Origin of the sequence: Chromobacterium sp. Beijing (genome assembly GCF_021496765.1) — a bacterium.
Taxonomy (GTDB): domain Bacteria; phylum Pseudomonadota; class Gammaproteobacteria; order Burkholderiales; family Chromobacteriaceae; genus Chromobacterium.
This window is the reverse complement of sequence record NZ_CP053750.1, coordinates 506,884-617,328: the sequence shown is the minus strand read 5'-3', so window position 1 is coordinate 617,328 and position 110,445 is coordinate 506,884. Positions and strand designations below refer to the sequence as shown.

Here is a 110,445-nt window from a genome sequence, read left to right as displayed (position 1 = left end):
CTGGTCATGTCCACCAATTGCGCCGCCACGCTGCGGGCCTGATCCAGCGACAGCAGAGGCAGGCCGACATCCAGTTCGCGGCTGACGATGACCGCCGGGTCGTACTGCTCGACCCGGGCGTAGGCGAACTTGTCGCTGACGCCCGGCGGCGCGGCGATCTGCTGCTGGGTGGAGAGATAAGCCCGCAGCGCCGGACGCGACTCGGCGTACGCCTCCAGCTGGCCTTCGCGGACGAAATCCGCCCGGCCCACCCCGTCCCGCGCCTGCAAGACCCCGGTATCGGCGTGAAAGCGCTTGTGCACCCCGCCGGAAGCAAAATCGCCGTCCAGCAGATACATCAGCCCCGGCGAGACGTCCATCCGGTAATCCGCCAGCGACGCCGCCTGCGCCTGAGCCTGCTCGGCGCCCAGCGGCGCGCCCAGCCGCGCCAGCACCACTTCGCGCCCCTCCTGCGACAGCCGCTCCGTTTTCAGCGGCTGGCCGTTGATGCAGTAACTGATCTTGCCGCCGCCCTGTTCCGGCGCCACCGCGACCGTGAACAAGCTCCGGTTGCTGGGCGTGGCCAGTTGCGCCAAGCGATTGAAAATATCGAAGGAGCGCGCCGGCGACGGGCTGTCCACCAGCTTGAACAGGGTGTTCAGCGCATCCTGCTTTTTCTCGGCGCGGAACACATCCTTGAACTTGTCCCACAAGCTCATATGCGTGGCCGTCTGCCGATCGCCGCTCATCATGCGGGCCACCCGCTCGTTGCTCAGGGAAAACGCCGGACCGCCGGCGCTGAAACTAATGGAAGAAGACATCGCGGCTTACCCCGTCAATGATAGTGCGAACCGACCGCGCCCCGCCCAGGGGGCGCCCCTGACGGCCATTCTCGGCAAGGCCGCCGCGGGACGCTTGCAAAAACCGCCCGGCTTGCCGCCCCGCCCCGCTCCGGCTATACCAACGGAAGGCGGCGACGACGGGGGCAACCATGAGGCGTGTGTTGAGCATGCTGTTGTTTTGCGGGGCGGCCTGGGCGGCCCAGCCGGAGACCTGGCGCATCGCCGGCGACATCCAGTTCGCGCCCTATAGCTACCAAAACGACGCCGGCGCCAAACCCCAGGGCCTGGACGTGGACATTGTCCAGGCGGTGATGGCGGAAGCCAGAATCCCCTATCAGTTGCACCTCTATCCCTGGGAACGCGTCAAGCAGATGCTGGGCAACGGCGATGTGGACATGGCTTTTCAGTTCGCCGGCACCGCCGAGCGGCGCGGCCAGTACGAACTGGCCGGCCCGATACGCACCGGCCGCACCGTGTTCATGGTCTTGAAGCAGCACGGCCTGCAAAACTGGAACACCCTGGCCGACCTGGCCCCGCTGACCATAGGCCAGGTTCACGGCTACGCCTATGAATCCGCCTTCGACAGAGCCCAGCTCAAGCGCGACGCCAGCGCCACCAATCCCGAGCAACTGCTGCTGATGCTGCTGGCCGGCCGCATCGACCTGATCGTCGGCGACCGCGGCCAGCTGCTCTACTACGCCCGCCAGCTGCGCGCCTTGCCCAATGTGCGCATCCTGCCCAAACCGCTGGTGGAAATGCCGCGCTTCGTCGCCTTCGCCAAGGGCGACAGCCGCGCCGTCCAATTCAACGCCGCGCTGGCCCGGCTGCAGCAAAACGGAAAACTGCAAACGATTTACAACCACTGGCAGCAATGAGCGCCCGCCCTTGGACGCAAAAAAGCCCGGCCGCCTTCTGAGGAAGGCGCGCCGGGCCGGTCCCCGCCCGCGGCTACAAGCAGCCGGCGGTGCCGCCGCCCACGTTCAGCCTGGCCGCCGCGTTGCCGCGCAGCGACATCACGTTCTCCTTCAAGGACTGCAGCCGACGTCCGTTGAATTCATGCGCCAACTCGCGCGCCGCGCTGTTTTCCGCCTCCTCCGCCGCCTTGGGCAGATAAGAGATCTTGATGTCGGACACGTAGTCGGTCTGATTGGCCAACTGTTGGCGGATCACATTGTCGCAAGACGCGCACGGCGCTTGCGAGATATAGCCGACCATGCGTCCGCCGCGCGGCACCGCGCCGTCCAGGATGTCCTTCTCAAAGGTTTTCAAGGCCTTCAGCTCCGCGTCCGTCGCCTGCTTGTCTATGATGGCGGACAGCTTGCCATTGGGCACGTTCACATTGGTGGCGGCCTTTTCCACGCTGCTCTGACGCAGATAGCCGGGATAGGCCTTATGGCCCGGGGAATTGGCCTCGTACAGCAAATCCGCGGTGTCCTGGCCGGACATCGCGTTGTACACGCGGGTGCCGCCCGGATAGTTGTACTCGAAACGGGCCACCGTGGCTCCGCGCCACTTGGTCTCCAGCTTCTTCAGCTTGGACGAGGACGGCGGATTGGCCTTGGCCGCGCCGCTGACGCCGTTGACGTGAAACTCCATCGCGTTGACCAGTTCGCCGGGCACCAGGCTGTTCTTGTCGGTCACCTTGCTGATGTCCACCGTCGCGCCCGCCAGCGCCGCGGCGGACAAGGCCAGCATCAGAACGGCCGCCGCCGCCCTGCGCGCTTGCTTGAATGTACGCATAGTCATCTTCAATCCTGTTCGCATTGCTTGATCGCCAAGCTCAAATTCGGCAGAAGCGGCTGAGATAGCCGGACTCTGTGGCCGCCACTTCCTCTTCGGTCAAGGCCGCTTCGGCCCCCAATTCGGACGCCTCCAAAGTGGAGAAGAACTCCATCGCCGCCATGCCCTCCATCAGCAGCGCGATCGGCAGCAAGAGCTTGGCCAGCCGTTGGAAACCGCTGCTTTCCTGTTCGGACGGCGGATGCGGCTTCATTTGCTGCTGATAGAGCTTGCGATACCAGTCGCTCAGCTTCTGGTCGGTCATATTGGCGTAGCACAGCTTGCCGCTGCTCTCCGGGTAGAGGTTCTTGCCGTCCTTGGCGCAGGGGAAGTCGAACAGATAGCCCTTGCGGTCCTGATAGGCCGCGGCCAGGCGCGCCACGCGGAACTGCGCGGCCGGCTGGAACTGGCCGCTCTTGAAGCCGGACGAATTGAAATGGGTGCGCCGCACCTCGTTGTGCAGCAGGTTCATCAGATAGTGCTTGTCGTATTCGGACAGGCTGTTCACGCCGGTGGTGGCGCTGCTCAGATAGCGGTCCAGCACCTCCTTGCGGATGCCGTTCTGCAACTGCTTGGCCGCCGGCACTTTCTGCGTCGCGTCGCGCAGCAACTGCGCCGCCACCGCGAACTTGGCGGCGATGGTGCTGTAACCGTAGCCGAACACGTCCAGGCTCTTGTAGAAGATGTCGCCGTCCACCCCGGCCTTGAAGGCATTGGCCAACACCAGCTTGTCCTCGTCCTGGCGATAGCCGGCGCGGCGGCGGTTCAGATCCACGTCCGCGCCCGGCAAGGCCTTGTTCAGACCCGCCTCGCTGGCGAACAATTTGACCGAATCGTCCATGCTCAGATTGACGCGGTGATAGCGGTTGAAATCGCTGAGCGCGTTATTCCACTCAATGGAATTGATGATGGGCGGCTGGAGATTGAGATCGGAGTAGGCCGAGCCCGGCGTTTTCAGGAAATCCTTGGCGATCTTGTCGCCGCCGAGATCGCCCTGGCTGCGGTTCTTGGTCTTGTAATACAGCACCGACTTCAACAGGGTGTCGGGCACAAAGGTTTCGGCCATCGCCGGCGGCGTCAGCAGCAGGCCGGCGGCTGCCAGGCCGCTTAGCCAGCGCGAACGCCGAGTAAAGCTTTGGGTCATCACGGACTCCAATGGAGGTTAGAAACAGGAGGGAGGCATGGGTCGCTTTCAGATCTGTTCAAAATCCGCCGCGGCGAGCGCCGCTTTGGTACAGGCTCATGGACGATGAGGCGCGGATCGGGCTGCCACCCGTTCACGCCAATAAATAAGCGTAATATAAAATTCTAATAGACTAGAGCCTAAACTCAGGGTTCCGCCTGAAATTGCAAAAATCGCTCATCGCGCATAAAAGCAGACCATCCGCCATGCCGCGTGCAATAAAAAAGCCGCCTGACGGCGGCGGTTCTCCCTCCCGGCTTCAAGCCTCGGGCGGCGCCGCGGCCCACTCCGCCGCCGACAACAGATACAGGCAATGCCGCCGCAGCGGATGCCCGGGCGCCAGGGCCGGATGATCGAAATCCCGTCCGGCGTTGCGCATGCCCAGCCGCTGCATCAGCCGCTGCGACGGCAGATTGGGCAAGGCGGTGAAAGACACGATTTCGTCCAGGCCCAAGGTCTCGAAACCGAAGGCCAGCGCCCGACGCGCGGCCTCGGAGGCGTAGCCCCGGCCCCAGGATACGCGCCGCAGCCGCCAGCCCGCCTCCACGCAGGGCATGCACGGCAATTCCGCGCGCGGCACCGCCAGGCCGACGAAACCGAGGAAGTCCCCGGACGCTTTCTCCTCCAGCGCCCATAGCCCCAGCCGCGCGTCGCGATCAAGCCGCGCTGGCGTTCCATGCCTTCCGCGCTGTCCTCGGCGCTCAGCAGCGCCGGAAAATAACGCATCACCTCCGGATCCCGCCCCATGGCGACGAAGGGCGCCAGATCTTCGTCCCGCCATTGGCGCAGCCATAAACGCTCCGTCTCCATCTCCATCGCTTCCCCTTCCCGTTCACCGCGGATTCATCCCGAATCCGTCATTATCACGGAACCGTAACCGCCGGCTGAGTAAAATCTGCAAGGCAAGCCGTCCGCGTCCCTTTAGCATGCGGCGATCAACCTTCTCACGCGTCTGCCCATCATGCTCATTCAAGCTTCCCGCGCCGCCGCGCCCCAAACCACGGCAGCGGACGAACCCGCCCGCTCCCACGCCGCCGCCAACCCGATATCGGCGCGGCTCAGCCAGACGGCCAACCGCGCGGACGCCCCCGCCCCGACGCGGACCGCGCCGCGCGCCAATCCGCTGGACGGTCTCTGCGCGCCGCAGCCGCTGGAGCGGCTCAACCCCGAGCCGGCCCGGCAAAGACTCAAGGACAGCGCCCTGCTCGCCAACTTCCCCTATAGCCGGGATCTGGACAGCCTGCGCGCCACCCAATGGAGCCCGGACGCGGAACTGGCGCGGCTGCTGGCCAAGGGCAGCAAACTGGAGTTTCAGCCCCAGCAGGCGCGCCTGATGGACCCGGAAAGCGGCCTGGTGGCCTATGTGTTCCGCAACAAGGCCGAGGGGGACATCCGCCTGGTCTTCGGCGGCACCACCAGCGGCCGCGGCGTGGGCGGCCTCGCTCAGCGCAATCTGAAAAACCTGGCCAGCGTGGCGCGGCAGTGGCGCGCCAACATCGGCAACGCCGCCTTTGGCGGCCGTCCCGCCTGCTACGCCCAGGCCGCCCAGCTCACCCGCAAGCTGCAAAGCCTGGCCGTCGGCCTGCCGCTGATGCGCAGCGGCGAGCCCGGCTACACCGTCAGCACCGGCGGCCACTCGCTGGGCGGCGGCATGGCCGCCTACGCGGCGATGCAGCTGTCCACCCCGCAGCGCCCCGTTCACGCCGAGTGCTTCAGCAGCGCCCAGTTCGGCCGCGGCCTGCAAAACGAACTGCTGGCGCGACACGGCAACGATCTGGATCAGGCGCGCGCGGCCGCGGCCCATATCCGTCATTACTGCGTCCAGGGCGATCTGGTGCCGGCGCTGGACGGGCTGTTGCCGGTGCGCCACGTCGGCCAGCTCTATCTGCTGCCGGCCAACCGCCAGGCCGACGACAGCCGCCTGGGCCGCCATGACAAATTCCTGGATCATGTGCAAGACTTCGTCGCCAGCGCCTGGCAGGGACAATCCCGGTTTTACGCCTAGAAGACCCGGCCGCCGCCCGGTCCCGGGCCGGGCGGCTCAATCAGCGGCCCAGGCGCCGATGCCGCCTTGACCCCCTCATCTCCGCTAGGCACAATCGCAAACGCGCCGCCCCAAACCGGCAGCGCCCAGATTGGAGTCTGGCCCCGCCGCCTCGGCCCAAGCGCCGCAACCGCTTGGTCCGTGCCCTTGCACCCTTCAGCCATACCTAAAACGGGCAGGCCGTGGTGGGAGGGTGCTCGCACCCGCCGGACCGTGGCGCCGGAACTCCAATCCTGCCATGCGCCTGCCATGAGCCTGCGGCTGCCCGTCGCCCCATCGGCAGCCTGAATCAACAGGAGTGCGCGCATGTCCGTCAAATACCCGATTCGCCGCCATTACCGCCCTAATCTCAAACCCGTTTCCTATCAGGAACTGCCCTTCGCCGCGCGCTTGCCGGACCATCCTCAAGTCCATTGCTGGCAAGTGCCGCCGGCCGACGATTATCGCCAGGCCTATTTGCTGGGACGCGAATACGCCGGCCATTTCATCCAGTACCTGCAGGACAATCCCGACGTCCCGAAACGCGCCTTGCTGGCGCGCATCGCCGCCGACGTCGATTTCTCGGTGCAAGGACCCGAGCAAGGCTATTGGGCCGGCTTCTTCGCCTTGGTCGAACAGGTGCTGATCTTCCCCATCGACATCTTCGGCTACATCGACCGCATCAAGCTTCGGGAGGACGCCTTGCGCCAGCAGACGGCAAAACGCTTGGCCGATACTGAATAAGTGCAGCTATTACGCCGCCGACGACTGAGCCGCTTTTGGCACAGCCGCCGGCGGCGCTGGCTGAATCCGGCCACGCGCTCCCGACGCAAGCCATGAAAATCAACAGTTTAACGATGAAGTGAGCTGGCACGCGCTTTGCCTAATAAGAACCACCTCACGGCCTCGCTCCGCGTCGCCGCGTCGTTTAAATGCAAACGTCGTATAAATAGAAGATTGCCGCGCTCCGCCCGGCCCCATACCCGCAAAGGAGAAACACCATGCAACGCATCCGCACCTGGCTCTGTCTCGCCGCCCTGGGCGGCGGCCTCTCGCTGCCCGCCCTCGCCGCCGACGTGGTCCGCCTGGGCAATCTCAAGTTCGCCCACTACGGCGCCATCAGCTATATGAAGGAGATTGCGCCCAAATACGATCTGAAGATCGAGGAGCGCATGTTCGCCAAAGGCATAGACATCATGCCGGCCATCGTCGCCGGCGAAGTGGATATCGCCGCCAGCGCGGCGGACGCGGCGGTGGCCGGCCGCGCCGGCGGCGCGCCCATCTTCGCGGTGGCCGGCTTCGCCAAGGGCGGCGCGCGCATCGTGGCCGCCAAGGACAGCGGCATCAAGAGCGTCAAGGATTTGAAGGGCAAGAAAGTGGGCGTGGCGCGCGGCGGCGCGCAGGAACTGCTGCTGGCGGCGGAACTGGCCAAATACAAGCTCAGTTGGTCCGACAAGCCGGGCAAGGACGTGCAGGTGATCTATATGCCCTTCGCCGATCTGAACCAGGCCTTGATGGGCAAGCAGATAGACGCGATGAGCCAGTCCGAGCCGCAGTCGTCCCAGGCCATCAACAAGGGCTTCGGCGTGGAAGTGCTGAAACCCTACGACACCCCGCTGGGCGAGCCTATCCGCACCCTGGTGATGACGGAGAAAATGTACAAGGAACGCCGCGGCGTGGCGGAACGCTTAATCAAATGCTTTGTGGAGGCCACCAACACCTTCATCAAGAACCCCAAGCTGGCGGAAAAATACGTGCGCGAGAATATGTTCAAGAACCAGATCAGCGCCGACGATTTCCAGGACGCGATCTCCAACTCCCCGTACAGCTACGATCTGAGCGTGGCCCATATCCAGACCACCACCGACATGATGCAGCAGTACGGCATCGGCAAGATGGCCAAACCGCCCAAGGCGGCGGACTGGGTGAAGCTGGACTTGCTGAGCAAGGCCAAGCAGGACCTCAAGGTTAATTGACGGCGGCGGGAGCGAATCATGCAGCAGACTGTGTTTTCCCGGCTGGGCCAGGCCTGGTCCAGCCTGGCGGTGCCCATCGCCATCGTGCTGATCTGGCAGGCCAGTTCCAGCCTGGGCTGGATCAATCCGCAAATCCTGCCCTCGCCGCTGGCGGTATTGCAAAAGTGGCTGGCTTACTGGCAGCCGCTGGAAGCCTACGATCCAGCCTCCGGCGGCTATCTCGCCTGGCTGCTGTCCGGCGAGCTGGTCCACGACGTGGCGGCCAGCCTGTGGCGGGTGGTGCTGGGCTTTGCGCTGGGCGGCGGCCTGGGCTTGCTGCTGGGGCTGTTCATGGGCGTCAGCGACCCGGTGTACCGGGCGTTCAACCCCTTGATCCAGTTCCTGCGGCCGATCCCGCCCATCGCCTGGACCCCGCTGTCCATCCTGTGGTTCGGCCTGGGCAATCCGCCGGCGGTGTTCCTCATCACCATAGGCGCTTTCTTCCCCATCCTGATGAACACCATTTCCGGCGTGCGCAATGTGGACGGCATCTATATCCGCGCCGCGCGCAACCTGGGCGCCAGCCGCGCCACCCTGTTCCGCCGGGTGATCCTGCCGGCGGCCACGCCCTTCATCTTCACCGGCGCGCGGGTGGGCATGGGCACCGCCTTCATCGTGGTGATCGTGGCGGAGATGATCGCGGTGAACAGCGGCGTCGGCTACCGCATCATGGAGGCGCGCGAGTATTTCTGGACCGACAAGGTCATCGCCGGCATGGTCACCATCGGCATTCTCGGCCTGTTGATCGACATGCTGATGCAGGGGCTGAACAACCGCCTGCTGAAATGGCATCGCGGCATCGACCAGTAAAACAATGTCCGCTGCGCGTTGTGGGGCCTCGCAAGGTGAGCGCCGCTTAGAAATGCCCATGTACCCCCCGTACATTCCGCTTTCTCGGCAGTTGTCGCCTTGTCTCGCCCTAGCGCGCGGAACATTGGACAGGCTCTGATCACAATGCGCCGCCGGGCCCGCTTCGACGCGGGCGCGGCGCAAAGAACGAATTCGCGCAACAGCGGACCCCACTGCTGCGCGACATGGAAGGATGAGGCATGAGCGCCCAGATCGAAGTGCAACAGGTGCAAAAAGTATTCAAGACGCCGGGCGGCGACGTAATCGCCCTGCGCGACATCCAGCTGGACATCCAGCCCGGCGAGTTCGTCTGCCTGCTGGGCCCGTCCGGCTGCGGCAAATCCACGCTGCTCAACGCCATCGCCGGCTTCGCGCCGCCCAGCGGCGGCGAGATTCTGGTGGCCGGACAGCGCGTCGCCGCGCCCGGGCCGGACCGCGGCATGGTGTTTCAGGAGTACGCGCTGTTTCCGTGGATGACGGTGGAACAGAACATAGGCTTCGGCCTGGAAATCCAGAAACGCTCCCCGGCCGAGATCCGCGCCGCGGTGGAGCCGCTGCTGGACAAGCTGCACCTGCGCGACTTCCGCCACCGCTTCCCCAAGGACCTGTCCGGCGGCATGCGCCAGCGGGTGGCGATTGCGCGGGTGCTGGCGCTGGATTCGCCGGTGATGCTGATGGACGAGCCCTTCGGCGCGCTGGACGCGCTGACCCGGCGCTCCTTGCAAGACGAGCTGCTGCGCATCTGGCAGGAGAGCGGCAAGACCATTATCTTCGTCACCCACAGCATCGAGGAATCCATCTACCTGGCGGACCGGGTGGTGGTGATGACCTACCGCCCCGGCACCATCAAGCGCGACGTGCGGGTGGAGCTGCCGCGCCCGCGCGACCCCAGCGCGCCGGGCTTCAACGATCTGAAACGGGAGTTGACCCGGCTGGTGATGGAGGAACATTCACGCCACGAAGCCGCGGAACTGCAAGCTGCGGTAGACTGAGGCATCGCCGATTTCCGATCCGCCGCCATGCTCGCACGCGCGTTGCGTTTCCTGCTGAAAAGCCTGCCCTCCCTCTTCTTGCTGGCCTTGGCGCTGGGCGGCGGCTGGGTCTTGGCCAGCCGCATGCTGCTGACCGAAGCGGAGCGCGAGGGCCGGCATCGGGCGGAGATGCACGCCGCCAACCTCGGCGCCACGCTGGAGCAATACCGCTACCTGCCCTATGTGCTGGCGCTGAACCAGGACATCCTCAACCTGCTGGCGGACCCGCGCAATCCGCGGCGGGTGGAGGCGTTGAACCGCTATCTGGAACAGGTGAACCGGCAGTCGCGCACCTCGGCGCTCTTCATCGTCAACGTGGACGGCATCGCGCTGGCGTCCAGCAACTGGATGTCGCCGTACAGCTTCGTCGGCAACAGCTACGCCTTCCGTCCCTATTTTCAGCAGGCGCTGGCCGGCCGGTCCGGCAGCTTTTACGGCATAGGCAGCACCAGCCGCGAGCCGGGCTATTTTCTGTCCTGGCCGGTCTTGTCCGGCCGCCGCGTCGTGGGCGTGGCAGTGGTCAAGGTCAGCCTGGCGCCGCTGGAGGAAGCCTGGCGCAAGGGCGCGGAACCGGTCTTGGTCAGCGACCGCCACGGCGTGGCCTTCCTCAGCGCCAACCCGGACTGGAAGTTCGCCACCTGGCAGCCGCTGCCGCCGGCGGTGCGCCGCCAGATCGACGCCACCCGCCAATACCTGGGCGCCAAACTGCATCCCTTCGCGCTGCTGCAACCGCACGCGGGTTGGCGCGAACAAGCCTGGCTGGCGCCGGACAGCGAGCGCAAGCTGCTGGCCGGCCGCTATCTGCAAATCCGCCAGACCTTGCCGCAAACCGGCTGGACGCTGACCTTGCTGGTGGACATGCACGGCCGCAACCTCACCCTGCTCGCCATCATGAGCACGCTGCTGGCCAGCGGCCTGGGCCTGCTGACGCTGTGGCATTACCGGCGGCTGCGGCTGAGCCGGCTGCGGGAGCAACTGGCGGCGCAACAGGCTTTGCAGCAGGCCCACGACCAGCTGGAACGCAAAGTGGCGGAACGCACCCGCGATCTGGCGCTGAGCAACACCCAGCTGTCGGCGGAAATCCGCGAGCGCATCCAGACGGAAAACAGCCTGCGCATCACCCGCGGCCAATTGGCCGAGGCCAGCAAGCTGGCGGCGCTGGGCCAAATGGCGGCCGGGGTCGCCCATGAAATCAACCAGCCGCTGGCGGCGCTGCGCGCCTTCGCCGACAACGCGGTGACCCTGTTGCAGCGCGGCCGCCCGGACGACGCCAGCGACAATCTGGGCCAGATTTCCCAGTTGGTGGAGCGCATCGCCCACATCACCCGGGATCTGAAAACCTTCGCCCGCCGCCACCGCGGCCCGCTGGGCCAGACCAATCCGCTCGCCGCGCTGCGCGACACGCTGACCCTGCTGCAGCCGGCGCTGCGCGAGGCCCGGGTGGAGTTGGAGCTGGACCTGCCGCCGCGCTGTCCCGACATCGCCTGCGACGCCATCGGCCTGGAGCAGGTGTTCACCAATCTGCTGGGCAACGCCATAGACGCGATGCGGCAGCAAGGGCGAGGCCGGCTGGAGATCAGCCTGCTGCACAAGGCGGGCATGCTGGAATTCCGCCTGCGCGACCACGGCCCCGGCATCGCCGACGCCGATCTGCCGCATCTGTTCGAGCCCTTTTACAGCACCAAGCCGCGCGGCCAGGGCCTGGGCCTGGGGCTGGCCATCGTGCAGGAAATCGTCGAACAGTCCGGCGGCCGCATCGAAGCCTGCAACCACCCGGACGGCGGCGCCCGCTTCATCATCAACTGGCCTTGCGAGTCCGCCTCATGAAACCCTCCCCCAACGTCCGCGCGGGCGTGATCTACGTTGAAGACGACCCGGCCGTGCGCATGGCCACGCTGCAATCGCTGGAATTGGCCGGCCTGCCGGTGCAGGCCTACGCCGACGCCGAAAGCGCGCTGACCGCGCTGAGGCGCGACGAGCGCGCCGTCCTGCTCAGCGATGTGCGCCTGCCCGGCCTCAGCGGCCTGGAGCTGATGGAACAGGCGCTGAACCAGGACCGGGAACTGCCGGTGATCCTGGTCACCGGCCACGGCGACATCGCGATGGCGGTGGCGGCCACCCGCGCCGGCGCCTACGACTTCATCGAAAAGCCCTATGCGCCGGGCCGGCTGATCGAAACGGTGCAACGCGCGCTGGACAAGCGACGGCTGACGCTGGAAAACCGCGAACTGCGCGCCAGCCTGGCGCGCAGCAACGGACCGGTGCTGATCGGCCATAGCCCGGCCATGCAGGCGCTGCGCGAGACGCTGGCCAATGTCGCCGACACCGACGCCGACGTGCTGATCCACGGCGAAACCGGCACCGGCAAGGAAATGGTGGCGCAGGCGCTGCACGCCTGGAGCCGTCGCCGCGAGCGTCATTTCGTGCCGCTGAACTGCGCCGGCCTGCCGGAATCCATTTTCGAGAGCGAAATTTTCGGCCACGAGGCCGGCGCCTTCACCGGCGCGCTCAAGCGCCGCATCGGCAAGATAGAATACGCCAGCGGCGGCACCCTCTTCCTCGACGAAATCGAAGGCATGCCGCTGGCCTTGCAGGCCAAGCTCTTGCGGGTGTTGCAACAGCGGGTGGTGGAAAGGCTGGGCTCCAACAGCCTGATCCCGGTGGACTGCCGGGTGGTGGCCGCCACCAAGGACGATCTGGCCCTGGCCAGCCGGGAGCGGCGCTTCCGCGAAGACTTGTACTACCGGCTCAATGTGGTGTCGCTGCGGCTGCCGCCGCTGCGCGAACGGCGCGAGGACATCCCGGACTTGTTCCAATGGTTCGTGGAGCAAGCGGCGGCGCGCTTCGACCGCCCGGCGCCGGACACGCCGCCGGCGCTATTGGGCCGCCTGCAGGCGCAGACCTGGCCGGGCAATGTGCGCGAGCTGCGCAACGCGGCGGAGCGCTATGTGCTGGGCGTGGCGCCGGACGACGGCGAAACCGCGTCCTACGCGCCCAGCGCGCTGGACGCGAGGGTGGACGCCTACGAGAAGCAATTGATCGAGCAGGCGCTGCTGCGCACCCAGGGCCAGGTGATGCAGGCGGCGGAGCTGCTGGGCATTCCGCGCAAGACCCTGTACAACAAGTTCGCCAAGCACGGCATAGACCCGGACGGCTACCGCGCCTGAAGGACCGGCTTACGGTCTCGCGAGCACCAGCGCGGCCGCCTCAAGAAGCTGTTTACGATCTCGCGAGCTAGGGCGAGACAAGGCGAAAACGAGCGAAAAAGCGGAATGTACTCGTGGTCCATGAGCATTTTGAGCGGGTACTCACCGTGCAGGGCTTCACGACGCGCAGCAGATCGTAAACAGGTTCTCACACCGCGCGCAGCAGCATGAAATGGCGCAGGCTGTAATAACCCTGCGCCGCCGGCCACGGCAGCGCGTCCAACAGGCTCAGACCCGCTTCCCAGCGTTGATTGTCCAGCAGCGCCTCGGAGACGAACTCGCCGTTCAGATTGCAAAAGAACAGCCGGGTCCAATGCGCGTCGCCGGACAGCGTTTCCGCGCGCAGCGCGGCGGTGGCCTGGCGGAACAGCGCCTCGAACAAAGCTTGCTCCAGCCGATCGGCGCCGCCGCGCAGGCCGAAATTGCCGATATAGGCCATATAGTCGCGGCCGGCGATTTCCCAGCGCCGTTCGGTGACTTGCGCTTCGTCGCGGATGCCCCACAGACCGGCCAGCAACACGTGCAGCACATTGGCGCTGAAATTTTCCAGCGCGTCGTTCAGCCCTTCCCGGCCCGCGCCCAGGCCGGCGAAGCTTTCCATCAAGCGGATGTCGTTTTCCAACAGCACGTGGATGTCCAGCCGGCCGTTGTTCTCGCCCGGCGTCCAGTGAGCGCCTATGGCCGGCAGTTGGCCCTGCGGCAGCAGCCAGCCCTTGGCCTCCTGGCAGGGCAGGCCGTGGGCGGCCAATAATTGCGCCAGCAGCGGCGTGGGGTCGAGCGCGGCTTGGGCTTCCGGAACGTGGGCAGACAAGATGGCCATCCTTTTGATTTGATCGCGAGGCCGGCAGTGTACCACCGCCCGCCTCACAGCCTGAAGCTGGCCGCCGCCTGCCGCAGCCCGGCGGCCAGCGTCTCCAGCGCTTCCACCTCGGCCTCGGCCGCCAGGGCGGTGGCGCGGGTCTGTCCGGCCAGGCCGGCCACCTGCTCCATATTGCCGGCCACCTCGCGGTTGGCCTCGGCCTGCGCCGCGGCGGCGCCGGCCACCGCGCGGATATTGTCGCGCGCGGACTGCGCGCCGCCGCGGATGCGCTGCAAGGCGTCCGCGGCCTGCCGGGCCATGGCCACGCCGCTGTCCACCCGCGGCCCCACCTCGCCCATGCTGGCCACCACGGAATCGGTGTCCGCCTGAATCGCCTGGATGGTGGCGGCGATCTGGCGCGTGGCCTCGCCGCTGCGGTCGGCCAGCTTGCGCACCTCGTCCGCCACCACCGCGAAGCCGCGGCCCAGCTCGCCGGCGCGCGCGGCTTCTATCGCCGCGTTCAGCGCCAAGAGATTGGTCTGGTCGGCGATGTCCTTGATCACCGCGGCGGTGACGTCGATCGCGCGGCAGCGCTCGGCCAGTTCGCCTATGCAGCCGGAGGCCGCCGCCACCTGGCCGGACACCGCCTGGATCTCCTCGGCCGCGCGGCGCACCAGGCCTTCGCCCTCGTCCGCCAGCGCGCAGGCGTTGGCTGAGTCCGACTCGCTCTCCGCGCTGCGGCGCGACACCTCCGCCACGCCGTCCAGCATGCCGGCGGTGGTTTCCGCGGCGCCGGCGCTGGCCGCCGCCGATTGCTCCACCTGGCCGTGAATCTGCTGCATGCGTCCGGACAAACCGCCCACCGAACGCTCCAGCTGCGCGGAACCGTCCTGCAGACGTTCGATCAGCTGGCGCAAGCTGCGCTGCATGCCGGCGAAGGCGTCCATCAGGCTGCCCTCGCTCGGCGCGCGCTCCAATGTCTGGCTCAGATCGCCGGCCGCCATCGCCCGCGCCGTCGCCGCGGCCGCCTCCGCCTCGCCGCCGATCAAGCGGAAAATGGACGCGGCCACGCGCCAGGCCAGCAGCGTCACCACCGCCAACACCGCCAGGCCGATGCCGGAGAGCTTGAGCGCCAGGCCGTTGAACTGGCTTTCCACATCGTCCATGAACACGCCTGTGCCTATGGTCCAGTTCCAGTCCGGTATCCGCATCACCGCATTGAGCTTGGGCAGCACCTCGTTGCCGTTGGGCCGCTTGGTGCGCACCAGCGCAAAGCCGAAATCGCCGTTCGACAGCGCGTCGCGGTAAGCCTGCACCAGGGTGCGGCCGTCCGGCAGCTTGCCGCCGGTGTCCCGCTTGCCCAGCTTGCGCCGGTCCGGGTGCACCAGCACCAGGTCCGACGCGTCGCGCGCGAACACGTAGTTGCCCTTGTCGCGCAGCCCGGACATCGCTTCGACCGCGCGCCGCTGCGCCTCCTCGCGCTTGAGCTTGCCGCTTTGCTCCTGCTTCTGGTACATGGCCACCTGCTGGCCCGCCAGGTGCACCAGGCTGCCGATCTGCGCCTTGCGGTCCTCCAGCAGGGTGGAACGCAAGGTGTGCAAGGCGAATCCGGCCACCACGCACAGGCCCAGCCCGGCGCACAACACCACGCCCCCCAAACGGACAGCCAGTTTCATGTCTTCGCTCCATCACGGGTCTCGGCGCCGCGCGGCGGCCGTTCATCCATGGAGCATAGACTATTCATTATGCTTAAGCGGACGCTGCCTCAACCCTCCCCGCCGGCGGCGAACTGCAAGGCCGCCAGCCGCGCGTACAAGGGCGAGTCGGCCAACAGGCTCTGGTGACTGCCTTCGGCCACGATGCGGCCCTGGTCCAGCACCACGATGCGGTCCGCCTGCTTGACCGTGGCCAGCCGGTGGGCGATCACCAGGGTGGTGCGGTTTTGCGCGGCGCGCTCCAGCGCCTGCTGCACCAGTTGTTCCGACTCCGCGTCCAGCGCGCTGGTGGCTTCGTCCAGCAGCAGCAAAGGCGGGTTCTTCAAGATGGCGCGGGCGATGGCGATGCGTTGGCGCTGGCCGCCGGACAGGCGCACGCCGCGTTCGCCCAGATAGGTGTCGTAGCCCTGCGGCAGCTTCTCGATGAAGCCGTCGGCGGCGGCGGCGCGGGCCGCGGCCCGCACCTCCTCGTCGCTGGCCTCGGGTTTGCCGTAGCGGATGTTCTCCAGCGCGCTGGCGCCGAAGATCACCGAATCCTGCAAGACCACGCCCACATGGCCGCGCAAATCGGCGAAGGACAGCTCGCGCACGTCCACGCCGCCCAATAGCAATTGCCCTTGCTGCGGATCGTAAAAACGCAGCAAAAGCTGGAACAAGGTGGACTTGCCGGCGCCGGACGGCCCCACCAGCGCCACGTGCTCGCCGGGGCGCACGCTGAGCCGGATGCCGCTGAGCGAAGGCTGGCCGGGGCGGGACGGATAGGCGAAATCGACGTCGCGCAACGCCAGGCCGGCGGGCCCGGCCGGCAAGGCGCGCGGCGCGGCCGGCTCCGTCACCGGCGAGCGCAGGGACAGCAGCTCCATCAGACGCTCGGTGGCGCCGGCCGCGCGCTGCACATCGCCCCACACCTCCGCCAGCGCGCCGATGGCGCCGGCGGTCACCACCGCGTACAGGATGAACTGGCCCAGCTGGCCGGCGCTCATCGCGCCCTCCAGCACCGCGTGCGCGCCCAGCCACAAGACGAAGACAATGGCGCCGAAGATCAGCAGGATCACCGCCACCGTCAGCCAGGAGCGCGCGCGGATGCGCGCCAGCGCGGCGTCGAAACCCGTCTCCACCGAAGCGCCGAAGCGCCGGCTCTCCCGCGCCTGCTGATTAAAGGCCTGCACCGTGGGAATGGCGTTCAGGGTTTCGCCGGCGATGGCGCTGGAATCCGCAATGCGGTCCTGGCTGGAACGGGACAAGGTCCGCACCCGGCGGCCGAAAACCACGATGGGCAAGACCACCAGCAACAGCGTCACCAGGATGTAGGCGGTCAGACTGGGGCTGGTGGCCATCAGCATGGCCAGGCCGCCCAGCATCAGCAGCGCGTTGCGCAGCCCCATGGACAGGCTGGTGCCGATCACGGTCTGCACCAAGGTGGTGTCGGTGGTCAGCCGGGACAGCACCTCGCCGGTCTGGGTGACTTCAAAGTATTCCGGGCTGACCCGGATCACATGCTGATACACCGCGCGGCGGATGTCGGCGGTGACGCGTTCGCCCAGCCAGGACACGCAATAAAAACGCAGCGCGGTGGCCAGGGCCAGCACCGCCGCCACGCCGAACAGGCCGAGGAAATAGCGGTTGATGTCCGCCGCCGCGCGCTGGCTGAAACCATGGTCGATCAGAAAGCGAAACGCCACCGGCAGCAACAGGGTGGCAGCGGCGGCCACGATCAGGGCCAGCAAGGCCAGCCAGGCGCGCAGCCGGTACGGGCGCAGATAGGGCAACAGGCCGGCCAGCGGGCTCAGCCGCAGCCATGGGGAGGGGCAACGGACATGGGAATGGACGCTCAGTGAAACACAGCGCCCTACTCTAGCCTGCCGCCGGACAAACCGCACCCCCGGACATGAAAAAACCGCCGCGGGCGAAGCCGGCGGCGGCGGGACGGTCAGGCTTGTCTGAATCAGAACTTGTACTGCATCTGCACGCCCAGCAAGTGGCCGCGGATGGAGCTGTAAGAACCTTGCAGCGTGTCGCCGTTGCCCAGCGGGCTCGGAGCGGTATGGTTGATGTCGCGGTCGCCCACGCCCATCAGATAGGTGTAGCCGGCGTCCACGGTCAGCTGCTTGCTGGCCTTGTAGCTGGCGCCCAGGCTCAGCCAGACGCGGTCGGTGTCCGGAATCAGCGGATTGCGGTAGCTGGCGTTGCGCACCGGGCTGGTTTCATAGCCCACGCCGCTGCGCAGCGTCAGTTGCTCGTTGAAGTTGTAGTCGGCGCCCACCGAGAACAGCCAGCTGGCTTTCCAGTGATTATTGATCACGGTGTCGGCCAGCGGATTGCCCTTGATCACCAGCTGATCGAAGCGGCTCCAGTTGGTCCAGCGCGCGGTGGCGCTCAGCGCCCACTTGCTGTTCAGACGGCTGAAGCCGGACAGCAGCAGCGATTCCGGCGTGGTGACGTCGGCGCCGCCGGCATAAGTGCCGTCGATATGGAATTTCTGCGGCAGCGGAATCGAGGTGCCCGGCAGCGTGGATTGGTTGAAGCCGCTAGCCTTGTAGTCGCCGCGCGCCTTGTGGTTCAGTTTGGAGCGATAGGACAGGCCAACGCGGTTGTCCTGGTTGAACGCGTACATCAGGCCCAGATTGTAGCCGTAGGCCCAGCTGTCGGCGTCGATCTCGCCGGTGGCGCCTTGGAAAAACGCGCCCTGCTTCAGATCGGCCTTGGCGTACTGCGCCGACACGCCGGCGCCGAAGCTCCACTTGTCGTCCAGCTTGTAGGCGAAGGACGGGTTGAAGTCCACGGTCATGATGGAACTGGAAATGCCGTGGTTGCGGCCCACCCAGTTGTCGTCATAGCTCGCGCCGAGGCCGAAGGGCACGGTGATGCCCAGACCCAGGCGGGCGCGTTCGCTCAACTGATGCACCAGATAGGCGTTGGGGATGAATTCGGCCTTGGCGCGGCCGTTGTCGCTGCCCTGGCGCGCGGCCGGGAAACCGCCCTTGCCTTCGAACGGCGCGTCGATTTCGGCGTAGGTGAAGCCGCCCTGCACCTGAGTGCCTTCAATCAAGGTCATGCCGGCCGGGTTGTAGAAGACGGCGGACAGGTCGTCGCCCACCAGGCCGGCGCCGGCGTGGGCGCGGCCCAGGCCGGCCACGCTTTGCTCGGACAATTGGAAGCCGGCGGCCTGAGCCAGCGGCGCGGCGGCCAACAGGCCGGCCACCAGCGCGGGAATGAGGCGAACAGCGGAAGGTGCGAATGCTTTCATTTTTTTATATCTACCCCGGCGGCGGCTGCCGCCTTTGTTATTGGAAACCGAGCTTGCGTGCGAAAATATGCCATCCAAATAGATAGCGATCACACAATTTTTAGGGGGTGGAGTCTAAATACTATTTTTTAAAAAAACAAGAAGTCCGCCTTAGGCTAAAAGCATAAGACAGCCGCGCCATGCGCTGAATCAAAAGGCTGTGCTAATATTGGCGGCTCCTCATAACCCTGTTGAATAAAGCAACCATGAAACGAATGCTGAGCATGCTGGCGTTGAGCGCGCTGCCCGCCGTGGCCCTGGCCTCGCCGACAGTGGAAATGACCACGAACAAGGGCAATATCGAGATTGCGCTGGACTCGGCCAAAGCCCCCAAGACCGTGGAAAACTTCGTCGCCTACGCCAAGGCCGGCCACTACAACGGCACCGTGTTCCACCGCGTGATCGACGGCTTCATGATCCAGGGCGGCGGCTTCGACACCAAGCTGAACCAGAAGCCCACCCGCGCCGCCATCGCCAACGAGGCGAGCAACGGCCTGAAGAACGGCATAGGCACCATCGCCATGGCCCGCACCGCGGACCCGAATTCCGCCACCGCCCAGTTCTTCATCAATGTGGCCAACAACGACTTCCTCGACTATAAATCCCCGACACCCCAGGGCGCCGGCTATGCGGTGTTCGGCAAAGTGACCCGCGGCATGGACGTGGTCAACCGCATCGCCAAGACCCGCACCGGCAGCATGAACGGCATGGGCGACGTGCCGTTCGAGCCCATCGTGATCCAGAAAGTCACCATCAAGCCTTAAGCTTTTCTACAACCTCTTTCATACCGGCAGGCCCCACGCGGCCTGCCCGTCATCAAGGAAACACCATGATCAAACTGACCACCAACTTCGGCGCCATCGTGCTGGAACTGTTCGCCGACAAGGCCCCGAAAACCGCCGCCAACTTTGAAGAGTACGTAAAAAGCGGCCATTACGACGGCACCATCTTCCACCGCGTGATCAACGGTTTCATGATCCAGGGCGGCGGCTTCACCGCCGACATGTCGCAAAAGCCGACCAACGCGCCGATCGAGAACGAGGCCAATAACGGCCTGGCCAACAAGGCCTACACCGTGGCCATGGCCCGCACCATGGACCCGCACTCGGCCTCCGCCCAGTTCTTCATCAATGTGTCCGACAACGACTTCCTGGATTTCAAATCGGAAAGCGCCCAAGGCTGGGGCTACGCCGTGTTTGGCCAGGTTGTGGAAGGCCAGGACGTAGTGGACAGCATCAAGGCGGTGCGCACCGGTCGCAGCGGCCCGCATCAGGACGTGCCGGCGGAAGCCGTGGTGATCGAGAAAGCCGAAATCATTTGATTCGCCGACGCCGCGCGACGCGCGGCGCGCTTCCAGCCCGGCCGTCCGGCCGGGCTTCAACTCATCCGCACGCGACATGGCCATTCACTTCATTTCCGATCTGCACCTGGCGGACGACACTCCGGCGCTGAACCGTTTGTTTCTGGACACGCTGCAAGCCTGGCAAGGCCGGATCGACGCGCTCTACATCCTGGGCGATCTGTTCGAATACTGGGTGGGCGACGACGACGATTCGCCGTTCCTGGAAACGCCGCTGGCCGCGATGCGCGCCTTCGCCGCCGCCACGCCGCTGTACGTGATGCACGGCAACCGCGATTTCCTGCTGGGCGAGGGCTTCTGTCTGCGCAGCGGCGCGCGGCTGCTGGACGATCCAAGCTTGATCGAGGCCCATGGCCGCCGCTGCCTGCTCAGCCACGGCGACGCGCTGTGCACCGGCGACGCCGCCTATCAGCAGTTTCGAGCCGTCAGCCGCAACCCGCAGTGGCAGCGGGCGATGCTGGCGCGGCCGCTGGCGGAGCGCCACGCGATCGCGCGTCAGGCGCGCCAGCAAAGCGAGATGAGCAAACAACAGAACGGCCTGAGCGAGATTTCGGACGTCGCCGCCGACGCGGTCGAGGCGCTGCTGGCCGCCCACGACTGGCCGACGCTGATCCACGGCCATACCCACCGCCCCGCGGCCCACCGACACGGCGCCTCCGAGCGTTGGGTGATCCAGGACTGGCACGGGAACCAGGGCGGCTATCTGCGCCTGGACGATGCGGGCATCGTCAGCCTGCCGCTGAACGCCGCCTGAGAATTTGCGCAAAGTCCGCTGCGCATCGCGAGACATGAGATTGCAAATGCAAAACGCCTGCCGGATCGGCAGGCGTTTTTCACGTCAGCGCGGCTCCGCCGACAGCGGCCGCCACAGCGGCCACCAGCCCGGCCCGCAGGCCAGTTCGGCGTCCACCGTCACGCCGGGCAGCGCCAGCACGCGCCCGTCGGCGTCGCACAACAGCGGCCAGCGCTCGCGCAAGGGCGGCGCGATGCCGGACTCCTGCAGAAAGTTCTTCACCGGCTTGCGCCCCACCCCGGCCGCCAGCCGCTCGCCGCCCTCGCGCGGCCGCAGGCTCAAACCCCGCGCCAAGGCCTCCGCCGGCAGGCCGCGCGGCCGCCACTCCCAGCTCAGCGTTCCGCCCCACTCTTGCACCAGACGTTCCGCCTCAGGCTCCACCGCCCCAGCGACACGGCCGCCGGCGCCGGCAGCGCCGGCAAGGCGAACAGGCCGTCGCGATAACGGTATAACAGGCCCCGCGCCAGACTCAGCCGCGGACAGCTGGCGGCGCCGGCCTCCAGCGCCTGGCGCTGGAACTCCGCCAGCGCGTCCGGCTCCGGCACCGGCCAGGCCAGGCCGCGCAGCCAGGCCAGCAGGCATTGGCGTTGCCTGGCCGCGGACAAGCCGCGCCAGCGAGTCAGGTCCAGGCCGCCTTCGCGCCGGCAAGCGGTCAGATCCTGCGCCGCCACCTCGTCCAGCACCGCGGCGGCGTCCGCCAGCAAGCCGGCCGATCGCGTCAGATGCCGGCGATAATCCGGCAGCGCCGCCTCCAGCTGCGGCAGCAGCCGCTGACGCAGCAGATTGCGCCGCCAGCGCTCGTCCTGATTGCTCTCGTCCTCAACCCAGCTCAGGCCCTGCGCTTGAACGAACGCCTCCAGCTGCCGCCGGCGCAAACCCAGCAAGGGCCGCCACAGCCAGGGCCCGTCCGCGTCCAGCTTGCGCAAGGCCGGCATCGCCGCCAGAGCGCGCGCGCCGCCGCCGCGCAGCAATTGCAGCAGCACGGTTTCCGCCTGATCGTCCAGATGATGCGCCAAAACCACCACGCCGGCGGCGGAACGCCGATACGCCTGGTAGCGCGCCTCGCGGGCCACCGCTTCCAGACTGCCGCCGCCGCTCAGGACCAGCTTTACCCGCTCCACCCGCAAAGACGCGCCCAGCGACGCGCACAAGGCGCGACAGTGCTCGGCCCAGGCGTCGGCGTTCGGGCTCAGCCCGTGGTGCACATGCACCGCGCGGATCTCCAGCTCCGGACGGCGCTCCCGCGCGCGGCACAGCAGCGCCAGCAACGCCACCGAATCCAGGCCGCCGCTCAAGCCCACCTCAAAAGCACATTGGCCGGACAATTCGTCCGGCCAATGGCTTAACAGAGATTCGAGCGGGTCAGGCTGCGGCTTCCTTGAAGCGGCCATAACTCATCAATCTGTCGAAACGGGTTTTCAGCAACTCGTCGATCGGCTTGCCGGTCAAGTCTTTCAACTCTTCCTGCAGCACGCGCTTCAGCGTCGCCATCATCTGAGCGTGATCGCGATGCGCGCCGCCCACCGGCTCGTTGACCACGCGGTCGATCAAGCCCAGCGTCTTCAGGCGCGGCGCGGTGATGCCCAGGGCTTCCGCGGCGTCGGACGCGCGCTCGGCGGTCTTCCACAAGATGGAGGCGCAGCCTTCCGGCGAAATCACCGAGTAGGTGGCGTATTGCAGCATATTGACGCAATCGCCCACCGCGATGGCCAGCGCGCCGCCGGAACCGCCCTCGCCGATCACCGTCACGATGACGGGCACGCGCAAACGGGTCATTTCATAGAGATTGCGGCCGATGGCCTCGGATTGGCCGCGTTCTTCCGCGCCGATGCCGGGCCAAGCGCCGGTGGTGTCCACCAAGGTGACCACCGGGATGCCGAACTTCTCGGCCAGCTTCATCAGGCGCAGGGCCTTGCGATAGCCTTCCGGATGCGGCATGCCGAAATTGCGGCGGATCTTTTCCTTGGTGTCCCGGCCCTTCTGCTGGCCGATGACCATCACCGACTGGCCGTTGAAACGGGCCAGACCGCCCACGATGGCGGCGTCGTCGGCAAACGCGCGGTCGCCGTGCAGCTCTTCGAAGTCGGTGAAAATACTCTCTATATAGTCGAGCGCGTAGGGGCGCTGCGGATGGCGCGCCACCAAGGCGATTTGAGACGGCGTCAGCTTGGCGTAGAGGGACTTGGTCAAGTCCTGGCTCTTCTTCTGCAGGCGCGCGATCTCCTCGGAGATGTCCAGCACGGAATCGTCCTGAACATAGCGAAGTTCTTCTATTTTGTTCTCGAGCTCGGCAATAGGCTGCTCAAAATCGAGAAAGGTCGGCTTCATTCGTAACGTCATCCGATAAATAGCTAATGGCGGCATGATACCTTAGCGGCAAAGTCGGCGTCACCTTTCTGTCTGACAAAAACATTAAATTTTGGAGCATTTATTCGAAATTGCCGCCGGTTGCAAAAATTTGCGGGTAGACCACTTGCGCAAGCTTAAACCCTGTGTTTTAATTCGCCTCCTCGCTGAAACGCAAACGCAGCAGCGAAAAGGATTCAGGGCGTTTAGCTCAGTTGGTAGAGCGTCTGCCTTACAAGCAGAATGTCGGCGGTTCGACTCCGTCAACGCCCACCAAAGTTTTGCGGTTGGAGTGGTAGTTCAGTTGGTTAGAATACCGGCCTGTCACGCCGGGGGTCGCGGGTTCGAGTCCCGTCCACTCCGCCAACAGCATTGAAAGCAGTACCCGGATTCGGGCGTTTAGCTCAGTTGGTAGAGCGTCTGCCTTACAAGCAGAATGTCGGCGGTTCGACTCCGTCAACGCCCACCAAGTTTCGGTTGGAGTGGTAGTTCAGTTGGTTAGAATACCGGCCTGTCACGCCGGGGGTCGCGGGTTCGAGTCCCGTCCACTCCGCCAACAGCATTAAAGCAGTACCCGGATTCGGGCGTTTAGCTCAGTTGGTAGAGCGTCTGCCTTACAAGCAGAATGTCGGCGGTTCGACTCCGTCAACGCCCACCAAAGTTTTGCGGTTGGAGTGGTAGTTCAGTTGGTTAGAATACCGGCCTGTCACGCCGGGGGTCGCGGGTTCGAGTCCCGTCCACTCCGCCAACAGTATTGAAGCAGTACCCGGATTCGGGCGTTTAGCTCAGTTGGTAGAGCGTCTGCCTTACAAGCAGAATGTCGGCGGTTCGACTCCGTCAACGCCCACCAAGTTTCGGTTGGAGTGGTAGTTCAGTTGGTTAGAATACCGGCCTGTCACGCCGGGGGTCGCGGGTTCGAGTCCCGTCCACTCCGCCAACAGTATTGAAAGCAGTACCCGGATTCGGGCGTTTAGCTCAGTTGGTAGAGCGTCTGCCTTACAAGCAGAATGTCGGCGGTTCGACTCCGTCAACGCCCACCAAGTTTCGGTTGGAGTGGTAGTTCAGTTGGTTAGAATACCGGCCTGTCACGCCGGGGGTCGCGGGTTCGAGTCCCGTCCACTCCGCCAACAGCATTGCATAGCAGTATCCGGAAACGGAGCAACGGTTTCGGGCGGTTAGTCTCAGTTGGTAGAGCACTGCCTTCACACGGCAGGGGTCGCTGGTTCGAGTCCAGTACCGCCCACCATTTGCTGGAGTGGTAGTTCAGTTGGTTAGAATACCGGCCTGTCACGCCGGGGGTCGCGGGTTCGAGTCCCGTCCACTCCGCCAAGCATTGCAAAAAAGCAGCCTTTAGGCTGCTTTTTTGCATTTTGCGTCGCATATTTCAAGCAAGCATTCGCATATCGCCCAACTTAGGACAAACAACTACCATTCTATTGCTTATCAGCTTGCAATGCGCCTGGGCTGCGGTGATACTTTTGGTTGACTTTCTGCATTCCATATAAAGAGATTCAACTATGCGCAATTTAATCCTGGCGGCTGGCTGCTTCGCCAGCACACTGGCCCTGGCGGGCGATCCCGCCGACAAGGCCATCTGGGAATATACGGTCAAAAACGGCGACAATCTGTGGTCGCTGGCGGCCGAGCATCTGTCGTCTCCCGCTTATGTGCCGAAGCTGCAAGCCAGAAATCGCATCGCCAACCCCTATCGGCTGATCCCCGGCAGCATCCTGCGGGTCCCCTACCCCTGGATCCGACAGGCGCAATCCGACGCCACCCTGGAGGACATGGCCGGCGAATCCGCCGCGGCCGACGCCAAGGGCAAGCCGCTGGATCTGGCGGTGGGCAAGAAATACCCCAAAGGCACCCGCTTCACGACCGGCAACGACGCCATGATCAAATTGCGCTTCGTCGACGGCTCCTCGCTGGTGATCAACGCCAATACCGATCTGAGCCTGCAAACCCAGGTCTATTACCCCAGCACCGGGGCGATCCAGTCCCAGATCAAGCTGAACAACGGCAGCACCGGCAATTCGGTGATTCCCAACATCCTGATGCCCAGCCGCTACGAGATCCGCACCCCGTCGGCGGTCACCACCGTGCGCGGCACGGAGTTCCGCGTCAACGCCGCCGGCGGCGAAGACACCTTGGCGGAAGTGCTCAAAGGCAGCGTGGAGGTCAAGGGCCGTCGCAGCAAGGTGGACGTGCCCGCCGGTTTCGGCACCTTGTCCAGCCGTAAAAGCGGGCCAAGCAAGCCGGAAGAACTGCCGCCGCCGCCGGACCTGTCCACCGTGGCGGACAATAGCCAGTTCAACCCGCCGCCGCTGGAGTGGCAGCGCGACGAACGCGCCGCCTCCTACCGCGTGACCTTGAGCGGCAAGAAGCGCTTGGCCGAGCGCCAGTTGCAGGCGCCGCGTTACTATCCGCGCCTGCCGGGCAACGGCGACTACGTGCTGCACGTCCGCGCCAAGAACCGCTCCGGCCTGGAAGGCTACGACAGCACGCGCAGCTTCAAACTGCAAGCCTACCCGCTGCCGCCGCTGTTGTTCACCCATGCGGACGGCGTCCAGCTGCGCGGCAAATCCCTGACCTTGCGGGTGGACGCCAGCGCGGAACGCCCGCTGCGGCTGCAGATTTCGCGCCAGCCGGATTTCGCCCAGCCGCTGCTGGAACAGAGCGTGGCCGAGGCCGAGTTCAAAACCGAGTTGCCGGAATCCGGCGTCTGGTACTGGAGGCTGGCGCGGCTGGACGCGCAAGGCCGGCCGGGTCCTTTCTCCGCCGCGCAAAAAGTGGAGACCAAGGGCTGGCTCAGCCGCCTGGACAAAACCACCCCGGTGCTGGCGGCCCGCCCCTATCCCGTCGCCCGCGCGCGCTACACCCTGACGCTGACCGCGGCCCAGGCCGCCAACGCGCAGCCGTTCTCGCTGAGCAGCGATAAGCCGCAATGGGAACTGAAGGCGCTGGAAGCCTTGCCGGCCGGGCAATACAAGGCAAGCGTCAAGATCGAGGGAGAACACGGCTACTTGGCGACGGAAGAGCAAGAAATGCTCACTCTTCCCGGAAAACTTCCCTAGAATGGCAACATGCTAACTTACTATCGCGACAAGATTCTGCGCTTGTTGCCTTTTTTGCTGGCCTTGCTGGCGGCTCTGCTGACCCTCTCCGGCCTGTTGCTGCGGCTGGACTTCTGGCTGTACGACGGGCTGATCCGGATCAAGTCCAACCATAACCAGACCAGCGACATCGTCGTCGTCGCGGTGGACGAGCGCAGCCTGTCGGAGCTGGGCCGCTGGCCCTGGCCGCGCGAATTCCACGCCCAGCTGGTGGACAAGCTGGCGCAGGCCAAGGCCGTGGGCCTGGACATCGTGTTGGCCGAGCCCTCGCACAATATGCCGGAGTCGGATCAGGCGCTGGCGGACGCCATCCGCCGCAACGGCAAAGTCATCAGTCCGGTGTTTCCGGAAATGCAGGACAACCGCCTGACCGAGACCCGGCCCCTGCCCGCCATCGCCGCCGCCAGCGCCGGTCTGGGGCACACCGACTACGAATTGGACAGCGACGGCGTGATCCGCCGCGTCTATCTGAAAGCGGGCCTGGGCTCGCCCCACCACCCCAATTTCGCGCAGGCGGTGCTGGATCTGGCCAATGGCCAGCGCCAGTCCGAACAGCAGAAAATGGCGATGCCGCACGGCAAGCCGGGCAGCTGGCTGCGCGAAGACCCGGTGATGGTGCCCTATCTGTCCGGCCCGCCGCCGTTCCAGCAAGTGTCCTATATCGACGCGCTCAATCAACTGCCTCCCGCCTTCTTCGCCGGCAAGATCGTGCTGGTGGGCGCCACCGCCACCGGCCTGGGCGATATCCACGCCACGCCGCTGTCGGCCAACAACCGCGGCATGCCCGGCGTGGAAATCAACGCCTTCCTGCTTCATGGGCTGCAACAGGACAACACGCCGGTGCCGCTGCCGCTGGGATGGAAAGCCGTCATCAACGCGCTGGCCATCTTGCTGCTGGACCTGCTGCTCAGCCGCTACAAGCACCGCCAGGGCATTCTGCCGGCCTATCTGCTGGCCTCCTGTGGCGTGCTGGTGCTCAGCGTCCTGCTGCTGACGCTGGCCTCGGTGTTCTGGAGCGGCGTCACCACCGCCATCCTGCTGTGGCTGGCCGGCAGCGTCCGCTTCGTGTCGCGGCAATCCAAGCTTTTGCTGCAGGCCAATACCGACGGCCTCACCGGGCTCTACAACCGCCGGCACTTCGACGAAATCCTGGCGCCGACGCTGGACAAGCACCGCGCCGCCGGCAAGACGCTGGCGCTGCTGATCCTGGACGTGGACAACTTCAAAGGCTACAACGACCACTACGGCCATTACGCCGGCGATCTGATCCTGCAAAGGCTGGCGCAAGAGCTGAACGCCTACTTCAGCCCCCGTCGCCACATCGTGGCGCGGCTGGGCGGCGAAGAGTTCGGCGTGCTGCTGGAAGAATGCGGGCAGGACCAGGCGGTGGCCGCGGCGGAAGGCTTCCGCGCCCGGCTGGAAGAACTGGAGCTGGCGCATTTGAAGAGCCCCTTGCGCAAAGTCACCTGCAGCATAGGCGTCGCCGCCCGGGTGCCGGAAACGGACGACAACGGCCGCACCTTCTACGAAGACGCCGACAGCGCGCTCTACATCGCCAAGCGCTCCGGCCGCAACGCGGTCAGCCCCGCCCCCGCCACCTTGACGCCCCAACACCAGCGCTGACCCCGCTCCGACGGCCTCGCCCCGCCATGCCCGCGGCCTATGCGCCCTCCTAGAATACGTAACGGCCGGACAGGTACAACATCCTCCCCCATAAATCGGTGGCGGGGCCGGAGTAAGCGGCCGCCCCGCCGCTGAAGCCGGCGCCGGTGGCGTAGCTGGGCATCCGGTTGCCCAGATTGCGTATGCCGCCGCTGACGCTGAAGCCCTTGCTCGGCTTCAGGCCGACACTGAGATCCAGCGCGGTGTAGGACCCCACCCTCTCCTTCACGTCCCCGGCATTGCGGTACAGCTGGGAGTACAGGTTCTTGAAAGACGCGTAGCTGCGCGCCGTCAGCCCCACAGAATAGCCGCCCCGGCTGTAACTCACTTCAAAGACGTTTTTCCAGCGCGGCTGCGCGCCGTAGTCGGCGTACTCCAGCATCGGATCGGTCTCGGTCTGCGATTCCCGGTAGCTGAAGATGCGGCTTTGCGCGTTGCGGAACTTGAGCTTGCCGTAAGCGCCCAGCGACCAGTCGTACTGCACATCGATGTCGACGCCGGAAGTCCGGGTCTTGCCGATATTCATGTACGGCGCGGAAATGTAGTCGATGTCCCCCTTACGCCGGGAAGATCGGCGGGCTTGCGCACCACGAAGCCTGGAAAACGGTCCGGATTGTCCAGCACGTATTGCGGGTCCAGCGACTGCACGGTGTTGGACACCTCGATCCGGTACCAGTCCACGGTGGCCGACAGCGCCGGAGTCGGCTGCAGCACCAGGCCCAGCGCGTAGTTCCGCGACTCCTCCGGATTCAGCCCCGCGTTGCCGCCGCTGCGCAGCTGATTGCTGGCCAGGCTGCAGCGTTCGCGGGCGATGCCGCGGTCGGCGCACTGCGCGTAGTCGTACACCGAAGTGTAGGCCTGGCGCGACGCGTACAGCTGAGGCAGCGTCGGCGCCTTGAAACCGGTGGTGACGGAGCCGCGCAGCATCGCCGGCTCCCAGGGCGGAAGGAAAAAGCCAGCTTGGGGTTGAAGGTGTCGCCGAAATCGTTGTAGCGGTCGGCGCGCACCGCCAGCTGGACCTCCAGATTCTTCAACACCGGCAAATTGACTTCGCTGAAAGCGGACAGCACCGAGCGGCTGGCCCGCAGACTTTGCTGGACGGCGAAATTCATGATCTTGCCGGTTTGCAGCAGCGGGTCCGGCTGCGCGTCTATCGATTCATGCGACCACTGCAGACCGGCGGCGAAGCCGGCGGGGCCGGCCGGCAGCCTGAACCACTCATCATTGCTGGCCTTGAATTCAAACGCCGACAAACGCGACGAGGACGTGTTGGCGATGGTGGCCAGATACGGCCGCAGCGCGGCGGCGTCGTTCTGCTGCGAAAACGGGTTATAGAGCGGCCCGCCGTCGGCGCCGTTCCGCAACATGGCGAGGAAAGCGTCGTTCAACACCACATTGTTCTGCCTCGCCTCCACCTTGTTCAAACCCAGGTTCAGCGAGCTCTCCAGATCCCAGTCGCGCCACAAGGCGCGTCCGCCCAGCACCGCGCGATACGTGTCGCTGGTGATCTCGTTGAGCCGCCGGCCGTTCTCCGACAGATTGCGGGTGATTTGCAGATTGTCGGTGGGTTTGAAGTCCGGATACACCGACGCCAGGCCGCCGTCCCGCGGATAAATCGCCCAATTGGGCGACACAATGGTCTGCACAAAGGAATAAGCGCCGTCCAGCGGCGTCTCGGTGCGGTTCAGTCCCAGTTCGGCGAAGAACTCCGCGTCGCCGCTCAAACGCCGGGTGTAATGGGCCATCAAGCCGTAACGACTGGTGCGCGGCGCTAACTGAGCGCCCATCTCATCCACGTCGGACACGCACAGCGCGGCTCCGCTGGGCCGGGTGGTCAGCCGCCACGGCGGGCAGCCGGGCAAGGGCTTGGCCAGCGCGTTGCTTCTGTCGGCGTTGGGCGTGCGGTCGTTCCAATAGCCCCATTGCGCGCCACTGCGCAGATCCGGCCCGCCCTGAAAACGGTAATCGTTGCTGCGGGTGGCGTCGTGGTTGCGGCTAAACACCGGCTCGCGGTGGTAAACGTCGAAAGACAGCAGCAGGTTCTGGCCGTCCTGTTCCAGATCCCCGAAGCCGCCGCTCAGATTCAGCCCCTGCTCGATGCCGTCTCCATCCAGATTGCCGCCGCCGCGCAGCGCCGCCTCGGCGCCCCGGAAGTTGCGCCGGGTCTTGAAGTTGATCACGCCGGCCACCGCGTCGGAGCCGTAAATGGCCGATGCGCCGTCCCGCAGAATCTCCACCGATTCAATCACCGACAGCGGCAAGGTGTTCAGATCGACAAAGGCGTCGGTGCCGCTGATGAACATCGCGTAATTGGGCAAGCGACGGCCGTTCAGCAAGACCAGCACGTACTTGGAGCTCATGCCGCGCAGGCCGGCGGTGGCCGCGCCGGCGGCAAAGCTGTTGGAGTTGGTACCGGCCAGCAGGCTGCCCACCGACGGCAGCCGGTCCAGCAACTGGATCACGGTGGACGCGCCGGTCTTGTCGATATCCTCTTTCTTGATCACCTCCACCGCCAAAGCCTTTTCCTTGCCGATGCGCTTGATATTGGAGCCGGTCACCGTCACCCGCTCCAGCGGGACGGCCTCCTCCGCCCAAGCGCCCATGCCCAAGCCCATGCCCGCCGCGGCAACCGCCAGATAGCTGCGTTTCATCTCCTTACCCCCTTGTAGTGCGCTCGCCGGTCGCGGCGCGCGCCCCTAAGCTGCCGCAGCGGGCGCTACAAAGAGATTGGCGGTAGTCGCCGGCCCCCTTCCCAAGGCTGGAAGAACGCACACCCATTTAAAATCAACATCTTAAATAAATTTCAGCTGTGGCGATAAAAGCACAGGCGCGGCTGCCCGCCGCGCGGTTTCCGATGCCGGCATTATTATTTACATCTTAAGCATGCAATAAGATCATGGCCCAAAGAAAAAAGCCGCCCAAGGCGGCCTTCGCTGCGCGGCAATCCGGCGTCAGGCGGACTTGCGCGCCATCAACCAGCCGGCGAAGCCGATCACGCCGACGAAGAAGACCGCCACCCAGAACGGCATCGCCATTCCCAGGAAGGTCCACTCCACGGTGGCGCACTCGCCGCTGCCTTTGAACACCTTGGAAATCACCTCCGTCAACGGCGAGGACTCCATCAGGAACTCCAGGCCGGGACCGCAGGCCGGAACCTGGTCCGCCGGCAGATGTTGCAGCCACAATTGGCGCAGCGACACCGACAGGCCCGCCAAGGCGGCCAGAATCGTCAAACCGCCCCAGGCCCTGGCGCCGCAACGGCCTGGATTGACCAGCGCCGCCAGCAAGGCGATCACGCCCGCGGCGATCACGCCGATGCGCTGGAAAATGCACAGCGGGCACGGCTCCAGGCCCAGCTGGTATTGCGCGAACAATGCAAAACCCATCGCGCCGGCGCAGGCGGCGGCGATCAGCAGAAAACCTTGTCGGTTGCTCAAGCCCATATCTTCCTCAATGTTTGGCGGTATTACGTCATGGCGCATGATTGTGCCATACAACATGGAGGAGTCAGAACCGCCCCGCGGCTTAAAGTTCCAGAAAGCGGCGTATCGCCTCTTTCTGATGCAAGGCGTCCTTATAGCCCAGCGTGATCAGCTCGCGGGTGTAGCCCGGCTCGAACAATAGATAAGTGGCCAGGGCCGTGCCGCGGTGACGGGTGGCGCCGGTACCCTTCAGCAGGAAGCGCAGCAAGGGCGGAAACAGCCGGGTGTGCTTGTAGGCGATGCCCTCCAGCGATTTGCTGGGGTTGAGCATGAAGATGTCCACCTTGCGCAACTGGGTCTGCCGCGCCAGGTCCTCATGGCTTTGCAGCAGCGACACGGTGTGATTGACCCGGGTCAGCCGTTCCATGTCCACCGACATGCTGTCTATGAACACGCTATTGAGCAGATGGCCGAAAATCTGCGCCGGCGACGGATAGAAACCGCTGTGGCGGCGTTCTATGGTGTCCGGCCGCTTGCTGGCCAGGCCGACGACAAACAGCTTTTCCGCGCCCAGGTGCAAGGCCGGCGACAAGGGGGACAGCTGCCGCACCGCGCCGTCGCAGTAAAACTTCTCGCCCAGGCAGACCGAGGGGAAAATCAGCGGAATGGCCGAGGTGGCCATCATGTGTTCGATATTGATGCGTTCGCGCAGCCCCAGCCGCTGATAGCGCTCCCACTCCTCCAGGCTGTCCGCGCCCTGGAAAAAAGTGACCGACATCCCGGTGGTGTAGCAAGAAGCCGTCAGCGCCAGCGCCTTGAGCGCGCCGTGACGCACGGAATGGTCTATGCCCTCGAACACCATCACCTTGGTCAGCAGCTCGCGCAGCGGGGCGTTGTCCAGAAAGCTCTTGGGATTGCGCCACAGACGGCCGCCGGACAGGATGGACAGGCCGAAGTGCAGAAAAGTCTTCAGAAAATAGCCGGAACTGGCGTCGTAGACATCCTGGATGTGCAATTGCTTCCACATCTGCGCCAGCGTGGACACCGCCAGATGGAAATTACCGGCGCCGGAGGCCAGCGCCACCGCATTGATCGCCCCCGCGGACGTGCCGCAAATAATGGGAAAGGGATTGACGCGCGCATCCGGCAGCAGCCGGGCAATTCCCAGCAACACCCCCACCTGGTACGCCGCGCGCGCGCCGCCGCCCGACAAGACCAGCCCGATATCGGATTGCCTCCCCATCCCGCACCTCGCGTGGCTATATTGGCGGCGGATCGGCATGCCCGACGCCGCACGGCTTCTTGTTCTATTTAGACATAGTCAAACGCCGCGGCCAGCGCCAACTTCGCGCGGAGGAAATCGGCCGTACAGGCTCAATAAGCAGCCGCCGTCTGCATGGCCCATAAATGCGCGCCCACCAGCGCGCGCCACGGCGCGAAGCCTTGCAGCCATTGCTCGGTTTCGCGCGGCGACACCGCCTCGGCCCGCTCCAGCAAGCGCTGCAGGCCGCGCCGAACCGCCACGTCCCCGTGCAAGGAGCCGTCCAGCCAGCCATAGCCGCGCAACAGCGCGTAGCTGACCGTCCACGGGCCGATGCCGGGCAAGGCCAGCAAGCGCGCGGCGATCTCCTCCGGCGCGCCGCCGTCCAGCCAGCCCTGCAAGGGCAAGCCGCCGTCGGCCGTCTGCCGGCTCAGTTCCAGCAAGGTCCGGGTCTTGGCGCGGGAGAAGCCGGCCTGGCCCAGTTGGTCCGCCTCCAGCTCCGCCAATTGCTCCGGCGACGGATGGCACAGCAGACCGCCGCTGTGGCGCTTGCCGACCAACTGCATCAGCCGACGCCGCAGCGAGATGGCGGCGTGGACGCTGATCTGCTGACCGGTGACGGCCCAGACCAGCGCCTCGAACGGCGTGGTGGTCTGCGGCACGCGCAAGCCGGGACGCGTGGCGATCAGGCCGGCCAGCTGCGGATGGCCGCGATGCGCGCGCTCGAAATCCGCCACCGGCTGCGCCAAGCCCAGCATGCGGCGCGCCATGGCGGTCAAGGCCGCCGCGTCGCCGGCCTGAGGCGAAACGTCCGCGTCCAGCCCCACCCGCACCGCGTCCGCGGCGAACGTCATGCTCAGACAGGCCGGCTCGCCGCGCCACAGCAAGCCCTTGCTCAGGCTCAGCGCCGTCACCCGCTCGGACAGCTCCTGAGCGTCGCGGCGGTGGAAGGCCATGAAGTCGTCCCGGCGAAAATCCGCGGGCAAAGACAGGGATAAAGACAGCGAAACGAAATCGGCCGGTTCAGCCATGGATCAGCGCGCCTTGCGAAAAGTCAGATTGATGCGGCGGCGCCCCAGCAAAGGATGTTCACCCTCCGCCACCGGCAGCACCCCGTGGAAACGCATGCGGTCCGGCCCGCCCCACACCAGCACGTCGCCATGGCGCAACTCGATGCGGCCGGGACGCTCGGCGCGGCGGAAACCACCGAACAGGAAGATCGCCGGCAGACCCAGCGACACGGACACGATGGGCGCGCCGAAATCGCGCTCGTCCTTGTCCTGGTGCAAGGACATCTTGGCGCCCGGCGCATAGCAGTTGATCAGGCAGGCATCCGGCGCGAAATCCGGGAAGCCGGCCTCGGCGGCGGCCTGTTCGGCCAAGACGCGCAACAAGGCCGGCATCGCCGGCCACGGCTGGCCGCTGACGGGATCGCGCTCGGCGTAGCGGTAGCCGCGCGCGTCGGATACCCAGCCGCAAGCGCCGCAGCTGGAAGTGGCCACCGACATCGCCCGCCCTCCCGGCGTCTGCATGCCGCGCGGCGGCGCTTGCCGCAGCACGGCTTCCACTTCCGCCAGCAGCGCCGCGTCGATGTCGCTGGCGCGGCGGTGCAATAAGGCGGCGCCGGGCGACAGGCGCTCCAGCCAGCCGCCCTCTTCCGGCGCGAACAGATCCGCCATCGCCGGCCTCAGGCCTCAAGCTTCGCCGGCCACCATCATGCTGCGCAACAGCACCGAGCCCATCTGTCGGCCGCCGCGCTCCAGCACGTCGTTGCCCACCGCGTCGATCTGCATGAACATCTCGCGCAGATTGCCGGCGATGGTGATTTCCTCCACCGGGTGCACGATCACGCCGCGCTCCACCCAGAAGCCGGCCGCGCCGCGCGAGTAATCGCCGGTGACGGTGTTGACGCCCTGGCCCAGCAGCTCGGTCACCAGCAGGCCGGTGCCCATGGCCTGCAGCAACTCCTCCAGGCTTTCGCCGGTGGAATGCACGACCAGATTATGCGCGCCGCCGGCGTTGCCGGTGGTCTGCATGCCCAGCTTGCGCGCCGAATAGCTGCCCAGCATATAACCCTGCAGCACGCCCTTGTCCACCAGACGGCGCGCCACCGTGGCCACGCCCTCGTTGTCGAAGGCGCCGCTGGCCATGCCGCGCAGCAAGAAGGGATCTTCGTCCACGGTGATGTTGGCCGACATCACCGGCTTGCCCAGAGAATCCAGCAGGAAGGACGATTTGCGGTACAGGCTGCCGCCGCTGATGGCGGCCACCAGATGGCTGAGCAGCGAGGCGGCGATCGGCGCTTCGAACACCACCGGATACTGGCCGGTCTTCACCTTGCGCGCGCCCAGCCGCCGCGCCGCGCGCTGGCCGGCCTTGGCGCCGATGGCCTCCGGCGCGTCCAGATCCTCGCGCCGCCGCGCCGACGAATACCAGTAATCGCGCTGCATCGCGCCGCCGTCCTCGGCCACCACCGCCGCGGAAATGCTGTGGCGGCTGCTGGCGTAGCCGCCGATGAAGCCGTGGCTGTTGGCGTAGGCGAAATGGCTGGACTGCGAGGACGCGGTGCCACCCTCGGAATTGCGGATGCGCGGATCGGCCGCCAACGCGGCGGCCTCGCAGGCTTTGGCCAGCTCGATGGCTTCCTCCACCCGCAGCGCCCACGGGTGGTACAAGCTGAGATCGGGAAACTCGGTGGCCATCAATTGGGAATCGGCCAGGCCGGCGCAAGGGTCCTCGGCGGTGTAGCGCGCGATGTCCCGCGCCGCGCGCACGGTGTCCGCCAAAGCCTCTTCGGAAAAATCGGAGGTGCTGGCATGGCCTTTTTTCTGCCCCAGGTAGACGGTCACGCCCACGCCCTTGTCCTGGTTGTACTCGATGGTTTCCACCTCGGACAGGCGCACGCTCACCGTCTGGCCCAGGCCTTCGGAAACGTCGGCCTCGGCGGCGCTGGCGCCCTCGGCCTTGGCCAGTTCGATCACGCGGGAGGCGATGTCCTCCAGCGCGGCTTGGCTGAAACTGAATGTTTTGTCTGCCATAGTGTCTTTCGCAATGGTCGAAACGGCCGGAGGCCTTTTCCGGTATCATACCAGCCTTGAGAAAACCGATTGAGAATTGCCAACGATGACCCATTACCAGAACGACAGCCCGGACGACGGCTACGTCAGCAAATCCCAGCGCAAGCGCGATATGGATGCGCTGCAGGACCTGGGCCGCGAACTGGTGGAGCTGTCCAAGGACACGCTGAAAAAAATGCAGCTGCCGGAAGACTTGCTCACCGCTATTCTGGACTATAAACGCTTTACCGCGCACGGCGCGCTTCGCCGCCAGCTGCAATACATCGGCAAGCTGATGCGCGACGTGGACCCGGAACCGATCCAGCAATACCTGCAAATTCTCAAGGGCGAATCGTCCGAGCACATCGCCTGGCAGCACCTGCTGGAGCGCTGGCGCGAACGGCTGATGGAAGACGACAAGATGCTGGCCAACTTCGTCACCGACTTCCCGGCCGCCGATCCGCAACAGCTGCGCACGCTGATCCGCAACGCGCGCAAGGAAAAACAGGACAACAAACCGCCCAAGTCCTTCCGCCTGCTCTATCAGGCCGTCAAGGACGTGATCCCGGAACCGGGCAAGCCGCGCCTGCATCAGCAGGACCAAGAGGACGACGAGTGATGCTGAAAGTAGGCCTGGTCTCGATCTCCGACCGCGCCAGCAGCGGCGTGTACGAGGACAAGGGCATCCCGGCGCTGCGGGACTGGCTGGCCGCCGCGCTGGCCAGCCCCTTCGCCATCGTCTCCCGGCTGATCCCGGACGAGCAGCCGCAAATCGAAGCCGCGCTCAAGGCGCTGGTGGACGAGGAAGGCTGCCAGTTGGTGCTGACCACCGGCGGCACCGGCCCGGCGGCGCGCGACGTCACGCCGGAAGCCACGCTCGCGGTGGCGGACCGCGAAATGCCCGGCTTCGGCGAGCAGATGCGCCAGATCAGCCTGCGCTTCGTGCCCACCGCCATCCTGTCCCGCCAGGTGGGCGCGATCCGCAAGCAGGCGCTGATCCTCAACCTGCCCGGCCAACCCAAGGCGATCAAGGAAACGCTGGAAGGCCTGCGCGGCGCCGACGGCCAGGTGGAAGTGCCCGGCATTTTCGCCGCCGTGCCCTATTGCATAGACTTGCTGGACGGCCCCTATATCGAAACCCATGAGACGGTGGTCAAGGCCTTCCGCCCCAAATCGGCGCAGAAAAAGCCGGACTGAGCCATGGCTTACCAGTCTCCCGCCTGGCTGCGCGGCGGCCACGCCCAAACCATCTGGCCGGCGCTGGCGATCAAGACCCGCCGCCCCGACTACCGCCGCGAACTGTGGGACACGCCGGACGGCGCGCGCATCGCGCTGGACTTTGTGCCCGGACGGCCCGGCGCGCCGCTGGTGGTGCTGTTTCACGGCCTGGAAGGCAGCAGCGACAGCCACTACGCGCGCGCGCTGATGCAAGCGGTGCAGCGGCGCGGCTGGAACGGCGTGGTGCCGCATTTTCGCGGCTGCGGCGGCGTGGACAATCCCTTGCCGCGCGCCTATCACGCCGGCGACGGCGCCGAGGTGCGCTGGATTCTGAGCCGGCTGGCGCAACGCTTCCCCGTTTTGGCCGCCGCCGCGGTGTCTCTGGGCGGCAGCATGCTGCTCAACTATCTGGCGGACGAAGGCGCGCAGGCGCTGCCGCGCGCGGCGGCGGCGGTGTCCGCGCCGCTGGACCTGGTGGCGGCCAGCACCCGGCTGGACCGCGGCCTGGGCAAACTGCTGTACACCCGCATGTTCATGGGCACGCTCAAGCCCAAGGCCTTGGAATCGCTGCAGCGCCATCCCGGCCTGTTCGACGGCGGCAAGCTCAGCCGCGCGCGCACCTTCATCGAGTTCGACGACCTGGTCACCGCGCCCATCCACGGCTTCGGCACCGCGCTCAATTACTGGCGCAGCGCCAGCGCCAAACCGCGGCTGGGCCAGATCGCCCGCCCCACCCTGGTGCTGAACGCGCGCAACGACCCCTTCCTGCCGGAACAGGCGCTGCCGCGCCAGACCGACGTGGCCGCCAGCGTCACCTTGGAGTTCCCCCGCCACGGCGGCCACGTAGGCTTCGCCTCCGGCGCCTTCCCCGGCACGCTGGACTGGCTGCCGTCACGCTTGCTGGAATTCTTCGAACCGCATCTGGATTGACTGCGCGGCGCTTTCTGCGCATCTTGACGGCATCCCACCCTCAAGCGAAAGCGCCGCATGGCTTCCGACACCGTCAAGACCTCCGTCCTGCGCAAGACTTATCTGCGCATTCTCGCTCCGCTGTTCATCGCCTCGGTTCTGGCCTTTCTTGACCGGGTCAACGTCAGTTACGCCGCCCTGACCATGAACGCCGACCTCGGCTTCAACGCCAAGGTCTACGGCCTGGCCGCCGGCATCTTCTTCGCCGGCTACGTCCTGTTCGAAGTGCCCGGCGCCATCCTGGCCGAGCGTTGGAGCCCCAGCCGCTGGATCGCCCGCATCCTGTTCTCCTGGGGCGCGGTCAGCATGCTGCTGGGCCTGGTGCAGAACGAGTGGCAGTTCTATGTCCTGCGCTTCTTGCTGGGCGTGTGCGAGGCCAGCTTCTACCCGGTGATCTACGCCTCGGTGATCCCGCGCTGGTTCGTCGCGGACACCCGCGCCCGCGCCATTTCCATCACCCTGTGTTCGCTGCTGGTCTCCGCCATCGTCGGCGCGCCGCTGGCCGGCTGGATGGTGGGCCTGCAGCCCTTCGGCCTCAAGGGCTGGCAAAGCCTGTTCCTGCTGGAAGGCGGCGTCACCGTGCTTTACGGCTTCGCCATACTGCTGTGGCTGCGGGACGATCCGGCCCAGGCCGCCTGGCTGAGCGCGGAGGAAAAGCGCTATCTGATCGATACGCTGAAGGCGGAAGCGGCCGCCACGCGTGAACAACAGCCGGCCACGCTGCGCCAGGCGCTGGCGCAGCCGGCGGTGTTGCGGCTGTGCCTGATCTATTTTCTATGGATTACCGGTTTCTGGGGCTTTAGTTTCTGGATGCCCACGGTGATCAAGAACGCCTCCGGCTGGTCGCCGCTGGCCATCGGCCTCGCCTCCGCCGTGCCCATGCTGGCGGCGCTGGCCGCCATGCTGTGGCTGGGCCACTCCTCGTCCCGCCGCGGGGAAAAGCGCTGGCATGTGGCGCTGCCGCTCTTGCTCGCCGCCGCCGGCTTCCTGATCGGCGCTTTGAGCGACAGTATCGCCGTGGCGCTGCTCTCGGTCACCGTCGTCGCCATCGGCGTCTACAGCCCGATGGGCGTGTGGTGGTCCATCCCCACCACGTTTCTGACCGGCACGCTGGCGGCGGGCGCCATCGGCCTGATCAACTCCGTGGGCAATGTCGGCGGCTTCATCGGCCCTTACGCGCTGGGCTTGATCGAAGCCGCCACCGGCAGCCACACCCTGGCTTACTTCTGGCTCAGCGGCTCGCTGCTGCTCAGCGCGCTCTTGGTGCTGGGCTTGAAGCCGCAAGCGCAAACAGCGGACAATTCCAGCCAAGCCGCCGCTTCCGGCGGACGATAGGAAGAACCATGCCGACACGAATCTTCGTCCTCGCTCTCTGCGCTTTTCTGCTCTCCGCTTGCGCCGGCATGGCCGAGCGCCTGCGCGGCTCCCTGGAACCGCCGGCCGAGCGCGGCTACGCCATCCTGTCGCTGACCGGCAAATCCGCCAATCCGGACAGCGCGACGCTGGGGCTGAACATCGCCAACGCCGCCGGCCGCGTCGTGGCGGCCGACAGCGCCAGCCTGCTGACCGACACCGTGTTCGGCGAGCAGGGCAAGTCCATGGCCGAGGGCAAACTGATGCTGTTCACGCTGGAGCCGGGCCAGTATCGGGTAGAGCAAGTCTGGGCCAACTGGCTGGAGGACGGGGCCTGGGGCGTCAGCCGCAAGATGCGCAGCTTCCGCCTGGCCGCGCCGTTTGAGCTGAAGCGCGGCGAGACGGTTTATCTGGGCAATGTGGACGTGGACATGAGCTTCTTGCCGGAAGCGCGGTTGCGCGACGAATCCGAGCGCGATCTCGCCCATATCCGCCGCATCTGGAAGATCAAGGACGTGTCCGGCATCCAGTTGCAACCGCTGGGGCAAGCACGGCTCTGAGCTTCCGTTCAAACCCTCGAAGCCAGCTCAAAACCCGGCATGGCCGCCGAGAAAGCGAAAGGCTCATACTATGTATGAGCCTTTCTTAAGCCACACTCACCGTATTATGCCCGTCCGCGCACGGTAGATCGCGAGCCGGTTCCGAACCCGCTCACTTCTGCCACAGCTTGGCCAGATAGGCCGGCTTCACCGTCGCCGCCGCGAGCGGTACGGCTTCCAGCACCCGGTAGGCGTTCTGTCGGGTGTCGCGCAGCAGCGCGTCCGCGTACGGTGCGCCGTCCAGCTTGCGCAAGGCCGCCACGCGCGGCGCATTGGCCTTGTCGCTGCGATGGGTGACCACGCCTATCTCGTTGCTGGCCAGTTTGACGAAGCTGCCGGGCGGATACACGCCCAGCTCCTTGATCAGCAAGGCCGCGTGCTGCGGATCGAAATCGCCCAGCTCGCCGCGGTACAAGCTGCCTATCACCAGCGCCGGCAAGGCCGGCTGAGGCTGATGGATGCAGGAACACAACACGTCCACCATGTGCAGCAGGGCCGCGTCCGGGTGGATGTCCTCGCCGCGCAGCCCCTGCGGGTAGCCGTCGCCGCCGCGCTGCTCCTGATGAGTCTGCACCAAAAGATGCCAGTGCTCGTCCACCACCCCGGCCTCGCGCAAAATGGCGGAGCCTACGATGGGATGGGCGTAGAGATCGTCGCGCTGCGCGGCGTCCGGCGGCGTCGGCTGCCGCGACAATTGATTGAGCAGGCCGGTGATCGCCAGGTTCATGCTCAGCGCCGCGCCCACCACCGCCTGCAAGCGCGCCTCCTCCATGCCCAGCCGCCGGCCCAGCACCGCCATGATGGCCGCCACGTGCACGCTGTGGGCGCTGCCGATATCGCGATAGGGCGTCAGCAACACGCTGGCCAGCACCCCGTCCGGCTGTTTGCTGGCCAGCCGGATCAACGCGTCCGCCATGTCCGCCAGCCGCCCGGCCAGGCCCGGCACCGCCAAGCCGTGCAATAGCAGGCCCTCGGCGCGGCGGGTCTGGAAGCCCAGTTCCATGATGGGGTTGGGCTGCACCTGGGCCGCGGCCTCTTTTTCGCGCTGCGCCGCGCGCTCCAGCTGTTCGCGCTCCAAGCGCGCCGCCACCTCCTCGCTGTCGCCGTGCGCCAGCGTCACCAGCCGCTCGCGCTGCTCCGGCGTCAGCACGTAATGGCCTTTTTTCAGCAGCAGCAGACCGTTCTTGGCGTATACGTCGACCGGCAATTGCTGGCCGATGCGCAAGAAGCTGGTGGGCAACTTCACTTTGGAGGAGTCCGGCATAATCTATTTACGTTTCGTTAAGTCATGCTTCAATGGCTGTGAATAATGCCGCATTCCATCGGTCTAAGGAAGACCCCGCGGTCCCGCTCTCGCGCCGGCTTGCCATGCAATGCCGATGACATTAATCTAGTTACTTCAATCCTCTTGCCTCGTTGGAGAATGCCGTTATGACAAGCAATCGACGCGTCGACGCTTCGCGCAGGGACTTCTTGAACAGCGCGGTGGGCGTGGGCTTCGCGCTGGCGGTGCAGCCTATCGCCGCCAGCGCCATTCTCACCGACGGCGACGGCCTCAGCGCCGGCGCGGTGGAAATCCCGACCGGCCCGGCCGTCATGCCGGGCTACATGGCCAAGCCCGCCGCGGCCGGCGGACCCTTGCCGGTGGTGCTGGTGGTGCAGGAAATCTTCGGCGTGCACGAGCATATCCGCGATCTGTGCCGGCGGCTGGCCAAGGCCGGCTATCTGGCGGTGGCGCCGGAGCTCTATTTCCGCCAGGGCGACCCGAGCAAGGTCGCCAGCATCGGCGAATTGCTCAGCGGCCTGGTCAGCAAGGTGCCCGACAGCCAGGTGCTGGCCGATCTGGACGCCACGCTGGCCTGGGCCGGCGGCCACGGCGGCGACGTCAAGCGCGCGGCCGTCACCGGCTTTTGCTGGGGTGGACGCCAGGCGTGGCTGTACGCGGCGCACAATCCGGCGCTCAAGGCCGGCGCCGCCTGGTACGGCCGGCTGCAAGGCGAGGCCGGCGCCAACACCCCGCGCCAGCCGCTGGACGTCGTCGCCCAGCTGCATGCGCCGGTGCTCGGGCTTTACGGCGGCCTGGACAAGGGCATTCCGCTGGAATCGGTGGACAAGATGAAGGCCGCTCTGCGCGCCGCCGGCAAGCCCTCCGAAATCGTGGTCTACCCGGAGGCCGACCACGGCTTCAACGCCGACTACCGTCCGACTTACAACGCCGCCGCCGCCGCCGACGCCTGGCGGCGCATGCTGCAATGGTTCAAACAACACGGCGTCTGACACCGGCTACTCTCCCGGCGGCCGTCTGGCGCAGGCCGCCAGCCGCATGCGGATCACCTGATTGAAGCGCGCCAGCCAGTAGGGATCGAACTGGCGCTCCGAGGCGTTGATCTCGGCGATGGCGCGCATCATCGAATGCCGCAAGCCCCGATGCGCGTGCTTCAAGGTCACCGCCTCGAACGCGTCCACCAGGGCCAGGATGCGCGCGCCGCTGCAAATTTCGTCGCCGCGCAAGCCCTGCGGATAACCGCGGCCGTCCGGCATCTCGTGATGCTGGGCCACCATGCGCGCCGCGTCGGCCCAGGCCGGCATCCTCTCCAAGAGGCCCGCCGCCCAACCCGGATGCTCCGCCATCTGGAGGCGCTCGGCCTCGCTCATCCGCCCCACTTTCAACCAGAACGACTCCGGCAACAGCATCATGCCGATATCGTGCATATACACCGCCGCTTCCAGCTGCCTGTCGTCCACCATCCCCGGCGCCTGACGGCTGGCCTCCAGCGCCAATTCCAGATTGCGCTCGGTGCGGCCCTGGAACTGCGGCAGACGCTGCTCGAACTGCAGCGCCAATAGCCGGAAAAACGCCAGATCGCCCTGGCTCAGCTGCGCGGCAGCGTCCGCCGGCGCATCCGACTCGATCACGTGCAAGGGAATGCCTGTGATCTGCTCCACCAATTGCTGACAACGCTGCAGCAGCTCGCCTACCGGGCACTCCGCCACCTGGTTCAAGGCCCGCATCAGCAAAGGCAGCTGCAGATCGTCCAGCAGTTCGTGGTTATCCAGCGCCTCCAGCGCCAGACCCAAGCGGTCCATCACCAACAGCATCACATCGCCTATCGAGTCCTCGTAGACCACCTCGCCGCTGCGCAGCCGCTCCAACAGGCTTTCCAAGGCGTGGACGAAAGGCACCACGAAGCGCACCTGGCACATGCTGGCGTCGCCCTTGATGCTGTGCAGCAAGCGAAACAGCTGATCGATCTGAGCGGCGTCGGTGTCGCCGAAACCCAGCTGGCAAACCAAGTGCTCCACCTGCGGCGCGTAATCGCTCATCACCTCCATGAAATCGTGAAACGCCTCCGGCTCCACAATCTCCAGCGTCAGCTCCTGCTTACCCATGCCCCCTCCCATTTTCAATCGCCCTTCATTCCAGTATATGCAGCATGCGGCAAAGCGTGCGACAGCGGCCTTTCCAAACCGCCACGCGCCGCGCATAATTTGCGCCCCCGGCGCATCGTCCGCTCTTTATGTCCGATATTCCCATGCAAAACCCACTGCAAACGCTGCAACAACACATCGCCTTCATTATTGAAGTGGATAAACTCAAAACGGTGTTGCGCAAAACCAAAGCCGCCCATGTCGACCGCTACGAAAACTCCGCGGAACACAGCTGGCAAATCGCGCTGTTCGCCCTCAATCTGCGCGACTTCGCCGCCGAGCCGGTGGACATCGACAAGGTGGTGCGCATGTTGCTGATTCACGACCTGGGCGAAATCGACACCGGCGACACCATCGTCTACGCCGCGGACGGCGCCGCCGAGCGCGAAGCCGAGGAACTGGCCGCGATGCGCCGCATCCTGGGCCTGCTGCCCCAGCCCATGGCCGCGGAGCTGCTGGCCTTGTGGCAGGAGTTCGAGGCCCGCCAAAGCGCGGAAGCGCGTTTCGCCCGCGCGATAGACCGATTGATGCCCATCTTGCTCAATCTGCAATCCGGCGGCCAAAGCTGGCGCGAAAACGGCGTCGGCAAGCAACAAGTGCTGAGCATGGCGGTGGGCAAAGTGGAGGACGGCTGTCCGCTGGCGGCGGACTGGTTGCGCGTGGAATTGGACCGCGCGGAACGGGACGGTTACTTCGGCGCCTGAGCCCAAATGGAGAAAACCCGGTAGAAATGCCAGGGGATACTGAAAAAACAGGATAAAAACCCTTTCGGCCATGCAGAAAACGCTTGCCATGTCCCGGAACTATAGGCACTATTCCTGCCGCAGGATGCTCAAGTTGTGGATGTGTTGTTGTCGTAGTGGCATTAAGTCCGTACCTCAGTCGCCATTTCCCTTGAACTTCGTGCCTTTTATTTCAACTGCTCGTTTTGAGGAATTAACAAAATGGCAACCGGTACCGTTAAGTGGTTCAACGACTCCAAAGGTTTTGGCTTTATCACCCCGGATGAAGGCGGCGACGACGTATTCGCTCACTTCTCCCAGATCAATGCCAAAGGCTTCCGCACCCTGGCTGAAAACCAGCGCGTTAGCTTTGACGTCGTAGACGGCCCGAAAGGCAAACAAGCCTCCAACATCCAGCCCATCTAATCATCGCGATTAGTACAGCTTGATGAAAACCCGGCCTCGCGCCGGGTTTTTTGCATTTACGCTTCAACGCAAGGAATTCCCATGTCCGTCTCCGACGATCACGAACACATCATCGCCGCCACCCGCGACTGGCTGGAAAAAGCGGTGATAGGGCTCAATCTCTGTCCGTTCGCCAAGAGCGTCTACGTGAAGAACCAGGTGCGCTACATGGTCAGCGACGCCGCCCAGCCGGATCAGTTGGCGCAAGAGCTCGCCTCCGAACTGCGCTTGCTGGCCGACAGCAGCCCGGACGAGATCGACACCACCTTGCTGATCCACCCTCGCGCGCTGCAACGCTTCCTGGATTTCAACGACTTCCTCGACATCGCCGACGCCATCGTCGAAGACATGGGACTGGACGGCGAGCTGCAAGTGGCCAGCTTCCACCCCAAGTTCCAGTTCGATGGCACCGGCATCAACGATATCGAGAATTACACCAATCGCGCGCCCTACCCCACGCTGCACCTGCTGCGCGAAGCCAGCATCGGCCGCGCGGTGGAAGCCTTCCCGCAGGCGGAAGCCATCTATGAAAAGAATATCGAAACGCTGAAACAGCTGGGCCTGGACGGCTGGAAAGCGCTGTTCGCCGGCAAAACGCCGTAAGCGCGGGCTCGCCGCGCATTGCCAAGCCCGTCGCGGGCGTGGTACACCACGGGCATTCCACCTTCTTGGAGTTCAGCCCCCATGTCGCTCAGGCCCTTGCTGCCGCTCGTCGCGCTATTGTTGAGCGCTTGCGCTTTCACCCCGGTGCAGAAGCCCGTCGCCGGCGACGACTTTCGCGGCAACGAGCTGGGGCAGAGCAGCGCCAATCGCATGGCCAACCTGGCCATGCGCGACAATCTCGCCAGCTTGCAAACCCTGCTGGAAAAGCTGTACAAGCGCAATCCCAGAGAATGGCGCAAGACCGGCGCGGCCGACTACCCGGCCGCGATGCGCCAGGTCATGAGCTCCATCCGCAACAACGCCCCGCTGCCGGCCTTGAGCGGCCAGCGCTCGATCGCGGCGATGAGCGCGGCCTTCGACCCCGGCTTTGGCGGCGACCGGGCCGGCGCCTTGATTTACGGCATGGGCTCCATGCTGGTGGACGCCTACGGCGGACGCACCGAGCTGTTCCTGGTGCATGGGCTGGACGCGCAGCAACTGGCCAACGCCTCGCACAATCTGGAAGTGGCGGCCTGGATGCTGAACAACCGCCAGATCAGCGGCGCGCCGGTCTTGCTATCCAATGAAATCGGCAGCGTGCGCAATCTGTCCTTCGAGCGGGAGTTCGGCAAAATGATGGCCAGGCTGGATTTGCTGGCGGAATTGTCGGACGAGAAACTGCGCCGCAGCGCCATAGACTTCGGTCAATCGCTGATCGCCGGCCCCTTCCTGCAGTTTCTGCCGGTCAGCGCCGTCGCCCAGGCCGCTGCGCCCTGAGAGCCCGTTCAAAGTCTCGCGAGCAAAAGCGAGACAAGGCGAAAGCCACTGAGAAAGCGGAATGGACTCATGGCGCATGAGCCTTTCGAAACGGTTTTCAAGGCCCCGTTCCATCCACCCCGCTGCAGCGCGGCAGACATTGAAGCGGTTCCGGGAGTCGGGCTCAGCTCCGACGCTTGCCCACCTTGTCGCGGTAAAAGGCGCGGATGCGCGGCATATCGGCGTCGATATCGCCGCTGGGCGTGAATATGGGGCCGAAACCGGCCTCCTTGCGGCTGTAATCCAGGTACGCCAAGGCCACCGGCACCTCCGCGCCGCAGGCGATGTGATAAAAGCCGGTCTTCCATTCGGACACCGCCTTGCGCGTGCCCTCGGGCGGAATCGCCACCACCAGCCGGTCCGAACGCCGGTAAACCTCCACCATCTGCTGCACCAGGGAATTATTCTGATGCCGCTTGACCGGAATGCCGCCCAGCCAGCGCATCACCGGCCCCATCGGCCCGGCGAACAGCGTGTGCTTGCCCATCCAGTAGATCTTGGCCCGCGCGGCGAAACACACGGCCAGCGTCAGCGGAAAGTCCCAATTGCTGGTATGCGGCGCGCCGATCAGCACGTATTTGTCCAGCTTGGGAAACTCTCCTCGCAGCTTCCAGCCGCTCAGCTTGAGCATGGCGATGGACAAGCAGCGGAACAGCGGCCGGATCACGGGCGTGTCGAAAATGGTGAAATGCATGACGGTCCTGAGCAAGGGCCTCGCCCAGGACGGGGAGCGACAACCGAACAGGCGCCGCCCAGCGTCGGGGCAAGCGCCAACCACGTGGAAAAACGCCGGAATGTACCTGATAAAACTATCCCGGTAAATCCGCATTGCGAAATACAATCAGATCTCGCAAGTCCATGAATTCAAAAAGCAAGCGCCGCGCCGCCTCACTCCGCCAAGGGATGGATGCGGTACACGCAGCGCCGCCCGCCGTCTTCCAACGCGTGCTCCAGCCGCCGCACTTCCGCGCCTGGCCCCAACACCCGGGCGAACAGCGCCAGCTCGGAGCGGCATAGACCCTGACATTGGCGCGCCGCCGCGCAGATCGGGCAATGGTTTTCCAGCAGCAACCAGCCGTCGCCGTCCAGGCGCGCCTCCGCCATATAGCCTTCCTGGCTGCGTAGCCGCGCCAACGCGGCCACCCGCTCCCCCAGCCCGTCCGCGCCGGACATCGCCAGCCGGTATTCCTCCTCCGACTGCGCCTCTCGCCGTTGAATCAAACTCTCCAGGCCGGACTCGCCAAACAGCTCCCTCACCTGCTCCAGCAACTGCAAGGTCAAATCCGCGTGCCGGTCCGGAAAACGGCCATGGCCGCTCTCGGTCAAGCGCCAGAGCTGGGCCGGCCGGCCCACGCCCTGAGCCTGGGCTTCCATCCGCGCCAGCCCCTTCTCCTCCAGCGCGAGCAAATGCTTGCGCGCGCCCATGCTGGTCAGTCCCAATTCCGCCGCCAGCGTCTGCGCCGTCTGAGGCCCCCGCGTTTTCAGCAGATACAGCAGCCGATCCGCGCTATTCATCGCCGCGGTCACCGGACCTCCTCCGCCTCGCGGATCACGCCTTGCAGCCAGGCGGCGGCCAGGCCGCACGTCAAAGCGCCCAGAACCAGCACCAGACGGGTGTCCAGAATGGTCAGCACGCTGCCCAGCAAGGCCACCAGCACATTGGCCACGCAGAAGATCGTGGTCAGCAGGCCCATCACGCTGCCCTGCCCCAGGCTGGCGAAGCGCTCCGAACACCAGCTGGGCAGGATGGCGTTGTAAATCGCCAGCGGCACGCCCAACAACACAATCAAGCCTATGCCCGGCCAAGGCAGATCCGCCAGCAAGCTCAAACCCAGCAGGCCCAAGGCCACCCAGGCCGCATTGATGCGCGCCAGCTCCAGCGGCGCCCGTTTATGCCCAAGTTTGCCCAGCAAGGCGCTGGCCGAGGTCATCAGCACGCACATCAGCGCCGTCACCACCGCGATGCCGCGGCTGTCCAGCTGCGCGTACTCCACCAGCCACAAGGGGTAGAACTCGTAAAAAGCGTTGACCCCGACGGCGAAGGCCAGCTGCATCCAGAACAGCCGCGCCAGCAAAGGGTCCGCCGACAGCAGACGAAAAGAGTGCTGGCCGCGCATCACCTGCAGCAAGGACTGCTCCTGGTGCATGCGCTCGCCGGTTTCCGGCAGGAAGGCCAGCAGCACTCCCAGGCACAGCAGGATGGCGCCGGCCGCCAGCAGGAAAGGCACCGCCTCGCCCAGCGGCAAGGTCAAACCGCCGATCAGCGGCCCCACCAGCCAGCCGGTGTACAGCACCGCGTTGAGAATGGCGAAGGAACGCGCGCGGTCCAACTGCGGATGCAGATCTGCCACGATGGCGCGCGCCACCGCCACATTGCCCTCGGTCAGGCCGGTAACGAAACGCGCCAGCACGAACAATAGATACCAGCGGCTCCACAAAGCGTACGCCGTCAGCAAATAGCCCAGAAAGGTCAGCAACAAGGTTCCGGTCAGCACCCGCCGCCGTCCCAGCCGGTCCGACAACGCTCCAATCAAGGTGCTGCCCAGCAAAATGCCCAGCGGATTGGCGGCCAGGGCCACGCCCAACAGCAGCTTGGGCGGCAGCCCCAGGAAGTGGTTGAACGCATCCGGCGCGGAGTTCACGAAGATGGGCGCCAGGATGGGATAAGGCATGGCCACGCCGGCCGTGCTCATCAGCGCCACCAGACAGACAGTCAGCAAAATCAGTTTGGGATGGGAAACATTCATGACGCATACCAATGGGACGATGGCCCATGCTAATCTCGCCATCGCAATAAGTAAACAAATTAGTTTACTTAATATCGCGCCGCGTACTGGAAATCATCAATACAGCATATAGAATGCTGTACGTATGGTTACGAAAAGGCGCGCAGAAACAGGAACCAGATGGCATTCCAAGCGTCTCAAACTACACAAGACCTACTTTATGTTTTTGGAGACTTCCATGACTTCGATGACCAGCAAATCCGCCGTTAAAGCCATTGCAGCCAGCCTGATCGCCGTCAGCCTGCTGTCCGGTTGCGCCAATATGTCCAAGCGTCAACAAAACACCGCCATCGGCGCGGCCGCCGGCGCCGTGCTCGGCTCCGTGCTCACCGGCGGCGACGCCATCGGCACCGTGGGCGGCGCCGCGGTGGGCGGCGTGGTCGGCAATCAGACCGGCAAACGCTAAACCCGCGACCCCATTCCAAGAGCCAGCCCCGCGCTGGCTCTTTTGTTTTGCCCGCCGCGCCCATATCATCAATACAACAGCACCACGGGCCACGCCATGACCTCCTCCGCACGCATGAATTGGGAACGACTCCTCTCCACCAAACGCTTCAAAGTCATTCAGGGCCACGTCAAGGAAACCCGCACCCCGGCCACCGAAGAAGGCAGCCCGGGCTTGCGCACCGACTTCCACATCGACCACGACCGCGTGGTGTTCTCCAGCGCCTTCCGCCGGCTGGGCCGCAAAACCCAGGTGCACCCGCTGGCGCGCCACGACCACACCCACAACCGCTTGACCCACAGCGTGGAGGTGGCCAGCGTCGGCCGCAGCCTGGGCAACCGCGTCGGCATGATGATGCAGCACGCCCACCTGCTGCCGGACAACTACACGCCGCACGATATCGGCGCCGTGGTGCAAGTGGCCTGCCTGGCTCACGACATCGGCAATCCGCCCTTCGGCCACACCGGCGAATACGCGTTGCGCGACTGGTTCCGCGCCGAACGCAACGCCCACTGGCTGCACGGCCTGGCGCCGGAGGAAATCCGCGACGTGCAGACCTACGAAGGCAACGCCCACGGCCTGCGCATGCTGGCCACGCTGGAAATGTACACCGGCGAAGGCGGCATGCGCCTGACCGCCGCCGCCCTGGGCGCGCTGATCAAATACCCGTGGACATCGGACGCCGAAGCCGCCCAGGCGCGCGACAAATTCAACATCTACCGCACCGAACTGCCCTATTTCCAGCGCGTGGCCTCGGAGCTGGGCCTGCTGCCCAAGGGCGTGATGCAATGGAGCCGCCACCCGCTGTCCTACCTGATGGAGGCCGCCGACGACATCTGCTACGCCATTCTGGACCTGGAAGACGCGGTGGAGATCGGCATCCTGGACTTCAAAGAGTTCGAAACCCTGTTCTCCGGCTTCACCGAATACGAACGCATCTGGGACATGCAGGACGTGCGTCAGAAATGCGGCACCCTGCGCGGCATCGCCATCGGCCGCTGCGTCAGCGAAGTGGCCGAGAAATTCATGCTGCACCACGACAGCCTGCTGCGCGGCGAATTCCCGGCCAAGGACTTGATCAACCTATGCGGCGCCCAAGTGCAGGACGCGCTGATCCACGCCAAGGAACTGGCCAGCACCCGGGTCTACCGCCACCGTACCAAGCTGGTGACCGAACTCGCCTCCTACCCGTGCATGGCCGGCATCCTGGACGCGCTGATCCCCGCCGCCCACGCCTACGTCAGCAAGGGCGCCGAGCGCCTGAGCCCGCGCGAGCACCTGGCCATGGGCTTGCTGGAACAGCACATCCGCAGTGACGACAGCCTGTATCAGGCCTATATGAAAGTATTGGACTTCGTCGGCGGCATGACCGACAACTACGCCGCCAACCTGGCGCGCGACATTTCCGGCGTGGGCATTCTATAACTCCGCCCCGCCGCAATTCGGCAGTTAAAAAATCAGAAAGACAGGAATGCAGCACACCACCCGTTTTTGCATCGTCCGCCATGGCGAAACCGACTGGAACCGCGAATATCGACTGCAAGGCCACACCGACATCCCCCTCAACCCCACCGGCCAGGAACAGGCGACAAGCCTCAGCCGCGCGCTATGGCCGGGACGCTACGCCTTCGACGCCCTCTACGTCAGCGACCTGACCCGCACCCGCCAGACCGCCGCGCCGCTGCAGGCGCGATTGAATCTGACGCCCACCTTCAGCGCCGAATTGCGCGAACGCCACATGGGCGTGTTTCAGGGCCTGACCTACGCCGAGGCGGAACACAGCATCCGCGACGACTATCTGCAACTCAAATCCCGCGATCCGGACTACGACCTCAAGGGCGGGGAAAGCCTCAATGCCTTCATGGGCCGCATCCGCGACGGCTTCACCGGCATTGCCCGCCGCCATCTGGGCCAGACCCTGCTGGTGGTCACCCACGGCGGCGTGCTGGAAATGATGTACCGGCTGGCCACCGGCAAGCCGATGTCCGAAGCCCGCGACTTCCCCATCCCCAACGCGGCCTTGAACTGGCTGAGCTATAGCGACGGGCAATGGCGGCTTGAACAATGGGCCGACGAATCCCACCTGGCCGCCGCGCTGGACGAAATTCAATAGCAAGACGGCCGCGCCCCCAAGCGGGGCGCGGCCGGCCGCCAACTACGCCAAGGCCAGCAGAGTGCGCGCGATGGTTTCCGCCGACGGCAACTCCGTTGAGCGCCACACCAAGCGGCTCTTCGAATCCACCAGCAAGACCTCCGTATGGTGCGCGCTCAAATCCGTCCGACGCTGATTGAACGTGGCCAGCATCAGATCCAGGTCGGCCAGCTCGGGGCGGGCCGCCCGCCAGCCTGGTTTAGGCCGAAACCGGGCCAGCCACCGCCGCAACTGTTCCGGCGAATCGTTCAATGGGTCAAGACTCAACGACAATAACTGTATCCGCGCCCGCTTTGATTCCGGCAGCAAATCCTGCACTTGCCGAAACGTCGCGCCCTGGATCGGGCAGACATTTGAGCAGGCGGTGAAAATCAGCTGAACCGCCGTCACGCGCTGCTGCGACAAGGCGTGAAAGCTGCGCCGTTGACCATCGCTGTCATTCAGCATGAAGTCCGGCAGCGGCAGCGGCGGAGAAATCTCTCCGTGCGCCAGGGCCAGATTTCCGGCCCACGCGGTTTTAGCCAATGCGGCCGGCCCCGCCAGCCATAAAGGCGCCAGACCCGCCAAGCCCATCGCAAACCTCCGCCGTCCCGGATTCAACGGCGCGCCGCCCTTGCCTTGCATGCTAATGCCCCTGTAGAAAAAGCCATAAAGCCCGGCATTCCGCCGCGCTCAGCCGGTAGCGCGGCATATCCGTGCCGATCAGGATATCGGTCGGGTCCTTCCCGCTACGCAACATCTCGCAAAAGCTCGGTTCGGTATACGCCCGCTCCGGCCCCCCGCGCCTGGCGCTGGCCTCCGTCAAGAAGCGCGCGCCCAAATCCGGCGCAAACCGGCCATCCGCCCGCGCCTGATCCTGCAGGCGATGACAGTTGGCGCAACGCGCGTACTCGCTGTCCAAGGGGCGGTTATGGACATACAGCTGGCCGACCAAGGCGGTCTGGCCGTAGAACAGCCGGCCGCCGTCCACAGCCTCCTCGCCGCCGGCCGCGCACGGCGTCCCCCACAGGGCAAGCCCGCAGGCGAGCGCGCCCAAGCCGCGTTTAATTGATGGCGATGATGCGAGCGACACTGGGCACCCCTTGCGGACTCATCGCGAACAACATGTAGTAGCCCGGCAAAACCGTGCCGCTATCCGCGGGAATCTGCAGGGAATAACGCATTTCCCCCGCCATCGGCGCGAGTTGCGACACCGACAAAGCGATCCGACGCTGATCGTTGTTGACCGAATGCGTCACCGCGGATAGCCTCATCAAGGCGAACTGGCTCGCCGCCTGCTGCGTTTTGACTTCGATCACGCTCCCCGGCCGCGCCTGCGCCGGCGCGGCGCTAATCACCGGCCGAGCCGCCGGGCTGCCGTCCGCGTTCAACAAATAAGGAGGGGTCAGGATCTCCGCGTTCAAGTGATTTTGCGGGCAGCCGGCGCCGCACAAGCCGCCGCCGCCGACAAACACCCGCCCATCCTGCAACAGGATCGCCGTGCTATGGTAGGTCCGCGGCACCTGCATGGGCTTCAAGGGCTGGAACACCTGTTTCGCCGAACTCCACAGCTCCGGCGTCAGCACCGCATAGGAGTCCGTGAACGGCTGCGGTATCGTCTGCCCGCCCACCACCACCACGTCGCCGTCGGGCAAGGCCACCGCATTGGCGAATGCGCGGCGATAGCTCATTCCGGGCAGCGACTTCACCTTCACCTGGGCTTTGGGTCCGCCGCGGATATCGATCAGATGGGCCGAGTTGCTCGCATAGGTGGTGCCCGTGTTCTGCTGATAAGCCGGCGCGCCGCCCAGCTTCAGAATCAGGCCGGCGTCAAACATCACCGCATTGCCGTTGATGCTGTAAGGATCATTGCCGCGCGTCCCCGCCGAAACGATGCTGCCGGCTCCGCTGGTGCCTATCCAGTTCATCTGAGCGCTGGGGCCGGCATGGAACACCGTCCCGCCGCTGCCGGCGAACAGCCACAAATGGTTGTCGCCGCGGTACACGCTGCCGTTGGCGTCCTGCGGATCGGGGCCGATCACATTGTTTTCCGGCACGCCGGAAAGCACGGTCCAATGACCGTTGCCCCACACCTCTCCGCTGCGGTTGGGCCGGCTCTTGCTGTTGTAGCCGCCGCTCCAGGAACCGCCCAAAGTCAGCACCCGGCCGTCCGACAATACGGTATTGGCCTCATAGCCCCGCGGAATGTTCATATTGCCGCTGGTGCTCCAGCGCTTGGCCGCCCAATCGTATATTTGCGTTTTGGGGCTGCTGGAGCCGCCGTTGATCAGCAGATTGCCGTTGGGCAACATCGACGTGCCGGGGCAGAACAGATTCGCGCCGGTGGTCACCACCGTCAACGGCAGCGGCGCGTTCTTCGCCGCGTCGAACAGCGCGGTATAGGTCTTGCTATTGCCGTTGCCGCTGTCCCCGCTGAAGGCGTCGGGAAAATCCGCGGACCACATCATCAACTTGTTGTCCGGCAGATTGGCGACGCCCACCGGGGTGACCGGCAGAGGAATCACACCGCTCCAGGCGGAGGGAAGCGCCGCGCTTTTGGCGCCGGGATAATCGAACATGAACTGGTCGTTCACCTGCGCCTTGCCCTGACACGGCCATTGCACCACCTTGGTTCCCTGCGTCGCAACGCCGGAAAAGATGTTCACGCACTGGCCGCTGGAGGCCGACACGATATGGTAAGTGCCGACATCCACCGGCTGGATTTTCCACTGATCATTGGCCACCGCCACGCTTTGGCATGGCCATTGAATCAGCTGAACGCCCTGGTTTCGGCTTGAAGCCGGCACATTCAAGCACATCTGCGATTTCTGCGAGACGATGTGGTAGAAGCCGTTTGCCAGCGGCACGAAAGTCCATTGCTCATTGCTCCCCGCCGAGCAAGGCCATTGAATGATGCCGGCTCCGGAGCTGGTCGAACCGCCGCCGACATTCAAGCACTGACCGCTATTCACCGCCACGATGCCGGTGGCGGCCGCCGCGCTCACTTCAGGACACAGCAGCCATGACACGCCGAGAACACCGCTCGCCAGCGTCATCAATCCGTTTCCAAGCTTCAACATGAAGTCCCCTTAATAGCCTGTTCAAAGTCCGCTGCGCCCCCTGGGCGCAACACGGCGAATCCATCTTCAGAGTGCCCCTCCAGCGCCTGTTTATTCCTCGTCTTCAGCCGCAAGACCTTGCCTCGTCTTGCTCGCAGGGCTTTGGACAGGCGCTTATAAATCGCTTGATCCACACACGTCACGGCATGCCAAGATGCCCTCCCGATCCTTTCTCACGGCTGGATCGGCCGGCGCCGGACACTGCCGCCACTCTGATGGCTCGCCCCAACAAAAACAACAAAAATTTACAACAGATAATGATTTTTGTATCAAATACAGTACACCGTCCTGGAGGAAAGACCCAAAATCGCCGAACGCTTGAAAACAAAGGCGCTATTCAGAAGTACTTTTCAATTAAATTAATATATTAAAAATAAGACAGGACATGTTCTCCCGACCTCCCCATGCGGTTGCTGTCCTCCGCGGGCCGCCGGCACGACTAAAGGGCAGGACAGGAGCCCGTCACCGCCCTCGCCACCCGCGCCGCAGGCAAGCAAAACCTCAAGGCCGGATGTACCGCAGCCGCGCCCGGCCCTAAAATAGACTTAAACCATCCGCAAAGGAGCACACCATGACCCTGCAAAAAACCGATCAGGAATGGCAAAGACAGCTGACGCCGGAACAATACCGCGTCACCCGCCAGGCCGGCACCGAACACCCGTTCAGCGGCGAACACTATACCCGCACCGAAACCGGCGATTACCACTGCGTTTGCTGCGGCACCCTGCTATTCCACAGCGACGCCAAATACGACCCCGGCTGTGGCTGGCCCAGCTTCTGGGCCGAAGCCGCCGGCGCGCGCATCGCCCGCATCGTCGATACCTCGCACGGCATGGTTCGCACCGAGGTTCGCTGCTCCGAATGCGACGCCCACCTGGGCCATGTGTTTCCGGACGGCCCCGAGCCCAGCGGCGAGCGTTATTGCATCAACTCGGCGGCGCTGGGCTTCACGCCCAAGCCTTGAGGCCGCCCAGGTCTGCCGCTGAACTGACCCCCAAACCAAAAAGGCAGCGCCGCCACGATCCATGGCGACACTGCCTTTTATGACTTTTCCGACTGCGGGCGGGCCTGCCGCCGTTTAACGCTTGCCGGCCGCCTCTTCGCGTCGGCGCTTGGCTTCTTCCAACAGATAGACCTGATAATCGTCCAGATCGCCGTCAAAATCGCTGACGCCGCCGCGCGACACCATCCAGAACTCGTCGCAAACCGCGCGCAGCAGCGCGCGGTCGTGGCTGACCAGCATCACCGAACCCTCGAACTCGTTCAGCGCCACGCTCAAGGCCTCGCGCGTGGCCAGGTCCAGATGGTTGGTCGGCTCGTCCAGCAGCAATAGATTGGGGCGCAGCCAGACTATCATGCACAGCACCAGCCGCGCTTTCTCTCCGCCGCTCATGCTGCCCACCGCCTGCTTGACCATGTCGCCGCTGAAATTGAAGGTGCCGAGGAAATTGCGCAGACCCTGCTCGCGGCAGTCGTTGGACGGTGGTCGCAGCTGCGCCGGCGTTTCTCGCGCCAAGCGCAGCATATGCTGCAGCGGATCGTCTTCCGGCCGCAACACGTCCAGCTCTTGCTGCGAGAAGTAGCCGATGTTCAAGCCCTTGCCGCGTATGATCTCGCCGCCGGTGGCCGTCAGCGCTTCGGCCACCGTCTTCACCAGCGTGGACTTGCCCTGGCCGTTGGCGCCCAGAATGCCGATGCGCTGCCCGGCCAGCACCGAGCGGTTCACCCCGTTGACGATCACGACGGGCGGCGCGCCTTCCTCCGCTCCCTCCGCCGCCGGATAACCGAACGAGGCCTGAGACATGGTCAGCATCGGGTTGGGCAGGCTGCTCGGTTCCTTGAACTCGAACTGGAAGTCGGCCTCGGTCAGCACCGGCGCAATCTTCTCCATCCGTTCCAACGCCTTGACGCGGCTTTGCGCCTGCTTGGCCTTGCTTGCCTTGGCCTTGAAGCGGTCGATGAACTTCTGCAGATGCGCCATCTTCTCCTGCTGCTTGGCCAGCACGGCCTGCTGCAAAATCATCTGCTCCGCCCGCATGTCCTCGAACTTGCTGTAGTTGCCGCCATAGCGCACCAGCTTGCCGTGGTCGATGTGCAGGGTGACATTGGTCACCGCGTCCAGGAATTCGCGGTCATGACTGATCACCACCATGGTCCCGGCGTACTGTTTCAGCCAGGCTTCCAGCCAGACCAAGGCGTCCAGGTCGAGGTGGTTGGTCGGTTCGTCCAAGAGCAATAGATCGGACGGGCACATCAGCGCGCGCGCCAGTTGCAAACGCATGCGCCAGCCGCCGGAAAAACTGTTCACCGGCCGCTGCAACTCGGCCACGCTAAAGCCCAGGCCCAGGATCAGCGCCTGCGCCCGCGCGGGAGCGTCATGCTCGCCGGCGTCGTTCAGGGCGGTGTAGGCATGCGCCATGCGCATATAGTCCTCGCCCGCCTCGGCTTCGGCCACTTCGCGCCGCGCCGCCAGCAAGGCGGTATCGCCTTCCACCACGAACTCGGTGGCGGTCTGCGAGGTTTCCGGCATGTCCTGCGCCACCTGCGCCATCCGCCACTGGCTGGGGATGGAGAAATCGCCGCTGTCTTCGTGCAGGCTGCCGTTCAAGACCGCAAACAGCGAAGACTTGCCCGCGCCGTTGCGCCCTACCAGGCCGACCTTTTCACCGGGGTTGATATTGACTGTCGCGCCGTCCAGCAAGACTTTGGTTCCGCGACGCAAAGCCACGTTTTTCAGAATAATCATTGGGAATAGCAGTGTTGCAGAATTTTAGGAAGCAAGAAAACAGCAGCCCGGCGACCACTTGCGTCCCGGCGGAATGCCATGAATAAGCATGCCCGCGGACAAAAGCCGGGGCACGAGGGAGGGATTATACGCAGATGCGCGCTCACGGAGGATAAGCGTCTGCGCCATCTCGGCGAAACGCGGGGCGGCGGGCGCGTTCCAGGAACGGCCCGGCTCCGCCACGCCCGAGCCGTAGGCTCAGGCCTCAGACTTCCCAATACTCCTTCTGACGCCCCTGCGAGCCGGGGTTCAACTGCTCGCGCAGGCTGCGCAGCTTGTCCGGCTCGCCGCGCACGCGGAACCAGCTGCCCTCTTCCTCCGCACGTTCTTCCAGCACCTGGCAGTGGCTGTAGATTTCGCCGCGCAGTTGCTGGGCGGACCACGGCAGCAGCAGTTCGCCTTCCTCCAGATCTCGCTGGAAGAAGGCCACGATCAGCGCGCGCAGCGCCGCCACTTCCTCGGGGCGGCGCGCGCTCATCACCACGCAGTCCGGATAGCGTTGCCGCAGCTCGGCGGCCCAGGCCGCCTGCTCGGCCGCGTCGCCGACATGGTCTATCTTGTTGAACACCCGGATGCGCGGCACTTCGTCGGCGCCGATTTCCTTCAAGACCTCATCGGTCACTTCCAGCTGACGCTGGAAGCCCGGGTCGCTGGCGTCGATCACATGCAGCAGCAGGGCCGCGTCCAGCGCTTCTTCCAGCGTGGACTTGAACGAGGCCACCAGGCCGTGAGGCAGGTTCTTGATGAAGCCCACGGTATCGCTGACCAGCACCCGCGGCACGCTTTCCGGGTAGATGGCGCGCACCGTGGTGTCCAGGGTGGCGAACAGCTTATTGGCCACCAGCACTTCGCTGCCGGTCAAGGCGCGCATCAGCGTGGACTTGCCTGCATTGGTGTAGCCCACCAGCGACACCCCGCCCAGACCCTGGCCCTGGCGCTCCAGCCGGCGCGCGCGCTGGGTCTTGCGCTCCAGCTCCATCGCGACGATTTCGCGCTGCAGCTCGGCGATGCGGTCGCGCACCTTGCGACGATCCAGCTCGGTATGCGATTCGCCGGCGCCGCGCCCGCCCATGCCGCTGCGCTGCCGGCCTTGCGGCCCGGCCAGCTTGGCCGCCTCGCGCAAGCGCGGCGCCATATAACCGAGACGGGCGATTTCCACCTGGGCGCGCGCCGCGCGCGAGCGGGCGTTGCGGTGGAAGATCTCCAGAATCACCATGGTGCGGTCCATCACCTCGCAGCCGACGGCCAGCTCCAGATTGCGCGCCTGCGACGGCGAGATTTCGTGGTCCACCAGCAAGGCGTCGATCTCCACCGTGCCGGCGTCCAAGACCGGCGGCGCGTCCTCCAGTTCGTCGTTGCGAAGACCGCGATTGACGAACTGGCTGATTTCCTCCAGCTTGCCCACGCCCATATAGGCGGTGCGGTCGAAGCTGTTACGCTTTTGCACAAAGGTCCGCACCACTTGGAAGCCCAGGGTCTTGGCCAGTTCGCTCAGCTCGGTGAGCGAGGCCTCGAACTCGACATCGCTGACATCGGGCAACTGGACCGAGGCCACCAGGGCGTAGCGGGGTTTCTCTTTGACTTCTGTTTGCATGTGCGTATGACTTTAACTTGATAGCGAGCCCAGATAGTACTCGCAAACGGAACTTCCCGCTGCGCAACGCGCGTTGCGGCGACGCCCCGCCCCGCTTGACCCGACCGCGGGCAGCGTCGATACTCCTGCCGCTTCAAGTCCATCGCCGTCAACGCCAATCCATGTCATTCACTTCACTGGGCCTGTCGCCCGCCCTGGCCCAGGCCGCCAGCGATCAGGGCTACCCGGCCCCCACCGCGGTTCAGCTCGCCGCCGTCCCCGCCGTTTTGCAAGGCCACGACGTGCTGGCCACCGCGCAAACCGGTTCCGGCAAAACCGCGGCCTACTGCCTGCCGCTGTTGCAGCAATGGCTGGCTGGCCGCCAGACCTCGCCTCGCCAGACGCAAACGCTGATCCTGCTCCCCACCAGGGAACTGGCGGCGCAAGTGGGCGACGCCCTGCGCCAGCTGGCCCAGGGCCTGCCGCGCCGGCCCAAGATCGCCGTGGTCTTCGGCGGCGTCTCCATCAATCCTCAGATGATGGCCTTGCGCGGCGGCGCCGACATCGTGGCGGCCACGCCCGGCCGGCTGCTGGACCTGCTGGCGCACAATGCGCTGCGGCTCGCCGCCGTCGACACCCTGGTGCTGGACGAGGCCGACCGCCTGCTCGACCTCGGCTTCGCCGATGAACTGGCCAGCGTGCTGGCGCAGCTGCCGCCCTACCGGCAAAACCTGATGTTTTCCGCCACCTTCCCGCCCGCCGTGCGCGCGCTGGCGGAGCAACTGCTGAACCAGCCGCGGCATATCGACATCGCGCCCGGCGACGTCGCCGCGCCGGACATCCGCCAGCGCGTCATCGAGGTGGACGCCGGCCGGCGCACCATGTTGTTGCGCCATCTGCTGCACACCCATGGCTGGGAGCGGGCTCTGGTCTTCGTGGCCAGCCGCCACACCGCAGACCGAGTGGCCGGCAAGCTACAGGCCGCCGGCGTCCGCGCCGCCGCGCTGCACGGCGATTGCAGCCAGGGACAACGCGGCCAGGTGCTGGCCGACCTCAAGTCCGGCCGTCTGCAAGTTCTGGTGGCCACCGACGTGGCCGCGCGCGGCATCGACATCGCCCGCCTGCCGGTGGTGGTGAACTACGATCTGCCGCGCTCGCCGGTGGACTACACCCACCGCATCGGCCGCACCGGCCGCGCCGGCGCCAGCGGCGAGGCCATCAGCTTCGTCAGCGCCGATTGCGCCGCGCATTTCCAATTGATAGAAAAACGCCAGCGACTGCAGCTGCCGCGCGAACGGATCGCCGGTTTCGAACCCGTCGCCGCCAGCCCGGCCGCGGCCGCGAGCGCCGCCACGAACCCGGCGGCCGACAACGGCGGCGTCAAGGGCAAACGCAAGAGCAAGAAGGACAAATTGCGGGAAGCCGCGGCCCAAGCCGAGCAGCGCTGAGCGCCTCGCCGGGCAGAGAGGGATCTAGACGGCAAACAAACAGGGCCGCCCCCAAACGGGAGCGGCCCTGTTTTCGTCCGACGCCGGCCTGACCGGCTATGGCTTGTTCAAAGCCTCGCGACGCGCAACAGAACGTAGCCAGGCTCTTACAAGGCCCCCGGATCAATCTCCGCCACGCTCTCGAACACATAGTCCGGCTGGTAGGGAAACTGCTCCATGGATTCGCGCGACGACACGCCGGACAACACCAGCGCGGTGCCCATGCCGGCTTCTATGCCGCCGACGATGTCGGTGTCCATCCGGTCGCCTATCATCACCGCCTCCTCCGGATGCACGCCCAGCTTGCGGGTGGCCAGCATCATCATCAGCGAGTTCGGCTTGCCCACGATGTAGGGCTTCTTGCCGGTGGCGGCCTCGATGGCGGCCAGCAGCGTGCCGGCGGCCGGCTCGTAGCCGCCGCCCTCTATCGGATCGATCATATCCGGGTTGGTGCCGATGAATTTGGCGCCCTGGTCGATAAAACGCACCGCCTTCTTGATCTGCTCGAAACTGAAGGTCTGGGACTTGGCCACCACCACGTAATCCGGATGGGATTCGGAAATGGAAAACCCCACCTTGTACAGCTCGTTGATCAGGCCCGCGCCGCCCACCACGTAGGCGGTGGGCATGGCCTTGCGCGTCTGGCTGCGCAGAAACATCGCCGTGGCCATCGCGCTGGTGATGAAGTTGTCTTCCGTCACGCCGTTGATGCCCAGGCTCTCCAGCTTCAGCCTCAGATCCAGCGGCGTCTGCTCCGCGTTATTGGTCAGAAACAGGAAGGGCGTGCCGCCCTGCGTCAGGCGGTTGACGAAATCGCGCGCGCCCGGAATCAGTTGCTTGCCCCGATAAATCACTCCGTCCATGTCGGAAATGATGCTTTTGCTCATACGGTCCATCCAAAACTGCAAGTGCCGACTCCGCCGGCACGGTGGCGGGCCGCGGCTCATTCGCCGCAACGGCGACAGCATAGCACGGCGGCGCGGTGGCCGACGCCCTCCTTGCCGCCGAGCGGAAAGACAGCGGCCGGGCGCGCGGCGTCGTCCCAATGGACAGGCGACGCCGCGCCAAGCTATCTGTATGGGATCTTTGCCTGTACCATCGGAGCCAGATGCACGCATGCCCGTCGGGCCGTTCCGCCGGCGGGCTCCTTTCGCAGCAGCGGCCGCGCCGTCCCGGCGCGACCTTTTGCCATCCAGGGAGCGCAGCACGTATGAACATCGACGCCATCCGCGAGCAGGCCTTCGCCATGCCGCTGACCAACCCCGCCTTCCCCCGCGGCCCCTACCGCTTCACCAACCGCGAATTCTTCATCATCACTTATCGCACCGATCCGGCCAAACTGCGCGAGGCGGTGCCGGAACCGCTGCAGCCGGCCTCGGATCTGGTGAACTTCGAGTTCATCCGCATGCCGGACTCCACCGGCTTTGGCGACTACACCGAAAGCGGCCAGGTGATCCCGGTTCTGCTGGGTGGCGTGGCCGGCAATTACACCCACGCGATGTATCTGAACGACCACCCGCCCATCGCCGGCGGCCGCGAACTGTGGGGCTTTCCCAAGAAGCTGGCCTGCCCGCGGCTGCAAGTGCGCACCGACACCCTGGTGGGCGAACTGGACTACGGCCCGGTGCGGGTGGCCACCGCCACCATGGGCTACAAACATCACGCCCAGGACGCCAGCGCGCTGCAGCGCTCCATGGTCAACACGCCCAACTTCCTCTTGAAGATCATCCCGCATGTGGACGGCAGCGTTCGCATCTGCGAGCTGGTGCGCTTTCACCTCAAGGACGTCACCGTGCACGGCGCCTGGAGCGGGCCGGCGGCGCTGGCGCTGTTCCCCCACGCGCTGGCCCCGGTGGCGGAACTGCCGGTGCTGGAAGTGGTGGAGGCGCGCCACATCGTCGCCGACCTGACCCTGGGCCTGGGCGAAGTGGAATTCGATTACCTGAACTAAGCGCCTGTACTTACAGAACCTGTTCAAAGTCTCGCGAGCAAGGACGAGACGAGGCGGAAACCGGCGCCAAGCCGCTACGCGGCGCACCCCACCCGACGACAAGGAGAGCAGCATGCAATTGAACGGCAAAGTGGCATTGATCACCGGCGCGGCCAGCGGCATAGGCAAAGCCATTGCGGAAACCTACGCCCGCGCCGGCGCGGCGGTGGCCATCGCCGACATCAACCTGACGGCGGCGCAGGCCGCGGCGGAAGAGATCAAGGCCGCCGGCGGCAAGGCGGTGGGCGTGGCGATGGACGTGACCCATGAGGAATCCGTCAACGCCGGCACCCAGGCGGCGGTGGACGCGCTGGGCGGGCTGGACATCCTGATCTCCAACGCCGGCATCCAGATCGTCAACCCGCTGGTGGACTACTCGTTTTCCGACTGGAAGAAGATGCAGGCCATCCACGTGGACGGCGCCTTTCTCACCACCAAGGCCGCGCTGCGCCATATGTATCAGGACAAGCGCGGCGGCACCGTGATCTATATGGGGTCGGTGCACTCCCACGAGGCGTCCAAACTCAAATCCGCCTACGTCACCGCCAAACACGCGCTGCTGGGCCTGTGCCGGGTGCTGGCCAAGGAAGGCGCGGAATACAATGTGCGCGCCCACGTGATCTGCCCGGGCTTCGTGCGCACGCCGCTGGTGGAGAAGCAGATTCCGGAGCAGGCCAAAGAGCTGGGCATCAGCGAGGAAGAAGTGATCAAGCGCGTGATGCTGGGCAATACCGTGGACGGGGTGTTCACCACGGTGGAAGACGTGGCCCAGACCGCGCTGTTCCTGGCCGCCTTCCCCAGCGCCGCGCTCACCGGACAATCGGTGATTGTCAGCCACGGCTGGTATATGCAATGACGCCGCCGCACAACCCCGCCTGCCCGCAGAGCGGCGGCCTGTACCAGAGCCGCAGCCTGCCGCCCGGCCACCGCTACCAGGTGCTGGCGCTGGTGCTGCAGGGCGGCGGCGCGCTGGGCTCCTACCAGCCCGGCGTCTACCAGGGCCTGGCCGAGGCCGACCTGCACCCCAACTGGGTGGCCGGCATTTCCATCGGCGCGCTCAACGCCGCCATCATCGCCGGCAACCCGCCGGAGCGGCGGGTGGAGCAGTTGCGCGCCTTCTGGGACACCATCTGCCGGCCGCCGTTTCTGCCGGCCAGCCCCTTCAGCCAACTGGACACCCACCATTGGCCGGCGGGGTTGAACGGACTGATGGCGAGCTGGGAGGCCTGGCGCGCGCTGACCGAGGGCCAGAACGGCTTCTTCCTGCCGCGCTCGCCCTGGCCAAGCGGCGCGCCCTCGCCCGCCAATTGCAGCCTTTACGACACCTCGCCGCTGAAGGGCACGCTGGAACGTTTCGCCGATTTCGACCGCATCAACGACAGCGATCAGATGCGGGTGTCGGTGGGCGCGGTCAATCTGCGCAGCGGCAACTTCGTCTACTTCGACAATACCCGCCAAAAACTGCGCGCCGAGCATTTCATGGCTTCCGGCGCGCTGCCGCCGGGCTTTCCGGCGGTGGAGATAGACGGCGAGTACTACTGGGACGGCGGCCTGGTGTCCAATACGCCGCTGAAGCAGATACTGAGCACCGAGCCGCGCAAGAACTCGCTGGTGTTCCAGGTGGACCTGTGGAGCGCCAAGGGCGAACCGCCCACGGACATGAAGGCGATCGCGATGCGGCAGAAGGACATCCAGTACTCCAGCCGCACCCGGCAGATCACCGACACGATGAAACGGGAACAGAACTATCGCGGCTTGCTGCGGCAGCTGATGGAACTGGTGCCGGAGGCGCAACGCGAACACCCGGCCTACCGCCACGCCCACGAACTGGCCTGCGGCCGGCTGTTGAAGGTGATACACCTGATCTACCAGGACAAGGAGTACGAAGACCACCACAAGGATTATCAATTCGGCGCCCAGACCATGCGCGCGCACTGGGCCAGCGGCTATCAGGACATCCGCCGCACACTACGCCATCCGGACTGGCTGGAGATGCCGTCGCCGGACCGACCCTTCGTCACCCACGACGTGCATCGCTGAAACGGCAGTCCAGGCGCGGGCGCGCGCTCAGCCTTTCAAGCCGAGGCCGCCCGCCGTCCCAGCGCCAGCCAGTCCTGCACCGCCGGCCGCCGCCATTGGCGCTCGGCGTAGGCGGCCAAACGCGGCGGCAGCGCATCGTCGTATTGCAGCCGTTTCAGCATTAGCGCGAGATCGGTATCGGCCAGACACCAGGCGCCGAACAGCTCGCCGCCGTCGGCCGGCAGCAATTGCTCCGCGGCCGCGATCAGCTTGCCGGCCGCCTGGCGCGCTTCCGGCGCCAGCGTGCCCGCAGCCGGACGCAGAAACACCACCTCGGTGTTGCGGTCTTCCCGCAGCGCCATCAGATCGCTGCGCAGCCAGGCTTGCAACTGGCGCGCGCGAGCGCGCTGGCGCAAGTCCTGCGGGTATAGCCGCGCGCGTTCGGGATAAGCGTCTTCCAGATATTCGGCAATGGCCGAGGATTCGCTGAGACGGAACTCGCCGTCTTCCAGCATGGGCACGCGGGCGGTCAGCGACTGACGCCGATAGTCGGCCGCCAGATTGGCCTGCGCCTCCAGACTGACGGTCGATAGTTCGAAAGTCAGCCCCTTTTCTTTCAGGGCGACAAAGGCGGACAGCGCGTAAGGGCTGAGAAAACGGGAATCGACATGCAGCAGCATCGGAGCCTCCGGGACGGGGACAATGGACTCCCGATGCTAGCGACATGAGGCGCCGGACGCCAGCGCCAAAACGCGAACACTGCGTTCCGCCGCGCCGTCCGTCTTGTGACGCGGTTCACAAGCGCCTTGGCCGGAAGGGGCGTGAACCGTCGCTCTCAGCCGAACAGTCCGGTGGACAGGTAACGGTCGCCGCGGTCGCAGATGATGGAGACGATGACCGCGTTCTCCAGCTGACGCGACAGGCGCAGCGCCACCGCCAAGGCGCCGCCGGACGAAGGCCCGGCCAGGATGCCCTCCTCGCGCGCCAGTTGCCGCGCCATATCCTCGGCCTCCTGCTGGCCGACGTGCTGCAAATCGTCCAGTTGCGAGAAGTCGCAAATCTTGGGCACGTAGGGGTCTTCCCATTTACGGATGCCGGCGATCTGGCTGCCCGGCTCCGGATGCACGCCCACGATCTGGATCGCCGGATTTTGCTGCTTCAGATAGCGGCTGGTGCCCATGACGGTGCCGGTGGTGCCCATGCTGGACACGAAGTGGGTGATGCCGCCCCGGGTGTCATGCCAGATTTCCGGCCCGGTGCTTTCATAGTGGGCCAGCGGATTGTCCGGATTGGAGAATTGATCGAGGATGCGGCCCTGGCCGGCGGCTTCCATCTTGCGCGCCAGGTCGATGGAACCCGGCATGGAGGCTTCCTTGGGGGTCAGGACCACTTCCGCGCCGTAGGCGCGCATCGCCTGCACCCGCTCGGCGCTGGAGTTCTCCGGCATGATGAGGATCATCTTATAGCCCATCATCGCCGCCGCCATCGCCAACGCGATGCCAGTGTTGCCGCTGGTGGGTTCGATCAGCGTATCGCCCGGCTGAATCTCGCCGCGCTCTTCCGCGCGACGGATCATGGACAGCGCCGGCCGGTCTTTGACCGAGCCCGCCGGGTTATTGCCTTCCAGCTTGACCAGCACGATGTTGCTGGTGACGCCGGGCAGGCGCTTGAGTCTGACCAAGGGGGTGTGGCCGACGAAATCTTCCAGATGCTTGTACACGACGCGTTCTCCAACGGGGAACGGCCATTATACCGATTGGCTATCAGCAAAGACGGAATCCTTATGTCTAAGCAAATAACCGTTGCTGCAACTATCAGCCCGCGGACGCTTCTGCCAGCATCGCCAGCAAGTCTTCAGGGAAATAGCGCGCGCCGGACGCGGCCAGTTCCTCCGGCGGCCACCAACGGCCCCGCCCCATCACCCGCCGCTCAAGCTCGGTCCAGCCACCGTCGTCCAGCCTCGCGTGTTCGACGCGGATCAGGAAGAAATGCTCAAGCGCCCGCACCCGTTCTCCGTCCAACAGCGTCAACTCGAATGAGCGGCGGGCCACCGGCGAGCCGGGATCGGCGATAAGGTGACCGGTCTCTTCACGGCATTCGCGCCGGGCCGCGTCCGCCAGGCTTTCGCCGGCTTCGAGTTCGCCGCCCGGCGTGAACCAGTATTCGGCCCGGTCCGCCGGCTGGTAGGGAAAGAGCAGCACCCTGCCCGCGGGGTCCAGCATCAGCAGCCGCGCCGCCTGCCGGACGCGCAGCGTCATTGCTTGATCAGCCAATCCACGTAGCGATCCACGCCCTGCTCGACGTCAAACAGCTCGGCGCCGTAACCGGCGCTGCGCAGTTTGCCGATGTCGGCCTGGGTGAAACTCTGATATTTGCCCTTGAGCGCGTCTGGGAAGTCCACGTATTCGACGATGCCCTGAGCCGCCATCTCGTCCAGGCTCAGCGCCGGCTGGCCGTCATGGCGGCGGCAGGCGTTGACGGTGGCCACGGCCACGTCGTTGAACGGCTGCGAGCGGCCGGAACCCAGGTTGAAGATGCCGCTCTTTTCCGGGTGGTCCAGGAAATAAAGATTGATCTTGGCCACATCCTCCACCGACACGAAGTCGCGGCTTTGCATGCCGTTGCCCCAGCCGTCCCAGCCGCCGAACAGCTTGACCTTGCCGTGTTCGCGATACTGATTGAAGTGGTGGAAGGCCACCGAGGCCATCCGGCCCTTGTGCTGCTCGCGCGGGCCGTAGACGTTGAAATAGCGGAAGCCCACCGCCTGCGCGCTCAGGCCTTCCTTCATGCGTTGACGCAGCACTTGGTCGAACAGGAATTTGGAATAGCCGTAGACATTGAGCGGGCCTTCGTACTGGCGCTCTTCCTTGAACACGGTGCCCTTGCCGTAGGTGGCGGCGCTGGAGGCGTAGAGGAACTGAATCTCCTCGTGCTGACAGTAGTCGAACAGGGCCAGCGTGTACTGATAGTTGTTATCCATCATGTACTTGCCATCGTGGTTCATGGTGTCGGAACACGCGCCCTGGTGCAGGATGGCGGACAGCTCGCCCTCGAACTCGCCTTCCAGCAGCAAGGCCAGGAAGTCGTGCTTGTCCATATAGTGGGCGATTTCGCAATCCACCAGATTGCGGAACTTGTCGCCACTGGACAGATTGTCCACGGCGATGATGTCGGTGACGCCGCGCTCGTTCAGCGCCTTGACCAGGTTGGAACCAATAAAACCGGCGGCGCCGGTGACGACGATAGTCATGTTTTGCCTTTCCGCCGCCGGCCATCGCCGACGGCGCGAGAATATTGCTGCGCGTTTAAAAACCGGCGCCGGGCTCGGCCAGATAGGCCTTCTCGTCCGGCGTGTCCGTCCGGCCCAGCGCGGCGTTGCGATGCGGGAAGCGTCCGAAGCGGACGATCACGTCCCGGTGGCGGTGCGCGTAATCGATAAAACTCGCCATGGCCGCGTCCTCGGCCATGGCTTCAAACAAGCGCACGGCTTCGTCCTGATCCGCCAGCGACTCGCTGTGCTCGAACGGCAGATAGACGAAGGTGCGGGCGATATGCGGCAGTTGCCGGTCCAGGCCGCGCGCCACCATCTCGCGCGCCAGCGCCAGCGCCTGGCCGTCGGTGGCGAAGGCCTCGGCCGAGCCGCGGAACAGATTGCGCGGGAATTGATCGGTCAGAATCAGCCAGGCCAGACCGCGGCGAGCGTCGCCGGCCTCCGCCGGCAGTTCCCCGGCGCGCGCCTGTCGCCACGCGTCCAGGAAGCGTTCGCGGATAATGCCGTCGAACACTTCATCCTTCTTGAACCAGGCGCTGCGCGGCACCGACAGGAAACTGTCGTCGCCGCCGCCAAACCAGAACGCCAAGATGGCATCGGTATAGTGCTGCATGGGTTCTCCTTCAGGATCCAGCCTGACTGGATGGGATCACACGGCGAAAAGTTCGCGCTGGCTACACACCGCGGTGCCCAGCTTGCCCACCACCACGCCGGCGGCGGCGTTGGCGAGACTCATCGCCACCGGCAGCGGCTGGCCGGCGGCCAGCCCCAGGCCCAGCGTGCCGATCACGGTGTCGCCGGCGCCGGACACGTCGTAGACTTCGCGCGCGAAGGTGGGCTGATGCACCACGCCCTCGTCGCGGAACAAGGTCATGCCCTCCTCGCTGCGCGTCACCAGCAAGGCGTCCAGCGCCAAGTCCGCGCGCAAGGCCTGCGCCTTGGCGGTCAGCTCGCTCTCCGACGCCCAGCGGCCGGCCACCTGGCGGAACTCGCTGCGATTGGGCGTCAACAGCGTGGCGCCGGCGTATTTGCTGTAGTCGTCGCCCTTGGGATCGATCAACACCGGCTTGCCGGCCTGGCGCGCCAGTTCGATCATCTTGCTGACGTGGGTCAGCCCGCCCTTGCCGTAATCGGACAGGATCACCACGTCGTGCTCGGCCAGGATCTGCTGATACTCTTCCAGCTTGCCGGCCAGGATCTCATGGCTGGGCGCGTCCTCGAAGTCGAGGCGGATCAGCTGTTGCTGCCGCGCCACCACGCGCAACTTGATGGTGGTGGCGATGCTGGGGTCGCGCTTCAGCGAGGTGGCGATGCCGTCCGCGGCCAGCAGGCGCTCCAGCGCCGAGGCGGCTTCGTCGTCGCCCACCACCGACAGCAAGGTGGCCTTGCCGCCCAGGCCGGCGATATTGCGCGCCACGTTGGCGGCGCCGCCGGCGCGCTCTTCAATGCGCTCGATCTTGGCCACCGGCACCGGCGCTTCCGGCGAAATGCGGGTGGCGTCGCCGAACCAATAGCGGTCCAGCATCACATCGCCCACCACCAGGACTTTCGCTTGCGCCAGTTCGGCGGCCAGTTTGGAGCTGTCCAGCCCCAGGTCTTGCATCAGGCCCATGATTATCCTCAGCGGCCGATCGCGAAGTAATCGAAGCCCTGCTCGCGCATCCAGGCCGGATCGTACATATTGCGGCCGTCGAACACCAAGGGCTGCTTCAGCGCTTGCTTGACCGCGCTCAGGTCCGGCGCGCGGAACATCTTCCATTCGGTGACGATCAGCAAGGCGTCGGCCTGCCGCAACGCCGCCATCATGTCGTCGGCGAAGCTCAGGCCGGCGATGTCGCCCATCACCCGTTGCGCTTCATGGATGGCCACCGGATCGAAGGCCACCACTTCCGCGCCGCGGCGGCTCAGTTCTTCCGCGATCACGCGGCTGGGCGCTTCGCGCATATCGTCGGTGTTGGGCTTGAAGGCCAGGCCCCACATCGCGAAGCGGCGGCCGGACAGATCTTGGCCGAAACGCGCCAGCACCTTGTCCACCAGGCGCAGCTTTTGCAGATCGTTGGCCTCTTCCACCGCGCTCAACACGCGCAAGTCATGGCCGTTTTCCTTGGCGGTCTGCACCAGGGCCTTGACGTCCTTGGGGAAGCAGGAACCGCCGTAGCCCACGCCCGGATACAGGAAGTGATAGCCGATGCGCGGATCCGAGCCCATGCCCAACCGCACTTGCTCGATGTCGGCGCCCAGGCTCTCGGCCAGATTGGCCAATTCGTTCATGAAGGAGATGCGCGTCGCCAGCATGGCGTTGGCCGCGTACTTGGTCAGTTCGGCGGAGCGCACGTCCATCAGCAGCACGCGCTCGTGATTGCGCTGGAACGGCGCGTACAGCCGGCGCATCATCGCGGCCGCGCGCTCGTCGTCTACGCCGATCACCACGCGGTCCGGACGCATGAAGTCGTCGATGGCCGCGCCTTCCTTCAGGAATTCCGGGTTGGACACCACGCTGAATTCCAACGCCTCGCCGCGCTCGGCCAGGGTTTCCGCCACCGCCGCCTTGACCAGGTCGGCGGTGCCCACCGGCACCGTGGACTTGTCGACGATGACTTTGTAGTCCGTCATGTGGCGGCCGATATTGCGCGCGGCGGCCAGCACGTATTGCAGGTCGGCGGAGCCGTCCTCGTCCGGCGGGGTGCCGACGGCGATGAACTGCACGTCGCCGAAGGCCACAGACTCGGCGATGTCGGTGGTGAAGCTGAGCCGGCCGGCGGCGACGTTGCGCCGCACCATGTCTTCCAGACCGGGTTCGAAAATCGGAATGCCGCCCTGTTTCAGGATGGCGATCTTATTGGGATCCACATCCAGGCAGCACACGTGATAGCCGGTTTCCGCCAGACACGTGCCGGTCACCAGACCGACATACCCCGTACCGATAACTGTGATTTTCATATTTTATTGAGCCTGATAGTGCTGAATGTCTTGATTGATCGCGCGCAACACGGCCAGCGGGTCGGCGGCGCGGGTGATGGGCCGGCCTATCACCAGATAATCGGAGCCTGCGGCCAGTGCGGTCGTCGGCGTCATCACCCGGCGCTGATCGTCGGCTACGCTGTCCGCCAGGCGGATGCCCGGCGTCACCAGTTTGAATTCGCGGCCCAGCGCGGCTTTCAGTTCGCCGGCTTCCTGGGCCGAACACACCACGCCGTCCAGCCCGCAGTCGCGGGTCAGCGCGGCCAGCCGCAGCACATGCTCTTGCGGCGAAGCGGCGATGCCGATTTCGGCCAGATCCGCCGCTTCCATGCTGGTCAGCACCGTCACCGCGATCAAGAGCGGACGCTGGCTGTACGGCGCCAGCGCCTCGCGCGCGGCCTCCATCATCCGGCGGCCGCCGGAGGCGTGCACATTGACCATCCAAACGCCGGCTTCCGCCGCCGCCTTGCAAGCATGGGCCACGGTATTGGGAATATCGTGGAACTTCAAATCCAGAAACACCTGAAACCCTCTGGCCACCAGACTCTCCACCAGGCTGCGGCCGGAGGAGGTGAACAGCTCCTTGCCCACCTTGAGGCGACACTCGCTCGGGTCCAGGCGGCTGGCGAAGCGCAAGGCGCTGTCCGCGTCGGCAAAGTCCAGGGCCACGACGACGGGCGAAGTCGGCTGCGCCGCGTCGGCTGCGATCAAAGGATTCATGCTTGCTCCATTCTTGCCGCCGACGCTCGCCGACGGCCGGTATTCAAATCAGCGCAGCCGCTCTCTGGCGGCTGCACAACTATCCCTGCGCCCAAGCCGCTGACAACACCTCGCGGAGAAGCAGAGGCAAGGCGCGCAGACGTAAGCAGTACATCTAGGCGTTTTGTCAGCGGCGCTGCTGCTTACTGCGATTCCGTCCGGTTGGCGGTGAAGCCCTCCCACTCGCCGCAGGCCGGGCAATGCCAGAAGAAGGCGCGCGAGCGGAAGTTGCAGCATTTGCAACGGTGCACGCTCAGGCGCTGCGCGTGCTTGAGTACCAGCGCGCGCGCCACTTCCGCGTCCATCCGCCCTTCCGGGCTCAATTCGTCCATCTGCGCCTCGATCAAGCGGTAGACGCCGGACAGGCTGGGACGGGCGTGCACGCCCTCGCGCGCCACTTCCAGCGCTTTTTCCTCGCCCTCGTAAGTGGCGATCTTCTGGTACAGCAGATCGGTCAGTTCCAGCTGCGGGAAAGTCTTCTGATAGCCACGCAGCAAGGCGATGCCTTCCAGCGGCTTGTCCAGCCGCTCATAGGCGTCGAACAGCCGCTCGGCGGCCATCGACAAGTATTCGTAATTCTGCTTTTCAATGTTCTGCCAGGCCGCGATCGCCGCCTCCACATGACCGCCGGCGAACTCGATGTCTCCGAGGATCAGGCTGGCGCGCACGCACTTGCGGTTGGCCGTGAACGCTTCTTCCACATAGTGGCGCGCTTGTTCGCTATTGGATTTGTACAGCTCGCCCTGGGCCAGTTCGCAATAGAACTGCGCCACCTCGTGCTGGAAGGAATGCGCGTCGCTACGCAGCTCCTTGGCGGTGGCGATGGCCTTGTGCCAATCGCGGTCCTGCTGGTAGATGTCCAGCAGCTGACGCCGCGCGGCCAGGCCCATATTGCCGTCCTGCAGCTTGATCAGAATCTCTTCCGCCCGGTCCACCAGGCCCGCTTTACGGAAATCCTGGGCCAGTTCGAAGCGCACCGCGTCGCGGTGCTCGGCCGGCAGATCCGGCGCGTCCAGCATGCGCTGATGCAGCCGGATGGCGCGGTCGTTCTCCCCGCGCTTGCGGTAGAGCTTGCCCAAGGTGTGCTGCAACTCCAGCGCCGACCCTTGCTGGCGCGCCACTTCGGCCAGGGCCGAAGCGGCGATATCGGTCTTGTCCTCCACCAGCGCGTCCAGGCCGCGGAAAAATCCGGTCGGCACCGCCTTCGCCTGTTTCAGCACCGTGCGCATGTCCACGCGCGCGGCGAACCAACCCAGGCCGAAAAAGGCCGGAAACAATAGCAACCACCACAAATCCAGTTCCAACAGCAATCCTTTCCGGACAAACAACAACAGCCGCTCCCGGGCGGCATCATCAAGAACGACGGATTCCATCGCGGCGGCGCCTAGGCGCGGCACCGGCTCGCTCCGCCGCTCGCGCTAGGCTCAATCGGCGATCGCGTCGCTGGGGTCGCTGATCACCTTGCTGGCGGGGGGACGGTTGCGCAATTCTTTTTTCAATTGGGACAGCTCTTTCCGGCTGCGCAGATAATAGCCGAGCGTGGCGAGCAGACCGACCAGCGCGCCAACCACGAAAAACAGCAGCAGAAACACAATCAGCGGCGCGGACCAGGACTGGCCGAAGAACAATTTGAATTCAACCGCATGGCTGTTTTGCACGGTGACCGCGATCAGGAATACCAACAGGGCCAATTCAACGATACGAAGCAGGTAACGCATGATCTCGCTCGATTTGTTTGCCGGAGTGCAAGTTTAAACGATAGCCCGGCGCAACCCAAGCTGGAATTTCAGCCGCGCAAAGAAAAAGCGCCGCAAAAAGCGGCGCTTCGGATTCGCTAGACAGGGCTTGAACGCCTAGGCTTCGCTCTGCTCCAACAGGGACAGATCGACGCGTTCGCGCAATTCTTTGCCCGCCTTGAAATGCGGCACATATTTCTCAGGAACCGAGACGCTGGTGCCCGACTTGGGGTTGCGGCCAATCCGCGGCGGACGGTAGTTCAAATCGAAACTGCCGAAACCGCGGATTTCAATCCGGTTTCCCTGCGCCAGGTTATTGGCCATCGCATCCAAAATGGTTTTGACGGCCAACTCAGCGTCTTTGTAGACCAACTGAGAATTGCGCTCGGCGAGTCGTTCCGACAGCCTAGCGATCAGCTCAGATTTGGTCATGTCTCAATTACTCGTTAGAGCCGGACAGTTTTGCCTTCAGCAGGGCACCCAGATTGGTGGTGCCAGCGGAAGCGCTGTCAACGGACAGGCTCTTCAGAGCAACGTTGTCTTCCTGAGCGTCTTTAGCCTTGATGGACAGGCTGATGTTGCGGGACTTGCGGTCCACGGCAATGATCACGGCTTCCACTTCTTCGCCGTCCTTCAGAACGGAGCGAGCGTCTTCCACGCGGTCGCGGGACAGTTCGGAAGCGCGCAGGTAGCCTTCAACATCGGTGTCCAGAGTCACGACGGCGCCTTTGGCGTCAACGGACTTCACGGTGCCCTTAACCAGAGCGCCCTTGTCGTTCATCGCAACGAAGTTGTTGAACGGATCGCCTTCCATCTGCTTGATGCCCAGGGAAATGCGCTCTTTCTCAACGTCGATGGACAGAACAACGGCTTCAACCTCGTCGCCCTTCTTGAACTTGCGCACGGCTTCTTCGCCAGCTTCGTTCCAGGACAGGTCGGACAGGTGAACCAGGCCGTCGATGCCGCCCGGCAGGCCAACGAACACGCCGAAGTCGGTGATGGACTTGATCGCGCCCTTCAGCTTGTCGCCTTTGTGGAAGTTGTCGGCGAACTCGTTCCACGGGTTGGCCAGGCACTGCTTCATGCCCAAGGAGATGCGACGACGGTCTTCGTCGATTTCCAGGATCATGACTTCCACTTCGTCGCCAACCTGAACAACCTTGGACGGGTGTACGTTCTTGTTGGTCCAGTCCATTTCGGACACGTGCACCAGGCCTTCGATGCCCTGTTCGATTTCCACGAACGCGCCGTAGTCGGTCAGGTTGGTCACCTTGCCGAACAGACGGGTGCCGGACGGGTAGCGGCGGGACAGGCCCACCCACGGATCTTCGCCCAGTTGCTTCAGACCCAGGGATACGCGGTTCTTCTCTTGGTCGAACTTCAGTACCTTGGCTTCCACTTCGTCGCCCACGGCCAGAACTTCGGACGGGTGCTTCACGCGGCGCCATGCCAGGTCGGTGATGTGCAGCAGGCCATCGATGCCGCCCAGGTCAACGAACGCACCGTAGTCGGTGATGTTCTTGACGATACCCTTGATGATGGCGCCCTCTTTCAGGGTTTCCAGCAGAGCTTTGCGCTCTTCGCCCAGGGTTTCTTCCAGCACGGAACGACGGGACACAACAACGTTGTTGCGCTTGCGATCCAGCTTGATGACCTTGAATTCGATCTGTTTGTTTTCGTACGGGGTGGTGTCTTTCACCGGACGCACGTCAACCAGGGAACCCGGCAGGAAGGCGCGGATGCCGTTGACCATAACGGTCAGGCCGCCTTTGACTTTGCCGCTGATCAGACCGGACAGGATCTTGCCGGTTTCCAGAGCCTCTTCCAGCTCCACCCAAGCGGCCAGGCGCTTGGCTTTTTCGCGGGACAGCTTGGTTTCGCCAAAGCCGTTTTCCAGCGCGTCGATGGCGACGGTAACGAAGTCGCCGATGGCCACTTCGACCACGCCTTGGTCGTTCTTGAATTCTTCAGCCGGAATCAGGGACTCGGACTTGAGGCCTGCGTTCACGGTTACAAAGTTGGAATCAACTGCCACCACTTCGGCAGTGATCACCTCGCCCACGCGCATGTCGTGAAGGGTCAGGCTTTCCTCAAACAGCTGAGCGAAGTTTTCCATGGAGAGGGTAGTCATCAAGCGTACTCTCGGTGCGCGCCTTGCGGCGTGCGGGGTTAGGGTTGCACAACGGGTTTATTGCCTTGCAGCATTTTCACCCGACAAAAAAATCATAGGCCGGAGACCTGTCTTTCCTCGAACCAACGTAGAACCTGTGCGACCGCCTGGTCGATGGTCAGCTCCGTGGTGTCGAGCAAAAAGGCGTCCGGCTCCTGGCGCAGCGGCGCTACCGGCCGGGCGGCATCGCGCGCGTCCCGATCGATAATGTCCTGCAGAATCCGTGGGAGATTAGCAGAATCTCCCTTGCCGATCAACTGCTTATAGCGGCGCTCGGCGCGTTCCTCGGCGCTGGCGGTCAAAAACACCTTCAAGGCGGCGGCGGGAAACACCACCGAACCCATGTCGCGGCCGTCCGTCACCAGGCCCGGCAACTGGCAGAAATCGCGTTGGCGCTGCAACAGCGCGGCGCGCACCGCCGGCAGCGCGCCCACCTTGGACGCGCCGATGCCGATTTCCTCGCTGCGTATCGCCGCGCTGGCGTCGTTGCTCTCCAGCCACACCGCCCCGTCGGCGAACTCCACCGGCAAGCCGGAGGCGGCCGCAGCCAGGCCCGGCTCGTCGTCCCAGCCTATATTGTGACGCTGCGCGAACAGCGCCAGCAGGCGGTAGAGCGAGCCCGAATCCAGATAATGAAAACCCAGCCGCGCGGCGACCAGGGCGGCGACGGTGCCCTTGCCCGAGGCGGACGGGCCGTCGATGGCGATGACAGGTGCGGTCATGTACAGACGATGTCCTTGCAGAAATTCGCGCCGGCCGCCACGACGGGCAACCGGCCAAACCGTCGATTTTATCTCAAAGCCGCGGGCCGGCGCAGCAAGATTCTACGACGCGCGCTGCGCCGACGCGCCGCCACGCGGGTTTGCGCAAAGACCTTCCTGGCGGTTACATTGTCCGACGGGCGCCGCGTCGCCCTTCGCCAACCCCAAGAACACAAGATCCCGAACCGCCATGGAACAACTGCATCTCGCCCCCGTCCTCCGCCTGTCCGGCGCCATCAAGCTCCCCGGCTCGAAAAGCATCTCCAACCGCACCCTGCTGCTGGCCGCGCTGGGCAGCGGCAGCACCCTGGTGCGCGATCTGCTGGATTCGGACGACATCCGCCACATGCTGGCGGCGCTGAAGCTGCTGGGCGTGGAGATCGAACAGATAGGCGACAGCCGCGACTTCCGCGTGCAGGGCGTGGGCGGCGAATTTCCGGTTAAAAGCGCAGACCTGTTCCTCGGCAACGCCGGCACCGCCTTCCGCCCGCTGACCGCCGCGCTGGCGCTGATGCAAGGCGACTACCAACTCAGCGGCGTGCCGCGCATGCACGAACGGCCGATCGGCGATCTGGTGGACGCGCTGCGCGTGGCCGGCGCCAAGATTCAGTACCAAGGCCAGCCCGGCTACCCGCCGCTGACCATCGCGCCGGCGCAACTGGAGGCCGGCCGGGTCATCCCGGTCAAGGGCAATGTGTCCAGCCAGTTCCTCACCGCCTTGCTGATGGCGCTGCCGCTGACCGGCGAAACCGCGGTCATCGAAGTCAGCGGCGAGCTGATCTCCAAGCCCTATATCGAAATCACCCTCAACCTGATGGCGCGCTTCGGCGTGCGGGTTGAGCGCGACGGCTGGCGCCGTTTCACCATCCCCGGCGGCCAGACTTACATCTCCCCGGGAGAGGTTCACGTGGAAGGCGACGCCTCCAGCGCGTCCTATTTCCTCGCCGCCGGCGCGCTGGCGGGCGGCCCGGTGCGGGTGGAGGGCGTGGGCGCGGACAGCATTCAGGGCGACGTCAAGTTCGCCGACGCGCTGCGCCTGATGGGCGCCGAAGTCAGCATGGGGCCCAATTGGATAGAAGCCCGCGCCAGCCTCCCGCTCAAGGCGATAGACGCCGACTTCAACCACATCCCGGACGCGGCGATGACCTTGGCGGTGGCGGCGCTGGCCGCCGACGGCACCAGCACGCTGCGCAATATCGAAAGTTGGCGCGTCAAGGAAACCGACCGCCTGAGCGCGATGGCCGCCGAGCTGCGCAAGGTAGGCGCCGTGGTGGAGGAAGGCCAGGACTACATCCGCATCACCCCGCCGCCGGCCTTGACGCCGAACGCCGAGATCGACACCTACGACGACCACCGCATGGCGATGTGCTTCTCCCTGATTTCGCTGCTGGGCGCCCCGGTCACCATCAACGACCCCAAATGCGTGGCCAAGACCTTCCCCGATTACTTCGACGCGCTGGCCGCGCTGAGCGCTCAGGCGTAAACGCCACAGCGCTCCGATCCAGCCCCGCCCCGGCGGGGCTTTGTTTTGCCCGCCGCTTGCGCCCCGCCCGTCTATAAAACACAATATATGGATCACAAAAGCAGAAAGACGCTAAATAATGGAAAACTTCTTCGCCCTACGCCGCCAATTCATGCAGCAGTTCGACATCCCCAGCCCGGCTCAGCCGCAATGGCAGCCGCAGCAGCTGACGATGTGGGAAACCATGCTGGGCGAAGAGCTGGCGGAATTCCAGCAAGCGCTGGCCGACTACAAGCGCCAGGACGGCGATGAAGCGGAACGCGCGCGGCGGATGGCGGAGCTGCTGGCCGAGGGCGTGGACGTGCTCAATGTGCTCAGCGGCCTGCTGATGTCGCAAGGCCTGCCGCTGGAAGAGATGACGCGGGAGATCCACGCCGCCAATATGCGCAAATGCGTGGACGGCAAGATTGTGCGCCGCGAGGACGGCAAGGTGCTGAAGCCGGCCGGCTGGCGGCCGGCCGACAAGGAAGGAGTGATACGCCGGGCGCTGGAGTCCTGAGCACCTGTTTACGTTCTGCTGCGCGTCGTGAAACGTGACACGGCGAGTACCGCTTCGAAATGCTCATGCACCACGTGTACATTCCGCTTGCTCAGCCGCAACGCCTTGTCTCACCTTAGCTCGCGAGATCGTAAACAGGTTCTGAGAGCCCGATAAAGCCCGCTGCGCGTCGGCGGCAACGGCGCTCAATGATCCCGCCGCGCGAACAGCCGGGCGATGCCGTGGTAATGCGGCTGGCCATGGCCGACATCCAGCGCATACTCCTCTTGATAGGCCAGCAGGCTCAGCGCCGAGAACTGACGGCGCAGCTCTCCCGGCTGGTAGTAATGCTTGACGTAGGAGGCCGTCTCGCTGGCCACCCGGCCCAGGGCGTCGCACCCCGGATCATCGACCGTGAACACCGATACGAACAGATGGCCGCCCGGCTCCAGCGCGGCGGCCATCTGGCGCGCCAGCGCCTCGCCCTCGTCCACACCCAAATGATCCAGCGAAGTATTCGCGACGATCAGCCGGAAACGCCCCGGCTCCAGCTCCAGGCCGGCCAGATCCGCCACCCTGCCGCTCACGTTCAGCCTGCGCTCGTCCGCCGCCTCGCCCAGACTCGCGATCGCCTCCGCCGAACCGTCCACCGCCGTCATCGCGAAGCCCCGCTGAGCCAGAAACAAGGCGTTGCGGCCCTGGCCGCAGCCCAGATCCAGGCCGGCTCCGTCGCCCGCCACATGATATTTTTCCAGATACTGGACCAAGGACGGGGACGGCTTGTCCCCGTAGAAGGACGTGCTCGAACGATACACGCCGTCGAAACCCGCTGCTGTCATGATGATGCCCCCGTCTCGGCTGCCCGCCTACGGCCTACCCCGGCCCGGGTGCGTCCCAGGATACCTGTACGATAAGCCACCTACCCTTTTGGACAGCATAGACGATGTCCCCAGCAAGAACATCCTTATCGATTTAGCTATTCATCAAATCATTTGCGGCAGCGCGTGCAAGGACTGCGCCGGCAGCATTTCCAGCAACAGCCAGATCGCGGTTCCCGCCAACATCGCCGCCATGCCGCAATTGAAAACCCTCAACCGGCGCGGCGACGCCAGGAAGCGGCGCGCGGCCACGCCGGACCCCGCCCACAGCGCGATGCACGGCAGGCCGATGACGAAAGTCAGCGCCGCGAACAGCAGACCGGCATGCCAGGCGTTCATCTTGGCCGGCAGAAACACCATCGCGATATTGAAACCCATCAGCCACACCTTGGGATTCAACCAGTTGAACAGCACCCCGCCCCAAAAACCCATAGGCGCGCCGCCGGACTCGCCCGCGGCCGGCGCCGAGCGCGCCATGCCCCAGGACAGCCACAGCAGATACAGGCAGCCGGCCATGGCCAGGTAAATCTGCACCGAAGCGATGACGGCGACCAGGCTGCCCAGGAACACCGTCAACAAGCCCACCTGCACCGACAGGCCCAGCGACATGCCCAGCAAGGCCGGCACCGTGCGGGAAAAACCGTGATTGACCCCGGACGAGGCCAATACCAGATTGTTCGGCCCCGGCGTGATCGACATCACCAACAGATAAGTCACCAACGCAACAAAGTTCATTACCGCTCCAAACCATAGCCAGCGGCCGGACAATCCGGACGCGACATGTTTTCAATGCTGGCCATGATAACGCCGCCGCAACATCGAATACAGATTCAGAAAAATTGAATTGGAACCATAACAGTTTTACAATTTCAAAACTGTTATGGTCGTTTTTGCGGAAAATTGTACCGATGGCGACCCCCACATCTGTCAGCGAGGCCCCCAGCATGAGCGACGAACCCCTCTATCAGCAGTTGGTCAACGAATGGATCACCCTGATCCAGACCGGCGTGGTGCAGCCCGGAGAACGACTGCCCTCGGTGCGCAAGGCCTGCGAAATGCACAAGGTCAGCCCGTCCACCATCCTGATGACTTACCGCACACTGGAGGACCGCGGCCTGATCGAGGCGCGGCCGCAATCCGGCTTCTACGTCAAATCCGCCGCCACCCTGCCGCTGCCGCGCATGCGTCGGCAAAGCGCCGCTCACCACGCCGGCGAGGTGGTGGACCAGATCGAAGCGGTGATGACGGCGCAGACGCGGGAGGATTTCATCGACCTGTCCTTGGCCAGCCCGCGCGGCAGCGATTTCTACCCCACCACCCGCTTCAAGCACATCATGGGGCGGCTGCTGCGCCAGCACCCTGAGCTGACCACCGATTACCCGTTTCCGCCCGGCTCGGAACGGCTGCGCCGCCAGATCGCCCAGCGCGCGGTCAGCTGGGGCTGCGTGCTGGCCGCCGAGGACTTGGTGATCACCAACGGCTGCACCGAGGCGCTGCAACTGGCCTTGCGCGCCTGCTGCAAGCCGGGCGACACCGTGGGCCTGGAATCGCCCACTTATTTCGCGCTGCTGCCCACGCTGAAGAACCTGGGCCTGAGCGTGATCGAAATTCCCACCCATCCGGCCAACGGCCTGTCGCTGGACGCGCTGGAACTCTTGCTGTCGGAGAAAAGGCTGAACGCCATCGTGGCCATGCCCACCGTGCACAATCCGCTGGGCTGCACCATGCCGGCCGAGGCCAAGCAAAGGCTGGCGGCCCTGGTCAACGAACACCAGGTGCCGCTGATCGAGGACGTGCCGCACGCCGATCTGCACTACGACGGCGCCACCCCGGATGCGGTCAAGGCCTATGACCGCGACGGCTGGGTGCTGCTGTGCTCCAGCTACAGCAAGACCTTGGCGCCGGGTTTTCGCATCGGCTGGATCGCGCCCGGGCGCTTCTTGCGGGAAGTGACGCGGCTGAAGTTCGCCAGCTCGCTGGCCCAGCCGCGCTTATTGGAGGAAACGCTGGCGGAATATCTGGAAACCGGCGGCTACGACCACCACCTGCGGCTGATCCGCCGCCACTTCATGAGCCAGATGGAAAGGCTGCGCGGCACCGTCGCCAGCTGCTTCCCGGCTCAGACGCGGGCCACCTCGCCGTCCGGCGGCTGCCTGCTGTGGGTGGAGCTGCCCAGCGGCGTGGACACCATGGCATTGTTCCAGACGGCGCTGGCCGAACGCATCACCATCGCGCCCGGCACGCTGTACTCGGCCAAGGGGCGCTACCGCAATTGCGTGCGGCTGTCCTGCTGCTATCCGTGGAACCCGGCGTACGAACGCGCCTTGCGGCGCGTGGGGGAACTGGCGGGAGAGATGGCCGACTGAATCAGGCCGGACGGCCGCTACGCGGCGGCTGGGCGCGCACCGCGGCGCGCGAAGAGGACGGCGCGGACGACGGCGCCACCGCCGGCGCGTGCTGCGGCGCGGACGCCGGCGGCGTAGCCTGCGACGGCAACGGACCGCCCGGCTCGCGGCCGGCCGGTTCGCGCGCGAACTGAGTATCGTCCGCCTTGCCCGGCGACAGCCAGCGCACCGCGGACAGATCGCCGTCCACCTTGGCCTTGGCCACGTCCTTGCAAGTCAGACACACCGGCACGCCCTTGCGCGCCTTCAAAGCCTGGTCCACCCGCGCGCCGAACACCACCGCGGACTTTTGCTTCTGCCAGGCCAGCAGCGTTTCGGCCAGCATCGGGAAGGAAGGATCGTCCTGCTTGTAATGATTGCGGTAAGCGGTCAGCCACAGTTCGCCGGCGGCGTCCTGGTTCAGCAACACGGTCTGATAAGCCACCGTGACCGCGTCGCCGCGGCCCACGGTCTTGGACAGCAGCAAGGCGTCGTCGTTTTTCATGCGCACGCAGCCATGGCTGCGGAAACCGGGCACCGAGCCGGGCGCGTTGGTGCCGTGAAAGCCCAGGCCCAGCTTGGCCTCGCCGAAACGAATGAAGACCGGCCCCAGCGGGTTCTTGGGCCCCGGCGGCACCACAGTCTGCACTTCCTTGCCGCTGCGGCGCATTTCTTCCTGGATGGAGCGCGGCACATGCCAGGCCGGCGCCTTGTAAATGCCGGTAATGTCGAAGCTGCCGATCGGCGTCTGGGTCAGCATCTTGCCCACCGCCACCGGATAGATCTTGGACAGCCTGCCGTCCTGGTACTGGAACAGCCGCGCCTGCGGCAGGTTCAGCACCAAGTGCAGGCCCGCGGGGTTGACCTGCACATCAGGCTCGGGAATCACCGCCGCGCCGACAAACGGCGCCACGCCAAGCCCAAGCCAACCCAACAGCCCAACACATCGCTTCAACATACCGCACCATATCTAAAATCACTATTGTTCGATTCTAACAGAAAGCGTGGGAAAGCAAGATTCTGACTATTACCAAGCCCCTGCCGCCTCCGGGCCGTCGCTAATATTGTCGGTTTTACGCCAGCATAGCCGGCTTGAGCTCAAAACGCAGGCCAATGCGCCAAAACCCAGGCCGCCGCGTACAGGCCCAGGCCGAAACTGGCGTGCGCCGCCAGGCTGCGCCGGCGCGACAGCCATGGCCGCGGCGTTTTCGACGCGAAGAAACCCGCGCCCATCGCCGGCTGCATCAGCAGGAAAGGCGCCGCCGCGCTGGCGAGGCCGAACAAGAGCGCGGGCCCCGGCGTCGGCGCGCGCCACCAAAGCTCACCGCACGCGGCCAGCAACAACAGCGCGAAGACGACGCCAATCAAATAATGCGCCAGCCAGCCCAGCGCCCGCTCGCCGCGCGCCGGCTCGGCGCGGGCGATGCTTGCGTGGCGGAAGCGGCCGCGCCGCCAATGCGCCATCCAGCGCCCCACCAGCGCGTAATCCAGCGACGGCGTGCCAAAGCTTCGCCGCAGCCAGTACGCCCACGCGTCCATCACCGCCGTGGCGCCTACGCCCACCAGCGCGCCGCGCGCCAACCATTCCGTCACCGCCTCCATGCCCTCTCCCCATCAACCATTCAATGCCCACGCCGCGCCCGACGCGACGCCGGCGCTGACAAACGCCAGCCAATAGACTATCATTAAATAGATTGATTGAATGATATTTTGAAGGCCGTCCATGACCAGCACTCCTCCGCCCGCTCCGGAACGCTTCGCCGACCTGGCCGACCTGGCCCGCACGCTGAGCCACGCCCACCGACTGTTGCTGCTGGAACACATCGCCCAAAGCGAGCGCCCGGTTGAGCGGCTGGCCGAGCTGGCCGGCCTGTCCATCGCCAACGCCTCGCAACACCTGCAACACCTGAAGCGCGCCGGACTGGCCCTATCGCGCCGCGACGGCAAGCGCGTGATGTACCGGCTGGGCGACGGCCCCATTCTGGCCGTGCTGGACGCGCTGCGCCGTCAGACCGAGCACCGCCGCGCCGCCGTCCGCGCGCTGCTGGACGACGCCGCCGCCCGGCCCGAGACGCTGGACGGCGTCACGCTGGACGAGCTGCTGCGCCGCTTGGGCGACGGCGACCTCATCCTGCTGGACGTGCGGCCGGCGGACGAGTACGCCGCCGGCCATCTGCCCGGCGCGCTCAACCTGCCGCCGGAGCGGTTGGAACACGGCCTGGCACAGCTCAGCGCCGGCGCCGAAATCATCGCCTATTGCCGCGGCCCCTTCTGCGTGCTGTCCACCCAGGCGGTGGCCGCCTTGCGCGCCCGCGGCCTGAACGCCAGGCGGCTGGACAGCGGCTTCCCGCAATGGAAGGCGGCCGGGCTGGAGGTCGAAACCGGCGCGCCGGCCGGCGCGGACAAAAAACCCCTGCGCGTTGCCGGATAATTTGAGAAAATCGCCGCTTTCCGTTTGATTTTCCAAGCAACACCATGACGCACAAACAGACTATCGCCCAGGTCGAGTCGCTGGACCACGAAGGCAGGGGAGTCGCCCACGTCGATGGCAAGACCATCTTCATCGACGGCGCGCTGCCTTATGAAACCGTGGTCTACAGCGCCTATCGCAAAAAGTCTTCCTACGAGAACGCCAACACCAGCCAGGTGCTGAAGGAAAGCTTTCTGCGCACGCAGCCGCGCTGTCCGCATTACGGCACCTGCGGCGGCTGTTCGATGCAGCATGTGGAGTTCTCCGCCCAAGTGGCGGTCAAGCAAAGGGTGCTGGAAGACAATCTGGCCCGCATCGGCCGGGTCAAGCCGCAACAGGTGCTGACGCCCATCGCCGGCCCGGCCTGGCACTACCGCCACCGCGCGCGGATGTCTGCGCGGCTGGTGGAGAAAAAGGGCGGCGTGCTGGTGGGCTTCCACGAGAAGCGCTCCACCTACATCACCGATATGAGCGAGTGCCACATCCTGCCGCGCCATATCTCGGACCTGATCGTGCCGCTGCGCGAGATGATCTACAAGCTGTCGATCAACAACCGCATGCCCCAGGTGGAGCTGGCGGTGGGCGACAAGGTGGACATCCTGGTGTTCCGCAATATGGAAGCCATCAACGACGCCGACCACGCGCTGCTGCGCGCCTTCTCCGACGCCCACGGCAGCAAGGAGCGGCCCTTGCAGATGTGGCTGCAGCCCAAGGGCCCGGACACCTGTTATCCGGTCTACCCGCTGGACGCGCCCAAGCTGACTTACAGCCTGCCGGAATACCGCGTGGAGATGCCCTACTACCCCACCGAGTTCACCCAGGTGAACCCCGAGATCAACGCGGTCATGGTGTCGCGCGCGCTGAAATTCCTGGACCCGCAGCCGGGCGAGCGCATCGCCGACATGTTCTGCGGCATCGGCAACTTCACCCTGCCCATCGCCCGCTCCGGCGCCGAGGTGCACGGCATGGAAGGCAGCCAGCCCCTGGTCAAGCGCGCGGTGGAAAACGCCACCCACAACGGCCTGCAGGACAAGGTCAGCTATGAGATGGCCAATCTGTTCGAAGTCACCGAGGAGTCCTTCGCCGCGCTCGGCCGCTTCGACAAGATGCTGGTGGACCCGCCGCGCGACGGCGCGGTGCAGCTGCTGAAGGCCATCACCGAGGACACCGCGCCCAAACGCATCGTCTACGTGTCCTGTAATCCGGCCACGCTGGCGCGCGACGCCAATGTGCTGGTGCACACCAAGGGCTACACGCTGAAGGCGGCCGGCATCATCAATATGTTCCCGCACACCGCCCATGTGGAATCCGTGGCCTGGTTCGAAAAAACCGGCCCGTGCAAGAGCCGCAGCGAAATCGCCGCGATCGAAGCCGCCGAGGAAGCCGAACGCGAAGCGGTGAAAGCGGCGCAACGCGCCGAGGCGGCGGCGGAAGCCGCCAAGAAGGAGCAGGAGCTGGCTGAAAAGGCCGCGGCCAAGCAGGCCCGCCGCGATTATTATTTCGCCGAACAAGCCCGCCGCGAAGCGGAACAACAAGCGCAATAGTCCCGCATGCGACAAGCCTCCGGCCATGGCCGGGGGCTTTATTTTTGAGCCGGCCGCGCAGCTTGTTTGATCAAACCGGCTGGTTTGCGACAGCGGATAAGCGCACAGTGGCGGGCGAATGCGTTTTACATGGAAGCGGCAATCGCTTCATGTCAAAATTCGCCGTTCGCCAATCAACAACACAAGCACACACAGCGGGCGCGCCCGCCAACATCGCCGCTCCTGCCTGAAGGACGGCCCATCAAGGCAATAGATATGCACATACTTCAATTCGTCTTCGGACTGCTGGTTGTCTTCCTGCTGACCCAAGTGGTGGCGCGCGACCGCAAGAACATCAAGATCCGCTACGTGCTGCAACTGATCGTGGTGGAGATGGCGCTAGCCTACTTCCTGCTGCACTCCAGCTACGGCCTGACCCTGGTGGGCGGCGTGGCCGGCGTGTTCGACAAACTGATGAGCTACGCCGGCGAAGGCACCAACTTCGTGTTCGGCGGCCTGCTCAATCAGGGCGAGTTCAGCTTCTTCCTCAAGGTGCTGATGCCCATCGTCTACATCTCGGTGCTGATCGGCATCCTGCAGCACATCCGCGTGCTGCCCTGGGTGATACGCGGCATCGGCTGGGTGCTGGCCAAGATCAGCGGCATGGGCAAGATCGAGTCCTTCAACGCCGTCGGCTCCATGATCGTGGGCCAGTCCGAGAACTTCATCGCCTACAAGAACATCATCGGCAGCTTCTCGGAAAAGCGCATGTACACGCTGGCCGCCACCGCCATGTCCACGGTGTCCATGTCCATCGTCGGCTCCTATATGCAGATCATCCAGCCGCGTTTCGTGGTCACCGCGCTGATTCTCAATCTGTTCAGCACCTTCGTCATCCTGTCGCTGATCAATCCCTACGACGCCAGCCGCGACGACGATGAACTGATCAGCGCCGAAGCCGCCCACCGCATGTCCTTCTTCGAAATGCTGGGCGACTACATCATGGCCGGCTTCAAGATCGCCGTGATCGTCGGCGCGATGCTGATCGGCTTCATCGCGCTGATCACCACCGTCAACCACCTCTTCGACGCCGTCTTCGGCGTGAACTTCCAGTACGTGCTGGGCTATGTGTTCTATCCCTTCGCCTGGCTGATGGGCATTCCGGCCGCCGACATCATGCCGGCCAGCAGCATCATGGCCACCAAATTGGTGACCAATGAATTCGTGGCGATGATGGAATTGAAAAAGCTCACCGCCCAGCTGTCGGAATACACCATAGGCGTGATCTCCATCTTCCTGGTGTCCTTCGCCAACTTCAGCTCCATCGGCATCATCGCCGGCGCGGTCAAGGGCCTGGACGAGGAGCGCGGCAATATGGTGTCCCGCTTCGGCCTGAAGCTGGTGTACGGTTCCACCCTGGTCAGCATTCTGTCGGCGCTGATCGGCGGCCTGGTGCTCTAAACCGGCCCCTCCTCCGCCAACAGGCCCGGTCTATGCCGGGCCTGTTTCATTTCCCGCCTCAAGCCACCTTGTCGAGGAAAATCAGCTTGATCGGCTCAGCCAGCAATTCATCGAAGCGCTTTTCGAAGGCCCGGAAGTAAGGCGCGGCCAAATGCTCGTCCAGCGCGGCGCGGCTGACGAAGGCTTCCCGCATGTAAAAGCTGCCCGGCTCGTCCGTGAGTTCGAACAGGGTGTAATCGAGGTTGCCCGCTTCGCGGCGAGTGGGCTCGACCAAGGCGGTCAGCGCAACGCGAAGCGCTTCGCGCTGGCCCGGCTTGGCCTTGAGCACGGCGATGCTGGTCAGGGGGATGTCGTCATGATGCGGTTCTCCGTTCTTGGGATGATGATGCGGCGACGGCGCGCTGGCCTACGCCTCAAACCGTCAGTATGAAGACGCCGCGCAAGGCCAAACAGACCGGCCGCGCGCAGACTCTTTCAATCCGGGTTTGAAAACGCCGCGCCATGCGCCACCCGGCGCCGGGCAATAAAAAAACCCGGCGCAAGCCGGGTTTTCCATCCAGTGCTTCCCGCCCTCACACCTTGGGCCAGGCGATGGGCCGATAATCCGGCAATCCATCCTTGAACGGCGGAATCCGCTCGCCCTCCATCAAGGGACGCACATAATCGAGGAAGGCCGGCGTCACGCTGAAGCCGTCGGCGCCGATGAACTCCGGCGGCAGCCGCTTCTCCTGATCGCCCACCACCGCCAACGGCACCTCCACCACGTCCCAGCAATAGGGATGGTTCTGGATGCGCTTGATGCCGGCCATCACGCCGCTCTTGCCGGCCAGCAGCCACTCCACCGCCCGCTCGCCCATGATGTAGGCCTGACGCACATCCATGCTGGACCCCAAATGGCCGCCGGCGCGCTGCAGATAATCCACCTGCGCCACGTGCGCGGAAATGCCGCGCTCGCGCAGCAGCAGCTGGGCGATCCAGTGGCCGGCGCCGCCCAGTTGCTCATGGCCGTAGACTTCGGATTTCTTGGCCTCGGCGACGAAGCGGCCGTCGGCGTCGGTAATGCCCTCTGCCACCGCGATCGCGCACTGGCCGAAGCGCGCCAGCCTGTCGTCCACCGCGGCGAGGAAACGCTCGGCGTCGAAAGCCACTTCCGGCAGCAGCAGCAAATGCGGCGCTTCGCGCTCATTGCGCGCCGCCGCGGCGCAGGCCGCCGCCAGCCAGCCGGTATGGCGGCCCATGGTTTCCATGATGAAGACTCGGCCCCAGCCCATGCTGGTCATGTCCAGCCCCACCTCGCGCATCGCGCTGGCCAGAAATTTGGCGGAGGAGCCGTAGCCGGGGCTGTTGTCGGTGCCCACCAGATCGTTGTCTATGGTCTTGGGAACGCCCACCACCTTGAGCGGATAGCCCATGTGGCGCTCGAACTCCGCCAGACGCTCGGCGCAGCCCAGCGAGCCGTTGCCGCCGTTGACCAGCAGATAATGGATGTCGTGCCGGGCCAACACTTCGCGCAGCCGCCGCCAGTCGTCGCCGGCCTCGGCGAAGCTGCCTATCATGCGCCGGCTGACGCCGAAGCTGCCGCCGGGCATGAAGGCCAGTTGGGCGATGGCCTCGTCCGATACCGCGTCGGTATTGCACAAGCGGTCCTCCAGCAGGCCGGCCAGACCGTCGAAAGCGCCGTACATCGACAGGCCGCGCTGGCGCGCGGTTTCTATCGCGCCCTGCGCGGAAGCGTTCAACACCGCAGTCGGACCGCCCGACTGCAAATATACGGCACGGGGTTTGGACATCATCGCCACCTGGAGAAATGGAGAATCAAACGGCGCGGCGCGCGGCCGGGCCGGGAATACCACAAACATACCACTGGCCGGAAAGCCGCCTCAAGCCGGACGGCGCCGCCATTCCCCATTTCCTTGACCGGCGGCAAATCCGCGCGCAAGTTGCCGCCGCGCTACAGGCGGCCTTGGCCCTCCTAATCCCAGCGCGGGCTGAACTCCGGATCGGCCAGCCGCTCGCCGCGCTCCAGGCCGGCGATGGCGTCCATATCGGCCTCGCTCAAACTCAGCGTCTCCGCCTGCAGATTGGCGGCCAGATTGGCGCGCCGGGTGGACGACGGAATCACGGCCAGCCCCTGACGCAACAACCAGGCCAAGGCCAGCTGCGCCGGGCTGGCCCGATGCCGAGCGGCGATTTCGCGCAATAGCGGCTCGTCCATCACCTTGCCGTAGGCCAGCGGCATATAGGCGGTGACCGGCACCCCCTGCTCTCGGCAAAAATCCAGCAGCTTGCGGTTTTGCAGGAAAGGATGCACTTCCACCTGCTGGCTGGCGATCTCCCCCGGCCCCACCGCGGCCAGCGCCCGGCGCAGATGGGCGATGGTGAAATTGGACACGCCTATCCGCCGCGTCAGCCCTTGCTGCTTGGCCAGGGCCAGCGCTTCCATATATTCCGCCACCGGCAGCGCGTCGCCGGGCGACGGCCAATGGATCAGCGTCATGTCCACCTGCTCCACGCCCAGCAAGTCCAGGCTGCGGCGCAGGCTGTCCGCCAATTTTTCCCGCCCCAGGTTCTCGGTCCAGATCTTGGTGGTCAGAAACACTTGCTCGCGCGGCAAGCCGCTCTGGCGCAGCGCCTGCCCCACCTCGGCCTCGTTGCCGTAAATCTGCGCGGTGTCGATGTGGCGGTAGCCCAGCTCCAACCCGGTCAATACCGAATCCACCACTTGTTGCCCTTCCAGACGGAAGGTGCCCAAACCTATTTTTGGCATATCCATGATGAAACGTCCTCTCAATTGCGCACCCTGCGGCGCTTTATTTCCATTGTCCTGCTCCGGCGGTCAAGCCGCCTGCGAACACATTGCCGGCGTCCGCGCCGCGCGGCGGTCCAGCACGCCGGACCAAGTGGTCAGGGCCAAGGCGGCCAACACCACCAGCGCGCCTATCCACGGCGTGGCCAGCAGTCCCAGCTCCGCCACCACCCAGCCGCCGGCCCAGGCGCCGCCGGCGATGCCCACATTGAAGGCGGCGATGTTCAGGCCGGAAGCCACGTTCACCGCCTGCGGCGCGTCGCGTTCCGCCTGCCGCACCACATAGAGCTGCAGGCCGGCCACATTGCCGAAAGCCACCGCGCCCCAGGCCAGCACCGTGACCAGCACCCACACCGGCGACGGCGCGGTGAAGCTCAGCGCCAGCAGCACCAGCGCCAGCAAGGCGAAGATGATCTGCAAGGCGCGCACCGGCCCCTTGCGGTCCGCCAGCCGGCCGCCCCAGATATTGCCCGCCGCCACCGACACGCCGTACACCAGCATCACCAGCCCCACCCGCGACGGCGCGAAACCGCTGACCTGCTCCAGAATGGGCGCCAGATAGGTGAAGGCGATGAAAGAACCGCCGTAGCCCAAGGCCGTCATCGCGTACACCAGCAACAGCCGCGGCCGTTTCAGCACCGCCAGCTGCGCGGCCAGCGAGGCCGGCGGCGGTTGGGGAATGTCCTTGGGCACCAGCAGAAGGCTGCCGATGAAGGCCAGCACCCCCAGCAGGGACACCGCCAGAAACGTGGCTTGCCAACCCAGGGTCTGGCCGATGAAGGTGCCCAGCGGCACCCCGCTCACCAGCGCCACCGTCAGGCCGCTGAACATCAGCGCGATGGCGCTGGCCGCCTTGTCCTTGCTCACCAGGCCGGTGGCGATGGTGGAGCCGATGGAAAAGAACACCCCGTGCGCCAGGCCGGTCAGCACCCGCGCCGCCATCAGCGCCTGGTAGCCCGGCGCCTGCCAGGCCACCAGATTGCCCAGGGTGAACAAGGCCATCAGCCCCAGCAGCAAGGGCTTGCGCGGCACGCGGCCGGTCAGCGCGGTCAACAGCGGCGCGCCCACCGCCACGCCCAAGGCATAAAGACTGACCAATAGGCCGGCGGACGGCAGCGACACTCCCAGGCTGGAAGCGATGGTGGGAATCAGGCCCACGATGACGAATTCGGTGGTGCCAATGGCGAAGGCGCTCAAGGTCAGCGCCCATAAGGCAAGCGGCATGGTGTTCTCCCAAAGAAAAGCCGAGTCGGGCCCGCCGCGGCGGGCAAACGAATAAGGCCGCATTCTCCACGCTTGCCAGCCGCGGAAAAATCCGCTTCACTGACAAAAACTTTTGCTCAGGAATCAACAATGCTACCCATGGAAGCGCTGATTGCATTTGTCTCAGTCATAGACGCCGGCTCCTTCTCCGCCGCCGCGGAGCGTCTGGGCCAAACCCCGTCCGGCATCAGCCGCAGCGTCAGCCGGCTGGAAAAACAGCTGGGCGTGGCGCTGATCACCCGCACCACCCGCCGGCTGGACCTGACCGCGGAAGGCCGCTGGCTGCTGGAACGCGCGCGCCGCATCCTGGCCGAGCTGCAGGACACCGAGGCTCAGTTGGCCGCCAGCCTGGCCCAGCCCAGCGGCCTGCTGCGCGTCAACGCCGCCACCCCCATCCTCACCCGCCTGATCGCGCCGCTGACCGCCGGCTTTCTGGAACGCTACCCGCAGGTGCGCCTGGAGTTGACGGGCGCGGAAGGCATCGTCGATCTGATAGAAGAGCGGGCCGACGTCGCCATTCGCGTCGGCATGGGCGCGCTGGCGGACTCCAGCCTCAGCGCCCGCCGCCTGGGCGACAGCCGCATCCGCCTGGTGGCCTCGCCGGACTATCTGCGTCGCCGCGGCGCGCCGGACAGCGCCGACGCGCTGGCGCGGCACCGGCTGTTGGGCTTCACCGCGCCGGACACCCTCAATCAATGGCCGCTGCGCCACCGCGGCGGCAACGGGCTGGCCATCCAGCCCGCGCTGACCGCCTCCAGCGGCGAAACCCTGTTGCACCTGGCCTTGCACGGCGCCGGCATCGCCTGTCTCAACGACCTGCTCACCGCCGAAGATCTGCAAAGCGGCCGCTTGTCGCCGGTGCTGGACGCCGTCAGCCTGCCGTGGAGCCAGACTATCTGGGCGGTGTTCTACAAACAGGGCGCGCTGGCGCCGCGCGTCGGCGCCTGGGTGGATTATCTCGCCGCGGAGCTGGGCCAGAGGCTGGGACAGCCGACGACGACGGAAAAAAATTAGCGTCCTTCATGAAGTTCAGGAACTGAATTAATTTTTCACTTACAAAAACAATAAGATAGATCCATTACGGCGGCCGCCGCCCGCTTGCGCCATGACCACCCTGCCCCCCAAGCTCATCGTCGCCATCGACGGCGTCGCCATGGAGTACATCGCCGTCGGCGCCGCCGCGCCGCCCATCGTGCTGATCAACGACGCCGGCACGCCGATGGAGGGCTGGTACAAAGTGCTGCCGGCGCTGGAAACGCTCAGCGGCGTGTTCGCCTACAACCGCTGCGGCATAGGCAACAGCGGCAACGCCCGCGAGGCGCAGACCGGCGCCGCGATGATGGAAACCCTGCGCGCGCTGCTGTTCAAGGCGGACCTGGCTCCGCCCTATGTGCTGGTGGCCCACGCCTTGGGCGGCCTGATCGCCAATCTGTTCGCCCGCAGCTACGCCGGCGAAGTGGCCGCCGTGGTGCTGCTGGACGCCGCCGCGCCGGAGGACATCAGCGCGCTGGACGCGCGGCAAGGCCGGCTGGGCCAGTTGCTGCGCCGGGCGCTGGACCTGGCTCAGGACCGGGACACCCTGAACGAGACCGGCCATCTGCGCCGCAGCGCGGAACAGATCGCCGAAGCGCCGCCCTTCCCCGACATCCCTTTGTTTGTGATCAGCGGCGGCGCGCCGGGCTTGTCCTGGCTCACCTCCAAGGCCGTGCTGGACGCGCGCGCCGAGGGCCAGCGCCGGCTGGCGGCGCTGTCGCCGCGCGGCCGCCACGTCATCGCCGCCCGCAGCGGCCATTTTCCGCAATTCTCGGAACCGGAACGGGTCGTCTCCGCGGTGCGCGACGCGCTGACGGCTATCGCCTCAAGCTAAACGCCCGCCCCATGATGGCGTTGGCCGACAAGCCACGACGCCTCACAAGCGCTTGAAGTAATAGGCGGTGGGATGCAGGCGTCCGTCCGGACGGGCGGCGTAATCCGGGATCTCCCCGCTCTTGCTCCAGCCCAGTTTGCGGTAGACCTCCTCCGCGCCGGAACCAGCCTCGGTGTCCAGCACCAGCAGGCGGATGCCCTGTTTGTGTGCATGATCTTCCAGCGCCGCCATCAATTGGCGCGCCACGCCGCGGCCGCGGCGGGCGGAATGCACCAAGAGCTTCTGCACCTCGGCGCGGTGGCGGCCGTTGCCGCGCTGGCAAGGCGCCAGTTGCACGCAGCCCAGCAGTTCCTCGCCCTCTTCCGCCAGCCATAATTGCAGGCCGGCGCCCAGCAGCGCGTCCACCTGCGCCCAGTAAGCGGCGGCCTCGGCCTCAGGCAAGGGCGCGAGGAAGCCCACCGACGCGCCGCCGGTCACGCAGTCGGCCAATAAGGCGCTCAGGCGCGAGTAATCCCGGGCCGCCAGCGCCGGCGTCATTCTGATCGTGCTCATTTTTTTCCCCTTGAACGCCGCGCGCGGACCGCGGCCACAAGCCGGGACAAGCAGTTTTCATGCCGGAGCGCGGCGCGGCAAACCTGCTAGTCTGGAACAAACCCTATCGGACGCTGCCATGGTTTGGTCCCCGATGCGCCTGGCGCTGATCTGCTGCGCCGTTCTCACCCCGCCCTGCCTCGCCGCCGCGCCGCCGCCGGCGCGGGAGGTGGTGCTGGCCAGCGGGGAGTGGCCGCCCTATCTATCCGCCAAGCTGCCGCAGCAGGGCTATGCCTCCCACATTGTCAGCGAAGCCTTCCGCCTGGCCGGGATCACGGTGCGCTACCGGCATTTCCCCTGGGCCCGGGCCGAGGCCATGGTGCGCGGCGGCGAGATCGCGGGATCGGTGGTGTGGTCGATCACGCCGGAGCGCGAGCGATTCGCGCTGTTCAGCCTGCCGGTGGTGGTGGATGAGGAGGTGGCGTTTCACTTGGCCAAACGCCCGCTTTCTCCGACGGAGATGCCGGATTTGTACGGCTTGCGCATGGCCACGCCCAACGGTTCCAAACTGGGGGTATGGGGCGAGGCGGTGCGCGCCGGCCATATTCGCAACGACAGCACTCAGGACATAGAAAGCGGCATGCGGCAGTTGCTGGCGGAGCGCATCGATTTTTTCCCCCTGGTCAAATCGGTGGGGCAATCCTTGCTGCGCCGGCGCTTCACGCCGGAGCAGCGCGCCGCCATCGTCTACGCGCCCAAGGTGTGGGAACGCAACGAGTACCGCCTGATGCTGAGCCGGGCGCAGCCGCAAAGCCAGTGGCTGCTGGACCGCTTCAACGAAGGCCTGGTCCGGCTTAAAAACAGCGCCCAATACCGGCGGATGGAGCGGGATTTCGAGGATGGGGCTTACGATCAGCCAGTCTCTACGGCAAAACCTTGAAGCCTCCCGGCTTACATGCGCTGAAAGAGATGGGCATAGCTGCGGCTGACTTCCAGCGGTTCCGGATAGCCGCGCAATTGCAGCATGAGGCCGCGCTGGCCGTCGTCGCGCTTGATCTGTTCGATGGCGTCCACCCGCACCAGGGTGGAGCGGTGGATCTGCCAGAATTCGTCCGGGTCCAGCGCCTGCAACAGCTCTTTGATCGGCATGCGGATCAAGGCTTCGCAGCCGACAGTCTGCACCCGGGTGTATTTTTCGTCGGATTGAAAAAACAGCACTTCGCCGGTGCTGATCATGCGCAGGCTATTGCCCACCGAGGCCTTGATCCAGCGCAGATAGTCCGGACGCGCCAGTTGACGGCTCAGCTGCTGCAAGGAGGCCTGCCAGTGCGTCGGCAGCGCCAGCTGCCGCTGCTCCCAGCGCTGGCGCGTGCGCAACAGCCGCTCGTCCTCCACCGGCTTGAGCAGATAATCCACCGCGCCTTCTTCAAAGGCCTTGATCGCGTATTGGTCGTAAGCGGTGACGAACACCACCGGGCACAGGCCGTCTATCTCCATCGCCGCGGCGATGCCGTTCTGCACCGGCATGGTGATGTCCAGAAAAGCCAGGTCCGGCCTATGCTCGCGGACCAACTCCACCGCCTCCGCGCCGTCGCGGGCCTCGGCCACTATCCTCAACTCCGGCCACACCCGTTGCAGGGCCATGCGCAGTTGCTCGCGCATCAGGCGCTCGTCGTCGGCGATCACCGCGCTCAATTTGCTCATTAACGCTGTCCTCTTTACAAGCGGGCCGCTCACACCAAGGCGAACGGCAGGCCTATGGTGGCGCGGGTGCCGCCTGTCGGCAACACCTCCAGCAACAGCTGCGCGCGCTCGCCGTGCAACATGGCCAGACGCTCGCGGATATTGCTCAGGCCCAGGCCCTGCCCCGGCTGCTCCGGGAAGCCGACGCCGCTGTCGCTGACCGCCACCCGCAGCTCGCCGGCCAGCACCTTGGCGTCGATGAGAATCTCGCCGCCTTCGGCCTTGGGCTCCAGACCGTGTTTGATCGCGTTCTCCACCAGGGTTTGCAGCATCATCACCGGAAAGCGCGCGTCCAGCAGCGACTCCGGCACCTCCAGCCGCACCCGCAGCCGGTCTTCCATCCGCAGCTGCATGATGTCCAGATAGGCGCGCGACAATTCCAGCTGCTGGCCCAGGCTGGTTTCCGCCGGGGACTCCCGCCACTCCGGCAGCGAGGAGCGCAGATAGCGGATCAGCGCCTTTTGCATCAGCAAGGCGCGCTCCGGCGCGGTTTCCATCAACTGGCACACCGAGGACAGGGTGTTGAACAGGAAGTGCGGCTCGATCTGCGCCTGCAGCGCTCCCATCCGCGCTTCCGCCAGCTGGCGTTGCAGCGCCTCCACCTCGGCCAGCTCCTCCGCCTGCCGGCTGCGCACCACCGCCGCGTCGGCGCGCTGCTCCGCCCGGCGCTTGCCTCTGGCCACGATCTTGACGATGCAGACGGTCACGCCCAGGAAGAAGGCCAGCGCGGGAATCCCGATGATGCCGCCCAGGATCAGGCCCAGAAAGCAGATCAGCAGCAGCCGGCCCCAGCCGACGGCGGCCAGCCAGTCGAAAAACAGCCACCAGTAGATGGAAGCCTTGTGGCTGACGAGTTCAATGCCCGCCAGCGCCTCCGCATGTTTTTGCCTATCCATGATACGCCCCCCGGTCTTGCTTCATTTCTTCCTCGGTCCCCTGCGTCAGCGCCGCCGGCCTCGACGGCTTCGGCGCGACGCAGGCCTTGACCAGGAAGGACATCAGTATCAAAAAAACCACGGCGCCGCTCAAGGCCAGCACGCCGCTCAAAATCAAGGCCAGCAGCGAGACCAAGGCCAGCCGCCCCCAGCCGAGGCCGGCCAGCCAGTCTACATAAAGCCGCCAGTAAATGGCGATTTTGTGCTTGACGCCGTTCAGTCCGTCCAGGGCTTCCGCGTGTTTTTCCCGATCCATGTTCAGCTCCTTGCAATGCGTTGTGGTTGACGCTGCTCACTGTAGCCAGCGCCAAACGCGGCCGACAGCGGCTTGCGACGAAACGCGCAAGGCGATGGATGAAGCGGCGAAACACGCGACGAACGGGCGGCGTTTTTAACGCCGCCCTTCGCGTTACAAGCCCAGTTCCCGTTCCAGCGCCCCCATCTCCCGCCGCCATTCACGCTGCAATTGCGGCTTCTGATGCTTGGGCTTGCGCGCCAGGTCCGCGTTCAGCAAGGCCTCCAGTTGATACAGGCGCTCCAGCTGCCGCTCCGCGCCCTTGGGAACGGACGCGTCGCCGGACGCCGTCGGCTGATCGGCCACGGCCGCGACGGCCTGCGGGGTGAACAGCTGGGCGTAGGCGCCGGCGGCGTCCGGCCACTCGCGCAGCCGGCCCTCGCTGACCACCCAGAAGCGGTTGCACGATTGCTCGATCAACTCGCGGTCGTGCGACACCAGCAGGAAGCCGCCGGCAAAGTCCGCCAGCGCCTCCGCCAGTTCCCGCTTGCCGTCCAGATCCAGGTGGTTGGTCGGCTCGTCCAGCCACAGCAGGTGGTAGCTGGCCAGCGACAGCGCCAGGAACAGCAGCCGCGCGCGCTCTCCGCCGCTGAGAGTGGCCACGGTCTGTCCGTGGCGCGCATAGGCGAAACCGGCGGAAATCAGCGCCTGCCGCCGCTCCGCCTCGCTCAGCGGCGCGAAGAGGTACAGCGCGTCCGACAGCGCGGCCGCGTCGTCCAGCCGGCGCAGCGACTGATCGTAATACGCGACGCGCGCCGCCGGGTGCGGCCGCCAGCCCGCGCCGGCCTCGCCTTGCAGCCAGTCCTGCCAGCACTGGCGCAACAAGGAGGACTTGCCCGCGCCGTTGGCGCCCAGCAAGGCGACTTTGTCGCCGCTGCGCAGGCTCAGCTCGTCGGCCTCGAACAAGGCCGGCAAACCGGGCGCGGCGCTCACCTGCAAGCCCTCGAAAGCCTGCAAGCGGTCCGCCGCCAGCGCTTGGCCTTGCAGCCGCAAGCGCCACGGACTGCCGCGGCTGACGAAGGCTTGCTCCTCCTTCAGCCGGTCCACCCGCTTCTGCATGGACTTGGCCTTGCGCACCAGCTTTTCGTTGTCGTGCTCGCGGCCCCAGATCGCCAGCCGCTTGCTGCTGGCGTTCAGGCGGTCTATCTCCTTCTGCTCGCCGGCGCGGCGCGCGCGCGCGGCGTCGTCCGCCTCCGCCAGCGCGGCCCGCGCCTGGCTGCACGGCAGCTCGAAGCGGTACAGGCGCTGGTCCCGCAGAATCCAGCTGTGCGAAGTCACCGCGTCCAATAGCCGCGCGTCGTGGGACACCAGGATGAAGCCGCCCTGCCAGCGGCGCAGAAAGTCTTCCAGCCACAGCAGCGACGGCAGGTCCAGATGGTTGCTGGGCTCGTCCAGCAGCAGCAGATTGGGCTGGCGCAGCACCGCGCGCCCCAGCAGCAGCCGGGTGTGCTGACCGCCGCTGAGACTGGCCGCCGGGGTGTCGGCCGCGGCCGACAGTTCCAGTTCGTCCAGCAGGCTGTCCACCCGCCAGCGCTGCTCCGGCTGGCGGTCCACCGCCTCCAGCAGCGCCGAGCGCGCGCTTAAGCCCGCCAGCCTCGCCGGCAGGTGTTGCTCTACGTATTGCAGCCGGCACAGGCCGGCGTATTGCACCGCGCCGGCATTGGCTTCGCGCTGGCCGGCCAGCACGTCCAGCAAGCTGCTCTTGCCGCAGCCGTTATGGCCTAACAGGCCGATGCGGTCGCCCAGTTTTACGGTAAAGGAAAGGTCCTGGAACAGCGGGCCGTGGCCGGCGTCCAGTTGCAGGGATTGCGCGGAAATCAGGGTTGTCATGCTCTTGCTCTCGTTTTTTCGGGACGTGGCAGTCCCTGTCAACAGGAGCGCTGGCGACAACATGGGAGTCGGGAAAGACTCGGCGAGTGAAACTCGAAGTGAAGAGTGGCTTTGCTCCGACCCGGTTATCGCAGCGCGATGGAACTCGGGCAAGAGCCGGCAAATGCGCTAAACAAGCGAACCGACATTTCTGGGCGCGCAAATTGAAGCATATTTACCTCCTTTCTTTTTTATTCAAGGTGATGGAAACCCGAAGTGTAAACCAAGCGCGGCCGCCTATTCCAGTCCCGTCCGCGTCCGGCGACGCCGGCGGCGCGCTCCTGCTAGACTGGAGCGCCCTTCCCACCCCGCAATCACTCAAAGGCCCGCCATGACGCTCATCCGCCTGCAAGACTGCCCGCCCAGCCCATGGAAAAACGGCGGCGGCAGCACCCGGCAATTGCTGATCTCCCCGGCCGAGGCCGGCCTGGACGATTTCGACTACCGCGTCAGCCTGGCCAGCGTGGCCAGCGACGGGCCGTTCTCGCGCTTCGACGGCGTGGACCGGCAGTTGCTGATCCTGCAAGGCGCGGGACTGGAGTTGGAACTGGACGGCCGCGGCCGTCTGCGGCTGACGCCGGGCGGCGAGCCGCTGGCCTTCGCCGGCGAAACCCCGGCGCAAAGCCGGCTGCTGGACGGCCCGCTGACCGATTTCAACGTGATGACGCGGCGCGGCCGCTACCGCTCGCGCTTGGACAGGCTGACGCTGGACGGCGCGCTGGAATTACGCGCCGACGCCGAGCTGACCCTGCTGCTGGCGCTGGAGGACGGCGCGCGGCTGTGGCATGACGGCCGGCCGCAGCCGCTGGCGGCCTGGGACGCCGCCGTCGCCCGGCGCGGCGAAACGCTGCGGCTGCAAGCCGCGCGACCGCTGTCGCTGTGGCGAGTGGAACTGGAAGCCGTCGATCCGGCCTGATCCGGCCTATAATCGTTTAGGCCGTTGAAATAGGCCAAAAGGCTTTTTCACCACAAAAGGAGATTCCCATGGCATCACCTGTTTCCTATATCGAGATCGGCGCCGGAGACGCGGCCCCTGTCGGCGCCTTCTTCGCCGAACTGTTCGGCTGGAGCTTCCATCCGATGGGCACGGACGGCGGCGGCTGGTTTCAGGCCGGATCGATTAAAGCCGGCCTGCACGGGGGGATGCCGCGCCCCGGATCGATCTCTTCTTCCAGGTGCCGGACCTCACGGCCGCCGTGGAGCGCGTGCGGGCCTTGGGCGGCCAAATCGACGGCGGCATCGCGGAGGAGCCGGGCTTCGGCAAATTCGCTCAATGCCATGCGCCCGGCGGCCTGAGCTTTGGCTTGCATCAGCCCGAAGCCGCCGCGTCCGCGTCGACATAAGCAAAGACCGGCGCCACGCCAACGACGGGATCTCGGTCCGCCCCCGCCACGGAGAGCGGGCGGACCGAGCCCGCTTATTTCTGCCGCGTCACCCAGCTGCGCAGCGACACGCCGCCGGGAATGCCGCGGCACTGCGGCGCCTCGGCGGCGTGCATCAGTTCGAAGCGGCCGCCGGTCCAGGCCCAGGCGCTGCTGACGTTGCAATCGCCTATGCCCCGCCCCTTGGCGTAGCTGCTGAGCACGCCCTGATTGAATTCGGCGTTCATCAAATAGGCGGCGTCGCCGTCGGCCAGCTTGGCCAGCGCCGGCCGATACGGCGGCTTATCGTTGGCTATCCACACGCTGAAGCCGCCCTGATAAGCGCCGCGGCCGCATTCGCGCAGCACCAGCACCTTGTCGGCGCTCAAGCGGTGGACGTCTATCGTCGGGTTCTCCGCATCCGGCATATCCTCCCAGCAGCCGCGCTCGCGCACCGCTTTGAGAATGGGCGCCGCCAGCGCGGCGTCGCCGGGCCGGGCCGCCGCCGCCACCGGTTTCAGCAAAGGCGCCGGCAAGGCCGGCGGCACCGAGGCTTCCGGCTTCGCGCCCTTTTTTACCAGCGCGCCGGGCGTGCCCAGACGGCCCTGGACCTCGTCCATCTTCAGCAAGGCGGCCTTGAGGCCGGCCAGCGACAGCGTCCATTGCAGCTTGCCGTCGCCTAGGCTGATCGCGTCCGCGTTGAGCATGCGCGGCAGCAGCTGCGCCATCTGCCCGGCGCTCAAGCTCTGCTCCGTTTTCAAGCCGCTCAGTTTGAAATCGCCCAGCCGCAGCGTCAGCGGCCCCGCCTTGCCGTCGTCGGCGTCCGCCGCGATCAACTCCCCGGTCAGCGGCGCATTGGGGCCGCCGTCGCGCTTGAGCAAGAGGCTGACCGGATTATCGCCGTCCGCGGCCTGGGTGCCGTTGGCTTCGCAATGGCGGGTGTTGTCGCAGGCCACCGCCCAGTCCTTGTACGACTCCGTCTTGGCCCATGCCGCGGCGGGCAGACTCAGCGCCGCCAAGGCGGCCATGATGTGTATTCGCATGATTACCCTTCGTTGTATTCCATGCCGGCCGCGCAGCGGCGAGGCCAGACCGCCAAAGCGCAGCAGGCTTGACGCAAACGCTCAGTCCCGCTGGCACACCCGCAGCCGATGCCCGTCTGGGTCCAGCATCAGGAAGGTGCGACCGAAGACCTCGGTGCTCGGCGGCTGCGCGATGCGCAGATCGGGATCGTTCCGCCAGGCCTGATAGAGCTGGTCCACCGCCTCGCCGGATGCCAGCATGATACCGGCTTCGACGAATCTCGGGACATTGGCATGCGGCGCGTCCCCGCCGCTCCACAGGGCGAACAGCGCCTCGCCGCCGGCGCTGAAGGCGACGTAACGCGGGCTGACGAATACCGGATCGGCGGCGAACAAACGGCGGTACAGCGCGGCGGAGCGCTGGATATCCGTCACATACAGCAATTGCAGATTGGGTTGGGGGCCAAGGTCATGGCTTGCTCCTTTTCACTGAAATGCGGCTTGCGCCGTGGAAAAGAACCAGTCTGCCTGCCCCCTGCTGACAGCGTGGCGTCAGCAGAGCGCGGCTTTTCTGCGCCCATGCGCCGACGCCAACAGCGCCAGCAGCATCAGCGCCGCCGCCAGCCCAAAAGCGGCGCGCGCGCCGGCGGCCACTTGCTGCGGCGCGGCGGCGGCGATGTCCGCGGCTCCGCTGGCCGCGGCGAACACCGCGCCCATCAAGGACGCGCCGGTGATCAAGCCCAGATTGCGCGACAGACTGAGCAGGCCGGACACCAGGCCGCGCTGCCGCGCCGCGGCGCCGGTCAGCGCCTGAGTGTTGTTGGCGGCCTGGAACAAGGCGTAGGCGGCGGTGATCAGGGTCAGCGGCAACAGATAGCCGGCCAGGCCCAGGCTGGACGGCAGCAGGGCCAGCGCCAGCGCGCCCGCGCCTATGCCCGCCAGGCCGGAGCGCGCCGAAGCGTCCGCGCCGCAGCGGTCCACCAAACGACCGGCCGGCACGCCGCTCAAGGCCGCCACCAGCGGCCCCAGCGACATCGCCAGGCCGACGCCGGCGGCGTCCAGGCCCAGCCCCGCGCCAGATAGAACGGCCCCACCACCAGGGTGGCCATCATCACCGTGGACACCAGGGCGTTGCCGAGCAGACCGGCGGCCAGCGCCGGGTCTCTTAGCAGAGCCAGGTTCAGCAAGGGCGAGCCGGCCTTGGACTCGGCCCGCAAGAAGGCGCGGCCGCCGACGACGGCCGCCAGCAACAAGACGGCGTTGAGCGCGCCGAAGCCCCCTGAGCGTGATCGGGCTTCAGGGTCAAGCCCAGCGCGTAGGCGGCCAGGGTCAGCGCCAGCCAGCCGCTGCCGGCGAGGTCGAAACCGACGCGCTCGGCGGCGGGGCCGCTTGGCGCCGGCACGCTGCGCCAGACCAGGCCGAAAGCCAGCGCGCCCAGCGGCAACATCGGCCAGAACATCGCGCGCCAGCCGAAGCCCGCGATCAGCGCGCCGCCCAGCGACGGGCCCAGCGCGGTGCCGACGGCGGACATGGCCCCCAACAATCCCATCGCCCGCCCCACTTCGCCCTGCGGGGCGATGTCCGCGACAAAAGCCATGCCCAGGACCAGCATCAAGGCCGCGCCTACGCCCTGCAAGGCGCGTCCGGCGATCAGCGCCCAGAAGGCGTCGGCCGCGCCGCAGCCGGCCGAGGCCGCGACGAACAAGGCGATGCCGGCCAGCAAGGCGCGCCGGCGGCCGAACTGATCGCCCAGCCGGCCGGCGTTGACGCTGGCCAGCGTGATCAGCAGCAGATAGGCCAGCACCACCCATTGCGCCTGCTGGAAGCTGATCCGAAAGGCCGCGGCCAAGGCCGGCAGGCCGACGTTGGCCACGCTGGCGCCCAGCGAGGCCAGCAGGATAGACAGCGCCAGGCCGGCCAGCGCGGCGGAGGAAGAAGACGAAGAGGATGGAGAAACAGACATGAGGGCGGCTCCCGCCCGCATCCGGCCCCGAACGCCGGGGCCGTCGATACGGACCCGATACAGGCTACGCCGCCGCCACAGCAGGCGGAAGACGCATGGTTTACACTAAATAGTTGCGTTTGACGCCAGGTATCGCTGTACTAAGAGTGGCTAACAAAAATCAGTTTCACGACTGAGGCAAGGCGCGCCGACGCAGGCAGTACTTGAGTACGGCAAGTCGGCGCAACGCAGCATCAGGAATTTTGTTAGCCGCTCTAATGAGTCTGTGTACCATCTGCTGCGCTGCGGCGGGATTGTAGACAAGAGCGTTGAAAACGGCTTCGAAATGCTCATCTACCACGTGTACATTCCGCTTTCTCAGCCGTTTTCGTCTTGCCCTTGCTCGCGAGACATTGAATAGGCTCTATTAAGGCGAAGCCATGCCCATACCCGATCTCAATCTGCTGATCACCCTGGACGCGCTGCTGAACGAAGGCAGCGTGGCCCGCGCCGCGCGTCGCTTGCAGCTCAGCCCCTCGGCGATGAGCCGCGCGCTGGCGCGCTTGCGCGAGGTCACCGGCGACCCGCTGCTGGTGCGCGCCGGCCGCGGCCTGACGCCGACGCCGCGCGCGCTGGAACTGCGCGAACGGGTGCACGCGCTGGTGTTGGACGCGGAAAGCGCGCTGCGCCCGGCCGGAACGCTGCGGCTGGACCGCTTGCAACGCAGCTTCACCCTGCGCTGCAGCGACGGTTTCGTCGAAAACTTCGGCCCGCGGCTGCTGGCGCGGCTGCAAGGCGAGGCGCCGGGCGTGCGTCTGCATTTCCTGCCCAAGCGCGACAAGGACAACGCGCCGCTGCGCGATGGCGCGGTGGATCTGGACACCGGCGTGGTGGGCCACGAAGCCGGGCCGGAGTTGCGGGTGCGCATGTTGTTCCGCGACCGCTTCGTCGGCGTGGTGCGCGCCGGCCATCCGCTGGCGGCCGACGCCGTCGACATCGCCCGCTACGCCGCCGGCCGCCATGTGTTGGTGGCCCGCCGCGGCGGGCTGGTCGGGCCGGTGGACGAGGCGCTGAACGCGCAGGGGCTGCGCCGCGACGTCGCGGTCACCGTGGGCGGCTTCGCCGCCGCGCTGGCGCTGGCGCGCGCCAGCGATTTGATCGCCACCGTGCCCGAGCGCCACACCGGCCATCTGCGCGCCGGCCTGCACAGCTTCGCGCTGCCGCTGGCGGTGGCGGAGATCACCATTTCCATGATCTGGCATCCGCGCCTGGACGCGGACCCGGCGCAGCAATGGCTGCGCGCCTGCGTCAAGGCGGTATGTGATGAACAATTGGCGGCGGAAGCCGCCGTTTGAAGCGCGCCGCTCTAAAAACCTGTTTACCTGCGTATCGCCGACGCGCAGCAGATCGTAAACAGGTTCTAAAGCGCCTCAGTAAGCTGGCGACTTCATGACTCGCTTCAACGCTGACTCGCTTGCCAATCCATTAGGCAGCCAATCAACTTCTGATCACTCATATTCAGTGAGGTAAAGTATGCATAGTTTTTATAAGACGCTGATGGTCACATCTTTTTTCTTAATTCCGGCAACTTGCTTTTCTTCTGAGAAAGGGGCTCAAATGAAATCAGATTCATTCGGCTATTATGATTTAAATATTGGCGATTATTCAGCGCCAGAACAACATCACGACCTGCCTAAAGAAGGGAATGGCCATATTGAAGTCAACTTGGATCGTAATTTTTCGATTACCTTTCCTGACAATCCTCAACAGGAGCCTCTTGGGGCTTAAGGACACTTCCTGCGGAATTGATGTTTCTGAGTTCCAGCCATAAACCATCTGACAAATGCGGCGTCGTCAACAATGAGGGTGTGCCGCCAGTTGGATGTGGCAGATTTACAAGCTATATATTTAAAGCGTTAGAGAAAGGAACCGGGACAGTAAGATTTGAGTATGGTCAACAGTGGAGCAAGGGCGTAAAAAAAGTCATAACGGTAAAAGTTACTGTTAAATAACAGAATAGTTCCGAGCAATCATATCGGCACTATTCTCTCAGAACCTGTTTACGATCTCGGGAGCTAAGGCGAGACAAGGCGAAAACGAGCGAAAAAGCGGAATGTACGCGCATTTTGAGTTTGTACTCACCTGCAACGCTTCACAAAACGCGGCAGACATTGAACAGGCTCTAAACGTAAATCTCGCCCCTCAGATACAAGCTCGCCTGCCCCAGCAAAGCCACTTCCGCGCCTTCCACCCGGCACTCCAGGCTGCCGCGGCGCGCGCCGCCCTGGCGCGCCAGCAGCCGGGTCTTGCCCAGCACGCCGGCCCAGTACGGCGCCAGCCAGCAGTGGGCCGAGCCGGTGACCGGGTCTTCGTCGACGCCGACGCCGGGGCCGAACCAGCGGCTGACGAAATCGCAGTCCGCGCCGCGCGCGGTCACCGCCACCCCGCGCTTGGGCAAGCCGCGCAGCCGCTGGAAGTCCGGCCGCAGCGCCGCCAGCCGCGCCGCGTCGTCCAGCACCACGATGTAATCGTCGGCGGCCAGCACCTGGCCGGCGTCCAGGCCCAGCGCCGCCAGCAGGCCGGGCGGCTCGGCGCAGGGGCGCGGCGTCACCGCGGGGAAGCGCAGCTCGATGCGCTCGCCGTCGCGCCGCGCCGTCAGCGCTCCGCTGCGGGTCTGGAAGACGATGCGTTCGCCGCGCCAGCCCAGCTCATGGAACAAGACCCAGGCGCTGGCCAGCGTGGCGTGGCCGCACAAATCCACCTCGGTGGTGGGCGTGAACCAGCGCAGCGCCATTCGTTCGCCCTCCGCCACCAGGAAGGCGGTCTCGGACAGATTGTTTTCCATGGCGATGGCTTGCAGCGCGGCGTCCGGCAGCCAGGCCGGCAAGGGACACACCGCCGCCGGATTGCCGTGGAACACCGCGTCGCAGAACGCGTCCACCTGGTAGATGGGAATCTTCATGCCTTGTCCTCCCGCGCATCGCCGCGGATTTCGTCCAGATAGTTGTAGACGGTGTAGCGGCTGACGCCCAGCGCCTCCGCCGCGCGCTCCACCCCGCCTTTGACGATGAACAGGCCCTGCTCCAGCATCTGCGCCACCGCCTGTTTCTTGTCCGCCTTTTTCATCCGCGCCAGCGGCTTGCCGCCGCGCTCCAGCGCCTGGGCGATGATGTCCTGCATCGCCTCGTCCATGGCCGGCGGCTCCGGCGCGGCCGGAGGCGGCGGCGGCGCGCGGCCCACCAGCGCCTGCAGGCAGGCCAGCGCCGCTTCCAGCTGGCTGCGGTCGCTGTTCAGGCACAGCGCGGCGAAGGGTTCGCCGGCGGCGGTCTTGAAGACGGCGCTGGCGGACAGCAGCCGCCGGCCGTCGCGGCTCAGGGTGTGGTAGCCGGACACCAGCGCCGGTTCCGCGCCGCCCTGACGCATCGCCTGTTCGATGGCGGCGAAGCCGCGGTCGCCGGCCGGGCCGCCCAGGATGGCGTCCCCTAGACGGCGGCCGGACACATGGCCGTTCTCGATGGCGACGACGGAGCGCTCCGGCCGGCTCAGATCATGCAGCACCACCTCGGTGTGTGCGTCCACCATGGCCCCCACCAATTTGACCGCGGCGCTCAAGGCGCGCAGCACCGCCTGTTTTTCCGCCTGGGCCGGATCGGCCGCCGGTTTCGGGTCTTCCATGCGGCCGCCCGTCAACGGTAAAGACTGAATTTGCGCGTCAGCGCGCCCAGCGCCGCCTCGTCGCCGCACAAGGCCACGCCCCAGTACTCCAGCGCGGCGGCCGGGGTGGCCGCGGTGCGGCGCAGTTGTTCGGCGCTGCCGCCCTCGCCCATAGTGTCGGTGAAGTCGACGCAGACTACGCCGGCCTCGGCGGCGGCCTGACGCAGCCGCTCCAGCTTGGCGGAGTTGTCCGCGCGCAGCACGATGAAGGGATCGGCCGAGATCGCCGGGTGCACGCCGCCGTCGGCGTCCACATAGTCCACGTGGTTTGCCGCCGCGTCCGCGCGCCGCAGCCGGCAGGCCAGGGCCAGCGCCAGATGGCCCAGCACATTCATCGCCCGGCCCGGCTCCAGCCGCTTGTGGATCACCGCCACGTATTTGCGTTCCGCCTCAGACATCGCCGCCGTCCTCCGCCTCATGCTCCGCGCGCAACAAGGCGTAATTGGCCAGCGACAGATAGCGGCCGTCCTTCCATTCGCACTCGCGGCTGACGCCCTCCAGGGTAAAGCCGACGCTCCGCAACAGTTTGCCAGAGCCCAGATTGTCCACTTCCACTTGCGCGTAGACGCGGTTGAGCGGGAAGCGGCGATAGGCCAGCCTCAGGAAACCGCGCAGGGCTTCCCGCATATAGCCGCGGCCCCAGTGTTCCGGCAGCAGCCAATAGCCCAGTTCGGCGCAATGGTGCTGTTCCGACCAGGAGCTGATGCCCACCGCGCCCAGGAAGCGCCCATCCTCCCGCGTTTCCAGCGCCAGCCACAGGCCGCTGCCGTCGGCGCGGATGTCGTCGAACCAGCGCATCTGCGCGCGGCAGTCCTCCTCGCTGGCGTAATGGATGCCGTAATGCTTGATCACCTCCGGGTGCGACAGCCCGTAAAACACATTGGGCAAATCCGCGGCGCGAAATTCGCGCAGCGTCAGCCGTTCCAATTGCAACATCGTTTCCCCTTCACGCCAGCGGCCCAAGCTCGAATCTCGTCGGGCTTGGGCCGCCACAATTCAACAATTTGTTGAAATTTACATTTTTGGTTGAATTATTGCAAGAGGGGCGCCACGCCGTAGACCGCGTCGCGCAGATCGGCGACGAAGCGTCCGGACATGCCTTCGTACAAGGTATTGGTGAAGGCCACCACGCTCAGGCCGCGCGCGCGGTCCACAAACCAGGAGTGGCCGTAAGCACCGCCCCAGCGCCAGGTGCCGGGCGATTCCGGCGAGGCGGCGGCGGCCGGATCGCGCAGCACCGAGAAGCCCAGGCCGAAACCGAAGCCGGGCATTTCCGGCAGTTCCAGCGTTCCGGTGTGATTGCGCGCCATCTCCTCCACCCACTCCGGCGGCAGCAAGGGCGCGCCGCCCTGGCGCAGCGCCTCCAGCAAGCGCAGCAAATCGTCGGCGCTGCCCACCATGCCCGCGCCGCCGGACGGATAGGCGCCGGCGTCCAGCGCCCGCTGCGGCGCAAAGCGTATGCCCACCGTGCCTTCGAACGGCGCCACGATCGCCGGCTGCTCCATCCGCCACGGTTCGGCCTCGCCGTTGACGTAGACCGCGGCCAGGCGGCCCGGCTCCTGCGCGTGAAAATCGGTGTCGTCCATGCCCAGCGGCGCTGTGACCCAGCGGCGCACCGCCTGCGGCAGCGGCTGGTCCGCCACCCGCTCCACCAGCGCGCCCAGCACGTCGGTGGCCAGCGAATAGCCCCAGGACTGGCCCGGCGTATACAGCAGCGGCACGCTGGCGATGCGGCGCAGATTCTCCGTCAGGGTGAGGCCGTCGGCGTCCATGCCGTCGGACACTCCGGCGCGGGCGTAGGGTCCGTCGCCGTCTTCCTCGAAAAAGCGATAGCCCAGGCCGGCGGTATGGCTGAGCAGCTGCCGCGGCGTGATCCGCGCCGGCGCGCCGTCCGCCAGCCGCGGCCGGAATTCCGGCAGCCAACGGGCGATGTCCTCGTCCAGGTCCAGCCGCCGCCGCGCCGCCAGCGCCATCGCCGCCGTGGAAACAATGGGCTTGCTGACGGAAGCGAGCCGGAACAGCGCGTCCTCCCGCATCGGCAAGCCGGCCTCCCGGTCCGCCCAGCCGGCCGCGCGGCGGTAAGCCTGCGCGCCGTCCTTGGCCACCAGCACCACCGCCCCCACCAGCCGCCGCTCGCTCAGCGCCTGTTCCAGCACCGCGTCCACCCGCGCGTCCAGGCCCGCTTCCGGGCGGCTGGGCCGCACGCCGCATTCCACATTCGACATATCGCTTCCTTTGGCTTCAAAACAGCCACCACGATAAGCGACGGCCGCGCCGGGAAAAAGCGGGCGGCGCTCCGCGCTATCGTGAGAAATTGTCCGGAATGGGAGACCGGCGCTTCAGAGACTGGCGCGTATGATGTCCGTCGCCCGCTCCACCTGCCCGCGCGTCACCAGGCTGCTGCTGATGAAGCGCACCAGATCCGGTTTCCAGGCCAGCGCCAGCACGCCCCGCTCCGCCAGCCTGGCCACCATGGCCTTGGCGTCCGCCGCTTCGATGAACACCATATTGGTCTCCACCGGGTACTTCAGCCGCGCCGCCGCGCTCAATTTGTCGCCCAGGATGCGGGCCTTGTCATTGTCTTCCTGCGTCACCTGCTGCCAGCGCCGCATCTTGTCCAGCGCGATGCCGGCCATCAGGCCGGATTGGTGCAGGCAGCCGCCGTACCATTTGCGGAAGACCTTGGCCGCCTCTATCTTGCGGGCCGGGCCGGCCAGGATGGAGCCGAAGGGCGCGCCCACGCCCTTGGAGAAGCAGAAATTCAGCATGTCCGCCGGCCCCAAGTAACGCGCCGGCGACAGGTCCAGATGGCTGCAAGCGTTGAGCACCCGCGCGCCGTCCAGGTACAGGCTCAGCCCCATTTCGTCGCACAGCGCGCGCATGCGCAGCATTTCCGCCGCCGGATAGACGATGCCGCCGTAGGTGTTGATGCTGCTTTCTATCGCCACCGCCTTGGGCTCCGCGTAGAGATTGGACCAGCGCGCCTTGGCGTGAATGGCCCGGCGCGCGTCGTCGGCGGTGAGGATGCCGTCCGCGCTGTGGTAGGGATTCAGCACCAGGCCGCTATTGGCGCTGACGGCGGAGGATTCGAAGAAATTGATGTGGTAGCCCACCTCGGTGACGATCTCGTCGCCGGGCCCGGCCAGGCAGCGCAGCCCCACTTGATTGCTCATGGTGCCTGAGGGCATGAACAAGGCCGCTTCCTTGCCGAACAAGTCCGCGCAGTAGGCTTCCAGCTCGCGCACATAGCGGTCTTCGCCGTAGCAGTCGTCGCCGATCTTGGCGAAATCCAGCGTCTCCACATCGCTCTTGCTGACCCGCGTCAGGGTGTCGCTTCTCAAATCGATGATGTCCGGCATGTCTGGCTCCGTTCGTGAACGTCGGCTGGAGGATGGCAAGCGGCGGCAAGGAAAGCGTCTGGCGAGCACGCGCGTCGGCGCCCGTCGTCCAGTCCGCGCCATTGGCGTGCCAATGAAACGCGAAGCCGATGCTAGGGGCCGGACATCAATGATTCAACACTACTTTCGATAAGGTAGCCGCCGGTCGGCGCGCTAGTTATTCGTACGGAGTGCGATTTTACGCTGGAGAACTACCATGGTAGCCACGCCGCCAATCAGCGAGGCCATCATGAAAAACCTGAAATATCACGGCTTGTGGGCAGGCCTGTTGCTGCTGGACATCGCCGCGCTGTACGGGCTGTCGCTGCTGATGGCGCAGCCTTTTTCCCGCCCGCAGCACGCCAGTCATTTCGCGCTGGGCCTGCTGACCACCGCGCTGGCGGCCGCGCCGATGATCCGCTTCCTGGTCATAGGCTGGGGCGCCCGCTACGAGGAATTCCGCAACCGGCTCAACAACGGCGCGCTGATCTATTATCTGCGCCAGTTCTGGCAGCCGCGCACCGACAAACACCCGCAACTGAACGCCTGGCCGCTGCCGGAAAACGAGGAGGTGGAGGCCGCCGCCGAGCAATTGTTCGAGCAGATCTACCGCGAGCACTACGGCCGCGCCGCCTTTCTCACGCCCATGATGCTGATGCTGATCGCCACCCTGTGCATGAGCGTGCTCTATCTGCTCGCCGTCAACGGGCAGCTGGCCCTGCCCTTCGGCACCCAGATCGTCTGCGCCGCCATCGCCGGCGCCTATCTGTTCGTGGTCAGCGATATGGTGCTGAGCGTGCGCAAGCGCAGCCTCAATGTGGCGGACGTGTACTGGTACGCGCTGCGCATGATGCTGGCCATTCCCATCGGCGCGGCCGTCAGCGCCGCCGGCGACTCCGAAACCGTCTCCGCCGCGCAGACCGTGGCCGCCTTCGCCGTCGGCGCCTTTCCGATGGACTCCCTGTTCAAGCTGCTGCGCCGGCTGGTGGCGCTGAACCTGAACGCCAAGGAACAGCCGCAGGAAAACGACCAACTGATCCAGCTGGAAGGCGTGACCGCCAATATTTCCGCCGCGCTG

The 110,445-nt window shown here is 65.5% G+C and carries 110 protein-coding genes, 12 tRNA genes and 2 pseudogenes (2 of these 124 cut by a window edge); 58 read left to right on the top strand and 66 right to left on the bottom strand.

Translation table 11 applies throughout. The features are described from left to right. A protein-coding gene (locus HQN78_RS03045; protein ID WP_107798684.1) for a hypothetical protein crosses the window boundary here: on the bottom strand, positions 1-800 show its 5' portion. The gene continues 469 nt to the left of window position 1, outside the view; the window shows 800 of its 1,269 coding nt (coding positions 1-800); it begins with the start codon at positions 798-800; the stop codon falls past the left edge of the window. A gap of 170 nt (positions 801-970) precedes the next feature. On the opposite strand from HQN78_RS03045, the gene HQN78_RS03040 reads away from it, so the two are divergent. Further along, the gene (locus HQN78_RS03040) at positions 971-1,696 is read left to right on the top strand and encodes an ABC transporter substrate-binding protein (RefSeq protein WP_235087808.1); all 726 of its coding nucleotides are present in this window, start codon (positions 971-973) and stop codon (positions 1,694-1,696) included. Positions 1,697-1,769: 73 nt separating this feature from the next. On the opposite strand, the gene HQN78_RS03035 is transcribed toward HQN78_RS03040, so the two are convergent. The 3 genes and pseudogenes from HQN78_RS03035 to HQN78_RS03025 all read right to left on the bottom strand — a co-directional run bounded on the left by HQN78_RS03035 (position 1,770) and on the right by HQN78_RS03025 (position 4,530). Beyond that, positions 1,770-2,567 carry a hypothetical protein gene (locus HQN78_RS03035; protein WP_227107712.1) on the bottom strand — a complete coding sequence of 266 codons (798 nt, stop codon included), beginning with the start codon at positions 2,565-2,567 and terminating at the stop codon, positions 1,770-1,772. A 34-nt stretch (positions 2,568-2,601) separates the two neighbouring features. Then, on the bottom strand, positions 2,602-3,744 hold the full coding sequence (locus HQN78_RS03030; RefSeq protein ID WP_227107711.1) for a hypothetical protein: 1,143 nt from the start codon (positions 3,742-3,744) through the stop codon (positions 2,602-2,604). 298 nt (positions 3,745-4,042) lie between these two features. After that, a pseudogene (locus HQN78_RS03025) lies at positions 4,043-4,530 on the bottom strand (GNAT family N-acetyltransferase). Between the two features lie 214 nt (positions 4,531-4,744). Here HQN78_RS03025 and HQN78_RS03020 point away from each other — a divergent pair. From HQN78_RS03020 to HQN78_RS02990, 7 genes are all read left to right on the top strand, one after another. Further along, positions 4,745-5,788 carry a hypothetical protein gene (locus tag HQN78_RS03020; protein WP_235087806.1) on the top strand — a complete coding sequence of 348 codons (1,044 nt, stop codon included), beginning with the start codon at positions 4,745-4,747 and terminating at the stop codon, positions 5,786-5,788. Between the two features lie 345 nt (positions 5,789-6,133). Continuing rightward, a complete protein-coding gene (locus HQN78_RS03015; RefSeq protein ID WP_107798678.1) occupies positions 6,134-6,550 on the top strand; it encodes a hypothetical protein in 417 nt (138 codons plus the stop codon). 257 nt (positions 6,551-6,807) lie between these two features. Further along, positions 6,808-7,782: an ABC transporter substrate-binding protein gene (locus tag HQN78_RS03010; RefSeq protein ID WP_107798677.1), complete on the top strand. Its 975-nt coding sequence runs from the start codon at positions 6,808-6,810 to the stop codon at positions 7,780-7,782. An 18-nt stretch (positions 7,783-7,800) separates the two neighbouring features. Continuing rightward, complete coding sequence (locus tag HQN78_RS03005; RefSeq protein WP_227107708.1) at positions 7,801-8,631, top strand: ABC transporter permease; 831 nt, start codon at positions 7,801-7,803, stop codon at positions 8,629-8,631. Positions 8,632-8,870: 239 nt separating this feature from the next. Further along, positions 8,871-9,662, top strand: a complete 792-nt coding sequence (locus tag HQN78_RS03000) for an ABC transporter ATP-binding protein (RefSeq protein WP_081545119.1) — start codon at positions 8,871-8,873, stop codon at positions 9,660-9,662. Between the two features lie 27 nt (positions 9,663-9,689). Continuing rightward, on the top strand, positions 9,690-11,528 hold the full coding sequence (locus tag HQN78_RS02995) for an ATP-binding protein (RefSeq protein WP_107798675.1): 1,839 nt from the start codon (positions 9,690-9,692) through the stop codon (positions 11,526-11,528). Continuing rightward, a complete protein-coding gene (locus HQN78_RS02990) occupies positions 11,525-12,868 on the top strand; it encodes a sigma-54 dependent transcriptional regulator (protein WP_235087803.1) in 1,344 nt (447 codons plus the stop codon). The genes HQN78_RS02995 and HQN78_RS02990 overlap by 4 nt, the downstream gene beginning before the upstream one ends. Before the next feature lie 187 nt (positions 12,869-13,055). Here the strand turns inward: HQN78_RS02990 and HQN78_RS02985 are convergent, their stop codons facing one another. The 4 genes from HQN78_RS02985 to HQN78_RS02970 all read right to left on the bottom strand — a co-directional run bounded on the left by HQN78_RS02985 (position 13,056) and on the right by HQN78_RS02970 (position 18,668). Next, a complete protein-coding gene (locus HQN78_RS02985; protein WP_235087801.1) occupies positions 13,056-13,718 on the bottom strand; it encodes a DUF6348 family protein in 663 nt (220 codons plus the stop codon). 53 nt (positions 13,719-13,771) lie between these two features. Continuing rightward, entirely contained in the window at positions 13,772-15,382 is a 1,611-nt protein-coding gene (locus HQN78_RS02980; RefSeq protein WP_107798672.1) for a methyl-accepting chemotaxis protein, read from the bottom strand. A gap of 89 nt (positions 15,383-15,471) precedes the next feature. After that, positions 15,472-17,202 carry an ABC transporter transmembrane domain-containing protein gene (locus HQN78_RS02975; RefSeq protein WP_255701239.1) on the bottom strand — a complete coding sequence of 577 codons (1,731 nt, stop codon included), beginning with the start codon at positions 17,200-17,202 and terminating at the stop codon, positions 15,472-15,474. 164 nt (positions 17,203-17,366) lie between these two features. Next, positions 17,367-18,668: an OmpP1/FadL family transporter gene (locus HQN78_RS02970; protein WP_227107702.1), complete on the bottom strand. Its 1,302-nt coding sequence runs from the start codon at positions 18,666-18,668 to the stop codon at positions 17,367-17,369. Positions 18,669-18,913: 245 nt separating this feature from the next. On the opposite strand from HQN78_RS02970, the gene HQN78_RS02965 reads away from it, so the two are divergent. The 3 genes from HQN78_RS02965 (at position 18,914) to HQN78_RS02955 (ending at position 20,821) form a co-directional block, all read left to right on the top strand. Then, complete coding sequence (locus HQN78_RS02965; protein WP_227107700.1) at positions 18,914-19,471, top strand: peptidylprolyl isomerase; 558 nt, start codon at positions 18,914-18,916, stop codon at positions 19,469-19,471. Positions 19,472-19,536: 65 nt separating this feature from the next. Next, entirely contained in the window at positions 19,537-20,028 is a 492-nt protein-coding gene (locus HQN78_RS02960) for a peptidylprolyl isomerase (protein WP_107798668.1), read from the top strand. Positions 20,029-20,104: 76 nt separating this feature from the next. After that, a complete protein-coding gene (locus HQN78_RS02955) occupies positions 20,105-20,821 on the top strand; it encodes a UDP-2,3-diacylglucosamine diphosphatase (protein ID WP_235087796.1) in 717 nt (238 codons plus the stop codon). 84 nt (positions 20,822-20,905) lie between these two features. On the opposite strand, the gene tilS (HQN78_RS02950) is transcribed toward HQN78_RS02955, so the two are convergent. From tilS (HQN78_RS02950) to HQN78_RS02940, 3 genes are read right to left on the bottom strand one after another with little or no spacing between them, the layout of a single operon-like run. Continuing rightward, the gene (gene tilS / locus HQN78_RS02950; protein ID WP_235087794.1) at positions 20,906-21,217 is read right to left on the bottom strand and encodes a tRNA lysidine(34) synthetase TilS; all 312 of its coding nucleotides are present in this window, start codon (positions 21,215-21,217) and stop codon (positions 20,906-20,908) included. Continuing rightward, entirely contained in the window at positions 21,193-22,185 is a 993-nt protein-coding gene (gene tilS, locus HQN78_RS02945) for a tRNA lysidine(34) synthetase TilS (RefSeq protein ID WP_235087792.1), read from the bottom strand. The genes tilS (HQN78_RS02950) and tilS (HQN78_RS02945) overlap by 25 nt, the downstream gene beginning before the upstream one ends. A 37-nt stretch (positions 22,186-22,222) precedes the next feature. Further along, the gene (locus HQN78_RS02940) at positions 22,223-23,188 is read right to left on the bottom strand and encodes an acetyl-CoA carboxylase carboxyltransferase subunit alpha (protein WP_107798665.1); all 966 of its coding nucleotides are present in this window, start codon (positions 23,186-23,188) and stop codon (positions 22,223-22,225) included. 218 nt (positions 23,189-23,406) lie between these two features. Here HQN78_RS02940 and HQN78_RS02935 point away from each other — a divergent pair. The 14 genes from HQN78_RS02935 (at position 23,407) to HQN78_RS02870 (ending at position 27,942) form a co-directional block, all read left to right on the top strand. Beyond that, positions 23,407-23,482, top strand: a tRNA-Val gene (locus HQN78_RS02935). 13 nt (positions 23,483-23,495) lie between these two features. After that, positions 23,496-23,572 (top strand) — tRNA-Asp (locus tag HQN78_RS02930). A 27-nt stretch (positions 23,573-23,599) separates the two neighbouring features. Then, positions 23,600-23,675, top strand: a tRNA-Val gene (locus HQN78_RS02925). A 10-nt stretch (positions 23,676-23,685) separates the two neighbouring features. Beyond that, positions 23,686-23,762 (top strand) — tRNA-Asp (locus HQN78_RS02920). 26 nt (positions 23,763-23,788) lie between these two features. After that, positions 23,789-23,864 (top strand) — tRNA-Val (locus HQN78_RS02915). A 13-nt stretch (positions 23,865-23,877) separates the two neighbouring features. Continuing rightward, positions 23,878-23,954: transfer RNA gene (locus HQN78_RS02910), tRNA-Asp, on the top strand. Between the two features lie 26 nt (positions 23,955-23,980). Then, positions 23,981-24,056: transfer RNA gene (locus HQN78_RS02905), tRNA-Val, on the top strand. 10 nt (positions 24,057-24,066) lie between these two features. Next, positions 24,067-24,143 (top strand) — tRNA-Asp (locus HQN78_RS02900). A 27-nt stretch (positions 24,144-24,170) separates the two neighbouring features. Then, a tRNA-Val gene (locus tag HQN78_RS02895) sits at positions 24,171-24,246 on the top strand. Positions 24,247-24,256: 10 nt separating this feature from the next. Then, positions 24,257-24,333 (top strand) — tRNA-Asp (locus HQN78_RS02890). A 42-nt stretch (positions 24,334-24,375) separates the two neighbouring features. Then, positions 24,376-24,452: transfer RNA gene (locus tag HQN78_RS02885), tRNA-Val, on the top strand. A 6-nt stretch (positions 24,453-24,458) separates the two neighbouring features. Further along, positions 24,459-24,535 (top strand) — tRNA-Asp (locus HQN78_RS02880). Between the two features lie 188 nt (positions 24,536-24,723). Beyond that, a complete protein-coding gene (locus HQN78_RS02875) occupies positions 24,724-26,280 on the top strand; it encodes a FecR domain-containing protein (RefSeq protein WP_107799689.1) in 1,557 nt (518 codons plus the stop codon). A gap of 9 nt (positions 26,281-26,289) precedes the next feature. Further along, the gene (locus HQN78_RS02870; RefSeq protein WP_107799690.1) at positions 26,290-27,942 is read left to right on the top strand and encodes a CHASE2 domain-containing protein; all 1,653 of its coding nucleotides are present in this window, start codon (positions 26,290-26,292) and stop codon (positions 27,940-27,942) included. Between the two features lie 49 nt (positions 27,943-27,991). Here the strand turns inward: HQN78_RS02870 and HQN78_RS25410 are convergent, their stop codons facing one another. The 7 genes and pseudogenes from HQN78_RS25410 to pmbA form a co-directional block, all read right to left on the bottom strand. Beyond that, the gene (locus HQN78_RS25410) at positions 27,992-28,507 is read right to left on the bottom strand and encodes a TonB-dependent receptor (protein ID WP_255701210.1); all 516 of its coding nucleotides are present in this window, start codon (positions 28,505-28,507) and stop codon (positions 27,992-27,994) included. After that, positions 28,504-30,584, bottom strand: a pseudogene (locus HQN78_RS02865) (TonB-dependent receptor plug domain-containing protein). The gene HQN78_RS25410 and the pseudogene HQN78_RS02865 overlap by 4 nt, the downstream one beginning before the upstream one ends. A 348-nt stretch (positions 30,585-30,932) precedes the next feature. After that, positions 30,933-31,424 (bottom strand): disulfide bond formation protein B, encoded by a 492-nt coding sequence (locus HQN78_RS02860; RefSeq protein ID WP_107799692.1) that lies wholly within the window; start codon positions 31,422-31,424, stop codon positions 30,933-30,935. A gap of 82 nt (positions 31,425-31,506) precedes the next feature. Beyond that, positions 31,507-32,646, bottom strand: coding sequence for a patatin-like phospholipase family protein (locus HQN78_RS02855; RefSeq protein ID WP_107799693.1), 1,140 nt, complete (start codon positions 32,644-32,646; stop codon positions 31,507-31,509). Positions 32,647-32,777: 131 nt separating this feature from the next. Next, positions 32,778-33,695 carry a DNA-3-methyladenine glycosylase gene (locus HQN78_RS02850; RefSeq protein ID WP_235087789.1) on the bottom strand — a complete coding sequence of 306 codons (918 nt, stop codon included), beginning with the start codon at positions 33,693-33,695 and terminating at the stop codon, positions 32,778-32,780. A gap of 3 nt (positions 33,696-33,698) precedes the next feature. Further along, complete coding sequence (gene alkB / locus HQN78_RS02845) at positions 33,699-34,343, bottom strand: DNA oxidative demethylase AlkB (RefSeq protein ID WP_235087787.1); 645 nt, start codon at positions 34,341-34,343, stop codon at positions 33,699-33,701. Between the two features lie 15 nt (positions 34,344-34,358). Then, positions 34,359-35,702 carry a metalloprotease PmbA gene (pmbA, locus tag HQN78_RS02840; RefSeq protein WP_235087784.1) on the bottom strand — a complete coding sequence of 448 codons (1,344 nt, stop codon included), beginning with the start codon at positions 35,700-35,702 and terminating at the stop codon, positions 34,359-34,361. An 85-nt stretch (positions 35,703-35,787) separates the two neighbouring features. Here pmbA and yjgA point away from each other — a divergent pair, with 85 nt between their 5' ends. Genes yjgA through HQN78_RS02815 form a run of 5 tightly spaced genes read left to right on the top strand, consistent with a single transcriptional unit; the run spans position 35,788 to position 39,820 of the window. After that, positions 35,788-36,339, top strand: a complete 552-nt coding sequence (gene yjgA, locus HQN78_RS02835; protein ID WP_081545106.1) for a ribosome biogenesis factor YjgA — start codon at positions 35,788-35,790, stop codon at positions 36,337-36,339. Beyond that, positions 36,339-36,917: a molybdopterin adenylyltransferase gene (gene mog, locus HQN78_RS02830; RefSeq protein ID WP_235087781.1), complete on the top strand. Its 579-nt coding sequence runs from the start codon at positions 36,339-36,341 to the stop codon at positions 36,915-36,917. The genes yjgA and mog overlap by 1 nt, the downstream gene beginning before the upstream one ends. A 3-nt stretch (positions 36,918-36,920) precedes the next feature. Further along, complete coding sequence (locus tag HQN78_RS02825) at positions 36,921-37,868, top strand: YheT family hydrolase (RefSeq protein ID WP_107799698.1); 948 nt, start codon at positions 36,921-36,923, stop codon at positions 37,866-37,868. A 57-nt stretch (positions 37,869-37,925) separates the two neighbouring features. Further along, positions 37,926-39,242 carry an MFS transporter gene (locus HQN78_RS02820; RefSeq protein ID WP_227107679.1) on the top strand — a complete coding sequence of 439 codons (1,317 nt, stop codon included), beginning with the start codon at positions 37,926-37,928 and terminating at the stop codon, positions 39,240-39,242. An 8-nt stretch (positions 39,243-39,250) separates the two neighbouring features. Next, positions 39,251-39,820 carry a hypothetical protein gene (locus HQN78_RS02815; RefSeq protein ID WP_235087779.1) on the top strand — a complete coding sequence of 190 codons (570 nt, stop codon included), beginning with the start codon at positions 39,251-39,253 and terminating at the stop codon, positions 39,818-39,820. 151 nt (positions 39,821-39,971) lie between these two features. Here HQN78_RS02815 and HQN78_RS02810 read toward each other — a convergent pair whose 3' ends face one another. Next, positions 39,972-41,123, bottom strand: a complete 1,152-nt coding sequence (locus tag HQN78_RS02810) for an HD-GYP domain-containing protein (protein WP_107799701.1) — start codon at positions 41,121-41,123, stop codon at positions 39,972-39,974. 167 nt (positions 41,124-41,290) lie between these two features. Between HQN78_RS02810 and HQN78_RS02805 the strand changes: the two genes are divergently transcribed. Continuing rightward, complete coding sequence (locus HQN78_RS02805) at positions 41,291-42,136, top strand: dienelactone hydrolase family protein (protein WP_227107677.1); 846 nt, start codon at positions 41,291-41,293, stop codon at positions 42,134-42,136. Between the two features lie 6 nt (positions 42,137-42,142). Here the strand turns inward: HQN78_RS02805 and HQN78_RS02800 are convergent, their stop codons facing one another. Continuing rightward, on the bottom strand, positions 42,143-43,249 hold the full coding sequence (locus HQN78_RS02800) for an HD-GYP domain-containing protein (RefSeq protein WP_158274297.1): 1,107 nt from the start codon (positions 43,247-43,249) through the stop codon (positions 42,143-42,145). A gap of 143 nt (positions 43,250-43,392) precedes the next feature. On the opposite strand from HQN78_RS02800, the gene HQN78_RS02795 reads away from it, so the two are divergent. The 4 genes from HQN78_RS02795 (at position 43,393) to HQN78_RS02780 (ending at position 45,894) form a co-directional block, all read left to right on the top strand. Next, entirely contained in the window at positions 43,393-43,992 is a 600-nt protein-coding gene (locus HQN78_RS02795) for an HD family hydrolase (RefSeq protein WP_235087776.1), read from the top strand. A gap of 240 nt (positions 43,993-44,232) precedes the next feature. After that, the gene (locus tag HQN78_RS02790) at positions 44,233-44,436 is read left to right on the top strand and encodes a cold-shock protein (RefSeq protein WP_019101682.1); all 204 of its coding nucleotides are present in this window, start codon (positions 44,233-44,235) and stop codon (positions 44,434-44,436) included. 81 nt (positions 44,437-44,517) lie between these two features. Continuing rightward, on the top strand, positions 44,518-45,078 hold the full coding sequence (locus tag HQN78_RS02785) for a DUF1415 domain-containing protein (protein WP_235087774.1): 561 nt from the start codon (positions 44,518-44,520) through the stop codon (positions 45,076-45,078). 81 nt (positions 45,079-45,159) lie between these two features. Continuing rightward, positions 45,160-45,894, top strand: coding sequence for a hypothetical protein (locus HQN78_RS02780; protein WP_235087771.1), 735 nt, complete (start codon positions 45,160-45,162; stop codon positions 45,892-45,894). A 163-nt stretch (positions 45,895-46,057) separates the two neighbouring features. On the opposite strand, the gene HQN78_RS02775 is transcribed toward HQN78_RS02780, so the two are convergent. The 3 genes from HQN78_RS02775 to HQN78_RS02765 all read right to left on the bottom strand — a co-directional run bounded on the left by HQN78_RS02775 (position 46,058) and on the right by HQN78_RS02765 (position 48,680). Continuing rightward, on the bottom strand, positions 46,058-46,627 hold the full coding sequence (locus tag HQN78_RS02775; RefSeq protein ID WP_107799707.1) for a lysophospholipid acyltransferase family protein: 570 nt from the start codon (positions 46,625-46,627) through the stop codon (positions 46,058-46,060). A gap of 194 nt (positions 46,628-46,821) precedes the next feature. After that, on the bottom strand, positions 46,822-47,448 hold the full coding sequence (locus HQN78_RS02770; RefSeq protein ID WP_235087769.1) for a metalloregulator ArsR/SmtB family transcription factor: 627 nt from the start codon (positions 47,446-47,448) through the stop codon (positions 46,822-46,824). 8 nt (positions 47,449-47,456) lie between these two features. After that, on the bottom strand, positions 47,457-48,680 hold the full coding sequence (locus HQN78_RS02765; RefSeq protein WP_158274298.1) for an MFS transporter: 1,224 nt from the start codon (positions 48,678-48,680) through the stop codon (positions 47,457-47,459). 217 nt (positions 48,681-48,897) lie between these two features. Between HQN78_RS02765 and HQN78_RS02760 the strand changes: the two genes are divergently transcribed. From HQN78_RS02760 to HQN78_RS02750, 3 genes are all read left to right on the top strand, one after another. Further along, positions 48,898-49,125: a glycine zipper 2TM domain-containing protein gene (locus HQN78_RS02760; RefSeq protein ID WP_081545093.1), complete on the top strand. Its 228-nt coding sequence runs from the start codon at positions 48,898-48,900 to the stop codon at positions 49,123-49,125. 96 nt (positions 49,126-49,221) lie between these two features. Beyond that, entirely contained in the window at positions 49,222-50,589 is a 1,368-nt protein-coding gene (locus HQN78_RS02755) for a deoxyguanosinetriphosphate triphosphohydrolase (RefSeq protein ID WP_227107673.1), read from the top strand. A 46-nt stretch (positions 50,590-50,635) separates the two neighbouring features. Continuing rightward, the gene (locus HQN78_RS02750; RefSeq protein WP_227107671.1) at positions 50,636-51,277 is read left to right on the top strand and encodes a histidine phosphatase family protein; all 642 of its coding nucleotides are present in this window, start codon (positions 50,636-50,638) and stop codon (positions 51,275-51,277) included. Positions 51,278-51,319: 42 nt separating this feature from the next. Here HQN78_RS02750 and HQN78_RS02745 read toward each other — a convergent pair whose 3' ends face one another. Genes HQN78_RS02745 through HQN78_RS02735 form a run of 3 tightly spaced genes read right to left on the bottom strand, consistent with a single transcriptional unit; the run spans position 51,320 to position 54,375 of the window. Further along, the gene (locus HQN78_RS02745; RefSeq protein ID WP_235087767.1) at positions 51,320-51,940 is read right to left on the bottom strand and encodes an SCO family protein; all 621 of its coding nucleotides are present in this window, start codon (positions 51,938-51,940) and stop codon (positions 51,320-51,322) included. 1 nt (position 51,941) lies between these two features. Beyond that, a complete protein-coding gene (locus HQN78_RS02740; protein ID WP_107799713.1) occupies positions 51,942-52,352 on the bottom strand; it encodes a hypothetical protein in 411 nt (136 codons plus the stop codon). Positions 52,353-52,359: 7 nt separating this feature from the next. Then, positions 52,360-54,375, bottom strand: a complete 2,016-nt coding sequence (locus tag HQN78_RS02735; protein ID WP_235087765.1) for an RICIN domain-containing protein — start codon at positions 54,373-54,375, stop codon at positions 52,360-52,362. A 610-nt stretch (positions 54,376-54,985) separates the two neighbouring features. Here HQN78_RS02735 and msrB point away from each other — a divergent pair. After that, a complete protein-coding gene (msrB, locus tag HQN78_RS02730; protein ID WP_235087762.1) occupies positions 54,986-55,378 on the top strand; it encodes a peptide-methionine (R)-S-oxide reductase MsrB in 393 nt (130 codons plus the stop codon). A 114-nt stretch (positions 55,379-55,492) separates the two neighbouring features. Here the strand turns inward: msrB and HQN78_RS02725 are convergent, their stop codons facing one another. Further along, on the bottom strand, positions 55,493-57,160 hold the full coding sequence (locus HQN78_RS02725) for an ABC-F family ATP-binding cassette domain-containing protein (protein WP_107799716.1): 1,668 nt from the start codon (positions 57,158-57,160) through the stop codon (positions 55,493-55,495). Between the two features lie 244 nt (positions 57,161-57,404). Beyond that, positions 57,405-58,793: a GTPase HflX gene (gene hflX, locus HQN78_RS02720; RefSeq protein WP_107799717.1), complete on the bottom strand. Its 1,389-nt coding sequence runs from the start codon at positions 58,791-58,793 to the stop codon at positions 57,405-57,407. A gap of 161 nt (positions 58,794-58,954) precedes the next feature. On the opposite strand from hflX, the gene HQN78_RS02715 reads away from it, so the two are divergent. Then, positions 58,955-60,220 (top strand): DEAD/DEAH box helicase, encoded by a 1,266-nt coding sequence (locus tag HQN78_RS02715; RefSeq protein ID WP_235087760.1) that lies wholly within the window; start codon positions 58,955-58,957, stop codon positions 60,218-60,220. A gap of 146 nt (positions 60,221-60,366) precedes the next feature. Here the strand turns inward: HQN78_RS02715 and HQN78_RS02710 are convergent, their stop codons facing one another. Then, on the bottom strand, positions 60,367-61,146 hold the full coding sequence (locus HQN78_RS02710; RefSeq protein WP_107799719.1) for an HAD-IIA family hydrolase: 780 nt from the start codon (positions 61,144-61,146) through the stop codon (positions 60,367-60,369). 323 nt (positions 61,147-61,469) lie between these two features. Here HQN78_RS02710 and HQN78_RS02705 point away from each other — a divergent pair, with 323 nt between their 5' ends. The 3 genes from HQN78_RS02705 to HQN78_RS02695 all read left to right on the top strand — a co-directional run bounded on the left by HQN78_RS02705 (position 61,470) and on the right by HQN78_RS02695 (position 64,289). Then, the gene (locus HQN78_RS02705; RefSeq protein WP_107799720.1) at positions 61,470-62,210 is read left to right on the top strand and encodes an acetoacetate decarboxylase; all 741 of its coding nucleotides are present in this window, start codon (positions 61,470-61,472) and stop codon (positions 62,208-62,210) included. A 112-nt stretch (positions 62,211-62,322) separates the two neighbouring features. Further along, complete coding sequence (locus HQN78_RS02700) at positions 62,323-63,105, top strand: 3-hydroxybutyrate dehydrogenase (RefSeq protein WP_227103993.1); 783 nt, start codon at positions 62,323-62,325, stop codon at positions 63,103-63,105. Further along, positions 63,102-64,289, top strand: coding sequence for a patatin-like phospholipase family protein (locus HQN78_RS02695; RefSeq protein ID WP_235087757.1), 1,188 nt, complete (start codon positions 63,102-63,104; stop codon positions 64,287-64,289). The genes HQN78_RS02700 and HQN78_RS02695 overlap by 4 nt, the downstream gene beginning before the upstream one ends. 35 nt (positions 64,290-64,324) lie before the next feature. Here the strand turns inward: HQN78_RS02695 and yfcF are convergent, their stop codons facing one another. The 13 genes from yfcF to cmk form a co-directional block, all read right to left on the bottom strand. Beyond that, entirely contained in the window at positions 64,325-64,948 is a 624-nt protein-coding gene (yfcF, locus tag HQN78_RS02690; protein WP_235087755.1) for a glutathione transferase, read from the bottom strand. 155 nt (positions 64,949-65,103) lie between these two features. Continuing rightward, positions 65,104-65,988, bottom strand: coding sequence for a cysteine synthase CysM (gene cysM / locus HQN78_RS02685; RefSeq protein WP_235087753.1), 885 nt, complete (start codon positions 65,986-65,988; stop codon positions 65,104-65,106). A 94-nt stretch (positions 65,989-66,082) separates the two neighbouring features. Further along, the gene (locus HQN78_RS02680; RefSeq protein ID WP_107799725.1) at positions 66,083-66,526 is read right to left on the bottom strand and encodes an NUDIX hydrolase; all 444 of its coding nucleotides are present in this window, start codon (positions 66,524-66,526) and stop codon (positions 66,083-66,085) included. Beyond that, positions 66,523-67,518, bottom strand: a complete 996-nt coding sequence (gene rfaD / locus HQN78_RS02675) for an ADP-glyceromanno-heptose 6-epimerase (RefSeq protein WP_107799726.1) — start codon at positions 67,516-67,518, stop codon at positions 66,523-66,525. Before rfaD ends, HQN78_RS02680 begins: the two co-directional genes overlap by 4 nt. 55 nt (positions 67,519-67,573) lie before the next feature. Beyond that, positions 67,574-68,152, bottom strand: a complete 579-nt coding sequence (locus HQN78_RS02670; RefSeq protein ID WP_107799727.1) for a DUF924 family protein — start codon at positions 68,150-68,152, stop codon at positions 67,574-67,576. A 36-nt stretch (positions 68,153-68,188) separates the two neighbouring features. Beyond that, positions 68,189-69,151: a D-glycero-beta-D-manno-heptose-7-phosphate kinase gene (gene rfaE1, locus HQN78_RS02665; protein WP_304502833.1), complete on the bottom strand. Its 963-nt coding sequence runs from the start codon at positions 69,149-69,151 to the stop codon at positions 68,189-68,191. Positions 69,152-69,159: 8 nt separating this feature from the next. Beyond that, a complete protein-coding gene (locus HQN78_RS02660) occupies positions 69,160-70,479 on the bottom strand; it encodes a UDP-glucose/GDP-mannose dehydrogenase family protein (protein WP_107799729.1) in 1,320 nt (439 codons plus the stop codon). A 3-nt stretch (positions 70,480-70,482) separates the two neighbouring features. Then, complete coding sequence (gene pyrF, locus HQN78_RS02655; RefSeq protein ID WP_107799730.1) at positions 70,483-71,220, bottom strand: orotidine-5'-phosphate decarboxylase; 738 nt, start codon at positions 71,218-71,220, stop codon at positions 70,483-70,485. A gap of 182 nt (positions 71,221-71,402) precedes the next feature. After that, entirely contained in the window at positions 71,403-72,563 is a 1,161-nt protein-coding gene (gene lapB, locus HQN78_RS02650) for a lipopolysaccharide assembly protein LapB (protein ID WP_199225882.1), read from the bottom strand. 120 nt (positions 72,564-72,683) lie between these two features. After that, complete coding sequence (locus HQN78_RS02645) at positions 72,684-72,977, bottom strand: lipopolysaccharide assembly LapA domain-containing protein (RefSeq protein ID WP_019104285.1); 294 nt, start codon at positions 72,975-72,977, stop codon at positions 72,684-72,686. Positions 72,978-73,112: 135 nt separating this feature from the next. Continuing rightward, entirely contained in the window at positions 73,113-73,427 is a 315-nt protein-coding gene (locus HQN78_RS02640; RefSeq protein ID WP_019104286.1) for an integration host factor subunit beta, read from the bottom strand. 7 nt (positions 73,428-73,434) lie between these two features. Next, on the bottom strand, positions 73,435-75,126 hold the full coding sequence (rpsA, locus tag HQN78_RS02635) for a 30S ribosomal protein S1 (RefSeq protein WP_085951937.1): 1,692 nt from the start codon (positions 75,124-75,126) through the stop codon (positions 73,435-73,437). A 92-nt stretch (positions 75,127-75,218) separates the two neighbouring features. After that, on the bottom strand, positions 75,219-75,887 hold the full coding sequence (gene cmk / locus HQN78_RS02630) for a (d)CMP kinase (RefSeq protein ID WP_107799732.1): 669 nt from the start codon (positions 75,885-75,887) through the stop codon (positions 75,219-75,221). Between the two features lie 229 nt (positions 75,888-76,116). On the opposite strand from cmk, the gene aroA reads away from it, so the two are divergent. Then, positions 76,117-77,409: a 3-phosphoshikimate 1-carboxyvinyltransferase gene (gene aroA, locus HQN78_RS02625; protein ID WP_107799733.1), complete on the top strand. Its 1,293-nt coding sequence runs from the start codon at positions 76,117-76,119 to the stop codon at positions 77,407-77,409. A gap of 118 nt (positions 77,410-77,527) precedes the next feature. Continuing rightward, on the top strand, positions 77,528-77,947 hold the full coding sequence (locus HQN78_RS02620) for a nucleoside triphosphate pyrophosphohydrolase family protein (RefSeq protein WP_235087750.1): 420 nt from the start codon (positions 77,528-77,530) through the stop codon (positions 77,945-77,947). Positions 77,948-78,132: 185 nt separating this feature from the next. Here HQN78_RS02620 and HQN78_RS02615 read toward each other — a convergent pair whose 3' ends face one another. Next, positions 78,133-78,765 (bottom strand): bifunctional 2-polyprenyl-6-hydroxyphenol methylase/3-demethylubiquinol 3-O-methyltransferase UbiG, encoded by a 633-nt coding sequence (locus HQN78_RS02615; protein WP_235087748.1) that lies wholly within the window; start codon positions 78,763-78,765, stop codon positions 78,133-78,135. Between the two features lie 144 nt (positions 78,766-78,909). Then, positions 78,910-79,539, bottom strand: a complete 630-nt coding sequence (locus tag HQN78_RS02610) for a LysE family translocator (RefSeq protein ID WP_107799736.1) — start codon at positions 79,537-79,539, stop codon at positions 78,910-78,912. Positions 79,540-79,748: 209 nt separating this feature from the next. On the opposite strand from HQN78_RS02610, the gene HQN78_RS02605 reads away from it, so the two are divergent. Continuing rightward, on the top strand, positions 79,749-81,170 hold the full coding sequence (locus HQN78_RS02605; protein ID WP_235087745.1) for a PLP-dependent aminotransferase family protein: 1,422 nt from the start codon (positions 79,749-79,751) through the stop codon (positions 81,168-81,170). Between the two features lies 1 nt (position 81,171). On the opposite strand, the gene HQN78_RS02600 is transcribed toward HQN78_RS02605, so the two are convergent. Both HQN78_RS02600 and HQN78_RS02595 read right to left on the bottom strand, forming a co-directional pair. After that, a complete protein-coding gene (locus tag HQN78_RS02600) occupies positions 81,172-82,146 on the bottom strand; it encodes a L,D-transpeptidase (protein WP_107799738.1) in 975 nt (324 codons plus the stop codon). 140 nt (positions 82,147-82,286) lie between these two features. Then, complete coding sequence (locus HQN78_RS02595) at positions 82,287-82,790, bottom strand: DUF2938 domain-containing protein (protein ID WP_235087743.1); 504 nt, start codon at positions 82,788-82,790, stop codon at positions 82,287-82,289. A gap of 121 nt (positions 82,791-82,911) precedes the next feature. Between HQN78_RS02595 and HQN78_RS02590 the strand changes: the two genes are divergently transcribed. From HQN78_RS02590 to HQN78_RS02580, 3 genes are all read left to right on the top strand, one after another. Next, positions 82,912-83,619, top strand: a complete 708-nt coding sequence (locus HQN78_RS02590; protein ID WP_235087740.1) for a metalloregulator ArsR/SmtB family transcription factor — start codon at positions 82,912-82,914, stop codon at positions 83,617-83,619. Positions 83,620-83,663: 44 nt separating this feature from the next. Continuing rightward, positions 83,664-85,202 carry a 23S rRNA (uracil(1939)-C(5))-methyltransferase RlmD gene (gene rlmD, locus HQN78_RS02585; protein ID WP_235087738.1) on the top strand — a complete coding sequence of 513 codons (1,539 nt, stop codon included), beginning with the start codon at positions 83,664-83,666 and terminating at the stop codon, positions 85,200-85,202. A 255-nt stretch (positions 85,203-85,457) separates the two neighbouring features. Then, positions 85,458-86,642 carry a NupC/NupG family nucleoside CNT transporter gene (locus HQN78_RS02580; protein ID WP_107799742.1) on the top strand — a complete coding sequence of 395 codons (1,185 nt, stop codon included), beginning with the start codon at positions 85,458-85,460 and terminating at the stop codon, positions 86,640-86,642. Positions 86,643-86,700: 58 nt separating this feature from the next. On the opposite strand, the gene HQN78_RS02575 is transcribed toward HQN78_RS02580, so the two are convergent. The 4 genes from HQN78_RS02575 to HQN78_RS02560 form a co-directional block, all read right to left on the bottom strand. Next, positions 86,701-86,976 (bottom strand): putative quinol monooxygenase, encoded by a 276-nt coding sequence (locus tag HQN78_RS02575; RefSeq protein ID WP_255701238.1) that lies wholly within the window; start codon positions 86,974-86,976, stop codon positions 86,701-86,703. 238 nt (positions 86,977-87,214) lie between these two features. After that, a complete protein-coding gene (locus tag HQN78_RS02570; RefSeq protein WP_227104020.1) occupies positions 87,215-88,432 on the bottom strand; it encodes a 6-phosphofructokinase in 1,218 nt (405 codons plus the stop codon). Between the two features lie 182 nt (positions 88,433-88,614). Continuing rightward, positions 88,615-89,415: a 2,5-didehydrogluconate reductase DkgB gene (gene dkgB / locus HQN78_RS02565; protein WP_235087733.1), complete on the bottom strand. Its 801-nt coding sequence runs from the start codon at positions 89,413-89,415 to the stop codon at positions 88,615-88,617. Between the two features lie 63 nt (positions 89,416-89,478). Then, a complete protein-coding gene (locus tag HQN78_RS02560; RefSeq protein WP_235087731.1) occupies positions 89,479-90,672 on the bottom strand; it encodes an MFS transporter in 1,194 nt (397 codons plus the stop codon). 129 nt (positions 90,673-90,801) lie between these two features. Here HQN78_RS02560 and HQN78_RS02555 point away from each other — a divergent pair, with 129 nt between their 5' ends. Beyond that, a complete protein-coding gene (locus HQN78_RS02555; protein WP_235087728.1) occupies positions 90,802-91,725 on the top strand; it encodes a LysR family transcriptional regulator in 924 nt (307 codons plus the stop codon). Between the two features lie 91 nt (positions 91,726-91,816). Beyond that, complete coding sequence (locus HQN78_RS02550) at positions 91,817-92,578, top strand: alpha/beta fold hydrolase (RefSeq protein WP_107799747.1); 762 nt, start codon at positions 91,817-91,819, stop codon at positions 92,576-92,578. A gap of 42 nt (positions 92,579-92,620) precedes the next feature. On the opposite strand, the gene HQN78_RS02545 is transcribed toward HQN78_RS02550, so the two are convergent. Further along, positions 92,621-93,130, bottom strand: coding sequence for a GNAT family N-acetyltransferase (locus HQN78_RS02545; RefSeq protein WP_235087726.1), 510 nt, complete (start codon positions 93,128-93,130; stop codon positions 92,621-92,623). Between the two features lie 118 nt (positions 93,131-93,248). On the opposite strand from HQN78_RS02545, the gene HQN78_RS02540 reads away from it, so the two are divergent. Beyond that, on the top strand, positions 93,249-94,049 hold the full coding sequence (locus tag HQN78_RS02540; protein WP_235087723.1) for an ABC transporter substrate-binding protein: 801 nt from the start codon (positions 93,249-93,251) through the stop codon (positions 94,047-94,049). An 11-nt stretch (positions 94,050-94,060) separates the two neighbouring features. On the opposite strand, the gene HQN78_RS02535 is transcribed toward HQN78_RS02540, so the two are convergent. From HQN78_RS02535 to HQN78_RS02520, 4 genes are all read right to left on the bottom strand, one after another. Then, positions 94,061-94,813, bottom strand: a complete 753-nt coding sequence (locus tag HQN78_RS02535) for a LytTR family DNA-binding domain-containing protein (protein WP_227104034.1) — start codon at positions 94,811-94,813, stop codon at positions 94,061-94,063. A 29-nt stretch (positions 94,814-94,842) separates the two neighbouring features. Beyond that, complete coding sequence (locus tag HQN78_RS02530; protein WP_107799751.1) at positions 94,843-95,748, bottom strand: sensor histidine kinase; 906 nt, start codon at positions 95,746-95,748, stop codon at positions 94,843-94,845. Then, the gene (locus HQN78_RS02525) at positions 95,741-96,043 is read right to left on the bottom strand and encodes a hypothetical protein (RefSeq protein ID WP_107799752.1); all 303 of its coding nucleotides are present in this window, start codon (positions 96,041-96,043) and stop codon (positions 95,741-95,743) included. The genes HQN78_RS02530 and HQN78_RS02525 overlap by 8 nt, the downstream gene beginning before the upstream one ends. Positions 96,044-96,196: 153 nt before the next feature. Further along, positions 96,197-97,912, bottom strand: a complete 1,716-nt coding sequence (locus HQN78_RS02520) for an ABC-F family ATP-binding cassette domain-containing protein (RefSeq protein WP_235087720.1) — start codon at positions 97,910-97,912, stop codon at positions 96,197-96,199. Between the two features lie 370 nt (positions 97,913-98,282). On the opposite strand from HQN78_RS02520, the gene HQN78_RS02515 reads away from it, so the two are divergent. Together HQN78_RS02515 and HQN78_RS02510 are read left to right on the top strand one after the other, a co-directional pair. Then, the gene (locus tag HQN78_RS02515) at positions 98,283-98,867 is read left to right on the top strand and encodes a HutD family protein (RefSeq protein WP_235087718.1); all 585 of its coding nucleotides are present in this window, start codon (positions 98,283-98,285) and stop codon (positions 98,865-98,867) included. 68 nt (positions 98,868-98,935) lie between these two features. After that, on the top strand, positions 98,936-99,247 hold the full coding sequence (locus tag HQN78_RS02510; RefSeq protein ID WP_235087715.1) for a hypothetical protein: 312 nt from the start codon (positions 98,936-98,938) through the stop codon (positions 99,245-99,247). Between the two features lie 121 nt (positions 99,248-99,368). Here HQN78_RS02510 and HQN78_RS02505 read toward each other — a convergent pair whose 3' ends face one another. The 5 genes from HQN78_RS02505 to HQN78_RS02485 form a co-directional block, all read right to left on the bottom strand. Then, positions 99,369-100,355, bottom strand: a complete 987-nt coding sequence (locus HQN78_RS02505) for a DUF1176 domain-containing protein (protein WP_235087713.1) — start codon at positions 100,353-100,355, stop codon at positions 99,369-99,371. 81 nt (positions 100,356-100,436) lie between these two features. Further along, positions 100,437-100,769 (bottom strand): VOC family protein, encoded by a 333-nt coding sequence (locus HQN78_RS02500; RefSeq protein WP_235087710.1) that lies wholly within the window; start codon positions 100,767-100,769, stop codon positions 100,437-100,439. A 117-nt stretch (positions 100,770-100,886) separates the two neighbouring features. After that, positions 100,887-101,369, bottom strand: coding sequence for a hypothetical protein (locus HQN78_RS02495; protein WP_235087707.1), 483 nt, complete (start codon positions 101,367-101,369; stop codon positions 100,887-100,889). Next, positions 101,339-101,521, bottom strand: coding sequence for a hypothetical protein (locus HQN78_RS02490; protein ID WP_235087704.1), 183 nt, complete (start codon positions 101,519-101,521; stop codon positions 101,339-101,341). Before HQN78_RS02490 ends, HQN78_RS02495 begins: the two co-directional genes overlap by 31 nt. Beyond that, positions 101,515-102,297: an MFS transporter gene (locus tag HQN78_RS02485; protein ID WP_235087702.1), complete on the bottom strand. Its 783-nt coding sequence runs from the start codon at positions 102,295-102,297 to the stop codon at positions 101,515-101,517. The genes HQN78_RS02490 and HQN78_RS02485 overlap by 7 nt, the downstream gene beginning before the upstream one ends. A gap of 419 nt (positions 102,298-102,716) precedes the next feature. Here HQN78_RS02485 and HQN78_RS02480 point away from each other — a divergent pair, with 419 nt between their 5' ends. The 3 genes from HQN78_RS02480 (at position 102,717) to HQN78_RS25755 (ending at position 104,288) form a co-directional block, all read left to right on the top strand. Further along, positions 102,717-103,631 (top strand): LysR family transcriptional regulator, encoded by a 915-nt coding sequence (locus HQN78_RS02480; RefSeq protein ID WP_107799759.1) that lies wholly within the window; start codon positions 102,717-102,719, stop codon positions 103,629-103,631. Between the two features lie 178 nt (positions 103,632-103,809). Then, a complete protein-coding gene (locus HQN78_RS02475; RefSeq protein WP_235087700.1) occupies positions 103,810-104,064 on the top strand; it encodes a hypothetical protein in 255 nt (84 codons plus the stop codon). A 20-nt stretch (positions 104,065-104,084) separates the two neighbouring features. Further along, complete coding sequence (locus HQN78_RS25755; RefSeq protein WP_370646586.1) at positions 104,085-104,288, top strand: protease inhibitor I42 family protein; 204 nt, start codon at positions 104,085-104,087, stop codon at positions 104,286-104,288. A gap of 170 nt (positions 104,289-104,458) precedes the next feature. Here the strand turns inward: HQN78_RS25755 and HQN78_RS02470 are convergent, their stop codons facing one another. The 6 genes from HQN78_RS02470 to HQN78_RS02445 all read right to left on the bottom strand — a co-directional run bounded on the left by HQN78_RS02470 (position 104,459) and on the right by HQN78_RS02445 (position 109,349). Beyond that, positions 104,459-105,238 (bottom strand): PhzF family phenazine biosynthesis protein, encoded by a 780-nt coding sequence (locus HQN78_RS02470; protein ID WP_235087697.1) that lies wholly within the window; start codon positions 105,236-105,238, stop codon positions 104,459-104,461. Beyond that, the gene (locus HQN78_RS02465) at positions 105,235-105,951 is read right to left on the bottom strand and encodes a transcriptional regulator (RefSeq protein ID WP_107799762.1); all 717 of its coding nucleotides are present in this window, start codon (positions 105,949-105,951) and stop codon (positions 105,235-105,237) included. The genes HQN78_RS02470 and HQN78_RS02465 overlap by 4 nt, the downstream gene beginning before the upstream one ends. A gap of 11 nt (positions 105,952-105,962) precedes the next feature. Beyond that, entirely contained in the window at positions 105,963-106,388 is a 426-nt protein-coding gene (locus HQN78_RS02460) for a DUF2000 domain-containing protein (protein WP_107799763.1), read from the bottom strand. Continuing rightward, entirely contained in the window at positions 106,381-106,926 is a 546-nt protein-coding gene (locus tag HQN78_RS02455) for a GNAT family N-acetyltransferase (RefSeq protein ID WP_235087695.1), read from the bottom strand. Before HQN78_RS02455 ends, HQN78_RS02460 begins: the two co-directional genes overlap by 8 nt. A 95-nt stretch (positions 106,927-107,021) precedes the next feature. Further along, a complete protein-coding gene (locus HQN78_RS02450) occupies positions 107,022-108,215 on the bottom strand; it encodes a serine hydrolase (protein ID WP_235087693.1) in 1,194 nt (397 codons plus the stop codon). A gap of 114 nt (positions 108,216-108,329) precedes the next feature. After that, entirely contained in the window at positions 108,330-109,349 is a 1,020-nt protein-coding gene (locus HQN78_RS02445; protein ID WP_235087690.1) for a low specificity L-threonine aldolase, read from the bottom strand. Between the two features lie 268 nt (positions 109,350-109,617). On the opposite strand from HQN78_RS02445, the gene HQN78_RS02440 reads away from it, so the two are divergent. Beyond that, positions 109,618-110,445, top strand: the 5' portion of a protein-coding gene (locus tag HQN78_RS02440; protein WP_235087688.1) for a hypothetical protein. The gene runs 435 nt beyond the window's last position; the window shows 828 of its 1,263 coding nt (coding positions 1-828); its start codon is at positions 109,618-109,620; the stop codon falls past the right edge of the window.

Bases quoted from the DNA above. Each gene is read 5' to 3' on its own strand.
- HQN78_RS03040 (WP_235087808.1), top strand. From the start codon at position 971: ATGAGGCGTGTGTTGAGCATGCTGTTGTTTTGCGGGGCGGCCTGGGCG.
- HQN78_RS03035 (WP_227107712.1), bottom strand. From the start codon at position 2,567: ATGACTATGCGTACATTCAAGCAAGCGCGCAGGGCGGCGGCGGCCGTT.
- HQN78_RS03030 (WP_227107711.1), bottom strand. From the start codon at position 3,744: ATGACCCAAAGCTTTACTCGGCGTTCGCGCTGGCTAAGCGGCCTGGCA.
- HQN78_RS03020 (WP_235087806.1), top strand. From the start codon at position 4,745: ATGCTCATTCAAGCTTCCCGCGCCGCCGCGCCCCAAACCACGGCAGCG.
- HQN78_RS03015 (WP_107798678.1), top strand. From the start codon at position 6,134: ATGTCCGTCAAATACCCGATTCGCCGCCATTACCGCCCTAATCTCAAA.
- HQN78_RS03010 (WP_107798677.1), top strand. From the start codon at position 6,808: ATGCAACGCATCCGCACCTGGCTCTGTCTCGCCGCCCTGGGCGGCGGC.
- HQN78_RS03005 (WP_227107708.1), top strand. From the start codon at position 7,801: ATGCAGCAGACTGTGTTTTCCCGGCTGGGCCAGGCCTGGTCCAGCCTG.
- HQN78_RS03000 (WP_081545119.1), top strand. From the start codon at position 8,871: ATGAGCGCCCAGATCGAAGTGCAACAGGTGCAAAAAGTATTCAAGACG.
- HQN78_RS02995 (WP_107798675.1), top strand. From the start codon at position 9,690: ATGCTCGCACGCGCGTTGCGTTTCCTGCTGAAAAGCCTGCCCTCCCTC.
- HQN78_RS02990 (WP_235087803.1), top strand. From the start codon at position 11,525: ATGAAACCCTCCCCCAACGTCCGCGCGGGCGTGATCTACGTTGAAGAC.
- HQN78_RS02980 (WP_107798672.1), bottom strand. From the start codon at position 15,382: ATGAAACTGGCTGTCCGTTTGGGGGGCGTGGTGTTGTGCGCCGGGCTG.
- HQN78_RS02970 (WP_227107702.1), bottom strand. From the start codon at position 18,668: ATGAAAGCATTCGCACCTTCCGCTGTTCGCCTCATTCCCGCGCTGGTG.
- HQN78_RS02965 (WP_227107700.1), top strand. From the start codon at position 18,914: ATGAAACGAATGCTGAGCATGCTGGCGTTGAGCGCGCTGCCCGCCGTG.
- HQN78_RS02960 (WP_107798668.1), top strand. From the start codon at position 19,537: ATGATCAAACTGACCACCAACTTCGGCGCCATCGTGCTGGAACTGTTC.
- HQN78_RS02955 (WP_235087796.1), top strand. From the start codon at position 20,105: ATGGCCATTCACTTCATTTCCGATCTGCACCTGGCGGACGACACTCCG.
- HQN78_RS02940 (WP_107798665.1), bottom strand. From the start codon at position 23,188: ATGAAGCCGACCTTTCTCGATTTTGAGCAGCCTATTGCCGAGCTCGAG.
- HQN78_RS02875 (WP_107799689.1), top strand. From the start codon at position 24,724: ATGCGCAATTTAATCCTGGCGGCTGGCTGCTTCGCCAGCACACTGGCC.
- HQN78_RS02870 (WP_107799690.1), top strand. From the start codon at position 26,290: ATGCTAACTTACTATCGCGACAAGATTCTGCGCTTGTTGCCTTTTTTG.
- HQN78_RS25410 (WP_255701210.1), bottom strand. From the start codon at position 28,507: ATGAATATCGGCAAGACCCGGACTTCCGGCGTCGACATCGATGTGCAG.
- HQN78_RS02860 (WP_107799692.1), bottom strand. From the start codon at position 31,424: ATGGGCTTGAGCAACCGACAAGGTTTTCTGCTGATCGCCGCCGCCTGC.
- HQN78_RS02855 (WP_107799693.1), bottom strand. From the start codon at position 32,646: ATGGGGAGGCAATCCGATATCGGGCTGGTCTTGTCGGGCGGCGGCGCG.
- HQN78_RS02850 (WP_235087789.1), bottom strand. From the start codon at position 33,695: ATGGCTGAACCGGCCGATTTCGTTTCGCTGTCTTTATCCCTGTCTTTG.
- alkB (WP_235087787.1), bottom strand. From the start codon at position 34,343: ATGGCGGATCTGTTCGCGCCGGAAGAGGGCGGCTGGCTGGAGCGCCTG.
- pmbA (WP_235087784.1), bottom strand. From the start codon at position 35,702: ATGGCAGACAAAACATTCAGTTTCAGCCAAGCCGCGCTGGAGGACATC.
- yjgA (WP_081545106.1), top strand. From the start codon at position 35,788: ATGACCCATTACCAGAACGACAGCCCGGACGACGGCTACGTCAGCAAA.
- mog (WP_235087781.1), top strand. From the start codon at position 36,339: ATGCTGAAAGTAGGCCTGGTCTCGATCTCCGACCGCGCCAGCAGCGGC.
- HQN78_RS02825 (WP_107799698.1), top strand. From the start codon at position 36,921: ATGGCTTACCAGTCTCCCGCCTGGCTGCGCGGCGGCCACGCCCAAACC.
- HQN78_RS02820 (WP_227107679.1), top strand. From the start codon at position 37,926: ATGGCTTCCGACACCGTCAAGACCTCCGTCCTGCGCAAGACTTATCTG.
- HQN78_RS02815 (WP_235087779.1), top strand. From the start codon at position 39,251: ATGCCGACACGAATCTTCGTCCTCGCTCTCTGCGCTTTTCTGCTCTCC.
- HQN78_RS02810 (WP_107799701.1), bottom strand. From the start codon at position 41,123: ATGCCGGACTCCTCCAAAGTGAAGTTGCCCACCAGCTTCTTGCGCATC.
- HQN78_RS02805 (WP_227107677.1), top strand. From the start codon at position 41,291: ATGACAAGCAATCGACGCGTCGACGCTTCGCGCAGGGACTTCTTGAAC.
- HQN78_RS02800 (WP_158274297.1), bottom strand. From the start codon at position 43,249: ATGGGTAAGCAGGAGCTGACGCTGGAGATTGTGGAGCCGGAGGCGTTT.
- HQN78_RS02795 (WP_235087776.1), top strand. From the start codon at position 43,393: ATGCAAAACCCACTGCAAACGCTGCAACAACACATCGCCTTCATTATT.
- HQN78_RS02790 (WP_019101682.1), top strand. From the start codon at position 44,233: ATGGCAACCGGTACCGTTAAGTGGTTCAACGACTCCAAAGGTTTTGGC.
- HQN78_RS02785 (WP_235087774.1), top strand. From the start codon at position 44,518: ATGTCCGTCTCCGACGATCACGAACACATCATCGCCGCCACCCGCGAC.
- HQN78_RS02780 (WP_235087771.1), top strand. From the start codon at position 45,160: ATGTCGCTCAGGCCCTTGCTGCCGCTCGTCGCGCTATTGTTGAGCGCT.
- HQN78_RS02775 (WP_107799707.1), bottom strand. From the start codon at position 46,627: ATGCATTTCACCATTTTCGACACGCCCGTGATCCGGCCGCTGTTCCGC.
- HQN78_RS02770 (WP_235087769.1), bottom strand. From the start codon at position 47,448: ATGAATAGCGCGGATCGGCTGCTGTATCTGCTGAAAACGCGGGGGCCT.
- HQN78_RS02765 (WP_158274298.1), bottom strand. From the start codon at position 48,680: ATGAATGTTTCCCATCCCAAACTGATTTTGCTGACTGTCTGTCTGGTG.
- HQN78_RS02760 (WP_081545093.1), top strand. From the start codon at position 48,898: ATGACTTCGATGACCAGCAAATCCGCCGTTAAAGCCATTGCAGCCAGC.
- HQN78_RS02755 (WP_227107673.1), top strand. From the start codon at position 49,222: ATGACCTCCTCCGCACGCATGAATTGGGAACGACTCCTCTCCACCAAA.
- HQN78_RS02750 (WP_227107671.1), top strand. From the start codon at position 50,636: ATGCAGCACACCACCCGTTTTTGCATCGTCCGCCATGGCGAAACCGAC.
- HQN78_RS02745 (WP_235087767.1), bottom strand. From the start codon at position 51,940: ATGCAAGGCAAGGGCGGCGCGCCGTTGAATCCGGGACGGCGGAGGTTT.
- HQN78_RS02735 (WP_235087765.1), bottom strand. From the start codon at position 54,375: ATGTTGAAGCTTGGAAACGGATTGATGACGCTGGCGAGCGGTGTTCTC.
- msrB (WP_235087762.1), top strand. From the start codon at position 54,986: ATGACCCTGCAAAAAACCGATCAGGAATGGCAAAGACAGCTGACGCCG.
- HQN78_RS02725 (WP_107799716.1), bottom strand. From the start codon at position 57,160: ATGATTATTCTGAAAAACGTGGCTTTGCGTCGCGGAACCAAAGTCTTG.
- hflX (WP_107799717.1), bottom strand. From the start codon at position 58,793: ATGCAAACAGAAGTCAAAGAGAAACCCCGCTACGCCCTGGTGGCCTCG.
- HQN78_RS02715 (WP_235087760.1), top strand. From the start codon at position 58,955: ATGTCATTCACTTCACTGGGCCTGTCGCCCGCCCTGGCCCAGGCCGCC.
- HQN78_RS02710 (WP_107799719.1), bottom strand. From the start codon at position 61,146: ATGAGCAAAAGCATCATTTCCGACATGGACGGAGTGATTTATCGGGGC.
- HQN78_RS02705 (WP_107799720.1), top strand. From the start codon at position 61,470: ATGAACATCGACGCCATCCGCGAGCAGGCCTTCGCCATGCCGCTGACC.
- HQN78_RS02700 (WP_227103993.1), top strand. From the start codon at position 62,323: ATGCAATTGAACGGCAAAGTGGCATTGATCACCGGCGCGGCCAGCGGC.
- HQN78_RS02695 (WP_235087757.1), top strand. From the start codon at position 63,102: ATGACGCCGCCGCACAACCCCGCCTGCCCGCAGAGCGGCGGCCTGTAC.
- yfcF (WP_235087755.1), bottom strand. From the start codon at position 64,948: ATGCTGCTGCATGTCGATTCCCGTTTTCTCAGCCCTTACGCGCTGTCC.
- HQN78_RS02680 (WP_107799725.1), bottom strand. From the start codon at position 66,526: ATGACGCTGCGCGTCCGGCAGGCGGCGCGGCTGCTGATGCTGGACCCC.
- rfaD (WP_107799726.1), bottom strand. From the start codon at position 67,518: ATGACTATCGTCGTCACCGGCGCCGCCGGTTTTATTGGTTCCAACCTG.
- HQN78_RS02670 (WP_107799727.1), bottom strand. From the start codon at position 68,152: ATGCAGCACTATACCGATGCCATCTTGGCGTTCTGGTTTGGCGGCGGC.
- rfaE1 (WP_304502833.1), bottom strand. From the start codon at position 69,151: ATGGGCCTGATGCAAGACCTGGGGCTGGACAGCTCCAAACTGGCCGCC.
- HQN78_RS02660 (WP_107799729.1), bottom strand. From the start codon at position 70,479: ATGAAAATCACAGTTATCGGTACGGGGTATGTCGGTCTGGTGACCGGC.
- pyrF (WP_107799730.1), bottom strand. From the start codon at position 71,220: ATGAATCCTTTGATCGCAGCCGACGCGGCGCAGCCGACTTCGCCCGTC.
- HQN78_RS02645 (WP_019104285.1), bottom strand. From the start codon at position 72,977: ATGCGTTACCTGCTTCGTATCGTTGAATTGGCCCTGTTGGTATTCCTG.
- HQN78_RS02640 (WP_019104286.1), bottom strand. From the start codon at position 73,427: ATGACCAAATCTGAGCTGATCGCTAGGCTGTCGGAACGACTCGCCGAG.
- rpsA (WP_085951937.1), bottom strand. From the start codon at position 75,126: ATGACTACCCTCTCCATGGAAAACTTCGCTCAGCTGTTTGAGGAAAGC.
- cmk (WP_107799732.1), bottom strand. From the start codon at position 75,887: ATGACCGCACCTGTCATCGCCATCGACGGCCCGTCCGCCTCGGGCAAG.
- aroA (WP_107799733.1), top strand. From the start codon at position 76,117: ATGGAACAACTGCATCTCGCCCCCGTCCTCCGCCTGTCCGGCGCCATC.
- HQN78_RS02620 (WP_235087750.1), top strand. From the start codon at position 77,528: ATGGAAAACTTCTTCGCCCTACGCCGCCAATTCATGCAGCAGTTCGAC.
- HQN78_RS02615 (WP_235087748.1), bottom strand. From the start codon at position 78,765: ATGACAGCAGCGGGTTTCGACGGCGTGTATCGTTCGAGCACGTCCTTC.
- HQN78_RS02610 (WP_107799736.1), bottom strand. From the start codon at position 79,539: ATGAACTTTGTTGCGTTGGTGACTTATCTGTTGGTGATGTCGATCACG.
- HQN78_RS02605 (WP_235087745.1), top strand. From the start codon at position 79,749: ATGAGCGACGAACCCCTCTATCAGCAGTTGGTCAACGAATGGATCACC.
- HQN78_RS02600 (WP_107799738.1), bottom strand. From the start codon at position 82,146: ATGTTGAAGCGATGTGTTGGGCTGTTGGGTTGGCTTGGGCTTGGCGTG.
- HQN78_RS02595 (WP_235087743.1), bottom strand. From the start codon at position 82,790: ATGGAGGCGGTGACGGAATGGTTGGCGCGCGGCGCGCTGGTGGGCGTA.
- HQN78_RS02590 (WP_235087740.1), top strand. From the start codon at position 82,912: ATGACCAGCACTCCTCCGCCCGCTCCGGAACGCTTCGCCGACCTGGCC.
- rlmD (WP_235087738.1), top strand. From the start codon at position 83,664: ATGACGCACAAACAGACTATCGCCCAGGTCGAGTCGCTGGACCACGAA.
- HQN78_RS02580 (WP_107799742.1), top strand. From the start codon at position 85,458: ATGCACATACTTCAATTCGTCTTCGGACTGCTGGTTGTCTTCCTGCTG.
- HQN78_RS02570 (WP_227104020.1), bottom strand. From the start codon at position 88,432: ATGTCCAAACCCCGTGCCGTATATTTGCAGTCGGGCGGTCCGACTGCG.
- dkgB (WP_235087733.1), bottom strand. From the start codon at position 89,415: ATGGATATGCCAAAAATAGGTTTGGGCACCTTCCGTCTGGAAGGGCAA.
- HQN78_RS02560 (WP_235087731.1), bottom strand. From the start codon at position 90,672: ATGCCGCTTGCCTTATGGGCGCTGACCTTGAGCGCCTTCGCCATTGGC.
- HQN78_RS02555 (WP_235087728.1), top strand. From the start codon at position 90,802: ATGCTACCCATGGAAGCGCTGATTGCATTTGTCTCAGTCATAGACGCC.
- HQN78_RS02550 (WP_107799747.1), top strand. From the start codon at position 91,817: ATGACCACCCTGCCCCCCAAGCTCATCGTCGCCATCGACGGCGTCGCC.
- HQN78_RS02545 (WP_235087726.1), bottom strand. From the start codon at position 93,130: ATGAGCACGATCAGAATGACGCCGGCGCTGGCGGCCCGGGATTACTCG.
- HQN78_RS02540 (WP_235087723.1), top strand. From the start codon at position 93,249: ATGGTTTGGTCCCCGATGCGCCTGGCGCTGATCTGCTGCGCCGTTCTC.
- HQN78_RS02535 (WP_227104034.1), bottom strand. From the start codon at position 94,813: ATGAGCAAATTGAGCGCGGTGATCGCCGACGACGAGCGCCTGATGCGC.
- HQN78_RS02530 (WP_107799751.1), bottom strand. From the start codon at position 95,748: ATGGATAGGCAAAAACATGCGGAGGCGCTGGCGGGCATTGAACTCGTC.
- HQN78_RS02525 (WP_107799752.1), bottom strand. From the start codon at position 96,043: ATGGATCGGGAAAAACACGCGGAAGCCCTGGACGGACTGAACGGCGTC.
- HQN78_RS02520 (WP_235087720.1), bottom strand. From the start codon at position 97,912: ATGACAACCCTGATTTCCGCGCAATCCCTGCAACTGGACGCCGGCCAC.
- HQN78_RS02515 (WP_235087718.1), top strand. From the start codon at position 98,283: ATGACGCTCATCCGCCTGCAAGACTGCCCGCCCAGCCCATGGAAAAAC.
- HQN78_RS02510 (WP_235087715.1), top strand. From the start codon at position 98,936: ATGGCATCACCTGTTTCCTATATCGAGATCGGCGCCGGAGACGCGGCC.
- HQN78_RS02505 (WP_235087713.1), bottom strand. From the start codon at position 100,355: ATGCGAATACACATCATGGCCGCCTTGGCGGCGCTGAGTCTGCCCGCC.
- HQN78_RS02495 (WP_235087707.1), bottom strand. From the start codon at position 101,369: ATGTCGCTGGGGCCGCTGGTGGCGGCCTTGAGCGGCGTGCCGGCCGGT.
- HQN78_RS02485 (WP_235087702.1), bottom strand. From the start codon at position 102,297: ATGTCTGTTTCTCCATCCTCTTCGTCTTCTTCCTCCGCCGCGCTGGCC.
- HQN78_RS02480 (WP_107799759.1), top strand. From the start codon at position 102,717: ATGCCCATACCCGATCTCAATCTGCTGATCACCCTGGACGCGCTGCTG.
- HQN78_RS02475 (WP_235087700.1), top strand. From the start codon at position 103,810: ATGCATAGTTTTTATAAGACGCTGATGGTCACATCTTTTTTCTTAATT.
- HQN78_RS25755 (WP_370646586.1), top strand. From the start codon at position 104,085: ATGTTTCTGAGTTCCAGCCATAAACCATCTGACAAATGCGGCGTCGTC.
- HQN78_RS02470 (WP_235087697.1), bottom strand. From the start codon at position 105,238: ATGAAGATTCCCATCTACCAGGTGGACGCGTTCTGCGACGCGGTGTTC.
- HQN78_RS02465 (WP_107799762.1), bottom strand. From the start codon at position 105,951: ATGGAAGACCCGAAACCGGCGGCCGATCCGGCCCAGGCGGAAAAACAG.
- HQN78_RS02460 (WP_107799763.1), bottom strand. From the start codon at position 106,388: ATGTCTGAGGCGGAACGCAAATACGTGGCGGTGATCCACAAGCGGCTG.
- HQN78_RS02455 (WP_235087695.1), bottom strand. From the start codon at position 106,926: ATGTTGCAATTGGAACGGCTGACGCTGCGCGAATTTCGCGCCGCGGAT.
- HQN78_RS02450 (WP_235087693.1), bottom strand. From the start codon at position 108,215: ATGTCGAATGTGGAATGCGGCGTGCGGCCCAGCCGCCCGGAAGCGGGC.
- HQN78_RS02445 (WP_235087690.1), bottom strand. From the start codon at position 109,349: ATGCCGGACATCATCGATTTGAGAAGCGACACCCTGACGCGGGTCAGC.